This window comes from Pseudomonas sp. G1002 (assembly GCF_013385455.1).
Classification (GTDB): domain Bacteria; phylum Pseudomonadota; class Gammaproteobacteria; order Pseudomonadales; family Pseudomonadaceae; genus Aquipseudomonas.
The window spans coordinates 53,287-167,312 of sequence record NZ_JACAPY010000001.1; the positions used below are offsets into that span (position 1 = coordinate 53,287).

Sequence of the window (114,026 nt, forward strand, 5' to 3'; positions counted from 1 at the left end):
CAAGCCCGCTCCCACATTGGATAGTCGTTGTTTTCCAGACCGTGTTCCCGCAGCGAGAACCCCATGTCTCAAACTCCACCCACCGGCCAACCCGCCTACGTCTTGCACAGCCGCGCCTACCGCGAGACCAGCGCCCTGGTGGACTTCCTCACGCCCCAAGGCCGCCTGCGCGCGGTCTTGCGCAGTGCACGCGGCAAGGCCGGCACCCTGGCGCGGCCCTTCGTGGCCCTGGAAGTGGAGTTTCGTGGACGCGGCGAGCTGAAGAACGTCGGCCGCATGGAAGCTGCCGGCGCCTCCAACTGGCTCAACGGTGAGGCGCTGTTCAGCGGCCTCTACCTCAACGAATTGCTGATCCGCCTGCTCCCCGCCGAAGACCCGCACCCCGGCGTCTTCGATCATTATGCCGCCACCTTGCTCGCCCTCGCCGAAGGCCGTCCCCTGGAACCGCTGCTGCGCGCATTCGAATGGCGCCTGCTGGATGACTTGGGCTACGGCTTCGAACTGAGCAACGACCTGCACGGCGAGCCCATCGCCGCCGACGGCATGTATCGCCTGCAAGTGGACGCAGGCCTGGAGCGGGTCTACCTGCTGCAACCCGGCCTGTTCCAGGGCACCGAATTGCTCGCCATGAGCGAAGCCGACTGGACCGCCCCCGGCGCCCTGTCCGCCGCCAAGCGCCTGATGCGCCAAGCCCTGGCCGTGCATCTGGGCGGTCGGCCACTGGTCAGTCGCGAGTTGTTTCGAAAGCCCTGACATCCCCGTGTATGCTGTGCAGCGATTCCTTCCCTCTTCAGGAGCGCTTTTCGTGACCACCAGCAATCGCATTCTTCTCGGCGTGAACATCGACCACGTAGCCACCCTGCGCCAGGCCCGGGGCACCCGTTACCCGGACCCGGTCAAGGCCGCGCTGGACGCCGAAGAAGCGGGCGCCGACGGCATCACCGTGCACCTGCGCGAAGACCGCCGCCACATCCAGGAGCGCGACGTGCTGCTGCTCAAGGACGTGCTGCAAACCCGCATGAACTTCGAAATGGGCGTCACCGAGGAGATGATGGCGTTCGCCGAGCGCATCCGCCCGGCGCATATCTGCCTGGTGCCGGAAACCCGCCAGGAACTGACCACCGAAGGCGGCCTCGATGTGGCTGGCCAGGAAGCGCGGATCAAGGCTGCCGTGGAGCGCCTGTCGAAGATCGGCAGTGAAGTCTCGCTGTTCATTGATGCCGACGAGCGCCAGATCGAAGCTTCGCGCCGTGTCGGTGCCCCGGCCATCGAACTGCACACGGGCCGTTATGCCGATGCGACCACACCGACCGAAGTTGCCGACGAATTACAGCGCATCATCGACGGCGTCAACTGCGGCCTGGGCGAAGGCCTGATCGTCAACGCCGGCCACGGCCTGCACTACCATAACGTCGAAGCCGTGGCTGCGATCAAGGGCATCAACGAGCTGAACATCGGCCATGCGCTGGTGGCGCACGCGCTGTTCGTCGGCTTCAAAGGCGCCGTCGCCGAGATGAAAGCCTTGATTCTGGCCGCCGCCAAACATTAAAAGAGCGCTGAAGATCCAATGTGGGAGCGGGCTTGCTCGCGAAGGCGGTGGGTCTGTTACTCATGCATCGTCTGACACGCCGCTTTCGCGAGCAAGCCCGCTCCCACACAAGCCCGCTCCCACATGTGGCAATGCGAACCCTTACTGTTTAGGTGATGCCGGTGTATGGTATCTGCCCTTTGCGGGTCTCGGACCCGCGGCAGATACGTGAGGTTGTTGTGTCCCAATCGTTTTCCCGTCGACAAATCCTGGGTGGTCTTGCCGGTCTCGCGGTGGTGGGCGTCGGTGCCGGTGGCGCCTATCGCTACTGGCTCGGGAAGGTGGCCGAGGCCGAGGCGGGGCACGATTACGAGCTGATCGCCGCGCCGCTGGACGTGGAGCTGGTGCCGGGGCACAAGACCCAGGCCTGGGCCTTCGGCCCTTCGGCGCCGGGCACCGAGTTGCGGGTGCGCCAGGGTGAATGGCTGCGGGTGCGCTTTATCAACCACCTGCCGGTCGCCACCACCATCCACTGGCATGGCATACGCCTGCCGCTGGAAATGGACGGCGTGCCGTATGTCTCGCAATTGCCGGTACTGCCGGGCGAATACTTCGACTACAAATTCCGCGTGCCCGATGCCGGCAGCTATTGGTATCACCCCCACGTGAACAGCAGCGAAGAACTGGGCCGTGGCCTGGTGGGCCCGCTGATCATCGAAGAGCGCGAACCCACCGGTTTCAAGCACGAACGCACCCTGAGCCTGAAAAGCTGGCACGTGGACGAAGAGGGCGCTTTTGTCGCCTTCAGCATTCCCCGCGAAGCGGCCCGGGGAGGCACCGCCGGACGCCTGTCGACCATCAATGGCGTGTCCCAGGCGGTGATCGATTTGCCGGCCGGGCAGATCACCCGTGTGCGCCTGCTCAACCTCGATAACACCCTGACCTATCGCATCAACATCCCCGACGTTGAAGCGCAGATCTATGCCCTGGACGGCAACCCCATCGAACCGCGCCCGCTGGGCAAGGAATACTGGCTCGGCCCTGGCATGCGCATCTGCCTGGCGATCAAGGCGCCGCCCGCCGGTGAAGAGTTGTCGATCCGCAACGGCCCGGTACGCCTGGGCACCTTCCGCTCGGTGGCCAGCACCGACACGGCGACCGAATGGCCGCCTGCGTTGCCGGCGAACCCGATTGCCGAGCCGGACCTGGCCAATGCCGAGAAACTCAACTTCAATTTCGAATGGGTTGGATCGGTCTCGGTGAACGTGGACAATAAGCCACCGAGCCTGTGGCAGATCAACGGCCAGGCCTGGGACATCACCGACAAGACCTGCGCCGACCGCCCGATTGCCAAGCTTGCAAAGGGCAAGAGCTACATTTTCGAATTGAAGAACATGACCCAGTACCAACACCCGATCCACCTGCACGGCATGAGTTTCAAGGTCATCGCCTCGAACCGCCACAAGGTGATTCCGTACTTCACCGACACCTACCTGCTGGGCAAGAACGAGCGTGCCCGCGTGGCGCTGGTGGCGGATAACCCGGGTGTCTGGATGTTCCACTGCCATGTGATCGACCACATGGAAACCGGCCTGATGGCCGCCATCGAGGTGGCGTGATGCGCCAGTTTCGCCCCACGGCGATTATCGACCGCAGCCGCGACCAGGACTTCATGCGTGAAGCGCTGGCCCTGGCTGCCCAGGGTGCCGCGCTGGGCGAAGTGCCGGTGGGCGCGGTGCTGGTGCAGGATGGCGAAGTAATCGGGCGCGGCTTCAACTGCCCCATCAGCGGCAACGACCCCAGTGCGCATGCCGAGATGGTCGCGATTCGGGCCGCTGCTCAGGCTGTCAGTAATTATCGACTGCCGGGCAGTACGCTCTACGTCACGCTGGAGCCGTGCAGCATGTGCGCCGGGCTGATCGTGCATTCACGGATTGCCCGGGTGGTGTACGGCGCGCTGGAGCCGAAAGCCGGGATTGTGCAAAGCCAGGGGCAGTTTTTTACCCAGGGCTTTCTCAACCATCGGGTGCTGTATGAGGGCGGGGTGTTGGCCGAGGAGTGCGGGACGGTGTTGAGCGAGTTCTTCAAGGCGCGAAGAGCCAAAGGCTGACGCGATGCCCTGTGGCGAGGGAGCTTGCTCCCGCTGGGCTGTGTAGCGGCCCCAAAATCTGGGGAGCGCTGCGCACTCCAGCGGGAGCAAGCTCCCTCGCCACAACAGCAGTCTTATTTCTTCAACACAACAGCAGTCTTATTTCTTCGCGACAATCACCGCCCGCATCGGCGCCGGCAGCCCTTCGATGGTCTTGCTGTGATCTTCAGGGTCCAGGAAGTCGCTGAGGGACTGATACTTCATCCACTCCGTGCCGCGCTGTTCCTCGACCGTGGTCACGCTCACGTCCACACAGCGCACCTCACTGAAGCCCGCACGTCGCAGCCACAGCATCAGCGCCGGCACCGACGGCAGGAACCAAACGTTGCGCATCTGCGCGTAGCGGTCTTCCGGCACCAGCACTTGCTGCTGATCGCCTTCAACCACCAGCGTCTCCAGCACCAGCTCCCCACCCTTGACCAGGCAATCCTTCAGCGCCAGCAAATGCTCGATGGGCGAGCGGCGATGGTAGAACACGCCCATGGAAAATACCGTGTCGAAGCCTTCCATGTTCGACGGCAGGTCTTCAAACGGGAACGGCAGGTGCCAGGCCTTGGGCGTCGGCAGATAACGCTGCACCGCCTGGAACTGGCAGAAGAACAACCAGTTCGGGTCGACGCCAATCACACTGTCGGCGCCGGCGCCGAGCATGCGCCACATGTAATAGCCGTTGCCGCAACCCACATCGAGGATGCGTTTGCCCTTGAGGTCCAGGTGCGGCGCGACCCGTGACCACTTCCAGTCCGAGCGCCATTCGGTGTCCACGTGCACGCCGAACAGATCGAACGGCCCCTTGCGCCACGGGCAAAGGCCCATCAGCGCAGTACGCATTTGCGCACGGGTGTCGTCGTCGCAATCGGTATCCAGCACCAGGCCGTTCAGCAGGTCGATTTCACTGGGCATGATCTTCGGCAGCGCATCCAGCGCGCTCTGCCAGCGTTCCAGGTCGCCATGGCCTTTTTCCATCTTTGCATCGAGTTGCGCTTGCAGGCCCTGGGCCCATACGGCCAGGGGAGTGCCGACCAGGTGGCGGGCGAGGGGAGACAGATCAATCATGGCAAGGCAATCAACGAAGCAAAGTTAAGACACTGGAACCACGGCACGACTTTCGAGAACCCGGCCGCAAGCAGGCGTTCGCGGTGTTCTTCGAGGCTGTCGGGCTTCATGACGTTTTCGATGGCGCTGCGCTTCTGGGCGATTTCCAGTTCGCTGTAGCCGTTGGCACGCTTGAAGGCGATGTGCAAATCGGTGAGCAGCGCATGTTCTTCCGGGTCATTGAAGCGCAGCTTTTCCGAAAGGATCAGCGCGCCGCCCGGCAGCAGCGATTGGCGAATGCGCGAGAGCAACGCCTGGCGTTGTTCGGGGGCGATAAATTGCAGGGTGAAGTTCAGCGCCACCACCGACGCCGGCTGGAATTGCAGGGCGAGGATATCGCCCTCGATCACCTCCACCGGCAGCAACTCCTGGAACATCGAGTCCTGGCCGTTGAGGTATTCGCGGCAACGCTCGACCATCGCCGCCGAGTTATCCACAGCGATCACCCGGCAACCGTCGGTGCGCACGTGACGGCGCAGGGCCTGGGTCACGGCGCCGAGGGACGAACCGAGGTCGTAGAGCACGCTATTGGGCTGGGCAAATTGCGCCGCGAGCACGCCGAGGTTTTCGACGATGGTCGGGTAGCCGGGCACCGAGCGCTTGATCATGTCCGGGAAAACCCGCACCACGTCTTCGTTGAAGGCGAAGTCCGGCACCTGGGGCAGGGGCTGGGCGAATAGGCGATCGGGTTCTTTGCTCACGGCTGTTCCGGCGACGAAGGGGGAAAGCCGGGCATTTTAGCGTAGGAGCTGGCTTGCCGGCGATGTTCGTTAACGATGACGCGTACTTTCTGGATGAACGCGGCAACGGTGGGTTTTTTCGCTGGCAAGCCAGCTCCTACAGGTTGACGGTTTTTTTCTGAGGAAAGGAAGAGGCCGTAATGCCCCACTGCCCCAGCCAGTAGCTGACAATCAGCAAATACGGCGCCGCTTCAAACGCCACCACAAACCGATTGATCCCGATCAGCGTGTCGGAGAACACGAACGATGCCGCACCTGCCGCCGCCAGGTACGCCGATCGCTTGGGCACTTCGCTGCCCAAGCGCGCCAACGCTCGCCACAGCATCGCGCTGATCACCAGCGCATACACCACCACCGGTACCAGCAATGGGCCAAGGCCGTGGGAAATCAGGATGCTCAGCAAGATCGCGCCGACGACCAGCGCCAGCACCAGCGGCAAAATCGCCGGGCGGCGGCAGTCGCTCAAGTAGGCTTTCAGGTACGCCAGGTGTGCGAACAAAAACGCACCGAGGCCGAAGATGAACAGGTCGCCGGGCCAGGCCAGCAGCACGTCACCCACCAGGGAAAAAATCAGCCCCAGGCTGATCCAGCGTCGATAGTCAGTGGGCGGCGCATCATGCAGCCAGCCCAGCAGCGCCAGTACCGGCAATGGCTTTACCAACAGGCAGAGCAGGGTGGCGTGGGTGCTCAGGCCGTAGATAAAGGTTACCGCCCCCATCAACGCAAGGATCATCCATGGCATATCAGTTCACCGTAATGGCGCAGTCGAAGGTTTCGGCCGGTTCTGCTTCCGGCTCCCAGGGTTGTTGTGAGGTGAGGCGCAAACGGCCCTGGCCGGCGTTGAAGGCCTGGAAGCGCCAGGTGGATTGGCCGCCACTGCCGACCACGCCGGTGTCGTCGGTGTTGCTGTAGACCTCGGGGCTCAGGCTGCGCAGCACGCCGCCGGCCGAGTCCTGGATGGCCCAGCGGTAACCGGTGGTGGGATTGCTGGGCAGGGTCAGGATCAGGTTTTGCCCGGTCTTGAGTTGCAGCGGGCAGGCGCTCTGTTTTTCCACGGTGACGTTTTGCTTCGGCGCACTGGCGCAGGCGGCGAGCAGGCAAAGGCTCAGGGGGAGAAGCAGACGGGCAGCGGTCATGGGGGCTCCGTTGTTTGGCGACGAAGGGCGAGCATAACCGAAGATGAGACAAGGTGTGACAGATGGCGTTGTGTTGGCTGCACCGGCCTCTTCGCGAGCAAGCCCGCTCCCACATTCGACCGCATTCCAAAGCATGGACTCGGTCAAGTGTGGGAGCGGGCTTGCTCGCGAAGAGGCCAGCTCAGGCGCTACATAACTATCAGAACAACACCTTCGCCACATCCGCAAAGCGCTTGGCAAAGTGCACCGTCATCCCTTCCTTCAGGTACTCCGGCAGCTCTTCAAAGCTCCCCCGGTTAGGCTCCGGCAAGATCAACTCGTGAATCTTCTGGCGCCGCGCCGCAATCACCTTCTCGCGCACCCCGCCAATCGGCAGTACATGCCCGGTCAACGTCAGCTCACCGGTCATGGCCACGCCTTTTTTCGGCGGCTGGTTACGCGCCAGCGACAGCAGCGCACTGGCCATGGTCACGCCCGCGCTCGGGCCGTCTTTCGGTGTGGCGCCTTCCGGCACGTGCAGGTGCACGAAGGCTTCATCGAAGAACTTCGGGTCACCGCCAAACGACTTCAGGTTCGAGCTGATGTAGCTGTAGGCAATCTCGGCCGACTCCTTCATCACTTCACCCAGTTGCCCGGTGAGCTTGAAGCCACGGTTCAGCGTGTGGATGCGCGTCGCCTCGATCGGCAGGGTCGCGCCGCCCATGCTGGTCCAGGCCAGGCCGGTGATCACACCGGTGCCCGACAGCACTTGCTCGTTACGGAACACCGGCATGCCCAGGGAGGCTTCCAGGTCCTTGTTGCCGATCTTGATCACCGAGTCCGGCTCATCCAGCAGCTTGACCACCGCCTTGCGCACCAGTTTGCCCAGCTGTTTCTCCAACTGACGCACCCCGGCTTCGCGAGCGTAACCATCGATCAGGGCGCGCAGGGCGCCGTCGCTGATGGACAGGCTGTTTTTCGACACGCCGGCTTTTTCCAGCTGCTTGGGCCACAGGTGACGCTTGGCAATCGCGACCTTTTCTTCGGTGATGTAGCCCGACAGGCGAATCACTTCCATCCGGTCCAGCAACGGGCCGGGGATCGAATCCAGGGTGTTGGCGGTGCACACGAACAGCACTTTGGACAGGTCCAGGCGCAGGTCCAGGTAGTGGTCGAGGAATTCGACGTTCTGTTCCGGGTCGAGGGTTTCGAGCAGGGCCGAGGCCGGGTCGCCCTGGTAGCTCTGGCCCATCTTGTCGATCTCGTCGAGCATGATCACCGGGTTCATCACTTCCACATCTTTGAGGGCTTGCACGAGCTTGCCCGGCATCGCACCGATGTAGGTGCGGCGATGGCCCTTGATCTCGGCCTCGTCGCGCATGCCGCCGACGCTGAAGCGGTAGAACGGCCGGCCGAGGGATTCGGCAATTGATTTGCCGACACTGGTCTTGCCCACGCCCGGCGGGCCCACCAGCAACACGATGGAGCCGGCGACTTCGCCCTTATAGGCGCCCACGGCGAGGAACTCGAGGATGCGACTCTTGATGTCGTCCAGGCCGGCGTGGTGTTTGTCGAGCACTTTGCGGGCGTGTTTCAGGTCGAGTTTGTCCTCGCCATACACGCCCCACGGCACCGAGGTGGCCCAGTCCAGGTAGTTGCGGGTGACCGCGTACTCCGGCGAACCGGTTTCAAGGATCGACAGCTTGTTCATTTCTTCGCTGATGCGTTTCTGCGCCTGGGTCGGCAGGACCTTGTCCACCAGGCGTTGTTCGAATTGCTCGACGTCGGCGCTGCGATCGTCCTTGGTCAGCCCCAGCTCTTGCTGGATGACCTTGAGTTGTTCCTTGAGGAAGAACTCGCGCTGGTGTTCGCCGATCTTGCGGTTCACTTCGGCGGAGATTTCTTTTTGCAGGCGCGCGACTTCGACTTCCTTGCGCAGCATCGGCAGGACTTTTTCCATGCGCTTGAGCATGGGCACGCAGTCCAGCACTTGCTGCAGTTCAGTGCCGGTGGCCGAGGTGAGGGCGGCGGCGAAGTCGGTCAGCGGCGACGGGTCGTTGGGGCTGAAGCGGTTGAGGTAGTTCTTCAGTTCTTCGCTGTACAGCGGGTTGAGCGGCAGCAGTTCCTTGATCGCATTGATCAGCGCCATGCCGTAGGCCTTGACCTCGTCGGTCGGCTGGGTTGGCTGGTGCGGGTATTCGACTTCCACCAGGTACGGTGGGCGGTGGTGCTTGAGCCAGGTCTTGATCCGCACGCGGGTCAGGCCCTGGGCGACAAATTGCAGCTTGCCGTTTTCGCGGCTGGCGTGGTGCACCTTCACCAGGGTGCCGTACAGCGGCAGGCTGGAGGTGTCGAAGTGGCGCGGATCTTCAGGCGGGGTTTCCATGAAGAACAGGGCAAGGGAGTGGTGGTCGGACTTGCTCACCAGCTCCAGGGTTTCGGCCCACGGCTCTTCATTGACGATCACCGGCAACACTTGCGCCGGGAAGAAAGGCCGGTTGTGGATCGGGATGATGTAGACCTTGTCGGGCAGGTTTTGCCCTGGGAGGGCCAAGCCAGTGTTGGCGGAAGTGTGTTCAGCGTTTTCCGGGTCGGCGTAGTCGTTGAGGTCGATGTCCGGGAATTCTTGCTGGTCGCTCATGGGGCACCTGCATAAGGAAGTATGCAAGTTAGATGGGGCGGGTCGGCAGTGGTTTCAATGGGTGGGGTGAGATAGCAACATATTGCACAATATTTTCAAAAGCACCGCTGAACAAATGTGGGAGCGGGCTTGCTCGCGAAGGCGGTCTGTCAGTCGATGCATCTGTGACTGATGCGCCGCCTTCGCGAGCAAGCCCGCTCCCACATTTTCGATTGTATTTCGTCAGCTGAGTTTGTGCAGGTAGGCCGGTAAAGGTTGTTCAGGCAGCACCGACAGCACTTTCAAGCGCTGCAACATCCGCTGCCGGGCCCGTTGCAGGTGCTCGCGCAGGTTCAGGGCGGCGGCGTCGAAGGCGCCATGCAACAGCAACTCCAGGATCAGCCGGTGCTCGGCCAGCATCGCCGGATCGGCACCGATGCCCAGCAGCCGGTAGAAAATCCGGCTGATGATCATCGGGCTCTGCCCCTGGCGAATCAGCGCGGCGATCTTGCGATTTTGCAGGCCGGCGAGGCAGTGCTGGTGCAGGTCTTCCTCGATCTGCTCGATCTCTTCCAGGCTGCAATGGGCGCTGTTTTGCGCATCGAGCACGCGCTGCAACATGGCGTGCAGCAGGTCGCGGTCGAGGTTCGGCGCGCTCTGGCGCAGGGCTTCGGGCTCCAGGCAGGCGCGCAGTTCGTAGTCTTCGGTGACTTCCCGGGCAGTCAGTGGCCCGGCCAGCCATTGGGAATAGGGTTCCTTTTCCACCAGGCCACGGTCCCGCAGGCGCATCAGCGCTTCACGCACCACCGCGCGGCTGACGTTGTAGTGCTCGGCGGCGGCCTGTTCATCGAGGCGATAATGCCCGAAGGCGATACAGGTCGAGAGCGCCGCGCCGATTTCCTCGACGATGCGCTCCCCCAGTGGCCGGGTGTCCACCAATTCATCTTCACCGTTGAGGCCCAGGTGCGCATGGCTCAGGGGCAGGCGCAGCGGCTCCATCTCCAGGCCGTCGGGGTTGATCAGGTAACCCCGGCCATCGAAGCGGCAGATCAACCCTTCGTCATGCAACAGGTTCAGCGCCTTGCGCACCGGCACCCGGCTGGTGCCGAACAATTCGGCCAGCGGCGCTTCCAGCAACACCAGGCCATGGCGGGCGGTGCCGTGGGTGATGGCGTCGCGCAGAACCTGGTGAATCATCGCGTAACGGGAAGCCGAGGCTGACACTGCTTTCATCGGGCTCTCTGGAGCAAACGGGTCGGTGGCCGGGGATTCTCTCATAGTTGCGCCTGTCACTCTGCGCCACGTCGGTGGCACTTTTTTGGGGCCTTCAGAGGGTTGATGTTACTTTTCTGCACCAAAATGTATTTATTAATAAAAGATACATTATTTCATTCCTGGCGAGCCTTAAACACCAGCTGATATTTCTTTTAATGCCTGAAACCCATCTAGCCCGTGGATCTGCTCCAAAGTGCCAGGTGTGGCAACCGAGCTGTCCACGAGACTGGCACGAAAGCTGCCTTTGTAAAATGTACATTTTATTAATATGTACATTTTTCAAAGGTCATTCCTATGTCAGACGCCACTTCAATGGCCGAGGATTTCGCCAGCGGTCGCAGCGACCCGGTGCAGGTCCTGGAACAGGCACTTGCCCACGCGAGCATGGCCCCCGGCGTGTTCATCTCCCTGACCGCCGAGCGCGCCCGCCGTGAGGCCGAAGCGTCGGCTGCCCGTTGGCGTGCCGGCCAGCCGTTGAGCGTATTCGACGGGGTGCCACTGGCCTGGAAAGATCTGTTCGATGTGGCCGGCAGCATTACCACGGCGGGCGCGGCCTATCGCCGCAATGCGCCGGCTGTCTTGCTGGACGCACCAAGTGTGGGCCTGTTGTGCCGCGCCGGAATGGTCAGCGTCGGCAAGACCAACCTCAGCGAGCTGGCCTATTCCGGCCTGGGCCTGAACCCGCATTTCGGCACGCCGCACAACCCGGCCAGCGTCGATCAACCGCGGATTCCCGGCGGCTCGTCGTCGGGCTCGGCGGTCGCCGTGGCAGCCGGCATCGTGCCGATCGCCATGGGTACCGACACCGCCGGCTCCATCCGTATTCCGGCTGCGCTGAATGGCGTGGTCGGTTATCGCAGCAGTTGCCGGCGCTACAGCCGCGACGGCGTTTTCCCGCTGGCTCACACCCTCGACAGCCTCGGCCCGCTGACCCGCAGCGTGCGCGATGCACTGGCCATCGACGACCTGCTCAATGGTCGCGAGCAGCGCCCGCCACGCCCGCCCCGCAGCCTCAATGGCCAGCGGTTCTGGGTCGAGCAAAGTGTGCTGGAAGACGCACGGGTTGAACCTGCGGTGCGCGATAACCTGCAACGTTGTGTGGACCGATTGAAGGCAGATGGCGCGCTGATTGACGTGCGCCCCTCGAAGACCTTCCAGGCCACTCTCGACCTGATCCTGCACCAGGGCTGGCTCGGCGCCTTCGAAGCCTTCGCCCTCCACGAAGCCCTGCTCGACAGCCCTGATGCCGAGCAACTCGACCCCCGCGTTCGCCGTCGCCTTGAAGCGGCCCGCACACTGCCGGCCAGCCAACTGCTGGCGCTGTACGACGCCCGTCGCCGCCTGCAACAGCAGCTTGTCGACGAACTCGACGGCGCGATCCTCATCACCCCCACCGTGGCCCATGTGGCCCCGGCCCTGGCGCCGTTGGAAGTCGACTTTGAACTGTTCGTCAGCACCAACCTCGCCACCCTGCGCCTGACCATGCCCGGCAGCCTGCTGGACATGCCCGGCGTCAGCCTGCCCAGCGGCCGCGATGCCCTGGGCCTGCCCACCGGCCTGCTGCTCAGCGCCCCCAGCGGCGAAGACGCGCGCCTGCTTCGGGCCGCGCTGTCGGTAGAAGCCGCACTCACTTTTTAAGGAGACACATCATGGCTAAAGACATCCTCTGTGCATTTGGCGTCGACGTCGACGCGGTCGCCGGCTGGCTCGGTTCCTATGGCGGCGAAGATTCCCCGGACGACATTTCCCGCGGCCTGTTCGCCGGTGAAATCGGTGCGCCACGCCTGCTCAAATTGTTCGAGCGCTACGGCCTGCGCACCACCTGGTTTATCCCCGGCCACTCGATGGAAACCTTTCCCCAGCAGATGAAGGCGGTGGCCGACGCCGGTCACGAAATCGGTGTGCACGGCTACAGCCACGAAAACCCGATTGCGATGACGGCCGAGCAGGAAGAAATCGTCCTCGACAAGTCCATCGAGCTGATCACCCAGGTCACCGGCAAACGCCCCACCGGCTACGTCGCACCATGGTGGGAATTCAGCAAGGTCACCAACGAACTGCTGCTGAAAAAAGGCATCAAGTACGACCACAGCCTGATGCACAACGACTTCCACCCGTACTACGTGCGCAAGGGCGACACCTGGACCAAGATCGACTACAGCCAGCACCCCGACACCTGGATGAAACCCCTGGTGCGCGGCGAAGAAACCGACCTGGTGGAGATCCCGGCCAACTGGTACCTAGACGACCTGCCGCCGATGATGTTCATCAAGAAAGCCCCGAACAGCCATGGCTTCGTCAACCCGCGTCACCTCGAAGAAATGTGGCGCGACCAGTTCGACTGGGTCTACCGCGAGCACGAACACGCGGTGTTCACCATGACCATCCACCCCGACGTGTCCGGGCGCCCGCAAGTGCTGCTGATGCTTGAGCGGCTGATCGAACACATCCAGAGCCATGCCGGCGTGCGCTTCGTCACCTTCGACGAAATCGCCGATGACTTTATCCGCCGCCAACCACGTACCTGACACCCGTACCTAAACCCTGGCCAACCTCCCGAGGCGCGATTCATGTCTATCTACAACAAGCTTGATCTGACTGGCTGGAAACCCCGGCAACTGACGCCCAAGGAAGTGCGTTTCGCCACCTGGATCGCGTTTTTTGCCTGGGTGTTTGCGGTGTATGACTTCATCCTTTTCGGCACCTTGCTGCCGGAAATCGGGCGGCACTTTAACTGGGGTGAAGTGGAGCAAGCGGAGATTGCGACATGGGTGGCGGTAGGCACCGCCGTGGTCGCGCTGGCCATCGGTCCGATCGTGGACAAACTGGGTCGGCGCAAAGGGATTATTTTCACCGTGGCCGGTTCGGCGATCTGCTCGGCGCTCACCGCCATTGGTGGTGCGTGGGGCAAGTCGTCGCTGATCCTGATCCGTTCGCTGGGCGGCCTGGGTTATGCCGAGGAAACCGTCAACGCGACTTACTTGAGCGAACTGTACGCCGCTTCGGATGATCCAAAACTGGCCAAGCGTCGCGGCTTTATCTACAGCCTGGTGCAGGGCGGCTGGCCGGTGGGCGCGTTGATCGCGGCGGGTTTGACCGCGCTGTTGCTGCCGGTGATTGGCTGGCAGGGGTGCTTCGTGTTTGCGGCGATCCCGGCGATTGTCATCGCGGTCATGGCGCGCAAGCTCAAGGAAAGCCCGCAGTTCCAGATTCACCAGCGCATCAGCGAGCTGCGTAAAAGCGGCGCGGTGAAAGAGGCGCAAAACGTCGCCGTGACCTACGGCGTGGACTATGACGAACACAGCAAGGCCGGCCTCAAGGCCGCATTCCGTGGCCCGGCCCGCCGTGCAACCCTGGTGATCGGTGCGGCGCTGCTGCTCAACTGGGCGGCGATCCAGGTGTTCAGCGTGCTGGGTACGTCGGTGATCGTCAGCGTGCACCACATCTCGTTCGAGAACTCGCTGATCATCCTCGTGCTGTCGAACCTGGTGGGCTACTGCGGCTACCTCAGCCACGGCTGGATGGGCGACAAGATCGGCCGGCGCAATGTCATCGGCCTGGGCTGGATGCTCGGCGGGCTGTCGTTTGCCGGGATGCTGTTTGGCCCGAGCAACATGGCGATGGTGGTGGGGCTGTACAGCCTGGGCCTGTTCTTCCTGATCGGGCCGTACTCGGCGGCGCTGTTTTTCATCAGTGAAAGTTTCCCCACCAGCATCCGGGCTACCGGTGGCGCGATCATCCATGCCATGGGGCCGATTGGTGCGGTGGTTGCCGGGTTCGGCGCGACCCAGGTGTTGTCGGCCGGGAGTGACTGGCAGACCGCTGCGCTGTGGTTTGGCGCAGTGCCGTGCTTCCTCTCCGGTGCGTTGATGTTTGCCGCGCGCCATGTGCGTCCGGAAACCGTCCAGTAAGGAGTTGATTCGATGAGTCGTAAAGTTGCATTGATTACCGGTGCCGCCAGCGGCATCGGCCAGGCCCTCGCGGTGGCGTATGCCCGCAGCGGCGTGGCGGTGGTGGGCGGGTATTACCCGGCCGATCCCCATGACCCGCATCACACAGTTGCGCTGGTGGAAGAGGCGGGCGGTGAATGCCTGATGTTGCCGCTGGACGTGGGCGATACAACCTCTGTGGATAACCTGGCGGCGCAGGCGGTCCAGCACTTCGGTCGCCTCGATTACGCGGTGGCCAACGCCGGTTTGTTACGCCGTGCGCCACTGCTGGAAATGACCGACGAGCTATGGAACGAGATGCTCAACGTCGACCTGACCGGGGTGATGCGCACCTTCCGGGCGGCAACCCGGCACATGCATGAAGGCGGTGCGCTGGTGGCGATTTCGTCGATTGCCGGTGGCGTGTATGGCTGGCAGGAGCACGCGCACTATGCGGCGGCCAAGGCCGGCGTGCCGGGGTTGTGTCGGTCGCTGGCGGTGGAATTGGCGCCGTTGGGGATTCGTTGCAACGCGGTGATTCCGGGGTTGATCGAGACGCCCCAGTCGCTGGACGCGAAGAACTCCCTCGGGCCGGAAGGGCTGGCGAAAGCCGCGCGGGCGATTCCGCTGGGCCGAGTCGGGCGGGCGGATGAAGTGGCGTCCCTGGTGCGGTTTTTGACCAGTGAGGAGTCGAGCTACCTGACCGGGCAGAGCATTGTGATTGATGGTGGCTTGACCGTGCGCTGGCCGGACTAACCCCCAGTTTTAAGCCGGACTCGCTCCAAATGTGGGAGCGGGCTTGCTCGCGAATGCGGTGGATCAGTTCCGCATGTATTGGCTGGCACTCCGCTTTCGCGAGCAAGCCCGCTCCCACATTTTTGACCGCGTTCGCCGTTTGATTATTTCAGGAGTTCACCATGCCCCAACTCGCTAACCGCCGTGCTGTGATCACCGGCGCCGGCAGCGGCATCGGCGCCGCCATCGCCCGCGCCTACGCCGTCGAAGGCGCGCGTCTGTTGCTGGCCGACCGCGATGCCGCCACCCTCGCCGAAACCGCCATCACCTGCCGCAACCTCGGCGCCGAAGTCCTCGAGTGCGTGGCCGATGTTGGCACCGTCGACGGCGCCCGGGCCAGCGTCGATGCCTGCGTCACCCACTACGGCGGCATCGACATCCTGGTCAACAACGCCGGCATGCTGACCCAGGCCCGTTGCGTCGACCTGACCCTGGACATGTGGAACGACATGCTGCGCGTCGACCTCACCAGCGTGTTCGTCGCCAGCCAGCGCGCCTTGCCTCACATGATCGCCCAGCGCTGGGGCCGGATCATCAACGTCGCCTCGCAACTGGGGATCAAGGGCGGCGCCGAGTTGACGCACTATGCGGCGGCCAAGGCCGGCGTGATCGGCTTCACTAAATCCCTGGCCCTGGAAGTGGCCAAGGACAACGTACTGGTCAACGCCATCGCACCCGGGCCCATCGAAACGCCATTGGTAGGCGGCATCAGCGACACCTGGAAACGCGCCAAGGCCGCCGAGTTGCCCCTGGGTCGTTTCGGCCTGGCGGACGAAGTCGCGCCGACTGCCGTACTGCTGGCCAGCGAGCCGGGCGGCAATCTGTTCGTCGGCCAGACCCTTGGCCCGAACTCCGGCGACGTCATGCCATGAGCGGGTACTAAGCATGTGCGGACTTTGCGGCCTGCTGGGCGAAGACCTGCACTGGAGCGACCCTTTGGGCGATGAATTGCCGCGCCGACGCGAACGCCTGCGCCGCATCGCGGCGATCAACCAGGTGCTGGCGGTGTTCCGGCTCAAGGTCGAAGACTTCCAGGGCGCGTCCTATCTGCTGCTGGGCGCCACCGGCAAACAGGAACTGGCCAGCGGCCTGGATCAACTGTGGCAGGCGGCAGAGACCATGCTCGGTCGACCGCTGGACCCGTTGGACCCGCGCCTGCTCGATCATCTGGAACTGTAGGAGCCCGGCTTGTCGGCGATGGCGTCCTTGATATCGCCATCGCCGGCAAGCCGGACTCCTGCAGGGGCATCATTGAGGTAGAACTATGAGCATCGCGCTAAACGTCATCACCGGCTTCCTCGGCAGCGGCAAGACCACCTTGCTCAAGCGCCTGCTGCAAGGTGAAAGCCTGGGCGACACGGCGTTGCTGATCAATGAGTTCGGCGACGTCGGCATCGACCACCTGCTGGTGGAGGAAGTCGCGCCGGACACGGTGCTGCTGCCCAGCGGCTGCGTGTGCTGTTCGATTCGCGGCGAGTTGAAAGACGCCTTGCTCGGCCTGTTGCAGCGTCGTGAGCGGGGTGAGATTCCGGCTTTCAAGCGGGTGATCCTGGAAACCACCGGCCTGGCCGACCCGGCGCCAATCCTCGCCACGTTGAACAACGACGTGCAACTGCGCGGGCGCTTTCATATCGGCCTGGTGGTGACGCTGGTGGACGCCAGCCACGCCGCCCTGCAAGAGCGCCTGCACCCGGAATGGCTGGCGCAAGTGGCCGCTGCCGATCGCCTGCTGTTGAGCAAGACCGACCTCGTCGAAGACTGTGGCCCGTTGCGCTTGCACTTGCAGGCACTGAACGCCGGCACGCCGATCCTCAATACCTGCGATATCGACAGCGGTGAACAACTGCTGCTTGGCGAAGGCCTGCGCAGTGCCGAGCCCGCTGCAGAAGTCCGCCGCTGGAAACTCCATCAAACCACCGCCGCCAACCACGGCGCTGCGCAAGTCTGTTGCCTGACCTTCGATCAGCCGCTGGATTGGGTCGGTTTCGGGGTCTGGTTATCGATGCTGTTAAGATGCCACGGCGAACGTATTCTTCGCGTCAAAGGACTGCTCAACGTGAACGCCAGTAACGCTCCCATCGTCATTCATGGCGTGCAGCATTGCCTGCATGCCCCGGTTCACCTGCCTGCCTGGCCGGGGACCGATCGGCAATCGCGCCTGGTGTTTATCCTGCGCGGGCTCGACCCGGCTCTGCTGCGGCGCTCCTTTGAAGTGTTCTCCAGAAGGTTCGCCGCATGATCACGCTTCGCGTCCTCGGCACCTCGGTGACCTTGCTCGAAACCTTGCGTGTGCGAGCGGAAAAAGAGCTGGGCATTCGCCTGGTGTACCAGGTGCATGATGTCGAGCAGGCCCAGCGCATTGCGGTGATGCAGCCTGACAGCTACGACCTCTACGACCAGTGGTTTCACAACGTCGACTTCGTGTGGCCGGCGCGGGCGATCCAGCCGATCGACACCCGGCGCATCGCGCTGTGGCACGAGATCAACGACCTGCCCAAGCGCGGACGCTTGTCCGCCAACGACCGTCTGGGCAGCGGCAGTGTGCCCAGCGAGCGCCTCTTCGTGCAGCACGACGGCAGCCTCGGCAGCACCGTCACCGAACGCATCAGCATGCTGCCCCTGACCCACAACGCCGACAGTTTCGCCTACCGCCCCGAGCGCTTGCCCGAAGGGTTCAACCGCGGCAACGAGAGTTGGGGCTGGTTGCTGGACCCTGCCTGGGGCGCACGCACTGCGTTGCAGAGCGACGCCGCCATCGGCGCCCTGGACGCGGCGCTGGCCGTGCAAGGCGCGGGCCTCGCGACCTTCAAGGACATCGGCAACATGAGCATCGAAGAGATCGATGTACTGGCCGATATCCTGGTGCGTAAACAGAAGGAAGGCCACTTCGCGGCGTTCTGGTCCGATGACGAGGAAGCCGCGCAACTGATGCTCAGCCCGAGCATCGATATCCAGAGCCTGTGGTCACCGACCCTGATGCGCCTGCATCGGGCCGGGGTCAAATACCGCCTGGCGGTGCCCCGTGAAGGCTATCGCGCCTGGTTCGGCGGGTTGTCGCTGTCGCGCCATGCCAAGGGCCCGGTGCTGGATGCGGCCTATGCCTACCTCAACTGGTGGCTGTCCGGCTGGCCGGGTGCGGTGATGGCGCGCCAGGGTTATTACATCGGCAACCCGGCTCGCAGCCGAGATCACCTGAGCAGCGCCGAATGGGACTACTGGTACGCCGGCCTGCCCGCCCGGGAAGAGCTGTTGGGCAGCGATGGCTTACCGCTGATCGATGTGGGTGACGTGCGCGACGGCGGTTCCTATGAACAGCGCATGGGGCATATCGCGGTGTGGAACTCGGTGATGGATGAGCACAACTATCTCGTGCGGCGTTGGGGGGACTTCATGCGGGCGCGAACGTCGTAACGGCAGCCTGTCGCCAAATTAATGACATATAAACTCCCGTATTTATTGGGTGCACTTCTTCTCTTGCGCAGCTAATCTGGATAATTCAAATATCCCTGTAAAAAGGATATTTATTTGACGCCGGTTCAGCTATCGCGAGGGACGCGTATGACGAAGGGACGTTTCGGCTGGAGGGGGCAGGCGCTGCCAGAGGGCAACAGAATGAGGTGGCGCCATACGTTTCAAACCCGGATTGCCGGGGTGCTGGCGCTGCTGTTGCTGGTGGTCGTGGCGGCGGTGTATTTCGCGGTGAAGACCGCCACCAATCGCGCCGTGGAAAACCAGGCCCAGGTGCAGCTGGAAACCGGCAGCCAGGTGTTCGAACGCCTGCTCGACCTGCGTGGCCGGCGCCTGCAATACGGCTTGAACTGGCTGACGGCGGACCTGCCGTTTCGCCAGGCTGTCGCCGATGGCGAACCCGACGCGATTCTCGCGACCCTGCGCCGGCATGGTACCGGCCTGAGTTCCAGCGAGGTATTTGTGCTGGGGCTCGACGGCCGCGTGATGGTCAGCACGTTACCGGCGCTGACGTCCGGCCAGGCCTTTCCCTATAACGATGCCTTGCGCCAGGCCCGGCGCAGCGGCCTGCAAATGTTGATCGTGGCCCTGGATGGCCGGCCTTTCCTGCTGGTGCAACAGGAAGTCGTCGACCCCGCACCGATCGCCCGTGTCGCCATGGGCTTTCCCATGGACGAAATCTTTGCCAGTGAATTGCGCTCCATGAGCAACCTGGAAGTGTCGTTCATCAGCGCGCAGCATGGTCAGCCCGGCGAATTGTTCAGTACTCAGCCCGAGGCGCTACAGGCGTCGATTGCCGGCGACCTGCAGGGCGCGTACATCAACCCGGTGGCGCAATTGAACCTGTTCCACGGCCAGCGCTATCTCAGCCAGGTGCTGCCGTTGGGCAACACGGCAGACGGTGGCGAGGTCCGGGTGCTGCTGCAAAGCCCGCTGGACCACGCCCTTGAATCCTTCGCGCCGCTGGACCGGCAATTTCTCGCGATCGCCCTGGTGGTGCTGCTGGTGTCGCTCGCGGGTGCGTTGTTTCTGGCGCGGCGGGTTTCACGCCCACTCAATGCGTTGGTGCAGGCGGCCGAACGCATCGGGGCCGGTGACTACCGCACACCGGTACAGGTGCGCAGCCACGATGAGTTCGGCCTGCTGGCCCAGGCCTTCAACGCCATGCAAACCGGGATCGCGGTACGCGAGCGACAACTGGCCCACAACGCCTTGCACGACCCGCTCACCGGCCTGCCTAACCGCGCGCTGGCCATGGAGCGCCTGGGCAGCGCCATCAGCGCTGGCCGGCCGGTGGTGTTGCTGTACCTGGGGATTGAAAACTACCGGGTGATCAACGAAGGCTACGGTCCGGAAGGCGTGGAAGAAATGCTCCGCGAAGCCAGCCGCTGCCTGCTGTCGAGCCTGTCGGCCAGCGACACCGCCGCGCGCATCACCGGCAGCGAGTTTTTGCTGCTGCTGGAAAACACTGCGATCGACCGCGCGGTGGCCCTGGCTGACCGCTTGTATGGGCTGCTCACCGAACCCCAGCGCATTGGTGGCGATGAATTGCGCCACGAAGTGAGCATCGGCATCGCCGCCTACCCGGCCGACGGCCAGCAGGTTGAAGAGCTGATCAGCCGCGCCGCGATTGCCCGCCACGATGCGGCAGCGTTCCCGGGTTACTTACAGATCTACCAGCAGGACCGCGACCTCGCCCATCAACGCCAGATCAGCCTGATTCGTGACCTGCGCCGGGCGCCGACGGAGGGCGAGTTGTACCTGTGTTACCAGCCCAAGCTCGACCTGCACCATGGCCATGTGCGCCAGGCCGAAGCGCTGTTGCGCTGGCAGCACCCGACCCTGGGCCTGGTGTCGCCGGCCGAGTTCATTCCCCTGGCCGAGCGCACCGGCAGCATGGGCAGCCTGACCCAGTGGGTGATCGAAGAAGCCATTCGCCAACTGGCCGAGTGGGCGGTGCGCGGGTTGGAGGTGCAGTTGTCGGTGAACATCTCGGTGGATGACCTCGCCGATGACGGCCTGGCCCTGCGGGTGACCGAGTTGCTGGCGCACTACCGGGTATCGGCCCGGCAACTGATTTTCGAAATCACCGAAAGCGCGATCATGCACAACCCGGCCCAGGCCCTCAGCGTGCTGGAGCAACTGCGCGCTTGTGGCATCAGCCTGTCGGTGGATGACTTCGGCACCGGCTATTCATCCCTGGCGCAACTGCAACGCCTGCCGGTGCAGGAATTGAAGATCGACCAATCGTTTGTGCGCAACCTCGACAGCACTTCCGGCGACGGCGTGATCGTGCGCTCGACCATCGAAATGAGCCACAACCTGGGGCTCAAGGTGGTGGCCGAAGGGGTGGAGTTCGAGCCCAGCCTCAAGCTGCTCAAGCTCTGGAAGTGCGACACGGCCCAGGGCTATCTGATCAGCCGGCCGTTGAATGCCATGGCGTTTGAGATGTGGATGCGCCGCGAGCGCGTGCCGGTCTAGGGCGTCGGTGGCTGCACCGACACCGGTCTTTCAGTGTTCCACCGTTGCATCGACCAGGCTTTGCAACCGTTCCCACAAGCCTTCGACGTGGTGGCGCTCCGTCCCCAGCGCGCCAATGGACACGCGTACCATCCAGCGCTCGTCGAGAACGGCGGGGGTGACGTAGGCGCTGCCTGAATGGTTGAGCTTTTCCGCCCAGGCCCGGGTGTAGTTATCCAGCGCCTCACCATCAAGGCCTGGTGGCTCGTGGCGAATGCACAAGGTTTGCAGGGTAACGGCGGCTACCAGTTTCCAGTGTTTGCTGCCTTCAATCTGTTCTGCCAGCCAGCGGGCATTCGCCAGGTCACGCCGCAGCCGGGCCTGCAGGCCGCTGACGCCTTGCTCGCGGATCAGGAACCACAGCTTCAGCGCGCGGAACCGGCTGCCCAGGGAGATCCGCCAGTCGCGGTAGTTCCTGACCTGGCCGTCAGCCTTGGACTGTAGATAGCTGGGGTTGGTGGTCATGATGCGAATCAAGTGCTCGGGGTCGCGTACAAAGTACACCGAGCAATCAAACGCCGCCCCCAGCCATTTGTGAGGGTTGAGGACCAGCGAGTCGGCGTTCTCGATGCCGTGCCACAGCGCGCGGCATTCCGGGAGGATCATCGCGGCCCCGGCCATGGCTGAGTCGACATGCAACCACAGGCCGTGGCGTTGCGTCAGGGCGCCGATGGCTTCCAGGGGGTCGATGGCCATGGCTGCCGTTGTGCCGGTGGTCGCAATCACCACACAGGGTCTGTTCCCGGCAGCCAGGTCTTGTTCGATTGCCCGCTCCAATGCATGCGGTGACATTGCATTGTGTTCGTCGGTTGCCACGGTACGGATATTGTTCTGGCCGAACCCCGCCAGGATCGCGGCCTTGTTCACTGAACTATGGGCGTGGGCCGAGGTGTAGACGATCAAGGAGGCGCCGCTGTTTTGCAGGCCATCGTGCATCAGCGCGTAGTGGGAGCTGCGTTCGCGGGCGCTGATCAGCGCCACGAGGGTGGAGGTCGAGGCCGAGTCCTGGATCACTCCGCTCCAGTTGGCGCTCAGGCCGATCATGTCGCGCAGCCAATCGGTGGTGACTTCCTCTATTTCAGTCAGGGCCGGGCTCGATTGCCACGACAATCCCACCACGCCCAGGCCGGTACTCAAGCAATCGCCGAGGACGGAGGACAGTTCCACATTCGACGGGAAGAACCCGAAGAAGCTTGGATGCTGCCAATGCAACAGACCGGGCATGATCAGTGTTTCGACGTCGCCCATGATCTGTTCGAACGGTTCGGCTGTCTCAGGCGGGCTGGCCGGCAATGCGGACCTGATTTCGCCCGGGGCCGTGGTGGGTTGCACACCGCGTTGCTCGATGTTTTGTCGATAGTCTGCAATCAGGTCGATCATGGCGTGGCCATGTCGGCGGAATTCTTCAGGTGTCATATCAGGGTGTCCGTCAGGAAGAGAAATAAAGGCGTTAGCACCAGAAGTAAAACGGCTGGCCAGTGGTATAGCCGATAAACGACTGGATGCTGATGCGCTTGCCTGAATCGAAACCGCAAATGGCATGGGGACGGCGAGTATTGATAATCACCAGTTCGTTTTTCTGCGGCTGGATGCGCAGCGGTTTTTGCAAACGATCTTCGGGCAGTTCCGCCCCTTCGAAACGGATGACCTCGTCGTAGGTAAACGCCTCGGTATCCCAAATGACCAGTTCACCTCCCGAAGGTGGTACTTCGAGGTAAATATTCGCGCTGAATTGATGTTCCAGTTCGGCAATCGACAAGGGCAGGCAATCGACATGGGGGACTGTTTCGGAGAGGTGGGCTGTCTCCGGGAACATGGCGCGGATAATGCCGCAGAACATCGGCTGGCCCTGGAAGGCCGCGGTTGTCGCGCCTTCTGGCCACACCTGCCGGATATGCTCCATCAGTAGATGGATGGGTGGTTTGCGCGGGGCACAGAGGTCATCGATCACGCAGCGCATGTGGGTGGCGTCTGCGTAGTATTTCTGTCGCGAATAGCTGTCTGCGGCCTTGCCGTAGGTGGAGTTGAACGGTGTTCCCCAGCGATGGACACCATAGAAATGCTGGACAACTTTTCCGTGCTCATAGGTCTCGTGGTTATATTCCTGGAGCGTCGCCGTTTCGTTGATATGTTTATTTAGTACTTCGCTGGTTTGTTCATTCGCGTAGTCAGGTACCCGGATGGCAAGTATTTCTCCGCGAATAAGTTTTTCCAGGCTGAGTGTGTCGAGTTGCTCGAGCGCCAGGATCCCGGGCGCCTGGCTATGCGGGACTGCAGGTATTGATTCAACGCTGTTGAGGTCCGTCATGATGAAAACTCCATGTTAGTTACAGCACGTCATATAGATAACGTTTGTTTGGCTGGGGATTTACTGGCGACAGTGAGCGTCGGATGGCGCAGGGCCAAAGTTGAGGGAAAGACTTTTGGGGAGGTATAGGACTTTTCCGAGTAAACTTTTAAATACATCGGCGCTATCGGATCGCTTTATTTCACGCATAAAAAAAGGCGGCTACCCACTTAGGTAGCCGCCTTTTTCTTACTGCCGGTTTTGCTTAATCCGGCAGTTTGAACGCCATCACATAGTCACCCTGCTTGGTGCCCAGGGAACCATGACCGCCGGCCATGACCAGCACGTACTGCTTGCCGTCCTTGCCGGTGTAGGTCATTGGTGTGGTTTGCGCGCCTGCTGGCAGGCGGCCTTCCCACAACTGCTTGCCGTTTTTCACGTCATAGGCACGCAGGTACTGGTCAAGGGTACCGCTGAGGAAGGACACGCCACCGGCGGTGGTGAAAGTCCCGCCCAGGCTTGGCACGCCCATGGTCAGTGGAATCGGAACCGGCGAGCTGTCACGCACGGTGCCATTCTTGTGCATCCAGATGGTCTGGTGGTTGGTCAGGTCGACCGCGGCCACATAACCCCACGCCGGCGCCTGGCACGGCAGGCCCAGTGGCGACAGCATGGCTTCGAGGATCACACCGTATGGCGCGCCTTTGTTCGGCTGCACGCCTTCGGTTTCGCTGACCCGTGGGCCTTGCTTGGCAATGTCGGCGGCCGGGATCAGTTTCGATTTGAATGCCATGTAGCTTGGGTTCACGAACGCGATCTGGCGAACCGGGTCGACGGAAATGCCACCCCAGTCGAACACGCCGAAGTTACCTGGGTAAACGATCGAGCCCTGCAGCGATGGCGGGGTGAACGGACCGTCGTAGCGCATGGATTTGAAGTCAATCCGGCACAGCATCTGGTCGAACGGCGTCACGCCCCACATGTCACGCTCCTTGAGGGGCGGTGGCATGAAGTTCAGGTCGGACTTCGGTTGGGTCGGTGCGGTGTGATCGCCGGCCACTGCGCCTTGCGGTACAGGGATTTCATTGATCGGCACTACAGGCTGACCGTTCGAGCGGTCGATCACGTAGATGCTGCCTTGCTTGGTCGACGCCATCACCGCTTGCTTCACGCCGTCAGCGGTCTTGATGTCGATCAGCGAAGGCTGGCCGCCCACGTCCATGTCCCACAGGTCATGGTGAGTGAACTGGAAGGTCCACTTCACGTGGCCGCTGTCGATGTCCAGGGCAGTCAGGCCGGCGCTGTACTTCTCGGAGTCCGGAGTCCGGTCGCCGCCGTACTGGTCGGGCATCTGGTTACCCATCGGCAGGTAGAGCATGCCGAGTTTTTCGTCCACCGCGAACATCGACCACATGTTTGGCGAGTTGCGGGTGTAAGTCTTGCCCTCGGCCAACGGGGTGGTGTCGTCCGGGTTGCCGCTGTCCCAGTTCCACACCAGCTTGCCGGTGTGCACGTCGAACGCACGGATCACGCCGCTAGGCTCGTCGGTGGAGACGTTGTCGGTCACGTGACCGCCGATTACCACCAGGTTCTTGGTAACGGCCGGTGGCGAGGTGGAGTAGTAACCGCCCGGGGCGAAGGTGCCGATGTTGGCACGCAAGTCGATCTGGCCTTTGTCACCGAAGTCTTCGCACATCTTGCCGGTGTCGGCGTTCAGGGCGATCAGACGGGTGTCGGCGGTAGGGACGAAGATGCGTTTCGGGCAGGCATTCGGCGCGGCGGCCGGGCTGGCGCTGCCAGTCGGGCTCTGTTCCGAGGCATACACGGCATCATCGTGATACGACACGCCACGGCAGGTCATGTGCGCCCAACCCTTGAAGTTGGCAGCACCTTCGCTGCTGATCTTCGGGTCGAAACGCCAGATTTCCTTGCCGGTGTCCGGGTCCAGGGCAATCACCTGGCTGTGGGGCGTGCACACGTAGAGCATGCCGTTGACTTTCAGCGGGGTGTTTTCCGCGGTGGTTTCACCGGGATCGCCTGGGCCAGGGATGTCGCCCGTACGGAAGGTCCAGGCTGGAACCAGCTTGTGGGCGTTTTCCGGAGTGATCTGTGCGAGTGGCGAGTAACGATCACCGAAGGCCGAACGGCCATAGGAGTTCCAGTCACCATCAGCCTGGGCTGGCGCAGTGCTGGCCATGCCCGGTACCGCATCGCGGTCCAGCTGGCCTTTCTTGACCATGGCGCCCGGGTCGGTGAATTGGCTGGCCAATGCAGCGGCGCCGGCCAGTACGACCGCGACGCTCAGCGCGCCAGTGCCCAGCGGCGAGGCTTGGCCACGCAGCAACGGACGGCGGAACCACGGGAGCAGCATGACGATGCCGAGGGCAAACAGCAGGGCCAGGCGCGGTACCAGTTGCCACCAGTCCAGGCCGACTTCCCACAGCGCCCATACGGTGCTGGCAAACAGCACCAGTGCGTACAAGCCCAGCGCCGCACGGCGTGTTGCCAGCAGCAACAGGCCTGTGACGGTGATGCCGAGACCGGCCAGCAGGTAATACAGCGACCCGCCGAGCATGCTCAGCTTGATCCCCCCGGCCAACAAGGCCAGGCCCATTATCAGCAGCAAGATCCCCAGCAGCCTGGGCAGCAGGCGACTTGGACTTGAAGCACCATCAGTGCTCATAGTGTGGTTCTCCGTTACGTTTTGAATTGATTGCGCACAGTTCACTGTAGATGACGTTCCGGCGCAGGCTTGGTTCAGGGCTAATTCGTTTTCTTCAGAATTTACTTACACCGTCAGAATGAGCTTTGCAGCTTGATCCCGCCGATGAGTGCGTCATCCACCTGGGCCACGGCTCCGGGGTGACGGATGTATTGCAGGTTCGGGCGCACCGTCAGCCACTGGGTGACATGGATGCCGTAATAGAGCTCAGCGCTGTATTCCGTGTGTTGAATCGGCAGGTAGGATGGGTCATCGAAGTCGTATACCGCGTGGGCCTGGTTGCTTGCCTCGGCATTCTTGCGGTAGGCCGGGTTGACGTGCACCCGGGCCACGGCGAAACCGATATCGTCCTTGGCGCGGGCGTCGAACAGGCCCTTGTAGACCACGCCGGCTTGCACGTAGTTATCCACAGCGTTGGTTTTCTTGTCGTGCATCGTGCCGTTGGCGAACACGTTCAAGCCCCGAGAATGGTCGCTGGCCAGGCTGGTGACTTGCTGCTGCACCCCCAGCCACACCCCGTGCTTGCTGGAGGCGCTGCGATAGGCCTCGCCGCTGAGGGCTGCCGGCTGGTCGTTGCGGTCTTTATACACATCGCTGGCCTTGGCGCTGCTGTAGTAGTAGCCGGCGCGGTATTCGCCGGGCAGGCCGTTCAGCGTAGGCGTCCACACCAGCTCAACCGGGAGCAGGGCGCCTTGGGTGCCGCTGCCGCTGAGCTTGAAGCCATTGCCGCGATCGAGGTTGGACGGGTTCTGTTCGTAGGCGCCGACCTGGGCGTACAACTCGGGCGTCAGGTGATATTTGACCCGCAACGCCCACTGGCTCACCGGCCAGTTGTACCAGATGCTGCCAACCCAGTTACCGACCTGCGAGCCGCAGAATGCGAGGTTCTGGAAGTCGCAGGGGAAGCTGTTGAAGTCTTCACCTTCGCCAAAGCGCCCGGCCTTGATGTCGAGCTTCTGGTCGAAGAATTTCTGCTGGTACCACATCTGCGTCAGGCGCCAGGTCTGGCCACGGCCCCAGACTTCCTGGGACGAGGTAAAACCGCCCACACGCGGATCGTTGACCCGGTCATTGGTGATGTTGTTGCCGCTGCGCTCGGTCACCGTCAACTGGAACTCGGCGTCGTGCCAGCCGAGGATCTTCTGCAGATCCAGGTGCGTGCCCAGGCCGAATTGGTCGCTGTAGCGCGCAGTGCGGTCGTGATCCGAGCCGCCGTGCAGGTTGCTGCCCATTTCGCCGGTGTAGTCGAATTTGAAGTCGTAGCCTTGTTGAGACAGCGCTGTCCGAGCGCCGCCGAAATCACCCAGCATCCACGGTGATTCAGCGTCAAAGGCAGGTGCGGCCTGGGCACAGTTGATCAGACCGAACGGTAACAGCGCAGCGCACAGGCGCAGGTTGGGGAAAGCAGGCATAGGCAAAATGGGGTCTTAATATTTATGGTTTTGAAACGCAAACAGCGGCCTGGCGCGTTCGCACAAGGGCGTTGAACACGGGCGGTCGATGGTTTGGTGGAATGATGAAACGTTTCAGTTTGTTGCTGACAAGGATAAAGCCCTGGCGCGGGGAGAGAAAGGGCTAAACGGAAGATGGATTCTTTCGGATTTGGTAATAGTGCGCTGGATCGTCGGATTTGGTAGCAATCTGTGCGTTGGTTTGTGTTTGAGGGCGTGGTTATCTGCGTCACCAAAACAGATGGGGGGTCGACATGGAAGGCGACGACAACGTGGGTGAGGCAAAGGCCGTAACAGCCGGGGAATTAGTCATTATTCTCGGTCAGTATCACAGTGCAATTGCTAGGCTCGGCTCCGGCATCATTAGCTTGTCCGGTGCGCTCAAACATAGTGAAGACGTGGATGTAAAACAGGCGGCAGATGAAGCATGGGTGAAGCTGAATGAGTTTATCGACTGCATGGAAGGTGTAGCTGATGGACTGAATGCTTTGACCCAAAAGAAGGAGGCCTGAAATGGCGAATGACCTCAAGGATAATGTGAGCTATCTTCGCCAGGAGTACCGTCAAGGTTCGTCATCAGGCTACGACCGCAAAGGCGGCGCAGGCGGTGGGGGCAACGGAGGAGAAAACGATTTGGAAAAGCGTATTTCACAAGTTGAGGCAAGATTGGAGCGCGTCGAGACGAAGCTGGATGGCATGCAGGAGCACATGGCCACCAAGTCCGATCTGATGCAGACCAAAATCGACCTGCTCGAAGCAACCTCCAGGTTGGATCTCTCAATCGCCAATTTCAGAACGGATATGCAATCGTTGGAAACCCGACTGCTGAAATGGTTTGTCGGAACAGCTGGCGCCTTGTCTGCCATCGCCTTTGGCGTCGCCCGACTCGTCCACTGACGTTTTCCGTTCGAAGCCCGGCTTCCCGCCGGGCTTTCTGGTTTTTAAGCCAACTTCGCCAAACACTCTTCAAGAATATCCAGCCCTTCCTCCAGCACCGCCGCTTCAATCGTCAACGGCGCCAGCAGGCGGATGATATGCCGCGATTTGCCGCTGGGCATCAGCAACAAACCCGCCTCGCGGGCCAGTGCCAGCAGCTGGGTCAGTTGTTGTGGCGCCGGGCTGCCGTCGGCGTTGGCCAGTTCGATGCCACGCATGGCGCCCACGCCGGTCAAGCGGCCGAGGTAGGGGGAGAGCCTTTTCGAACACCATGATTCATAGCGACTGACGATCGCTTCTTCCTGCTGCGTGCCCCAACCTTGCAGGTGCTCGTCCGTCATTTCATCCAGGGTGGCCAAGGCCGCCGCGCAGGCAATCGGGTTACCGGAGTAGGTGCCGCCGAGGCCGCCTTTGGGCAGGTTGTCGAGCAATGTCTTGCGACCCACCACCGCACCCAACGGCACACCGCCGGCGATGCTTTTGCCCAGCAGGATCAGGTCCGGTTCGATGCCCAGGCGTGAGAAGGCGAAGCGCTGGCCGGTGCGGCCGAAGCCGGACTGGATTTCATCGGCAATCAACAGGATGTTTTTTTCATCGCAGAAGCGTCGCAGGGCCTGGGCAAATTCCACGTCCAGCGCCAGGAAACCACCTTCGCCCTGCACCGGTTCGATGATGAAACAGGCCACGTCGTCGACGTCGATTTCCACGCTGAACAGGCGGTCCATCGCCTTGAGTGCTTCGCCGCAGGTCACGCCGTTATCGCGGCTGGGGTAGGGCAGGTGGAACACCTGCCCCGGCAATACGCCGACTTTTTGCTTGTAGGGCGCGACCTTGCCATTGAGGTTGAGCGTCGCCAGCGTGCGCCCGTGAAACGCACCGTCAAAGGCGATGACGGCGGTGCGGCCAGTGGCGCCGCGGACAATTTTCAGGGCGTTTTCCGCCGCTTCCGCTCCACTGTTGGTGAGCATGCCACTGACCGGGTAATCCACCGGGATGAATGCGGTAAGACGGTCCATCAGTTCGATGTAGGGCGCGTGAGGCGCAGCATTGAAGGCGTAGTGGGTGAGCCTGGTGGCCTGGTCGCGGATCGCCTCCACCACACGCGGGTGGCAGTGGCCCAGGTTGAGCACGCCGATGCCGCCGACGAAATCGATGAAGCGCTTGCCGGTGGTGTCCCAGACTTCGGCGTTCCGGCCATGGCTGAGGCTGATGGGGTGGACGATGGAAATCGACTGGCTGATGGTTTGGCGGCTCATGGATCCGGGACTCAAGAATAGGATGCGTCCTTTTATCTAAGCCGTGAGCCGCCTTGCCCCGCAAACGAAATAAAGTCGCCGGGTCATTATTAAAAGTCGGGATGTGCTATGGCGAGGGAGCAAGCTCCTTCGCCACATCCACCATCCAGTTCAGGAACGCCTTCACTTTCGGGATCTCCCCGGCATGTTCGGCATGGGCGATAAAGTGCGCGCCGGCACTCGGCATTCTGTAATCCCAGGGGATCATCAGGCTGGCGTTCGCCAATTCCTCGGCCACCAGATACTGCGGCACCAACGCCACGCCGTACCCCGATTGCGCGGCGCGGATGCACATGTAGAACGTGTCGAAACGCGGCCCGTGGTAGCTGTTTTGCGAGTGCAGGCCCTGTTCCAGAAACCACTCGTGCCAGGCTTCCGGGCGCGAGGTGCATTGCAGCAAGGTGTGGCGGGACGAGGCGTCGCTGCCAGCGGCAACAAACCCGGGGGCACAGACCGGCACCACGGCTTCGCGAAACAACTCGATGCAAGTTGCCCCCGGCCACGCTCCCTGGCCGAAGAAAAACGCGATATCCGCCTTGGCCTGCAACACGTCGAACGGCTCCAGTTCGTTGCGCACGTCCAGATGGATATTGGGATGGCGCGCGGCAAAATCCTTGAGCTTGGGCACCAGCCAGCGGTCACCGAAGGTCGGCTGGGTGGCGATGCGCAGCACTTCGGTCTCGCCACCGTAGGTGAGGATGTAGCGGCTGGAAATATCTACCTGGTTGAGGATCTTGCGTACTTCCTCCAGGTACAGCGAGCCCGCCGGCGACAGGTACAAACGCTGGCGCACCCGCTGGAACAGCGGGTGGCAGAGCATCTCTTCGAGCTGTGCCACCTGCTTGCTCACCGCGCTCTGGGTCAGGTGCAGTTCTTCGGCAGCGCGGGTGAAACTCAGGTGGCGGGCGGCGGCTTCGAAGCACTGCAGGGCGGTCATCGAAGGGGTCAAGCGTTTCGAGATCATGAGAAGTTCATTCCAAATCGGAAGGAGCCTTTGCCTAAACGTCGTTTGTGGCCAAGGTGTAAAGCCGTTGATACTGACCGGCAACACTATAAACGGCGCGGGTTTGTGGCGCCGAATAATAAAGACCGACAGGGAGCGCCTTGCATGAAGCACATGAAATCCACGTTGGCGGCATTCACCGCCGCAGCACTATTGGGGCTGGCCGCAAGCGCACACGCGGGGGCGACCCTGGATGCGATCCAGAAGAAGGGTTTTATCCAGTGTGGGGTCAGTGATGGGTTACCGGGTTTTGGCGTGCCGGACGCCAACGGCAAGATGACCGGCATTGATGTGGACGTGTGCCACGCCGTCGCCGCAGCACTCTTTGGTGACGCGTCGAAAGTGAAGTTCAGCCAGTTGACCGCCAAGGAGCGTTTCACTGCGTTGCAATCCGGCGAGATCGACCTGATTTCCCGCAACACCACCTGGACCAGTTCCCGTGACGCGGGCATGGGCATGGTGTTCACCGGCGTGACCTACTACGACGGCATCGGGTTCCTGGTGAACACCAAGCTCGGTGTGAAGAGCGCCAAGGACCTGGACGGCGCGACCATCTGCATCCAGGCCGGCACCACCACCGAGCTGAACGTCTCGGATTACTTCCGCGCCAACGGCCTGAAGTACACGCCGATTACCTTCGACACTGCTGACGAAAGTGCCAAGGGCCTCGAAGCGGGCCGCTGCGACGTGCTTACCACCGACCAGTCGGGGCTGTACGCCCAGCGGATCAAGATGGCTCACCCGGATGAGTTCGTGGTGTTGCCGGAAGTCATTTCCAAGGAGCCATTGGGCCCGCTGGTGCGCAAGGGCGACGACGAGTGGTTCAGCATCGTCAAGTGGACGTTGTTCGCCATGCTCAATGCCGAGGAAATGGGCATCACTTCGCAGAACGTTGAAGAGCAAGCCAAGTCCAGCAAGAACCCGGACGTCGCCCGTTTGCTCGGCGCAGACGGTGACTACGGCAAGGACCTGAAACTGCGCAAGGACTGGGTCGTGCAGATCGTCAAGCAAGTGGGCAACTACAGCGAGGTGTTCGAGCGCAACATCGGCCAGGGCAGCGTGCTGAAGATCAAGCGCGGCCTTAATGCCCTGTGGAGCAATGGCGGGATCCAGTACGCGCCGCCGGTTCGCTGAGGTTTCACGAAGAAACCGTGTCCTTGCCCGCCGCCTTGGAGCGATACAACGCCTGATCGGCCCTGGCCATCAGGCAGGCGGGTGACTCATCGTTGCGTCGCTCTACCACGCCGAGGCTCAACGTCACCTTGAAGCTGCCCACGGCGGGCAAGTCCTTGAGCGCACAGCGCATTCGCTCGGCCAATTCCCGCGCGGTCTCCAACGTGCTTTTGGGCACGATGACCATGAATTCATCGCCGCCCCAGCGGGCCAGCAAGTCGCCGTGGCGAATGCAGGCCTCCAGACATTCCACCACGCGCACCAGGGTTTCATCGCCTACGGCATGGCCGTGCTGATCGTTGATGGGCTTGAAGTCGTCAATGTCCATGGCGATCAGCGACAGCGGCAGGCGAAACCGTTGGGCGCGAGCGCACTCTTCCAGCAGGACGCGTTCAAGGCGGTAACGATTGGCCACGCGAGTCAAGGCGTCGCGTTCGGCCAGGGAGCGATTCTCGTCCAGTTGCAACTGCAGTTGTTGATTGACCCGCGACAGCTCGCGGGTGCGCTCGGCCACCAGAGCTTCAAGGGATTGATTGCGGCGCTCCAGCTGTTCGATGGACTGTTTGCGCGCCTGGATACTGCGGTGGGCGCCGACCATGCGTGCCACCGAGCCGTCGTCGTTACGTGCGATCACGTAGCCGCGGTCTTCGATCCACAGGTAGGAGCCGTCTTTCTTGCGGCAGCGGTATTCGGCTTGATAGTGAGTGGTGCGGCGGTTGATGTAGTTATCAAACAGCACCATCACTTGGGGATAGTCATCGGGATGAATCACGTTTTCCCAGGTGAATACGCTGTTTTCCAGGGAGTGATGGGCATAGCCGAGCATTTCGTACCAGCCGGGGTTGCGGTAGACGAACCCGGTGTTGGCGTTCCAGTCCCAGATCCCGTCGCTGACCAGCTCCATGATGGCATGCAGCATGTCGGCGTTAAGGTCGCAAAAGTCCTTCCTTGACGGTTCGCTGCCGGATGTATCGTCCATTGCGCACTCCCTGCGTGGACTGGCTCCTGGGGCCAGCCAAATTGATGCCGATACTCCGTGGCTGGCGGTACTGTACAACGGCGCCTTGGCGCTTAGAAGGGGGTCTTTGGTCTAGTGAGAGTGTGGCTAAAAGCCACTACTTGCTTGGGTTCAGCTTCTGATCAGGCGCCGCCATCCTGGTCCTGGGCGCCCCATTGGCATTGTGCTGATAAATCGCCTCAGGCTGCCCCTGCCGGTTAAAAAACACCTGCCCGATCCCGGCAGAATTCCAGAGCCGTTCGCCCGCTTCAGCGTGTTCCGGAATATGCGGCACTACCTGCATGAGTCGGCGACGGGTGAACCAGTTCAGCGGTGAGCGCGGTGAGTAGAGCCATCGATTGAGACGGTCGAACCATTCCAGCAAGCGCGGCGGGAATTCGTTCTTGATGCCGCTGCTGGTGATCTGCCAGATTTTTGGACCGGCATTGCGGTGGCGAATCAGCACTTCATAGACGAACGAGTAGTGCACGTCTCCCGAGAGGATCACGTAGTTGCCCGGTGTGCGGGAGTGACGAAAGATGTTGAGGATCACCTGTGCCGCGCCGCGGTGGGCCATCCAGTTTTCCGCGTCCACCAGCAGCGGGTAGCCGCACCAACTGAAGGCCTTCTGCACGGTTTCGATCAGCTTAACGCCGAAGATCGGCGCCGGTGAAACGATGACCGCGCAAGGGTGATCCAGCAGCTCCTGTTGCAGTTCGCTCAGCGCTTCCCAGTCCAGCAGGCCGGAGGGTTGCTTGAGGTTGAACTCGCTGCGCCAGCGCCGGGTACGGGTGTCGAGCACTACCAGTGCGGGGGTGGTGGGCAGCACGTAATGCCATTGCTGGAACTTCAGCAGGTCATCCACCAGCTCATCTTGAGCGTCAGGCTGCAGGTAGTTGTCGTGGGCCTGTGTGGTGAGCGCCAGGGTTTTGCCGATCACCGTATCGAACGCATCCGGGTTATTGCCCCAGCCCTGGCACAGCATATAGGCCAGCAGTGCGTTGCCGATGATGCGCTTGGAGAACGGATGCCCGTAAGCGGTTTCTTCCCATTGGGCGCTGAGGTTCCAGTCGTCGGTGATGTCGTGATCATCGAAGATCATCAGGCAGGAGAGGTGGGCGAACACCCTGGCCACGCCACCCAGGCCGTCACGGAACATGTCGATCTGCACTTGCTCGTGCCCATAGCGTACGTGCCCTTCGGCGCGCAGTTGCGGCGCTTGCGGTGTGATCAGCTGCCACGGTACGGGCGACCACGCCAGCAGGTACATCGCCATGACTTCGGCAAAAGTCACCAGGTGGTTGTCGGCGCTGCTGCTGGTGAAAATAGGCTTCTTCACCCCGCCAAAAAAACGCTCGCGCAGGGTCTCGTTGCTCTTCAGGGCGGGCAACAGGTCGGCTCGATGGTAGTAGCTGGCGGCATGCTCATAAAGCGCGGCGCTGTTGTCGACGACGGCACCGTCGAGGTGTTCGTCGAACAGGCCGAGGCGCGTGATCAGCGCATGAATGGCCCGCAGCATCGGCCCCGCGACATCGTCGGCGTAGACCTGGTCGCCACTCATCATCAACAAGGCCGGGCGTTCCTCCAGGGTGTTCGATTCGGCCAGCAGCCGGTCGACACACAGCAAACCGTCGGCTGCGCTGTGATGGGGCTTGCGGCAGGAACCGTGGACCAATTGGTGGATGCGGCTGTGCAGGACGAAATGCGGGCCTTGTGCGCCCGGGTAGAGCAGGTGCGGCGCCCATTCGGCGATACCGGCACGGTTTACCAGCAGGTCGTAGCCGATGCTCACGTCCTGGGGCAGGGCTTCCGCCAGCGGTACGTCGATCAGGTGGATAAAGGCCTGGCGCCCGACGGGCACCACCTTGCATTGGCTGGCGTCCAACTCGATATCGAGCGCCGCGCCTTGGGCGACTTGCAGCCTCAGGGTCAATGCCAGGGGACGACTTCCCACCAGCCACATCACCAGGCGCCGCGGTTCCAGGCGTCGCAGCAACGGGCCGGCGAGTACAGCGGGAAGTGTGTCGGGGTGAGGCATCAAGGCAACGGCTCTGGGCAAGGTTGGGCCGAAAAGGTAACGCATTGAATGTCAGCGTTTTGTTAAGGCGCGATACCCGGGCGAGCGGCAAATTACCCGGCGCCCACTGGCCCGGGCTATAAACCTTTCATCTCAAATCATGACTGCGTGGCGCAGGTCTCGCCTTCGGCAATCATCCAGCGCAGCACTTCGGCCAGGGCCACACTGTGCTGGCGCTCGACCCAGCGCACACCCTGCGGGCTGTACCGTTCGACATAGCGGCTCAGCACCAGGCGGCCCTGCTCCGACGACAGGCTCAGGCGGGTCTCCCGGCAGAGCAGCGCGCTGGTCCCGCGTTTACGAACCTGACGTTGCAGGACCAGTGAGCTTGATTCAGAAATCATCGCCGGCTCCCTGTGCACAATTATCGGCCTGAGGCGACGTCGCCCCCTGCTTGCCCTCCAGCACAAAGGCCGCGCGGTGTTCGGCCACCACGTTACGCAAGGCACTGTAGTAGTCCGGCAGCTTTTGCAGGCTGTCGGTCAGCGGCAGCAACGAGGCGCGCGTGTCCACTGTGCCACCCACCAGGCTGATGGTGCCCAGGGTTTGCACGGTATCGCTGTCGCCCAGCGGCGCCACCAGGAAGTTCAGGACCTTGCCCGCCGCATCGCGGCTGTTGCCGGTGCCCAGCAACGGCAGTTCGACAATCGGCCCGTTGCCAATCCCCCACACGCCAAAGGTCTGGCCGAAGTCGGCGGTGTGGCGAGGGATGCCCAGCGGGTCCGAGACATCAATCAAGCCGACGATCCCCACGGTGGTGTTCACCGCAAAACGTCCCAGGGTGTTGATCGAGCGCCGTGGGTTGCCTTGCAGCAGGTCGTTGATGAAGACCTTGGGCTCGCTGAAGTTGCTGGCGAAGTTATGCACACCCTGCTGGAAAAACTCCGGCATGTATCGGTAGCCTCGGGCTACAGGCGCCAGGGCGTAGTCATCCACCGCGCGGTTGAAGGCGAACACGCCCCGGTTGACCGGTTCGGCGGGGTCATACACCGGGTAGGAAACCTGTGCGCAGCGTGTGGTACTCGTTACGTTGACCGGGCTCGCGCAGCCTGTGAGGTAAGACACAGTCAGCAACAACACCGCCTGGCGAGCCAGGTGCTGGGGGTACGTCAGCGAGCGCATGGGGTCAGTCTCCGGGAAAAGGAAGCCGATGCTGGCAGCCGCAGCTTGCGCAAAGATGTCTGCTTTATTGCGCCGTTGACGCTTTATTGCACGATTGAAATATATGACGGGCCGCGTCGAATGGTTTTAGATGGTGCATCGACAAGACCAAGTGATGCCCATCGGTGAGCCATCTTTTAATCGTGGACGATGACCTCGAGGTCCTCGCCCTGCTGAAGAAATTCTTCCTGCAACATGGCTACACGGTCGAGACCGCCGCCAATGGCGCCGAGCTGTGGGCGGCCATGGAGCGTACACCTGCCGACCTGATCATCCTCGACCTGATGCTGCCGGGGGATAACGGCCTGTTGCTGTGCCAGCGCCTGCGCCAGCAATACGCAACACCGGTGATCATGCTGACCGCCATGGGCGAACTGAGTGATCGCGTGGTGGGCCTGGAAATGGGCGCCGATGATTACCTGAGCAAACCTTTCGATGCCCGTGAATTACTTGCCCGGGTGCGCGCCGTACTGCGTCGGGCGGGTGAAAACCGGCCGACGTTGGGCGACGTGTCGCGCCCGCTGATTCGTTTCGCCGGCTGGCAACTGGACCTGACGCGCCGTGAGTTGCGCTCGCCGGACCAGGTGATGATCCCGTTGTCGTCCGGGGAGTTCGACCTGCTGCTGGTGTTCGTCGAACACCCGCAGCGCGTGCTCACCCGCGAGCAATTGCTGAACCTGGCGCGGGGCCATAGCCACGACGCGTTCGACCGCAGCATCGACGTGCAGGTCAGCCGCCTGCGACGCAAGCTGGAGTTCGACACCAAGCGCCCGGCGATGATTCGTACGGTGCGCAACGGTGGTTACCAGTTCACCGTCGCGGTGACCCGCTCATGAGCCGCTTCAAACCTCGGGACACCGTGGCCCGCTGGATTGCCCTGACCATCCTGATTGCGATGCTCACAGCGCTGGCCTTCAATGCGCTGTTTGTGCAACTGGCTGGCGTTTGGGCCAGGCCGCCGTTGGGTGAAACCGGCCTGTTGGAGAAGGTCGCGGTGATCGTGCGGATGATCGAAGCGGCAGAGCCGTCCCAGCGCGCGCAACTGACTCGGGCAGTGGCCGATGACAGCTTCAAGGTGAGTTGGTCGGCCACCCGCACAGGCATTGATGTGCCGGTTCTGGAAGACCCGGGGTTTCACTCCGACCAGGTGTTCAAACAGCTGCTCAAGGGGCCGGAGCGGCGAATGGAAGCCTACGAACCGTCCGACTGGCCTGGCCCCGGCGGGCGCTATGCGCTGGTGGTGCAACTGGTGGATGAATCCTGGCTGATGTTCAGCGCGCCGTCGCGCAGCTGGGGCCTGGCGGAAGGCCCGCGAAGCCTGATCGTGCTGATGCTGGTACTGATTTCCACCGCGCTGGTCACGCTGATCGCCACCCGGCGCCTGGCCCGGCCGCTGCAGTATTTCGCCCAGGGTGTGCGACGTTTCGGCGCCGACTTTCGTGCGCCGCCTATCGAGCCGGTCGGCCCCCAGGAAATCCGCCAGGCGATTCTCGCGTTCAACGGCATGCAGGCGCAGTTGCAGCACTTCATCCAGGACCGCACCCAGATGCTCGCCGCGATTTCCCATGACCTGCGTGCGCCGCTGACCCGCCTGCGCCTGCGGGGGGAATTCATCGAAGATGCCGACCAGCAGCACCGCCTGTTCCGTGATGTCGACGAGATGCAGGCGATGATCAACACCGCGCTGGAATTCTTTCGCGACGATGCGCGCCTGGAACAGGCCACCCAACTGGACCTTGCGGAGTTGCTGCAAACGCTGATTGACGACTACCGCGATCAGTCCATCGACATCGGCTTCAATGGCCCGCCACGGCTGGTGTATTTCGGTCGTCCGCTGGGGCTCAAGCGAGTGATGACCAACCTGATGGACAATGCGATCCACTACGGGCGGGCGCCGGAAATCGAACTGCAACAGAGTCCGGGCGTGGTGACGATACGGGTACTGGACCGTGGCCCGGGCATCCCGCAGGAGCAGCATGAGCAGGTGTTCCTGCCGTTCTTTCGGCTGGAAGGCTCACGCAATAAAAGTACCGGCGGGGTCGGTTTGGGCCTTTCCACGGCACGGGCGATTGTCCTGGAACACGGTGGAACGCTGACGTTGGAGAATCGCCCGTGTGGCGGGTTGGCCGCCGTGGTGGTGTTGCCGGTTTAGGAAGGCTTAAACCCTCACGGCAAATTGCCTTTTCCCAGATCAGTCAGATTACCGCTATTCGACTGAAAAATTTGCTGGTTGGAGCTGCTACGCGAGGGCTCATCGTTTGGTTTGGGGGCCGGCTGAACAGGTTGGACGGGTTGAGTGGCTTGAGGCGAATGAGTGGGTTGATTGAAGGATTGGATATGGAAAGCGCTGCCAATGATTGGAAAGGACATAGATGTTGGCTCTCATTAGAAAGGACGTGAAGTGTGCGCATTCACCTCCCTTTGAGTGCGTCCTGATCAGTGGCCCTGGCCCGGTCCGGCGTTCCGGGCCTTTGGGTTTCCATATGCTTCGCCGTCTCGATGAGGCGCCGTTTCAAGCCGGCTTGGGCACCGTAAACCGAAATTCGCTGCCTCGCCCCAACTCACTCTCAGCCTCGATCCGCCCGCCGTGAGCCTGCACGATGCCTTGGGTGATGTACAAGCCCAGGCCGCTGCCGGTGGGATTGTTTTCGGTTTGCGTCCAGTAGCGATCAAACACGTGAGGCAACTGATCAGGGGCGATCCCTTCGCCGGAGTCACGCACCGAAAACACAATCTCTTCGCCATTGCTCAACGCACTGATGCCGATATTGCCCTGGCGCGGGGTGAACTTGATGGCGTTGCCGATCAGGTTCGACAGCACCTGGAACAACCGTTCCGGGTCGGCATGGATTTGCAGCCCGGGTTCGGCATTGAAGGACAGGTCGATGCCCTTTTCCATCGCCAGGGGCGCGAGCAGTGAATAGGCCTCCTCGAACATCTGGCTCACGTCCAGGGCCACCGGCTTGACGGTGTAGCGCCCGGCTTCGATCTTCGAGGTGTCGAGCAAATCTTCCAGCAGCACATTCATGCGCCCGGCGGCTTGTTGCATGGTATCGATGGCCGAGGAAATCCGTCGCGAGGTGTGTGGGCCATCGGAACTGAAGGCCTTTTGCATCATGCCGCAGAGCATCGAGATCACCGTCATCGGGTTGCGCAGGTCGTGGGAAACCACCGCCACCAGTTCATCCCGGGCGCGCACCGCCTGTTGTTCACGCAGCACCTGGCGGGCCAGGTCATTTTCCAGGGCCGAGCGGCGCAGGTCGTTGGCGGCGAAGCGGTCACCGTGGCTCCATTTGGTGGAAATGCCGGCCATCTCCACCTTCCAGATTTCAAACGAGGTGCGTGGGCGAAGGTGCAGGCCCGCGTCGGTGCTTTCCAGGTCCAGGGGTTTGTTCGGGTCGCCGCTCCAGTTGATGTTTTCCTTCACTTCGGGACGAAACCACAACACGCCGTTGTCCACCGGCTTGGGCAAGCTCATGGCCAGCACGCCACTGGCTACGTGCTGGTATTCAGCCGCCGGCGGGTAAACCGAGGCCAGGTTATGGCTGGCAAACACCGGCTGCCCGGTCTCTTGCAGCCACTTGTGCAGGGCGCGAATCTGCGCAGGTTCCGGGCAATTGCCGTAACGGTGCAGTTGCTTGTCTTCGATGATCGCCACACCGCCTGCGAGGGTCAGGTCCATCAGCAATTGCGGACGCTGCGCCAGGCCATCGAAGACGTTTGCGGGCGAGGCCTGCATGGCCTGGCTGAGCAAGGCCAGGGCCTCGACTTTTTCTTCGCGCTGGCGGCTTAGGTCCAGGGCCTCCATGGCGCTGATCTGCAACGACAGCACCTGGCCGATGGTCTGGCACGCGGTGCGCAAATCATTGGGCACCAGCAGCGGCTGGCGGTTGCCGCAACTGATCAGGCCCCAGAGTTTGTCGCCGGCCATCAGGGAGATGCTCATGGACGACAGCACCCCCATGTTTTTCATGTACTGGCAGTGAATCGGCGACACGCTGCGCAGGGTGGCGAAGCTCAGGTCCAGGGGCTGGCCGGTGTCCGGGCGCAGCCTGGGCACCAGCGGCACTGCCTCGTAATCGGCATTGGGGATGATCCGCAGCCAATTGGTGCGGTACAGCTCCCGGGCTTGTTCGGGGATGTCAGACGCCGGGAAGAACAGGCCGTTGAACAATTCCATCGACGGGGCGGACGCTTCGGCGATCACCTGGCCGTGGCCTTCCTCTTCGAAACGATAAATCAGCACCCGGTCGTAGCCGGTCATGGCCTGGATTTCGTTGACGCTGATTTCATACAAGGCTTGCAGGGTTTTCGCCGCCTGCAGGCGTTGCAGCATCTTGCCCAGGTTGCTGGTCCGACCATTGAGTGCCCGCGGCTGGAAGTCCTTGAGCCGTGGTTCGAACTCCAGCACCAGCACATCCTGATGGCGGTGCAGCAAGCCTTCGAACTCGGCGCCGTTGAGGGTCATGTGCAGCGGTGCAGCGTCGAAAAAGCTGTTTTGCGTGACCATGGCCCGGACGGCTTCGGCATGTTCAATGCCGATCAATGTGTGCAGCGGCTGGCCTAGCAAGGATTCCGGTGAGTGGTTGAACAGTTCGGCTACGTTGGCGCTCACCTGCACGATATGCAGTTCCGGCTCGGACAGGGTCAGCAGCGCACCGTGGGGCTGGATGGCCCCCGGGAAGCGGATGGGTTCGTCTGCACAGTTGGCAAGCAACTCTTCAAAATCTTCGGGTTTCATAGCAGTACCTCCTGGCTGTCGAGCCATTGCTCAAAGCAGCTGAATGTCGAGCGGGCCGCGTTCACGGCGCGCAGTTTGGCGTGCGCATCGAGGGGCACATGGCTCAGGTAGTCGAGAAAGTCTTTCCAGCGCCGACCGGTTTCGGCGCCGTACACGTTGAGAAACGCGCCGCCGTTGTCGGCATCCAGTCCCAGGCGCTGGGCCATTTCCCGGCGCAGGATCTGCCCGCCCAGGGTGGCACCTTCCAACACATACAGCGCGCCCAGGCAGGCGGCCGGCGTGTCGAGGAGCGGTAGCGACATGCAATGGGGAAGGGCGGCGATGGCTCGGGCGTCCAGGCCCAGGGCGTGAAGATCCGTCAGCAAGGTGGGAGTTTTGCGACGCAGCATCTGATCAAACCCCACGGGGATCAAGCCGCTGTCGTTCAGCGTCGTTTCCAGAGGGTTGTAGAACCCGTAATAGGCCTGGAGCAGGCGTTTATACCGAGTGTGATCGAGCTGCGGGGAGAAAAACGGCAAGCGCTTTTCCAGGGCGACGTGCAGTAAAGCGGTACCCGAGCGCAGGGCTTCAAGTACAGGGGGCGCACTAACGTCATGGGCCTGTGAATGCATTCAGTAAACTCGAACTGGGGGCCTGCTGGCCATGTAAGGTTGCTTAATAACTGACCGCAGGAGTCGCCGTGAAGTTCGCCTTGGCTGATATCGCGATGCTATCAGTGCATGGGCGAACCCTGCACCAGGGCCGACTGCACGCAGTCGATCAGGCGCTTGGTGGTCCACGGCTTGGGCAGGAACCGCACGGTGCTGCCCAACTGCGAGGCCATTGCGGTGTTGCCCGAGGTCAGCACCACCGGCAGCGTCGGCCAGCGATGGGCGACCACCTTGCTCAAGTCGTAGCCATTGAGCAGGCCGGGCATCTGGATATCGCTGACAATCAAGTCTACCGGATCACTGGCCCGTTCAAGAAAAATCATTCCTTCGTCTGCGGACGGGAACGAGGTCACCACCGCGCCGAAATCCTCCAGTACATCTACCATCAACGAGCGAATGATTTCGTCGTCTTCCAGCACCAATATCGATGGCTGAGCCATGATCCTTACTCCACCATCCGGGTTAAGTAAGGTGGAGTGGGGCGCCGTCGATTAGGTTCGATTGGATGTTTTTTTTGCGATGGGTGGTCATTTGGTTGTCTTTGAATTGCGTCAGAGCAGGGCGCTCCACTGGCGAAACCTGCTAGAAGCGTTCATCCAGCAGCGCCGGCAACGTCAGCTCCTTGACGAAACTGGCGCCGGACAGGCTCAAGACCATACGCACCACCTGCACCACGTCATGCACCGGAATCAATTGGCCCTCACCGCGCTGTTCGGCCTGGGTGCGTGAGGTGCTCAAGGAATCTTCGGTATTCAGATAGCCCAGGTTCAGGCAAGTGACACCCAGGCGTTGCTGGCGATAGCCTTCACGCAGCGCATCGGCGATGCCGCGCAAGGCGAATTTCGAGGCGCCGAACGCCACTTCGGGCCGGCCGCTCTGGGGCAGTCCCGAGGTCGAGCCTGTGAGGATGATGCGCGGCTGTGGGCTCTTCAATAACACCGGCAGCAGCCGCTTGATCAACAACAGCGGTGCGGTGATGTTGCAACTGACGATGGCTTCCAGTTGCGTGTCCTCGTCGGTGAGATAGCTGTACGCCGGATCAAACGCCCGCGCCTCCCAGATGCCCAGGTTATAGATCAGTGTGTCCAGCCCGCCTGCCTCCACCGCCTGCTCGATGACGTGCGCCGCTTGGCCAGGCACGCCAAGGTCTGCTTCCACCCAGCGCACCTCGGCGCCAGTGCTGCACATCAAGGGATCAGGGCGACTGCGGGACACCCCGATCAGCGTATCCCCAACCCCGCCCAGCCCTTCCATCAAGGCCCTGCCCAATCCTTTGCTTGCACCGACCACCATGGTTTTCATCGCTTGTCTCCTGAACCGCTGTGCCGAGAGGAGCGGGCATGCAAGCAGAGTGGTGGGGTGATATCAATTGAGTGGCTGTTTCCAGATGTTAATCTCAGGTGTTTCAACGATCCCGGGTTGCCTCATGCTCACTGTTATCCGACTTGCCGCCGCACCCGACGCAGTGTGTTTACCTGCAATAGAGCGCAGTGCGGCCCAGTCCTTTCGTGCGATCGAATCCTTGAGCTGGCTGGCCGATGCCGAGGTCATGAGTGTTGAACGTCATCTGCAGTTGATCGCGTTGGGTACGTGTTGGGTGGCGGTGGATACTGCTGGCCAGGTCCAGGGTTTTCTCAGTGCACAGATGTTTGATGACGACCTGCACATCCATGAACTGTCGGTGGCGCAGGTCATGCAGGGCCGTGGCGCAGGGCGGCAATTGCTTGAGGCCGTGATGAATGAGGCTCGCTCGCGCCGGTTGCGGGCAGTCACCTTGACCACATTTTGCGACGTGCCCTGGAACAGCCCGTTTTATCAGCGGCTGGGATTTGAGCAAGCACATTCGCTGGCGCCGGATCATCGTTTGGCAGAGGCTCTGCGCGAGGAGTATCGTCACGGTTTTGCGCCGGGCAGTCGCTGTGCCATGTCATGGCAAGTCCCCAGCTGAACCGGCACAACGGATGGAAAGTTACCCATGAAGTACGTCGTATTATTCAGCCTCGCCCTGATTGCCGGTCTCGTCAGCCTGCCGGCAGCGGCGGCGGGAGACGCCGAAGCCGGTGGAAAGTTATTCAGCAAAACCTGCGGCGGTTGCCATAGCGTCGGCGAAAATGCCCGGGGCGGTTTCGGGCCGCAGCTCAACGGCATCATTGGCCGCCCGGCCGGCACGACCACTGATTACCAGTATTCAGATGCGATGAAGAATTCAGGCGTGGTCTGGACGCGGGACAAGCTGGCCGCCTACATCGAGGCACCGAAAAAGGTCGTGAGCGGCACCCGGATGATTTTCTGGGGGATCAGCGACCAGGAGAAGATCGATAACCTGCTGGCGTACCTTGCGACGTTCCAGGCGCAGTAATTCACATTGATTGACGGCACGCGTCCCGATAATGCCTCGGGGCTTTTCCTGTCACTCGCTTGAAGGCATTGCTGAACGCGCTTTCAGACCCGTACCCCAACGACTGCGCTAACACGCCCACTGACAGATTCCCCTCGCGCAACGCTCGTTGCGCAAGGCGCATGCGCCACTCGGTCAGGTACGCCAACGGTGGTACCCCGGCAACGCTCTTGAAGTAGTGCGAAAAGGTGGTGCGCGACATCGCAGCCGCCGTAGCCAGGTCTTCCAGTGTCCAGGCACGCCCCGGCTCGCTGTGTATCAAGCGCAGCGCGGGGGCCAGGCGCTTGTCGCTGACCGTGCGCAGCCAGCCTTCGGGTAATACGCCCGAGGTCTCGACATAGGCCCGCAGGATCTGGATAAACATCAACTGCGCCAGTTGCGCCGACGCCAAGCTTGCCCCGAGCAAATTGGCTTGCCCCTCATGTGCCAACTGGCCGAGTAGCCATTGCACGATTGTCGCTTGCGGCGACGTGGCCCGCACGTGGATCAGGGGCGGCAGCGCGTTGGCCAGCAGGCCGCCACTCTCCGGGTCCAGTTGCACGTAGCCGCCGATTTGCACACAGCCCTGGCCGTCACCGATTTGCGGGAAGCGGCCGGCGTCAGCGAATAATTGCCGCGCTTCCAAAGGCGCGACCGACACATCGCCTGCAAGCACAAACGAGCGTTGCGCACACAGCAGGAACACATCGCCCGCCTCAATCAACACCGGCGCCAGTTCGCCATCCATCCACAACCAGCACTGCCCCTTCACCACCCCGAAAAACTTGATCTTGTCCGGCGCGGGAAAACGCAGGGCCCAGGCGCCGCCCGCGCTGAAGCCGCCGGTCATCACCGATTGGGCATTCACGAACGTGAGAATCTCGGAAAACGGGTCGCTGGGCATATTCGTACTTTTACGCATGTAAATGGGATAATCGAGTATTCAGAGTACGGCTTTCGAGGGGTAGCGTGTTAACCACACGTCCAATGGAGACTCTGTCATGCCCACAGTACAAAAACCGATCCACAGCGGCTATGGAGCAGCAACCACCGTCGCCGAAGTCATCCGGGGCGTCGATCTCTCGGGCAAGGTGGCGATTGTCACGGGCGGCTACTCCGGCATTGGCCTGGTCACCGCCCGTACCCTGGCTGCCGCGGGCGCCCGCGTGATCGTCCCGGCCCGTGACCTGGCCAAGGCACGCGCCGCACTCAAACCTTACCCACAGCTGCAACTTGAACCCCTGGACTTGATGGACGCCCAGTCCATCGAACAGTTTGCCGTGCGCTTTCTGGCGACAGGCTGCCCGCTGCACCTGCTGATCAATAACGCGGGCATCATGGCGCCGCCGCTGAGCCGCAATGCCCAGGGCTACGAATCTCAGTTCGCGACCAACCATCTCGGGCATTTCCTGCTTACCCAGCGCCTGTGGCCGGCCTTGCAGCGCGCCGAAGGTGCACGGGTGGTGACGCTGTCCTCACGGGGGCATGTGCACGGCGCCGTCGACTTTGACGACTGGAATTTCGAGCGCCAGGCCTACGATCCATGGAGGGCCTACGGTCAGTCCAAGACTGCCAATGCGCTGTTCGCCGTGCATCTGGATACGCTCGGTGCGGCGAGTGGGGTAAGGGCTTTTGCGGTGCATCCCGGTGGAATCATTACCGATCTGGTGCGGCACATGAAGCCTGAAGTCTTGCAGGCATCAGGCTATGTCGACGAGCACGGGAAACCGGTGATCGACCCTGAGCGGAACATGAAAACCCCGGAGCAAGGCGCGGCCACCAGTGTGTGGTGCGCGGTGAGTGGGCAGTTGGCGGGAATGGGCGGGGTCTATTGCGAGAACTGTGATGTGGCGGCGGCAGTGAGTGCGGAATCGGAAGAGCAGTTGGGTGTCAGGCCGTGGGCGGTGGATACCGGGTTGGCGCAGCGGCTGTGGATACTTAGCGAGCAGCTTGTCGCAGGGCGATAGGCCGCAGTGTGGGGTCAGCTCACTGACCCCATCGGCCCATCAAGAACCCTGCGGCGTTTCTCCGCGCGCCAAACGCGCATTGATATCGTCGATCACCGCCGGCAGTTCGACGATGGTGTCGATCAGGTAATGCGGCCGCGAGCCCTCGAATATCTGTGTAATGCGCGCACGCTCCAGCGCCAGCTCAGCAGCAGGCAGCGCCTTGTATTGCTCGTAGGTCAAACCCAGTGCGTTGCCGGAACAGGTCAACGCCACCGTCCACATGCCGGCGCTACGGCCTTCCAGGATCCCCGGCCAGGTGTCGTCGACCTTTACGCACGCGGCCACATCGCTGACCCCCAGGGCAATCACGTTGGCCAGTGCCTGCGCCGGATGCGGGCGCCCGTTGGGCACTTCGTCGGTCGCCACCACATGGTCGGCGACGTAGCCGTTCTGTCGCGCCAGCTCGACCACCTTGGCCATCACCACCGCCGGGTACCCGGAGCAGGAGCCAATCTTCAAGCCCTGCCCGCGCAAGGTGTTGATCGCCTCAAGGGCGCCGGGAATGACCGCCGAATGCAGCGCGATTTTCTCGATCTGCAACGGCATGAAGCGCTCATACAGTGCGGTGACATCCTCGTCAGTCGGCAAGCGATCAAATACCGCCCGATAACGCTCGGCAATCTGTGGCAGGTTGCACAAGGTGCGGATGTGATCCCACTTGCCCATGCCCATCGGGCCGCGGGCTTCCTCCAGGGAAACGGCGACGCCGAACTCACCGAACGCCTCGACAAAAATCTGCGTGGGGGCGAAGGAACCGAAGTCGACGACGGTGCCGGCCCAGTCCAGGACCACGGCTTGCAGCTTGGAAGGTTGTTGGTAGTGCATGGCAAGTCTCCATTTTCAGGTGTGAGCAGGCCGTCCCTCTCTCAAAGAAGAGGTAAGCGCCTGGTGAGGGTTTAAACGGTCAAGACGATCAGGTGGCCGGGATCGGGCTGGCCTCGAATAGCTCGGCGATCATCGGTCGGTTGCGGCGGATGCCCAGGCAACACAAGTGGTAGTCGATGAAAAACGGATGGTCGACGAAGGTGATCGGCGTGGTGCCCGGGGTTTCGGCGTATTCCACGGCAGACACAAAGCCGATGCCGATGCCCTTGGTGATCGCGTGCACAATGGCTTCGCGACTGTTCAGCTGCATCACGCAGTTCACGGCGATGCCCTGGCGCTTGCAGCTTTCTTCCACCAGTTGCCGGGTGCGTGAGCTTTTCTCGCGCATCACCCACTTTTCGCGGCTGATCTGTTCCACGTGCACCTCTTTCTGCCGGGCCCACGGGTGGTCATCGCGCACCACCGCAATAATCGGATAGCGCCGGTACAGCTGGGTATCGAAGCGCTGGTCGAACTCCGAAAGGGCCAGGATCGCCACGTCGATATCGAAGTTGAAGAGCCGGTCCAGGGTTTCCTTTTCCGGGGAAAACGAGGTTTCCAGTTCGATGTCCGGGTGGCGCTGCATCAGCTCGTAGGTCAGGTTCATCGCGATCGGCGGCGACACCGCGCCCAGGCGCAGCAGCCCGGTCTTGCGCTGCTTGAAACTCTGCAACAGTTGCATGGCTTCATCCTCCTGGCCGAACAGCCCCTGGGTGATCCCGTAAAGGGTGTGCCCGGCGGCACTCATCTCGATAAACCGCCCGCGACGGTGGAACAGCTCCACCGAGAACTGCTTCTCCAGCCCGTTGACCTGCTCGCTGACCGTCGGCTGGCCGACGCTCAGGTATTCGGCGGCGAGGGTGAAACTGCCGGTCTTCGCCACCGCATGAAACGAGCGCAGCCACTTGTGGTACTGGTACATAACGAGTCCTGTTCCTGAGGTCCGCCGGGCCGGTCATTAACGTCGGATAAACAACGCCACCGCTGCGCTGCACAGGCAGGCCGAGGTCACGACGATGAAGATCAGCGAGGTATTGCCGGTACTGTCGAGCATACTGCCGATCAGCGGTTCCGCCAGGCCGGCGAACAGATAGGATGAGAAATTCATCACGCCCGTGGCCGTACCCGCACGCTTGGCGCCGACCAGGTCTGGGCACAGCGCCCAGAAACTCGACGCCGGGCCATACACGAAGAACCCGCAGAGGAACAACGCTACCAGGCCGATTGCGCTGTGGGGCGGCAAACTCCACATCCACAGGCTGGTGGCGGCGCCGAGGAACATGTAGAGCATGATCGCCAGGTAGCGTTTGGAGCCGAACAGCTTGTCCGAGACCCAGCCGTTGCTCAGGGCGCCGATGGCCATGCCCACCGGCAGGGCCACGGTGATCCACTTGGGGTCGATCATGCTGTCGCCGCTTTTCCAGTTGGCCCCGAGGAAGTGCACCGGCACCCAGACGATCAGGCCGTAGCGGGCGGCGTTCTGGAAACCCAGGGAGATCGCGGCGATGATCAGCCGCGGATTTTTCAGCACCGCCTTGTAGCGCTGCGCCGAGGATTCGGCTTCGCCGTGGGCCACTTCATGATTCTTGTCTTCGGCATTCGCCACGCCGGTATCGGCCAGGGGCTCGAAGCCCATGTCTTGAGGCCGCTCGCGGGCCACCAGGTAGAAAATGATGCCGCCCGCCAACATCAACAGCACCGGCAGGCGGAAGATCCAGCGCCATTCCAGTTGGAACACTTCCAGCACCACGATGGAGGTGACGTACGACAGGACCGAGGCGCACCCAGCGGCGAACACATAAAAGCCATACACCTTGCCGCGCTCGCCGGCGCTCCACCAATTGGAAATCAACCGGCTGCCGGGTGCCCAGCCGAGGGCCTGGAAGTAACCGTTGATGCCCCACGGCAGGATCAGCCCGGCAAAGCCGCTGGCGAAACTGGTGACCCAGTTGGCCGCGCAGGACAGCACCGCGCCCAGGGTCATGATGCGGCGGCCGCCGAACTTGTCGGCGAGGTTGCCGTTGATCGCCTGGCCAATCGCGTAGGCCCAAAGCATCGCCGCGGAGGCCCAGCCGAGGGTTTCCTTGGTCAGGCCGAACTCGGCCTGGATCCCGGGGATGGCAAAGCCGAAGGTCTGGCGGCCGGTGTAGAAAAACAGATAACAAAACATCGCCGCCAGCAGCATGCGCCACTGGGCTACGCGAAACGATGAGGTACGGACGGCAGGAACAGGCAGCACGTGTGCACGATTCATGATGTTTTCCTTATTGTTATTCGCCCCGGCGACCGCAGCCGCTGGGGGGCACTCTTGATAGGTGCAACAGGAAACGACTGAATTACGGTGAGTCTAGGCCGCTTGCGCGCCGATGAAATTCTTGCCGCGTGCGCCTTGCAGGGCGAAGCGGATCATCGCCTCGGCCTCGGTGGCATTCACGCCGTAGTCGGCAAATTCGGTCTTCACGTCCAGGCTGTGGAGGAAGTCGCGCAGCTGCGCCTGGGCCTGCTGCAGGTCGGTGCCGAATACCCGTTGCAGAGTGCGGTCCCGCGCGGCGTCGTGCCCCCATGCCAGGCCCAGTACCAGCGGCAAAGTGAAGGAACAGGCGATGCCATGGGGCAGGCCGTGGTGCAGAGTCATCTCATAAGAGATGGAGTGGGCGAGGGCGGTCTTGGTGTTGGAAAAAGCCAGGCCGGCTTTCAGCGCCGCCAAGGCCATGCGCGAGCGCAATTCCTGGTTGCCGAGGTCACGCCGCAAGCGCGGCAGGCATTCCAGGATGTCTTCGATGGCGGAGATGGCGAAGGTGTCCGAGACCGGGTTGGCGTTGACGTTCCAGATCGATTCCAGCGCATGGGACAAGGCATCCAGCCCGGTGGACACCGTGACCCCGGCCGGCACCGTCAGCATCAACTGCGGGTCGATGATCGCCACTGTCGGCCAGGTGCAGTTCAGGTGCAGCGAATACTTCTTGAGGCTGGCGGAGTCCCAGATCGTCGCCCATGGCGTGACTTCGCTGCCGGTGCCGGCGGTGGTCGGTGCGGCAATCAACAGCTTGTGGCGGGCCGGCGCGAAAGGTTTACCGGTGGCCAGCAACGCCAGCAGCTCGTCGAAATCCCCGGAATCTGTGCCGACGATCAAGGCCTTTGCCGTATCAATTGCACTGCCACCGCCGACGGCGACCACCACCTGGCAGTCACCGGCCTGCAGCCAGAAACGCTCGTAGGTGTCGCGCAGTTGGGCCACGTCAGGGTTGGGCTGTACGTCTTCGATGACGTACACCAGGCGTTCGCCCAGCAGGGCCTGGATGCGGTCTACCAAACCGAGCCCGCGGGCTTCGGGAAAGGTCACGAGGGCGACGCTCTGGCCTTCGGTAAGAGCGGCGAGTTCTTGCAGGCAGCCCCAGCCGAAGCGGGTGTCTACCGGGTTGTGGAAGCGGGCAGTCATGGCGGGTTCCTGGTTTTTGTTATTGGAAGTGCCGCCATAGTCGGGGAGGGTGAGGTGGACCTCAAATCGATAGATTGTGGGGATGGATTGGCTGGGCCGATAGTACAGCCCGACCGTCAGGTGACTTCAGCGCACGTTCCGGAACAACATCAATCGCGCACTCTCATGCAGGCCACGGGTCAGCCCCTGCAACCGCTCAAACTCCTCGGGATACTGCTGAGCCACATTGTCCCTCGGCGTTTGCGACGCCAGGTCATGCAGGGTCGGCGAGCTGCCGTCGTGCTCCATTTGCAGCAGGAAGTCCTTGGTCACGCCGCCGATCAGCGGGAACGTGCCCTCGCGCAATACCAGCGGCACCACGCGCTCGCCTTCCGGCGCAGGTTGCTGGATATCCCGGCCCATCGCGCCATTGCGGAACGGTATGCCCGCCATGCCGGCCACGGTAGGCAGCAGGTCCGCCAGGCCGACGGCTTCTTCGATCACCCGGGGTTGCAGGCCGGGCGCGTGGATCATCATCGGCACGTTGTTGCTTTCCAGCCCAAGCTGCTCGAATGCCGGCGCCATGTGCGGAATCTGGCTGATTCGGGTGTTGTGGTCGCCGAAAAACACGAAGATGGTGTTGTCGTAGTAACCGCCAGCCTTGGCGATTTCCATCAGGCGGCCGATGTTGAAGTCCAGCAGGCGCACGGCGTTGTACTGCTCGACGCTGCGGCTGCCTGCGGCCTGGACTTGTTCCACGGTGAGGTCATGCACCTTGAAGCCATCGTTGGTCTTGGGGATGGTGAACGGGCGGTGATTGCCGGAGGTTTGCAGGTAGGCGAAGAACGGTTGGTCCTTGGGGATGGCCCGCAGCAGTTCGTCGCCTTCCTTGAACAGGTCCAGATCCGAAACGCCCCACACGTCCACCCGTGGCGAGCGCCAGTGGCTTTCGTCATACAGCTTCACGCCGTCGATGCTCTGGCGGATCAAGGCGTTGATATTCGCCCAGCCGGCATTGCCGCCGATCATGTAGAGCTTCTGGTAGTCCTCGAACGCATTGATCAAGGTGTGTTGCCGGGTGATCAGCGGGTTGCGGGTTGCCGTCTCCTGGCGGGTAACGTCGGGCACGCCGGTGATGCTCGCCCACACGGTTTTGGCGGTGCCGGTGACGGGCACGTAGAAGTGTTTGAAGAACCAGCTTTCCTTCGCCAGCTTGTCGAGGTTCGGCGTGGGGTTCAGCGGGTTGCCATAGGCGCCCACGGCGCTGGTGCCGAGGGACTCGAGCATCACGAAGATCACGTTCGGCGGGCGCTCGCCCTTGAGCCGATAAGGCTGCACGGCTTGTTCACGGGCGAAGTTCAACTGCTCGGGGTCGGGCTGGCTGACCCCCAGATAATTCGCGACTTGCGGGTAATGCTCTCGCACCCGCGCCTCATCGAATTGCGACTGGCCGACCTTGAGGGTGTCGTACAGAAACAGCACCGGGTTGAGGCCCACGGCGGCGATCTGGTTGTTGCCGGAAAAGAACGCGTCGCTCCAGCGCAGAGGCACCGGGTTTTCGATATTGAGGTTGGCGACGCGGCCGAGCAGGGCCAGCAATACCGCGATCACGCCGACGGTGGCCACGGATGCGATGGCCAACTTGCCAATGGGTTTGCGTTCGCCATCTAGGGTGATGCGTTCAAGGCGAACCAGGGCGTAGGTCCATAGGCCGACGGCGGCAAGCCAGCTCAAGGTTATCCACAGCACCGGGTAGGTTTCCCACACCATCTGTTGTGAAATCTGCGCGTCTTCCAGGTAACGCAGCACCGTGGCGTTGATGCGCACACCGAGGTAGGCGTAGTGGCCGAAGTCGATGATGTACACCAGCCCGACGATGGCCAGCGCCAGCAGCAGATAACCCCGTGCCAGCCAGCGCAGGGCGGGGACAGTCACCAGGTTCCAGCGTGGCAGCCAGGCGAGCAGTGCCAGGGGCAACAGGATCAGCACCGCCAGGCGCAGGTCGAAACGCAGGCCGATGCCCACGGTTTCCAGCAGTGCGGGCTCCCTCAGGCCGACCCCGGAAAATCCCCATACAAACACCAGCCGCAGTGCCGCCAGCAACGCAAATACCAAACCGATCGCGCCCACGCCGTAGCGCAGGCGGCGCGAGTGCAACCATCCCATCATTGACCTCTGTGCAATTTTAAAAGAGGGCGCCAGGCAGCCATCGCCAGCATCCACAACCCGGCCACCAGGCAGTAGCCCGTCAGCAGTGGGTCGATCAGATAGTCCCAGTAGTTTTCCGAGGCCTTGAGCCGCAGCGCGAACGCCAGGGTGCCCGCCGCGAGCATCCACACCGCCAGCGTATTACGCAGCCAGAGCATCAACAGTGCTGCCGCGCCTATCAGCACGATCATCGGCCGAGGGTTGAAACCCCAGCGGTAGGGGTCGAAATACGTAAGGCCCATCGTTGCCGGGTACAGCACCAGGCTCAGGATGCCAAACAGCAGCAGCACCTGGACCTTCAGCGGGCGCTGGAGCGGCTGCACCACACCCAACCGGCACAGGCTGACCCACGCCAGCAACACCAGGGTGCTGATGGCCAGGTCATCGGTGAAGCTGCGCACATACGCCGCCAACGGCAGTTCGTTGACCGGGATAAAACTCACCACCACCAACACCGGCAGCAGCCAGGGGCGCCAGGGTGTTGTGACGCGCAACAGGCTGAGCAGTACAAAACCCAACAGCACAAAACTCAAATGTGCTTGCCATACAGAAAGCATCACAGGCGCTCCGACAGCCAGGCTTCGTTGAAGCTGACATGTTTGATAAAGGTGTTATTCCACGAGTACACCAGGTGGTACATGCCGTCCGGGCTGCGGCTGAAGTACGGGTACTCGTATTCGAAATCGCAGCCACGGGGCTTGCACACCCGGTAGTCCAGGTTGCTGAGGAAGCGTTGCTCCAGGGGCAGGCGCAGGGCGCCGCTGGAGGCGCGGAAGCCTTCACCGATGATTTCCTTGTAGGCCTCGGGGGAGAACGGTTGGCCCAAGGGGTCGGGGGATTGGTCCAATTCCACCACGGTGCGCCACTGATTGAGCTTGGCATCGGTGCCGTACAGGCTGAGCTTGAAGCGGCCGTCCTGCAGGTCGTTGAGGGCCACGAGCAAACCGTCGCCTTCAGTGCTGACGGCTGCCAGCGAGGAGTTGGGATTGGACGGTTCCAATGGGTAAGGCTCGCTCCAGGTTTGGCCGGCGTCTTCGGTGCGGCTGGCGAGGACTCGGTGATGGGTTTCGCCGGCGTAACGCAGCATGGCGATGGCGCGTTGGCCGTCCTGCGGGACGATGGTCGGCTGCAGCGAGTTCTTCCCACGGCTGATACGGAATTTGTCGACCACCGCACCGTCGGGGCTCAAGTACAGGTACTCGGCGAATTTGCCCATGAACTCGTGGTACACCGGCAGGCCGATGGAACCGTCAGCGTGGAATACCGGTGCGGCGCGCACCAGCGTGCTGATATTGAAGAAAGGCGAGGTGATCAGTTGCCGAGGGGCCGACCAGTTCGTCCCGAGGTCATCCGAGACCATCACGTTGATCGCGCTGGTGGCCCAGCCGCCTACCGACACCGAAACGTAGAACATCCACAGGCGATTGTCCGGTGCCAGGGCGATCACCGGGTTGCCCAGCTTGCGGATGTAGCGGTGCGTGCCGTCGCGCGTGCTTTCGCGGGTGGCCAATACTTGCTCCGGGCCCCACTCGGCACTTTTCGCGTCAAAGCGCGCGGTGCGCACCTGCACATCGGCGGCGCCCTCGCGGGACCCGGCAAACCACACGGCCATCAGGTCGCCGCCGGGCAGGGCGGTGACCGAGGAGGAATGCACAAAGTCATTGAGCTGCGAGGAGACAAAGCGGCTGCTGTATTGCGGGGCGGCCTCTGTTGGCGAGCTGTCCTTGGGGCCTTGGGCAAACGGCGCCAATACGTGGGGCGGATGACTTTGCCAGGCAGCGAAAAACACCACCAGCAGACTGCAGATCATTAAAAGCGGGCGCATAGAGAACCTGTCGGGAAAAAGGATTACTGCGCACGGTCATCCGGCAGGCGCCTCCTGCGGCCGGTGAGCATGGATAACGGCAGGTTGTCCCGCACCTGGATACTTTCAAACAACGCCGCCAGCACATGCACGCCTACCAGGCCGGCCAGTACATTGGCGGCAGTTTCGTGCAACAGCAGCGGCCAATCGGCGCCCCACAGGGCGTCGACTTCCTGCATCAAAAAGCCACTGGCACCGATAGCCAGCAGCGCCAGCAACATCAGAATCATCACCAGCGCGCCAATGGGCGAATGGCCCAGGCGGTGCTGCGGCCGGCGGTTGAGCAGTGAACGCACATGGCCCATGAGCCGTTCCGGCGTTGGCCAGAAGTCCGCCCAGCGCGCGCTGCGCGGACCGACAAATCCCCACACCAACCGCACCAGCAACCAGGCCATGGCGTAATAGCCCAGCCATACGTGCCAGTCGTCGCCTGCTTCGTTGAAGAAGTAATTGGCCACAAAGACGCCGGCGATGGAGAGGTGAAACACCCTCACCACCGGGTCCCAGAGGCGCAGGGAGGTTGCTGGCATCAGCCCTTGATCTCTGTCTTCACGGCCTTGCCGGTGACTGGATCGTGGTAGATCTCGACCTTGCGCTTGTCCTTGTCAAAGCCATAGATCTCGTAGCAGTTGCCGTCAGTAACCTTGAACTTGCTGATCTCGTAGCCCTGGGCCTTGAGTTGCTCCTGAAAGGCCTTCTGGTCCTGCCATTGCGAGCGCTCGGCAGTGGTGCATTGCGGGCCGGCGAAGGCCATGGGGCTGGCGATAATCAGCGACAGCAAGAGAATTTTGCGCATGGAAGCACTCTCAGCAGATGTGGGAGATTTCACTGTGCAAAACCAACCTTAGCGAAAGCTTAGTTGGCAACGGCCCGTAACATCTTTCCCGAAATAGCCTCGACGGTTACACGGCATCATGCCGCCGGTTACTCCAGAGAATCAGTTATGCGCCTGCTCCTTGTCGAAGATGATCGTGCCCTTGGCCAAGGGATCCGCGTGGCCCTGGGCGCCGAAGGCTACACCCTGGACTGGTTGCAGGATGGCGTCAGCGCCTTGCACGCGTTGCGCACCGAAAGCTTCGACCTGCTGCTGCTTGACCTCGGCCTGCCACGCCTCGACGGCCTGACTCTCTTGCAAACCCTGCGCGCCGAGCAATACGACCTGCCGGTGCTGATCCTTACCGCCCGCGACGGCACTGCCGAGCGCATCGCCGGCCTGGACGCCGGCGCCGACGACTACCTGGTCAAACCCTTCGACGTCGAAGAATTCAAGGCCCGTGTGCGCGCCCTGTTGCGCCGCAGCCAGGGCCGCGCGCAGCCATTGCTGGAACATGCGGGCGTGAGCCTGGACCCGGTGACCCAACAGGTCAGTTATCAAGGCGAGGACGTTGTGGTCACGCCGATGGAATACCAACTGCTGCACCAACTGATGGTGCGCCCCGGCAAAGTCGTCACCCGCGAGCGGTTGTCCCGCGCGCTGTACGGCTGGCAGGACCGCGTCGAAAGCAACACCCTCGAAGTCCTTATCCACAACCTGCGCAAAAAACTCTCCACCGAACTGATCCGCACCGTGCGTGGCGTGGGCTACATGGTGGAACTCAAACCATGAATTCGGTCCGCGCGCGCATCCTCATTCCGGTACTGGTGCTGATCCTGCTGGGTGATGGCCTGATCAGTTGGCTCGTGCTGCGGGACAGCCACCACGAAATCGAAGAAGTCTACGACGCCCAACTCGCCCAAAGCGCCCGTTTGCTGCAAGGCGTACTGCGCCAGCGTGATCCCGGCGATGCCGACTGGGACCGCCTCTACCAGGCTTTCGATCAAGCCATGAGCCGTGTCGGCGAAGACGGCGCCGCGCACCCCTACGAAACCCGCCTGACCTTCCAGGTATGGCGCGCCGACGGCCAACTGCTGGTGCGCTCCACCGACGCGCCGATCCTCAACGCACCGCCCACCACCCTCGGGCCTCACGACCTGATGGAAAACGGCAATGACTGGTGCGCGTTCATGCTCGCCGACATGCAACAAGGCCTGCTGATCTGGGTGGGCGAGCGCGACGACATTCGCCAGGACGTGATCCAGCGCATCATCCGCCACACCCTCTGGCCCATCCTGATTGGCGTGCCGCTGCTGGCGTTGTTGATCTGGCTGACCATCGGCTGGGGCCTCAAGCCCCTGCGCGCCATGGCCCAGGCCATTCGCGGGCAGGACAGCAATACGTTGCGACCGCTGCAACTTGAACCGTTGCCGGCGGACCTGGAACCGATGCAAACCGCGCTGAACCGCCTGCTGGTGCAGGTGGATGACCTGCTGGAGCGGGAGCGTCGGTTTATCGCGGACGCGGCGCATGAACTGCGCACGCCGTTGGCGATATTGCGCATTCACGCGCAGAACGCCCAGAGCGCGGAAACCGAGGAGCAGCGGCGAGAGGCGTTGGACTTCCTGGTAAATGGCGTGGACCGGGCGACGCGTATTGGTAGCCAACTGCTGACCATGGCGCGCATCGAGCCGCAGTTGAACAACACCGTACGAGTGCGTGTGCCGTTGACGGAGTTGGTGCGCGAAGAACTTGCGGAACTGACGCCCCTGGCGATGGAGAAAGGCGTTGAGTTGGTGCTGGAAGGGGATGAGGAATGCTGGATTGAAACGGACCCGATAGCGTTGGCGATTGCGCTGCAGAACCTGGTGACCAATGCGCTGAATTTCTCGCCGGCGGGGAGTGAGGTGAGGGTGATGGTGCGGGAGGAGGATTCGGGCGTGGTGCAGCTGTGTGTGGAGGATGCGGGGCCGGGGATTGATGAAGGGGAGATTGGGCGGTTGTTCGAGCGGTTTTATAGTCGTGGGAATGCGAATGGGGCGGGGTTGGGGTTGGCGATTGTGCAGATGATCGTGGGGAAGATTGGGGGGCGGTTGGAGTTGTATAACCGGGAGGTGGGTGGGTTGTGTGCGCGGTTGAGTTTTAGCGAGAGGGCTGCTTGAAAAGGCCGTCGTTATAAGCACGGCTTTCATCGCAAGGCTACGGTGCTGTGCTGAATAAATGCGGATGTTCTGCCTGAAATGCTTTGAAAGTCTTGTACTTCCAGCGGTCGCCGCCCGGGTCTTCATCCGATGAACTGACCTCGCCGAAATACCAATGCTCTGACTCGAACTGTTCTCCGTCCTCATCTTCGTGGATGAAGTGAAAACCCACCTCGTGTAGGCCTGGGGGGATGATCAACCCCCATTCGTTTGCAAGGCTTCTGCCCGTTATTCGGGTTTGACGAAAGTAGTCGTAGTCGAAGGGCAGAATAGCGCCGAGGTAGCGGCTTTTATCGATGTAGACGCAGACTTCGCTTGAGAACATGTCGGGCACCAGAATGGCTGCTACGATCCAGCATTCAGGTGTTTCATCGGGCCGGGCTTGAATCAGGTGCGCGGCCGCGTTGATCAATTGCTGAGCGCAGTGTGCCTGGATCGCCGGGGTTGTTTGCTTGCCTTCGACCAAGGTTTCTATGACGGGGATTTTGAAATTTTCAAATCCTCGCCTCACTGGGAAGTCTTCTAAAAACCAGCCTTCGAAACTATCTGCCCATCGGCTTATTGCGCGCAAGCGCCTGGGGATGTTGCGGAGTTTTTTGTCTGAAAGTGCAAGACGACGCATAGGGTATGAATACTCTTGGTTTGCTTCTGTTTGTGAGGCCCGGGCTTATTCTTGATCACCAGGACTTTCTATAATCGAGAGCGAGAAAGTAGTCACTTTCCGACGAAATAATTTTGTGGCTGAAGAGCGGCTGTATAGTTAATAGCCATTCTTCACGCAGCTGGAACATTCCGTTGTTAATGTCGTCTTCAACGGACAGTCTGAGCGAGTCGACAACGGTATAGTCCTCGCCCAAGTCTGCGGAGCGCTCTATTCCTAAACCAAGCTCTGTCGACTTATCGAACCATTCCAGTCTTAATTTCAGTCCCATATGCCCTCACAAAAATTTTTTGATATTTCGTTTTTTCTTAGGCTTTTTCAGCCGTTCACCAGTTATGTGGTTGAACGCCCCCAAGTGACTGCCATCGCTTGCTCTATACGCCTCTAGTTCGCCGTGCTGCGAGTCCCACTCGTAAATTATCCGTCCTTTGTCATCAATCCAGCGCTCTCTAAGCCCTGCCCCACCTTGCTTTGGGGTCTTGGGTTTTGCCTTGCTCAGGTTTAGGAAACCGGTGATTTCGTCTGTGCCGGGAGCGGAATGGTATTTGTGATCGCCCGCCCTAACGCTAACCACCACATACAGCGGCCGAACCCTCGACTCCACCGGAAACACCAGAATAAAATCCCGATACTCCGGCGGATAAATCGGGTTCACCAGAATCTGTTTGGCCGCCTCCGTCGGCGGATAAATCCACATCACCGGCGCTTGCGGTGCAGCCTCCAATGCCGGTATGCCAAGGGTGTCGCCAGGATCAATGGCCGGCGTCCAAATCAGCTCCACACCCTCGCCAAGATCCGCCACGAACTGACTATCACGACTCTGAAACTGCACCACATCGATCATCTGCCAGTCGGTATTTTTACCGGTGTAAAACGCATACCCCTTGAGCGTCCCGTCGTCGCGTTGCTCGATATGCAAGCGCATCCGCGAGCGGGCTTTTTGCAGGTTACGAAGCTGCTCTTCGCTATAGAGCGCACTGTCGCCAAGCTCCGATGGCCAAGCCAGCGCCACCAGCCCTGCAAGCAAGCTCCCCGCTGCGGCGCCGACCGCCGCAGCCGAGGACTCCAATGCCGCTGTGCGCAATACAAGCTGGCCAAGCCCTACGGGCAGGGCACTACCACTGATTTTCCTGAGGGACACGCCGCCGTGGCTGTCCATCTCCCGCCCGCCTAACAGCGTGAAGTGGCCGTAGTCCTTGATCAGCTCAAGCGGCACATAGCCGGTGGGATTGTTGTAGCTGATGATCCCGTCGGGCAACTGGCACGACTTGGCGAATACGTGGCCTGGAATCCTCGCGGGTTCAGGCGATGGCGGGGGAGGCGCTTCATACAAATCAATGAACGGTGAATTCGAAATCTGCTTAGGCTGCGGAGTCAGGATTCGCCGCTTCAGCTGCTCTTCTTCGGTAATTGGATACGCGCGCTCTGTCATGACGACTCACTTCCCTGTGCAAGGAAGCGAGCCTATGAGAGCGGAGAAGAGCCTGAAATTCTCGCTGTTCGATGGGAGGTGTGGGAAATGTCATCAGATCAACAGCGACAATCGCGTCCCACGCTGCAGGCCGCAAAGTACGACGAGTAAGTAGATTCGTCCCCTGTGCTCCTTTACTGACGAACAGCTCACTGACTAGCGGTCGTTTCGTTTATTGCGATTTTCGTTTATTTCGTCTAGCGTTGATCTCACTCAGTTGAGTATTTGCCGGAGCGAAATCATGATTGCCAGCCATCTCCCCAAAACCGTCCTGCCGTTGGAAAAGGAAGTCGAAGCCGCCGTACAAGGCCAGCGAGCGTTGGCGTCTCTACTATCGACCAAGTTTGAGACCCAGCGTATCGACATTTTCGACAAGGAAGACAAGCCTCATACGCTGGTGCTACCTACCTCAGCGCTGCGCCTGCTGGTCGATATTTTGGGTGAGTTGGCCATTGGTAATGCCGTAAAGGTTGTGCCGGTCCACGCTGAACTGACTTCCCAGGAAGCTGCCGACATGCTCAATGTGTCGCGACCGCATTTGGTCAAGATGCTGGAAGAGGGCGCTATTCCATTCACCAAAACCGGACGGCATCGGCGGATACGGTTTTCTGATTTGATGGCGTTCAAGCAGCGGCGTGAGGATGAAAGTCAGGAGGCGATGGATGCGTTGGCGCAGCAGGCGCAGGAGTTGGGAATGGGGTATGAGGGATGAGGTGTTCGCCTTTTACTGCGGTATACGACGCCTGTGTTCTCTACCCTGCGCCACTCAGGGACTTGCTTATGTGGCTTGGCCTTTCGGGGCTTTTTCGAGCGCGATGGACTAATCAGATTCATGAAGAGTGGAAGCGAAATGTGCTCAAGAATCGACCTGACTTAACGGTAGCTCAAATGGATTGCACTTCGGCGCTGATGGACATGGCGATACCGGATGCTCTGGTGACGGGGTACGAGGATCTTTGTTCGAGCCTGGATTTGCCTGATCCAGATGATCGTCATGTGCTCGCGGCGGCGATCAGGAGTAAGGCCGAGGTTATCGTGACCTTCAACTTGAGGGATTTTCCAGCGCGGGTGTTGGACGCGTACGACATTGAAGCGATGCATCCGGATGACTTTGTTTCGGATCTTTGGGATTTGGATCAGGCAGCTGTGTTGGCTGCGGCGCAGAAGCAAAGGCGATCGCTGAAGAGGCCGCCGATGGATGCGGGGAATTACCTGGAGATGTTGATGCGGCAGGGGTTGGTGCAGACGACCAAGTTTCTTGGGCCTTATGAGGTGATGTTGTAGCGATTGTGTCAGATGGGCTGCATCTGCCGGTCAGATGTTTCTTGGCATATCTGGAGTAAATAGATCTGCCCCCCTAAGTTTCTGACCCCTAAGTTTCTAATGTTGAGATTGATGTCACTCGTCACAGGCGAGGTAGAGCGACGCATTTTTTGGAAGAACCTGTGACGTGAGGTTTTCAATGACCTTGATCTGATTTGCTGTAAGCAGATAGTCGTAGACGCCGTCACTCTCTGTCTGCCAACCCATGATGGTGCGCAAATCTTCAGCTTTCACATTGAGGGAGATTTCAGCTGAAATGTTGTCGCTACTTATAGGCACAACGTATATCAAGTGATTCACGGCTTTACTCTTTTCAAGTCATCTGTGTCTTTAGTTTCTTCACCCGTTATCGGATCGAAATTCGCCGCTTCAGCTGTTCTTCTTCGCTAATTGGATACGCGCGCTCTGTCATGGCTGCTCACTTCCCTGTACAAGGAAGCGAGCCTATGAGGGCGGAGGCGAACCTGAAATTCCCGTTGTTCGATGGTGTGCGTGGGAAAACTCACTTTCTGAATGGGTGCTCACCTCCTAATCAGGTGTAGGAAGCTTCCAGTTCGCGTGCAGGCGTCGAAAAACCGGTGTGTCGATATGCTAGGGTCATGCGCCATAACCGATAGGGATAAGGCGAGTGCCTGCCCTCAGTGGAAATTGGACAGGACGCCAGTTGATGATTTATGAAGATGTAGACCCGCAACTACTTGCCTTTTTGCATGACCCTATGGCGAACACGACTGCCCTCCCGCCAGCTGGCAAACGTCTCACCTGGCGCAGTCGAATGCTTTACAAAATACCCGCACTGCGTCGGCTGATTTGTCCCGAACAGGTTCAGGCAATACTCTGGGAGAAACTTAAGGCAAACCTGGAACAGGCCCGACAATCGCTGCCGCAGTATCTCTTCGAAGACAACACACCGCTCAACCCTAATACGGTTAACCGGTTCACAGATCAACTGGGTAGCTATTTCAGGATTGAGGTGGCGTCTGCAGGTCATGGTGCGTCATCAGCGTCGGGAAGTGATACGTACGCTGATTTTAGTAAAGCCTACACATGGGCGGCGCTTGAATATACGTGCAACAGGATTGCCGAAAACCTGCAGCTGCGAGCCGTACATAACTTATCCATCCTGAAGAATGCTAACTTGTGGTTGTGTTATTACCTCAGTGAAATCTATTTTCTCATGGGGCATGGGCTTCTGACTGCCAGGTTGGTTGGGAGCACTCTTCACATTGTACCTACCGCGAAACTACAGCGACGGATCAAGGGGTATTGGTTGGCGGAGGTTACTGAGGCTAATTCTAAAATCAGTGATACACGCACATTGTATGACATGGCGGAACTGTTGCAGAAATATGGCCGTTTGAATCCGGATTTGCGTGGGCTTCTGGTGGATCAGACTCTCGATAAATGCCTGTCTATACATTCGGAGTACTTGTCCGCCGCCATGACACGGCATCCAAAGTATCATTACTTGCGAGAAATAGTCGATTTTGCCGTTCACCTGGAGCTGCGTGTGATGTCGGGCGAACGTACAACCGATGAAGCTTACCTGAGGACTATTGTCAGTCCTGCCACGGTGGATATGATCAACAGTGCCTTGGCCGGACGCGCACCAACGTTGGACTCCGCCAGCAGTTTCATAGAATACAAGGGCGGCGTTTATGTGCGGGGAGCGCTGAACTTTAAGTATGGGTTGAGAAAATTCGTCAGGTACTTGCTAGGTACCGCAACCATCAATGGGAAAGAGGCGGACTTTGGCCAACTGCTCGGAGCCGGCTTCGAAAAAGATTACGTTTTAAATTACATTAAAAAACTCAACGATCCACGCCTGGAGGTGTTTGGGGAATTCAAGCCGGGCAATAATGCGAAAATCAAGGGGTATGATATTGATTTGGTGGTTCGGGACCTAGAGGATGATATTTATTACTTTATTCAGGTTAAATATCAATTATCGGAAATTCCAACCTATCTTTCGGAGCAGTGCCAGCTATTTCTTAATGCTAATTTTCGTACCGGCTTTGTCAGGCAGTTGGCCGTGCTAAGGGACACTATTTCCGATGAAAGTATTCGCCAGAAACTGAGCCAGCATGGCCTGGCCGGTGCTCACGCAGGTAATAGTCACTTTGTATTGTTGCACAATATCCCCTTCCTGAACTTTTATGAACTGGATGGTATTTTCTTTTATGAGTGGAATCTGCTTCGGAATATTCTACGTGATGGGCGGGTGCAGGTTCGAAAAGATCAACACATTACCGAAGAGCGAGTGTTGAGCAAACCACGGATGCATCGGCCTCAGGAGATGGTAGACGCTTACTTCAACCAGTCGCAGAGCGGAAGGCAGATGACCGAGCACTATGATGTCTATTGCAGGGCTAATACGCGCTTTGTTTTCGATGAGCTGGACGTGATCTGCAAACTGTTATGACGTCCAGTGGTTTGCCCCTGAGCGGGCGTGATTGTTTAGGTCCGATCACGGGCAAGGCTGGCTTCTTCAATGGTTTTTTCAGGTAGTCCTGAGCAGCGCATTGGTTCAAAGCATATGCCGGGAAATCACCCTCGATATCTCAACAATCGACGTCTTCCCCGTGAACTCAAACTTCACTTTCCCCACCGCCGAAAAGTAAATCTCCAACTCCGAATCCAGGTCAAAGGTCCCCGAGGTTTCCACCGAATACGCGACGATATTTTTATACGGCAGGGACGTGAAATCCTTTTTGCTGCCGGTAATTCCCTGCACGTTCACGGCGATGATGCGCTTGGTGGTGAACACCACCCCATCGCGCATGGCCTTATAGGAATCGATGACCTGCTCATCATCCAGCAGCAATGACGAAACGCGCTCGGCGTATTCGTTGTTCTGCTTGAGCTTGAAGAAGCCTTTGTTGTTGAAGTCGATCATGTGCCTTTCCTTGGGTGAGTGGTGCAGCGGATGCCGGTACCGGTGTATGACGTTTTGCTCGCGGATCTGTATCTAACGGCGTTCCTTTTATCGACCTACCATGGCGCCAACAACCCGCCGGCCATCACAAGGTTTTACGTCGTCAAGGAGCCACACCATGCCCGAACTCTCCAGCCTGCTTGCCTACGGCCTGATCTCGCTCGGCATGGTACTGACGCCCGGCCCGAACATGATTTACCTCATTTCGCGGTCGATCTGCCAGGGGCGATTGGCCGGGCTGATTTCCCTGGGCGGCGTTGCGATGGGTTTTGTCGTCTATATGTTCTGCGCGGCATTGGGTATCACCGCGTTGGTGATGGCGGTTCCCTATGCCTACGACGCGCTGCGGCTCGGCGGGGCGCTGTATCTGGTTTACCTGGCCTGGCAGGCGGTGAAGCCGGGTGGCCGGTCGCCCTTCCAGGTGCGGGACTTGCCCAAGGACAGCCCGCGCAAGCTGTTCATGATGGGCTTTGTCACCAACCTGCTGAATCCCAAAGTGGCAGTGATGTATCTGTCGTTGCTGCCCCAGTTTATCGACCCCAACGGGCACGCCAGTGTGCTCTCGCAATCGCTGGTACTGGGCTTTACGCAGATCATGATCAGCGTGAGCGTCAACGGGCTGATCGCTCTGATGGCGGGCTCGATCGCGGGGTTCTTCATCCGCAAACCGGTCTGGCAAACCGTACAGCGCTGGTTGATGGGCTCGGTGCTGATGGGCCTGGCTGTACGCATGGCGGTCGAAGGCAGGCGTTAAAGGATCGCCTTCAGGTAATCCTTGAGTGCGTTGAGCGGGGCATTGAGTTCTTCGAGTGTCGTCGCTTGGCGCGCATCCACCGCAAGCCGTTGCAGCTCGCGGCCCATCACGGTGTGTGCACCGCCCAGGGATTCGAGGGCCAATGCCAGGCACTCGTCGATCTTATGCTGGATGGCATTGATATCGCCCTTGCGCACCAGCAAGCCAAACACCTCCCGCTCATAGCCGTCCATGACCAGGTCGTCCCGCAGAATCGGGCTCGCGCCTTCGGTCTCATGCACCAGCTTGAGCGCAAAAAGCGCTACAGCTTCCAGCGTCTGTTCCATGGCCAAGGTTCCTCTTTTCTCGCGTTCGCCCGCCCATCATCACTTTCCTGCAGGCGAAAAAAAAGACCTTGAATTTCAAGGTCTTTTTTTAAGATGGTGCCCCGAGGGAGACTCGAACTCCCACTCCTTTCGAAAACGGATTTTGAATCCGCCGCGTCTACCAATTCCGCCATCAGGGCTCAATGGCGGCGAAGTATAGAGATGAGATTACCGTTGGTCAATCACGTTTCATGGTCAATTTTCACTATTTCCGCTAGACTTCCCGGCCCTGCTAGACGAACCCCATCATGCGCGTTGCTGACTTTACTTTTGAGCTCCCTGATTCGCTGATCGCTCGCCATCCTTTGGCCGAGCGTCGCGCCAGTCGACTGCTGACCCTGGACGGGGTCAGCGGTGCCCTCGCACACCGTCAATTCACTGATTTGCTTGAGCATTTACGCCCAGGCGACTTGATGGTTTTCAACAATACTCGGGTGATTCCGGCTCGCCTTTTTGGCCAGAAAGCATCCGGCGGCAAGCTGGAAATCCTGGTGGAGCGGGTGCTGGACAGCCATCGCGTGCTGGCCCATGTGCGCTCCAGCAAGTCGCCGAAACCGGGTTCGAAGATCCTTATCGATGGCGGTGGCGAAGCAGAAATGCTGGCCCGTCATGATGCGTTGTTCGAGCTTGGGTTTGCCGAGGAAGTGTTGCCGCTGCTGGAACGCGTCGGCCATATGCCGTTGCCTCCTTATATAGACCGCCCGGATGAAGACTCGGACCGCGAGCGTTATCAGACGGTGTATTCCCAGCGACTGGGCGCGGTGGCTGCACCGACGGCGGGGCTGCATTTCGACCAGCCGCTGCTGGATGCGATTGCCGCCAAAGGCGTTGAAACGGCCTATGTGACCCTGCACGTGGGGGCCGGCACGTTTCAGCCGGTGCGTGTGGATAACATCGAAGACCACCATATGCACAGCGAGTGGCTGGAAGTCAGCCAGGACGTCGTGGATGCGGTTGAAGCGTGCAAGGCGCGCGGCGGGCGGGTGGTGGCGGTCGGTACGACCAGCGTGCGCTCGCTGGAAAGCGCGGCGCGCGATGGCGTGCTCAAGCCGTTCAGTGGCGACACAGACATCTTTATCTACCCGGGCCGGCCGTTTCATGTGGTCGATGCTCTGGTGACCAATTTCCATTTGCCGGAATCCACGCTGTTGATGCTGGTGTCGGCATTTGCCGGTTATCCCGAGACCATGGCCGCTTATCAAGCCGCCATCGATAACGGATACCGTTTTTTCAGCTACGGTGATGCGATGTTTATCACCCGTAATCCGGCGCCGCGCGGCCCAGAGGAACAATCATGAGTCGTATGTCGTTTGAATTGCTGGCCACGGATGGTAAAGCTCGCCGCGGCCGTTTGACTTTCCCTCGCGGTACCGTCGAGACCCCGGCTTTTATGCCGGTCGGTACCTACGGCACGGTAAAAGGCATGCTGCCGCGTGACATCGTCGCCACGGGCGCCGAGATCATCCTCGGCAACACCTTCCACCTGTGGCTGCGCCCGGGCACCGAAGTGATCAAGAAGCATGGCGACCTGCATGACTTCATGAAGTGGCAAGGCCCGATCCTCACTGACTCCGGTGGTTTCCAGGTGTTCAGCCTGGGCGCCATGCGCAAGATCAAGGAGGAGGGCGTGACCTTCGCCTCCCCGGTGGACGGCGCCAAAGTGTTCATGGGCCCGGAAGAGTCGATGCAGGTGCAACGTGACCTGGGCTCCGACATCGTGATGATTTTCGACGAGTGCACGCCGTACCCGGCCGATGAAGACGTCGCGCGGATTTCCATGGAACTGTCGTTGCGTTGGGCCCAGCGCTCGAAAAACGCCCATGGCGATAACACCGCTGCCCTGTTCGGTATTGTGCAGGGCGGCATGCATGAAAGCTTGCGCAAGCGCTCGCTCGAAGGCCTGGACAAGATCGGCTTCGACGGCCTGGCCATCGGCGGCCTGTCAGTGGGCGAGCCCAAGCACGAGATGATCAAGGTGCTGGATTACCTGCCGGGCCTGATGCCGGCTGACAAACCTCGTTACCTTATGGGCGTTGGCAAACCGGAGGATCTCGTAGAGGGTGTGCGCCGCGGTGTGGACATGTTCGATTGCGTGATGCCAACCCGTAATGCCCGCAATGGGCATCTGTTCATCGATACAGGCGTGCTGAAGATCCGTAACGCGTTCCATCGCCATGATGAATCGCCACTGGATCCTACCTGTGACTGCTACACCTGCCAGAACTTCTCGCGCGCTTATCTGCACCATCTGGACAAGTGTGGGGAAATGCTGGGTAGCATGTTGAATACCATCCACAATTTGCGTCACTACCAAGTCCTGATGGCTGGTTTGCGCGAGGCTATTCAACAGGGTACATTGGCCGCCTTCGTCGATGCCTTCTATGCCAAGCGCGGGCTGCCTGTGCCGCCCTTGGACTGAGTTTTCCGACCCTAAGATTCACTATTTGCAACTGGAGTGCTAAATGAGCTTTTTTATCTCTAATGCCATGGCTGATGCCGCTGCACCGGCCGCTGCCGGTCCTATGGGCGGTGGTTTTGAGTGGATTTTCCTGGTCGGCTTCCTGGTCATCTTCTACCTGATGATCTGGCGTCCACAGGCCAAGCGCGCCAAAGAGCAGAAGAACCTGCTGGGCAGCTTGCAGAAAGGCGACGAAGTCGTGACCACTGGCGGCATCGCCGGCAAGATCACTAAAGTGTCCGACGCTTTCGTGGTTCTGGAAGTCTCCGACACCGTAGAAATGAAGTTCCAGAAGGGCGCCATCGCTGCCACGCTGCCAAAAGGCACGCTCAAAGCGATCTAAGTAACAACCTTTACCAATCGACGGGGCGCGCAAGGCGCCCCGCGTTATAAGCGGGCGGCGTGATGCTGAACAAATACCCTCTGTGGAAATACGTACTGATCCTGGCGGTGCTGGCGATCGGTTTTATTTATTCCGCTCCCAATCTCTATCCTGATGACCCGGCTATCCAGATCACTGGCGCCAGCACTGCGCTGCAGGTCAATCAGGCTGATCTGGACCGTGCGAGCAAAGCGCTCACCGACGCGGGTATCCAGGTTAAAGCGGCAAGTTTGGCTGCTGATGCGAAGGGCGGCTTGTTGCGCCTGACCAAGCAAGAAGACCAATTGCCGGCAAAAGACGTTGTGCGCAAGGTCATGGGTGATGACTACGTCGTCGCACTGAACCTGGCACAGACCACGCCAAAATGGCTGCGCGCGATCGGCGCACACCCGATGAAGCTGGGTCTGGACTTGTCCGGTGGTGTGCACTTCCTGCTGGAAGTGGACATGGATAAGGCCCTCGACGCTCGCCTGAAAGTCTACGAAGGCGATGTGAAGAGCCTGCTGCGTAAAGAGCGCCTGCGTTATCGCAGCCTGCCGCAGCTCAACGGTGCCATCCAGCTGGGCTTTGCTGACGAAGCAACCCGCGAACAGGCCCGTGCGCTGATCCGCAAGAACTTCAACGATTTCGACATTGTTCCGGCCGACCTCAATGGTCAGGCGGTACTGCGTCTGGCGATGACCCCGGCCAAGCTGGCGGAAATCCGTGAATACTCGATCAAGCAGAACTTGACCACGGTACGTAACCGCGTCAACGAGCTGGGTGTGGCCGAGCCGATCGTTCAGCGCCAGGGTGCCAACCGCATCGTGGTTGAACTGCCGGGCGTGCAGGACACCGCTGAAGCCAAGCGTATCCTGGGTAAAACAGCCAACCTGGAATTCCGCCTGGCGGCTGAGCCGGGTGCTACCCGTGCTACTGCAGAAGAGTTCGAGTTCCGTGAAGGCAATCGTCCACCTGCACTGATCGAGCGTGGCTTGATCATTACGGGTGACCAGGTGACCGACGCCAAGGCTGGTTTCGGCGAGCACGGTACGCCTGAAGTGAACATCCGCCTGGATGGCCACGGCGGCGAACTGATGAGCCGCGCAACCCGCAGCAACGTCGGTCGCAGCATGGCGGTGATCTTCATCGAGCAGCGTCCTGTCACCACCTACACCAAGCAAGTGGTCGACGGCGTCGAGAAAGACGTACCGGTACAGACCTTTAAAGAAGAGAAGAAGATCATCAGCCTGGCGACCATCCAGTCGCCGCTGGGTGCTCAATTCCGCATCACCGGCCTGAACGGCCAGGGTGAGTCGTCCGAACTGGCGCTGCTGCTGCGTGCCGGTGGCCTGGCCGCCCCGATGTACTTCGCTGAAGAACGTACCATCGGCCCGAGCCTGGGTGCTGACAACATCACCAAGGGTATCGACGCTGCACTGTGGGGCATGCTGTTCGTCTCCCTGTTCATCATCGCCATCTATCGCTTCTTCGGCGTCATCGCCACCGTCGCGCTGGCGGGCAACATGGTGATGCTGCTGGCCCTGATGTCGCTGCTGGGTGCAACGCTGACCCTGCCAGGTATCGCCGGTATCGTACTCACCATGGGTATGGCGGTTGACGCCAACGTACTGATCTTCTCGCGGATTCGTGAAGAGATTGCTGCGGGCATGACCGTGCAACGGGCAATCAACGAAGGCTTCGGCCGGGCATTTACTGCAATTCTCGACTCCAACCTGACCACCCTGTTGGTCGGCGGGATTCTCTTTGCCATGGGCACCGGCCCGGTCAAAGGTTTTGCGGTGACCATGTCCCTCGGTATCTTTACCTCGATGTTCACGGCCATCATGGTGACCCGCGCAATGGTCAACCTGATCTTTGGCGGACGTGACTTCAAGAAGTTGTGGATTTAAGGGGCTGCCATGTTACGTACAATCAACTTCATGGGCGTTCGCAACGTTGCGTTCGGCTTCACCATGCTCCTTACCGTTCTGGCGTTGTTCAGCTGGTTCCATAAGGGCCTGAACTACGGTCTGGACTTCACCGGCGGTACGCTCATCGAGCTGACCTACGAGAAGCCGGCCGACGTTAGCCTGGTGCGCAACGAGCTGGTCAAGGCCGGCTATCACGAAGCCATCGTCCAGAGCTTTGGTGCAACCACTGACCTGCTGGTGCGTATGCCGGGCGAAGACCCGCAACTGGGTCACCAGGTAGCCGAGGCCTTGCAGAAGGTCGGCGGCGACAACCCGGCGTCGGTCAAGCGCGTCGAGTTCGTGGGCCCGCAGGTAGGTGAAGAACTGCGTGACCAAGGCGGCCTCGGCATGCTGATGGCGCTGGTCGGCATCATGATCTACCTGGCTTTCCGCTTTCAGTGGAAGTTCGGTGTCGGCGCCATTGTGTCGCTGATCCACGACGTGATCGTGACCGTGGGTATCCTGGCCTACTTCCAGGTCACCTTCGATCTGACGGTATTGGCGGCGGTGCTGGCAATCATTGGCTACTCCCTCAACGACACCATCGTGGTATTCGACCGGGTTCGTGAGAACTTCCGGGTGCTGCGCAAGGCGACGTTGATCGAGAACATCAACATCTCCACCACCCAGACCCTGCTGCGCACCATGGCGACTTCGATCTCCACCTTGCTGGCGATTGCCGCACTGATGGTGTTCGGTGGCGACAACCTGTGGGGCTTCTCGCTGTCGCTGTTCATCGGCGTGCTGGCGGGTACCTACTCGTCGATCTACATCGCCAACGTGGTACTGATCTGGCTGAACCTCAACAGCGAAGACTTGATCCCTCCTGCCAGCACCGGCAAGGAGGTCGACGACCGCCCTTGATGGGTGATTGTTGATCTGCTGTTACAAATAAGGCGCGAGTATTGAACTCGCGCCTTTTTTTTTGCTCCAAGGCTGGGTATAGCGCGGATCGTTCGGTCCGTTTGTGATGGTCAGGAGGTTCACGTGAACAAGTCGTTACTGGTTGGTGCGGTATTGGGTGCTGTCGGTGTGACTGCCGGGGGTGCTGTTGCCACCTACAGCCTGGTAAAAAGCGGCCCTGAGTATGCGCAAGTGCTGGCGGTGCAGCCGGTGAAAACCCAGATTAAAACCCCGCGTGAAGTCTGCAAGGATGTTGCCGTAACCCGGCAGAAACCTGTGCAGGATCAGCATCAGATCGTCGGTACGGTGGTCGGTGCGCTGGCGGGCGGCCTGTTGGGTAATCAGGTCGGCGGCGGTAATGGCAAGAAGCTGGCCACCGTGGCCGGTGCGGTCGGTGGCGGTTACGCTGGTAACAAGGTTCAGGAAGGCATGCAGAACCGCGATACCTACACCACCACGCAAACTCGTTGTAATACCGTTAATGACATCAGCGACAAGGTTGTCGGGTACGACGTACGTTACACCCTGGACGGCAAGGAAGGCTCCGTGCGCATGGATCGTGATCCAGGCAACCAGATCCCCGTCGACAAGGAAGGGCGCCTGGTTATCGGTCAGAACCAGCCGCAGCAGTAATCCCAGGTATAAAAAAAGCACCCCGAGGGGTGCTTTTTTGTGCTCGCTCGCTTAGCGCTTCAGCGAAGCCGGCAGGTGCGGCTGGATCGCCGTCAGGACTGCCTTGAAGCATTTGGTGTTGCCGGCAACCACGTGACCCTTCTCCAGGAAGTCGTGACCACCGGTGAAGTCGCTCACCAGGCCGCCCGCTTCTTGAATCAGCAGTGCGCCTGCAGCCATGTCCCACTCGGACAGGCCCGACTCCCAGAACGCATCAAAACGGCCGGCAGCGACATACGCCAGGTCCAGGCTGGCTGCGCCGGCGCGACGGATGCCGGCGGTCTGGCCAACCAGGGCGCGGAACATGCCCAGGTAGTTTTCCAGGTTGTCCATCTGGTCGTCACGGAACGGGAAGCCGGTACCCAGCAGGGCGCCGTCGAGGCTGGTGCGACCGCTGACGCGCAGGCGGCGACCGTTCAACTGGGCGCCACGGCCACGGCTGGCGGTGAATTCTTCCTGGCGAACCGGGTCCAGCACAACGGCGTGTTCCAGGCGGCCACGGTATTTGCAGGCAATGCTCACGGCAAAGTGCGGGATACCGCGCAGGAAGTTGGTGGTGCCATCCAGTGGGTCGATGATCCACAGGTAGTCTTCGCCTTCGCCGCTACCTTTGTGCAGGCCGGTTTCTTCACCGAGGATGCCGTGGGTAGGGTAGGCCTTGCGCAGCGCGTCGATGATTTTCTGCTCGGCGGCGCGATCCACCTCGGATACGTAATCCTTGGCGTCTTTTTCGTCGACCTTGATGGTATCCAGGCGCTCGATGGAGCGGAAGATCAATTCACTGGCGCTGCGGGCGGCGCGCAGCGCGATATTCAGCATGGGCTGCATGGATGTGTCACCTAAGGTTGTTAAAGAAAGCCGAGCATTCTAGCAGAAACTTTCTTCAGGTGAAGGACGACGTTACCTTTCATGGCATAACCTTAGGCTGTTCTGTAAGATTTGCTCCCCTTTCCCGTGTCCGAGAGCGCCTCCCTTGCTGCAAAACATCCGTGTCGTCCTCGTCAATACCAGTCATCCCGGCAATATCGGCGGCGTGGCGCGAGCCATGAAGAACATGGGGCTGACGCGCCTGGTGCTGGTGGAGCCGCGGGTGTTCCCGCACCACGAGGCCGATGCGCGCGCGTCCGGCGCCAATGACATCCTCGAAAAAGCCCAGGTCGTTGCCACCCTGGAAGACGCCCTGGTCGGCTGCAACCTCGTGCTCGGCACCAGCGCTCGCGACCGTCGCATCCCCTGGCCGCTGCTGGATCCTCGCGAATGCGGGACCAAAGTCGTGGAAGAGGCCGCCGGCGGCGCTGAAATCGCCTTGGTATTCGGCCGTGAAGACTCCGGCCTGACCAATGAAGAGCTGCAGCGATGTCATTATCACGTGCACATCCCATCAGACCCCGAGTTCAGTTCGCTGAACCTCGGGGCAGCGGTGCAGGTGTTGAGCTATGAAGTGCGCATGGCCTGGCTGGCCGCTGAAGGCCAGCCAAGCAAGGTTGAAAAGGATGAGGTTGCATCGACCAAGAGTGGCGAACTGGCCACCATGGACGAGCTGGAGCGATTCTATGAGCACCTGGAGCAAACCCTGGTGGCCATCGAGTTCCTCGATCCGGAAAAACCGCGGCACTTGATGGCGCGCCTGCGTCGGTTGTACGGACGCAGCTCGGTCAGCCGAGCGGAAATGAATATATTGCGTGGCATCCTCACGGAAACCCAGAAAGCGGCCCGTGGCGAGCTTCTTAAGCGGAAGGATTAAAAATGTTCGAGCGTTTGCGAGAAGATATCCAGAGTGTTTTCCACCGTGACCCGGCGGCGCGCAATGCCTTTGAAGTGCTGACCTGCTACCCGGGCATGCACGCGATCTGGATCCATCGCCTGTCCGGCGCCTTGTGGGGCATGGGCTGGAAATGGCTGGCGCGGCTGGTATCGAACTTCGGCCGTTGGTTGACCGGGATTGAGATTCATCCGGGCGCCAAGGTCGGCCGTCGTTTCTTTATCGACCACGGCATGGGCATCGTTATTGGCGAGACCGCCGAGATTGGTGATGACGTGACCCTGTACCAGGGCGTGACCCTGGGCGGCACAACCTGGAACAAAGGCAAGCGCCACCCTACGCTGGAAGATGGCGTTGTAGTAGGGGCGGGCGCGAAGGTGCTCGGTCCGTTTACCGTGGGTGCGGGCGCCAAGGTCGGCTCCAATGCTGTGGTGACCAAGGCTGTACCGCCTGGCGCAACGGTTGTCGGTATTCCGGGGCGGATCATCGTCAAGCCGGAAGTGGGTGATGAGCAGGAAGCGAAGCGCAAGGCCATGGCCGAGAAGATCGGCTTCGATGCCTATGGCGTCAGCGAAGACATGCCTGACCCGGTAGCGCGTGCCATCGGTCAGTTGCTGGATCACCTGCAAGCGGTGGACGGCAAGCTGGACGGTATGTGCGGCGCCCTGAAAGACCTCGGCAGCAGCTACTGCGCCAAGGATCTGCCTGAGCTGCGCAAGGAAGACTTTGCCGAGATCAAGGACGAAAGTGCCGCCACCAAGGCTGGCTGAAATCTCGCAATCACTGCAAAACCCATGTGGGAGCGGGCTTGCTCGCGAAAGCTGCGCGTCAGTCACCGAATATATTGACTGAATCACCGCATTCGCGAGCAAGCCCGCTCCCACATTTTGACCTTCATTAGTCCCGAATTCCCGCTTGGCCCTGTTCCCGCTGGTCCATCCCGTCCCGCCCTGCTATGATTCGCGCGCCCTTTTTACGGGTATTCCTGACTAAAGTACTAGGTCTTATAGTTGACTTAAATACTCGGGAATCGCATACTTGCTCCCATTCTGAAACACCTTGGTACTTGTCCATGAGACTGACTACAAAAGGCCGATACGCGGTGACCGCCATGCTTGACCTGGCCTTGCACGCGCAAAATGGGCCGGTGTCCCTGGCCGATATCTCCGAGCGCCAAGGCATTTCCCTGTCCTACCTCGAGCAGTTGTTCGCCAAGTTGCGCCGCAGCAATCTGGTTTCCAGCGTTCGTGGTCCAGGCGGCGGCTATCAATTGTCCCGCGACATGCAGGGCATCCAGGTCGCCCAGGTGATCGACGCGGTGAACGAATCCGTCGATGCCACCAAATGCCAGGGCCTGGGTGATTGCCACGCAGGCGATACCTGCCTTACGCACCACTTGTGGTGTGACCTGAGCCTGCAGATCCATGAGTTTTTGAGTGGTATCAGCTTGGCTGATCTTGTGACTCGCCGTGAGGTGCAAGAAGTAGCCCAGCGTCAGGACCAGCGCCGTTGCAACACCAAGGCGCCGCGTCTGGACAAGATTGAAGCGTCCGCCGTCGAGTGACAGCCGAAGAGCTAACGGCACGCCAGCCAGCCTGATTTAGGAGAAAGTCCATGAAATTGCCGATTTACCTTGATTACTCAGCGACCACCCCGGTTGATCCGCGTGTCGCGCAAAAGATGAGCGAATGCCTGCTGGTTGACGGAAACTTCGGTAACCCGGCGTCCCGTTCCCACGTTTTCGGCTGGAAAGCCGAAGAAGCAGTGGAAAACGCTCGTCGCCAGGTCGCTGACCTGGTGAATGCCGACCCACGTGAAATCGTCTGGACCTCCGGTGCAACCGAGTCCGACAACCTGGCAATCAAGGGTGCGGCGCATTTCTACGCGACCAAAGGCAAACACCTGATCACCACCAAGATTGAGCACAAGGCTGTCCTCGACACCATGCGCCAACTGGAGCGTGAAGGTTTTGAGGTTACCTACCTTGAGCCAACCACCGACGGTATCGTGACCCCTGCGATGATCGAAGCCGCGATGCGTGAAGACACCATCCTGGTTTCCGTGATCCACGTGAACAACGAAATCGGCACCATCAACGACATCGCCGCCATCGGCGAGCTGACCCGCTCCAAGGGCGTGTTGCTGCACGTCGACGCTGCTCAGTCCACCGGCAAGGTCGATATCGACCTGTCGAAACTGAAAGTCGACCTGATGTCGTTCTCTGCCCACAAGACCTACGGCCCTAAAGGCATTGGCGCGCTCTACGTGAGCCGCAAGCCTCGCGTACGTATCGAAGCCACCATGCACGGCGGCGGTCACGAGCGCGGCATGCGTTCGGGCACCCTGGCGACCCACCAGATCGTCGGCATCGGCGAAGCGTTCCGTGTGGCCAAGGAAGACATGGCTGCCGAAAACGTGCGCATCAAGGCCCTGAGCGATCGCTTCTACAAGCAGGTCGAGCACCTTGAAGAGCTGTACATCAACGGCAGCATGACCGCCCGTGTACCGCACAACCTGAATTTGAGCTTCAACTACGTCGAAGGCGAGTCGCTGATCATGGCGCTCAAGGACCTGGCGGTTTCGTCCGGCTCGGCCTGCACCTCGGCTTCCCTTGAGCCGTCTTACGTCCTGCGCGCCCTGGGCCGCAACGACGAACTGGCTCACAGCTCGATCCGCTTTACATTCGGCCGTTTCACCACCGAAGAAGAAGTCGACTACGCCGCGCAGAAAGTCTGCGAGGCCGTCACCAAGCTGCGTACCTTGTCCCCGCTGTGGGACATGTACAAGGACGGTGTCGACATTTCCAAGATCGAGTGGGCGGCACACTAAATATAGAAGCCGCCACCCAAAAGGCTCTGTAAAGACGTGGCGGAAAACGCAGGCGTGTTTGCAGGGTTCCAGAGCGGCCCTGATGAGTGAGGATTCAGTACCATGGCTTACAGCGAAAAGGTCATCGACCACTACGAAAACCCGCGCAACGTCGGCAAGATGAACGCGGAAGACCCTGATGTCGGCACCGGCATGGTCGGCGCTCCGGCGTGCGGCGACGTTATGCGCCTGCAGATCAAGGTCAACGAAGCTGGCGTTATCGAAGACGCCAAGTTCAAGACCTACGGTTGCGGTTCGGCCATCGCCTCCAGCTCCCTGGCGACCGAATGGATGAAAGGCAAGACCCTGGATGAGGCTGTGACTATCAGCAACACCCAACTGGCCGAAGAACTGGCCTTGCCGCCAGTGAAAATCCACTGCTCGGTACTCGCGGAAGACGCCATCAAGGCGGCCGTTCGCGACTACAAGCAGAAGAAAGGCTTGATCTAAGCAATTTGGCGACGAGTAAGGAGTCACGATGGCTATCAGCATGACAGAAGCGGCTGCGCAGCACATTCGCCGCTCCCTGAATGGGCGCGGTAAAGGTGAGGGGATTCGTCTGGGTGTGCGCACCACGGGCTGTTCCGGCCTTGCCTACGTGCTGGAGTTTGTCGACGAGGTGGTCGAGGAAGATCAGGTGTTCGAGAGTCACGGCGAAAAGGTGATCATCGACCCGAAAAGCCTGACCTACCTGGACGGCACCGAACTCGATTTCGTCAAGGAAGGGTTGAACGAAGGCTTCAAGTTCAACAACCCCAACGTACGCGGTGAATGTGGCTGCGGCGAAAGCTTCAACATCTGAGGCTGATCGTGGGTACTCCTTGTCATTTCGCTTTGTTCGAGCTGCAGCCGAGTTTTCGACTGGACCTTGAACAGCTTGCCACGCGCTACCGTGAACTGGCGCGTGGGGTGCATCCGGACCGCTTCGCTGACGCTTCCGAGCGTGAGCAACGCCTGGCGCTGGAGCAATCAGCCAGCCTCAACGAAGCCTATCAGACGCTCAAGAACCCTCCCAAACGCGCGCGCTACCTGCTCGCGATGGGCGGTCGCGAGCTGCCGCTTGAAGTCACGGTCCAGGACCCTGATTTCCTGATGCAGCAGATGCAATGGCGCGAGGAGCTTGAAGAACTGCAGGACGAGGCTGATCTGGCCGGAGTCGCAGTGTTCAAGCGCCGTCTGAAAGTGGCCCAGGATGAACTCAACGAAAGCTTCGCAGCCTGTTGGGATGATGCAGCGCAACGTGAACAGGCCGAACGCCTGATGCGGCGCATGCAGTTCCTCGACAAGCTCACCTACGAAGTGCGCCAGTTAGAAGAGCGCCTCGACGATTAACCCAGTGCCGCCCAGGTTGCACGCCTGATATACAGATAAGTCCTGATTACCATGGCCCTACTGCAGATCGCCGAACCCGGTCAAAGTCCTCAACCGCACCAGCGTCGTCTGGCGGTCGGGATTGACTTGGGCACTACCAATTCGCTGGTCGCTGCATTGCGCAGCGGTCTTTCCGAGCCGCTGCCCGACGCGGATGGCCAGGTCATCCTGCCGTCTGCCGTGCGTTATCACGCTGACCGTACCGAAGTGGGCGAGTCGGCCAAGCTGGCGGCGTCTACCGATCCTTTGAATACCGTGCTGTCGGTCAAGCGCTTGATGGGTCGTGGTTTGTCCGACGTCAAGCAGCTGGGCGACCAGCTTCCATACCGCTTTGTCGGCGGCGAATCACATATGCCGTTCATCGACACGATCCAGGGCCCGAAAAGCCCGGTGGAAGTGTCGGCCGATATCCTCAAGGTCTTGCGCCAGCGCGCCGAGACCACCTTGGGTGGCGAACTGGTAGGTGCGGTGATTACTGTTCCTGCATATTTCGATGACGCTCAGCGCCAGGCCACCAAGGATGCGGCGAAACTTGCCGGCCTGAACGTGCTGCGCCTGCTCAACGAGCCGACCGCAGCCGCTGTGGCTTACGGCCTGGATCAGCACGCCGAAGGCCTGGTGGCTATTTACGACCTGGGCGGCGGTACCTTTGATATTTCGATCCTGCGCCTGACCGGCGGTGTCTTCGAAGTGCTGGCTACCGGTGGCGATACCGCCCTGGGTGGCGATGACTTCGATCACGCCATTGCTGGCTGGATCATCACCAGCGCCGGCTTGTCTGCCGACCTGGACCCGGGTGCGCAACGTAATTTGCTGCAAACTGCCTGTGCCGCCAAAGAAGCGCTGACTGACGCTGCGTCGGTTGAAGTTTCCTACGGTAGCTGGTCGGCTCAACTGACCCGCGAAGCGTTCGATTCGTTGATCGAACCGATGGTCGCCCGCAGCCTGAAAGCCTGCCGCCGCGCCGTGCGTGATTCCGGTGTCGAGCTGGAAGACGTGGTCGCCGTGGTCATGGTGGGTGGTTCGACCCGCGTGCCGCGTGTTCGTGAGGCGGTCGCTGAAGCCTTCGGCCGTCAGCCGCTGACTGAAATCGACCCGGATCAAGTGGTGGCTATCGGTGCCGCGATCCAGGCCGATACCCTCGCCGGTAACAAGCGTGATGGTGGCGAACTGCTTTTGCTCGACGTGATTCCGTTGTCCCTGGGGCTGGAAACCATGGGCGGCCTGATGGAGAAGGTGATTCCCCGCAACACCACCATCCCCGTTGCTCGCGCCCAGGACTTCACCACGTACAAAGATGGCCAGACGGCCATGATGATTCACGTGCTGCAAGGCGAGCGTGAGCTGATCAGCGACTGCCGTTCCCTGGCGCGCTTCGAATTGCGCGGCATTCCGGCGATGGTCGCTGGTGCGGCGAAGATTCGCGTGACCTTCCAGGTCGACGCCGACGGCTTGCTCAGCGTTGCCGCTCGTGAACTGGCCTCCGGCGTTGAAGCCAGCATCCAGGTCAAGCCGTCCTACGGCCTGACCGACGGTGAAATCGCCAAGATGCTCAAGGATTCGTTCCAGTACGCCGGTGACGACAAGGTCGCCCGCGTGCTGCGTGAGCAGCAAGTCGACGCCCAGCGCCTGCTCGAAGCGGTGCAGGGCGCCCTGGAAGCTGACGGCGAACGTCTGCTGGATGCCGAAGAGCGCATGGTCATCGACCTGCAAATGCAGGAACTGGCTGAATTGATGAAAGGCACCGATGGTTACGCCATCGAGCAACAGACCAAGCGCCTGTCGCAAGTGACCGATGCCTTTGCCGCCCGTCGTATGGACCAGACGGTAAAAGCCGCCCTGGCGGGCCGCAACTTGAATGAACTTGAGGATTAACTGATGCCGCAGATCATTTTTCTGCCACACGCCGAGCATTGCCCGGACGGTATGGTTGTGGAGGCTGAGACCGGCAAGTCCATTCTCGAAGTCGCTCACGATAACCACATCGAGATCGAAAGCGCCTGCGGCGGCGTTAACGCCTGTACCACGTGCCATTGCATCATCCGCGAAGGTTTCAATAGCCTCGAAGAGGCTGATGAGCTGGAAGAGGACTATCTTGATAGGGCGTGGGGCCTTGAGCCGACGTCGCGATTGAGCTGTCAGGCAAAAGTGGGAACAGAAGACCTTACCGTCGAAATTCCGAAGTATTCGCTCAACCATGCCGCTGAAGCGCCGCACTGATTCAAGGAAGTGTCATGAGTCTTAAATGGGTTGATGTACAAGAAATCGCTATCCTGCTGGCCGATGGTCACCCGGACGTGAACCCTTATTCGCTGAACTTTGTAGCTTTGCGTGACATGGTCATGGCCTTGCCAGGGTTCGAAGATGACCGGGAACGCGGCGGTGAAAAGGTGCTTGAAGCTATTCAGACTGCCTGGAAAGAAGAGCAGGACTGAAGCCTCCCTTACGCAGTTAGGCAATACCCAAGAACCCGCGTATAATTCGCGGGTTTAATTTTTCGCAAATTACCGTTTCTGGAGTTACACCATGGCTGTTCAACGTACTTTCTCCATCATCAAGCCTGACGCTGTTGCAAAAAACGTCATCGGCGAGATCACCACTCGTTTCGAAAAAGCCGGCCTGAAGGTTGTAGCTTCGAAACTCAAGCAACTGTCCAAGGCTGAAGCTGAAGGCTTCTACGCTGAGCACAGCGCTCGTGGTTTCTTCGGTGACCTGGTTGCCTTCATGATCTCCGGCCCTGTTGTTGTTCAGGTTCTGGAAGGCGAAAACGCTATCGCTCTGAACCGTGAGCTGATGGGCGCTACCAACCCTAAAGAAGCTGCTGCCGGCACCATCCGTGCTGACTTCGCTGAATCGATCGACGCCAACGCCGTTCACGGTTCGGACTCCGAAGCCGCTGCTGCCCGCGAAATCTCGTACTTTTTCGCTGCTACTGAAGTAACCGCTCGCTAAGCATTGGCTTAAAAGAGCGAAGGTGAATCCATGACTACATTGACTGCAAAAACCAACCTGCTGGGTCTGACTCAACAGGAAATGGAAAAATTCTTCGACTCAATCGGGGAGAAGCGTTTTCGTGCCGCTCAGGTAATGAAGTGGATTCACCATCTTGGCGTCGATGATTTCGACGCCATGACGAACGTCAGCAAGGCCCTGCGCGACAAGCTCAAGGCCATTGCCGAAGTTCGCGGCCCCGAAGTGGTCAGCGAGGACATTTCCACCGACGGCACCCGTAAGTGGGTGGTGCGCGTGGCGTCCGGCAGCTGCGTCGAGACCGTGTACATTCCCCAGGGCAAACGCGGCACTCTGTGCGTTTCGTCCCAGGCAGGCTGTGCCCTGGACTGCAGTTTCTGCTCCACCGGCAAGCAAGGTTTCAACAGCAACCTCACCGCCGCCGAAGTCATCGGCCAGGTGTGGATTGCCAATAAATCGTTCGGCAGCATCCCGGCGACCGCCGACCGTGCCATCACCAACGTGGTGATGATGGGCATGGGCGAGCCGCTGCTGAACTTCGACAACGTTGTCGCGGCCATGCACCTGATGATGGACGACCTGGGCTACGGTATCTCCAAGCGCCGCGTGACCCTGTCGACCTCCGGCGTGGTACCGATGATCGATGAGCTGGCCAAGCACATCGACGTCTCCCTGGCGTTGTCGCTGCACGCACCGAATGACGCATTGCGTAACCAATTGGTGCCGATCAACAAGAAGTATCCGCTTAAGATGCTGCTCGAATCTTGCCAGCGCTACATGGCGACCTTGGGCGAAAAGCGTGTGTTGACCATTGAGTACACCATGCTCAAGGACATCAACGACAAGGTCGAGCACGCGGTCGAGATGATCGAGTTGCTCAAGAACGTACCGTGCAAGATCAACCTGATTCCGTTTAACCCGTTTCCCCATTCTGGCTATGAGCGGCCGAGCAACAACGCCATCCGCCGTTTCCAGGATCAACTGCACCATGCAGGCTTCAATGTCACCGTGCGCACCACCCGCGGCGAAGACATCGATGCGGCATGTGGCCAATTGGTAGGACAGGTGCTGGATCGCACCCGTCGCAGCGAACGTTATATCGCCGTGCGTGAATTGAGTGCCGCCGATGATATGCCGCAAAGCGCCGCGACTCGAACCTGAGAGAGGATCTCTATGCCCTTGCGCCTTGCGCTGCTTTTGCTTGTTGCCAGCCTCGCGGCTGGCTGTGTTTCATCGGGCCATGACAGCCCGTTGCAAACCGGCAAGGGCCGTGACGAAGCGCGCGCTGCCTATGTGCAGCTGGGCTTGGGGTACTTGCAGCAAGGGATGACCGAACAGGCCAAGGTGCCGCTGAAGAAGGCCCTTGAGCTGGATGGCAGCGACGCTGACGCCAATGCTGCGCTGGCTTTGGTGTTCCAGGCCCAGGCCGAGCCTGAATTGGCCGATCAATATTTCCACAAGGCCCTGGCCACACGCCCTGGCGACCCAAGACTGCTGAATAACTACGGCAGTTTTTTGTTTGCGCAGAAACGTTATGCCCAGGCATCCGAATATTTCCAGCAGGCTGCGGCCGATACCCTCTATCCTGAGCGTTCGCGGGTTTTCGAGAACCTGGGGGTGACCTCAATGCTTCTCGGCCAGCGCGACACCGCACGCCAGCAACTGGAAAAAGCCCTGCACCTGAACCAGCGCCAGCCACGGGCCTTGCTCGAAATGGCTGAGTTGTCCTTCGAAGACAGGCATTATGTGCCGGCACGTGACTATTACGAGCGTTTTAGCCTGCTGAGCGGGCAAAATGCACGTAGTCTATTGCTCGGTGTGCGCCTGGCGACGGTTCATGAAGAACGCGACAAGGCCGCACGTTTTGGCCAGCAACTCGAACGACTCTATCCCGGTACGCCGGAATATCAGCAATACCTGTCGGAGCAATGATGAAAGCGGCGCACCCGGAAGTTGTAGCAGCTAATCGTGGAAACCCAGGCGAGACCTTGCGTCAGGCCCGCGAAAGCAATGGTTGGTCGCTGGCAGAAGTGGCCCTCAAGCTCAATTTGACCACGACTTCATTGGGCAACCTTGAAGCTGGCGCATTCGACAAGCTGCCAGGGCATACCTTTGCCCGCGGCTATATCCGCGCCTACGCGAAGTTGCTGGGTATCGACCAGGCTGCATTGGTCCAGGAATTCGACCAAATCACCGGTACCGATTCCCAGGGCAGCAATGTCCATGGTCTTGGCCGCATTGAAGAGCCTGTGCGGGTTTCCCACACCATTTTGCGCATTGTCAGCCTGTTGCTGCTCATCGCCGTGATCGGCGGTGGTTTTGTATGGTGGCAGGATCAGACCGCCCAGCGTGGCAAGGACTTGTCCAGCAACGCCATGGAGCACGTCGAAGTCGAAAGCGCCGACGGCACCACCCAGATTCATCCGTTGGATGAGCCGGAAGACCAGGCCGTGGCCCAGGGTCAGGCGGCGCCTGAGGCAGAGCCAAGCGCCGAGCAGCCTGCGCCCGAAGCAGGTACTGCCGCCGCAGTGGCACCCGTCGCACCCGCTCCAGCGGTTGCAGTGACGCCTGCTGCTCCAGCTCATACGCCAGCAACGCCAGCAACGCCAGCAACGCCAGCAGTACCGGCGCAGGCTCCGGCAACAACGGCTCCCGTCGCCCCGGCGATTTCCGCGCCAACCACCCCGGTACTGATCGCCGGTGATGGCCGAGTACAAATTACCTACGTCGCTGACTGCTGGACGCAAGTCTCCGATGGCAACGGCAAGGTGCTGTTCAGTGGTCTGAAGCGTAAGGGAGATACACTTGACCAGGGCGGCAAGCCTCCTTTGACGCTGCGTCTGGGCTTTGCCCGTGGCGCGCAAGTGGCCTACAACGGCCAGCCTGTGGACGTGGCGCCGTTCACCAGTGGCGAGACTGCTCGCCTCAAGTTGGGACAATAAAGTCATGCACGGCGAATCTCCAATCAAACGTCGCGTATCGCGCAAGATCTGGGTCGGCTCGGTGCCGGTGGGCGGCGATGCCCCCATCGCAGTACAGAGCATGACCAACAGCGACACCAATGATGTGGCGGCCACTGTCGCCCAGATCAACCGCCTGGAAGCGGCGGGCGTCGACATCGTGCGGGTTTCCGTACCGGACATGGACGCTGCCGAAGCCTTTGGCCGCATCAAGCAACTGGTCAAGGTGCCGCTGGTCGCCGATATTCACTTCGACTACAAGATCGCGTTGCGCGTGGCCGAGTTGGGCGTCGATTGCCTGCGGATCAACCCGGGCAACATCGGCCGTGAAGACCGGGTTCGCGCCGTGGTGGATGCCGCCCGTGATCGCGGGATTCCAATCCGCATCGGCGTCAACGCCGGCTCCCTGGAAAAAGACCTGCAAAAGAAGTACGGCGAGCCGACGCCGGCCGCACTGGTCGAGTCCGCGCTGCGCCACGTAGAACACCTTGAACGCCTGAATTTCCAGGACTTCAAGGTCAGCGTAAAGGCTTCCGACGTGTTCATGGCGGTAGAAGCGTACCGCCTGCTGGCCAAGGAAATCGTCCAGCCGCTGCACCTGGGTATCACTGAAGCCGGCGGTTTACGCTCAGGCACAGTGAAATCTGCGGTGGGTCTCGGTATGCTGCTGGCCGACGGGATTGGCGATACTATTCGCATCTCCCTCGCGGCAGACCCGGTAGAGGAAGTGAAAGTCGGTTACGACATTCTCAAATCCCTGCATTTGCGTTCCCGTGGCATCAACTTCATTGCCTGCCCGAGCTGCTCGCGGCAGAACTTCGACGTGGTGAAAACCATGAACGAACTGGAAGTACGCCTCGAAGACCTGCTGGTGCCGCTGGATGTCGCGGTGATCGGCTGTGTGGTCAACGGGCCGGGTGAGGCCAAAGAGGCCCATGTGGGCCTGACCGGTGGTACGCCAAACCTGATTTACATCGACGGCAAGCCGTCGCAGAAATTGACGAATGACAATCTGGTGGATGAGCTGGAACGGCTGATCCGCCAGAAAGCGGCCGAAAAGGTCGAAGCTGACGCAGCGGTTATCGCGCGCGGCTGATCGAACGAATTTAAGGATTTGATGTGAGCAAGTCTCTGCAAGCCATTCGTGGCATGAACGACATCCTGCCTGAGCAGACGCCCCTGTGGCGCTACTTCGAGGGCACTGTCGCGCGCCTGCTGGATAACTACGGTTACAAGCAGATCCGCATGCCGATCGTCGAGTTCACCGAGCTGTTCAAGCGCTCCATCGGTGAAGTGACCGACATCGTCGAAAAAGAGATGTACACCTTCGAAGACCGCAACGGTGACTCCCTGACCCTGCGTCCGGAAGGTACTGCCGCGTGTGTGCGTGCGGTGCTCGAACATGGCCTCACCGGCGGTGGCCAGCCGCAGAAGCTCTGGTACATCGGCCCGATGTTCCGCCACGAGCGTCCGCAGAAAGGCCGTTATCGCCAGTTTCACCAGATCGGCCTGGAAGTCTTCAACCTAGACGGTCCGGACATCGACGCCGAGCTGATCGTGCTGACCTGGCGCCTGTGGGGCATGCTGGGCATCCGTGATGCGGTCAAGCTTGAACTCAACAGCCTGGGCACCAGCGAATCCCGGGGCCGCTACCGCGAAGCCCTGGTGGAATTCCTGTCGGCCCACCTGGACAAGCTGGACGAAGACAGCCAGCGTCGCCTGAAAACCAACCCGCTGCGGGTACTGGACACCAAGAACGCCGAGACCCAGGCCGTACTGGTGGACGCGCCGAAAATGGCCGACTACCTGGACGACGAGTCCCGTATCCACTTCGAGGGCCTCAAGGCTCGCCTGGATGCAGCCGGTATTCCTTACGTCATCAACCCGAAACTGGTGCGTGGCCTCGATTACTACAGCAAGACCGTGTTCGAGTGGGTCACCGACAAGCTCGGCGCACAGGGCACGGTGTGTGCCGGTGGTCGTTACGACGGCCTGGTCGAGCAGATGGGCGGCAAGCCGACCACCGGCGTAGGTTTTGCCATGGGCATCGAGCGGCTGATCCTGCTGCTGGAAACCCTGGAGCAGGTTCCCGAAGAAATCTCCCGTCAGGTGGACGTGTACTTCTGTGCCTTTGGCGAGGCGGCCGAACTGGCTGCCCTGGCCCTGAGCGAGAAACTGCGCGACCAACTGCCGAACCTGCGCCTGCAAGTCAATGCCGGCGCCGGCAGCTTCAAAAGCCAGTTCAAGAAAGCCGACAAGAGCGGTGCGTTGTATGCACTGATCCTGGGTGATGATGAGTTGGCCCAGCAAGTGGTAAGTTTCAAACCCCTGCGTGGTCAGGGTGAACAACAAAGCATTGCCTTTGATGCGCTTGCAGCGCACCTGGCCACCTGCATCGTGCAGGGTTGAAGCTGTCAAACAGCCGATTTAGCGATTAAGGAGTATTGGGGTGTCGAGTACTGATGATGACCAGCTGGCCGAGTTCAAAGACTGGTGGCAGCGCAACGGCAAGCCCCTGGTCACTGGCGGCTTGCTGGCTTTAGTAGTGGTGTTCGGCTGGCAAGCCTGGCACAAGTATCAGGCTAACCAGTCGCAAGGCGCCTCGATTATCTATCAGCAACTGCTGGAAACCACGCTGACGCCAAACGGCAAGCCTGACCTGGCCCAGGTTGCAGACCTGGCCGGCAAGCTGAAGAGCGAATTCGGCGGTAGCACCTACGCGCAATACGGCAGCCTGTTCGTCGCAAAAGTTGCGGTCGACAACGGCAAGCTGGATGACGCAGCCTCCGAGCTGAAAGCCATCACCGACAAGCCGGCCAACCCGACACTGGGTGAAATCGCACGTCAGCGTCTGGCTCAGGTACTGGCGGCACAGAACAAGGCCGACGAAGCACTGAAACTGCTCGACGGCGATGCTGACAAGGCATTCCTGGCCACTCGTGAAGAGCTCAAGGGCGACCTCCTGGTCCAATTGGGTCGTACCGACGAAGCCAATGCTGCGTACCAAAAAGCCAAGGCGGCGCTGTCTGATGAAGCGGCGGTCGGTGGCTTACAAATCAAGCTCGACGACTTGGCCAAAGGGGATGCGTGACGTGATCCGTTGGAAACATGCAGCATTGCTGGCTCTGGCCGTTTTGGCCGCGGGTTGCAGCAGCAACAGCAAAAAAGAACTGCCTCCGGCCGAGCTGACCAGCTTCAAGGAAGAAGTGGTCCTGCAAAAGCAGTGGAGCCGCTCCATTGGTGACGGTCAGGGCGATCTGTACAACCTGATGGTCCCGGCGATCGACGGTGACACTATCTACGCCGCTGATTCCACCGGTGTTGTGGTCTCCATGGATCGCATGAACGGCGACGTCAAGTGGAAGAAAGACCTCGAACTGCCTGTGTCCGGCGCCGTTGGCGTGGGTTCTGGCCTGGTGATGCTCGGCACGCTGAAAGGCGACGTCGTGGCACTGGATTCGAGCACCGGTGAAGAGAAATGGCGCGCTCGCGTGACCAGTGAAGTGCTCTCGCCACCGGCTACCAACGGTGACGTGGTTGTCGTGCAGACCCAGGATGACCGTGTGATCGGCCTCGACGCCGCCACCGGTAACCAGCGCTGGTTGTATGACAGCACGCCGGCGGTCCTGACCTTGCGCGGTACCAGCGGTCCGGTTGTGACCAGCAACCTGGCACTGGCAGGCCTGTCGACCGGTAAAGTGGTCGCCCTGGACACCCAGAACGGCGTGCCGGCCTGGGAAACCCGGGTCGCGATTCCTCAAGGTCGTTCGGAACTGGACCGCGTAGTGGACATCGACGGTGGCTTGCTGCTGTCGGGTGATACCCTTTACGTCGCTACTTATCAGGGCCGTGTTGCGGCGCTGGACGTGCAGAGCGGCCGGATCAACTGGCAGCGTGATGCTTCCAGCTACGCCGGTGTCGCCCAAGGGTTTGGCAGCGTCTACGTAAGCCTGGCGTCCGGCACCGTTGAAAGTGTCGACGAGCGTTCCACCACTGCATTGTGGAGCAACGACTCCCTGGCCCGCCGTCAGTTGTCGGCACCGGAAGTGTTCTCCAGCTACGTAGCGGTAGGCGACTTTGAAGGTTACCTGCACCTGCTGAGCCAGGTGGACGGTCGCTTCGTGGGTCGCGAACGTATCGACAGCGACGGCCTGCGTGCCCGTCCGCTGGTGGTAGGTAACATGCTTTACGTGTATGGCAACAGCGGCAAACTGGAAGCGCTGACCATCAAGTAATGGTTTGACTATGCTTGGGGTAATTCCCAGGCGGCCCTGCTTCGGCAGGGCATGCGGCGCTTTCGAGCGCTGCCCCGAGCACCAGCCGCTGCCTTGCAGCGGCTTTTGTATTTTCTGAAATAACGAAGTGGAGAGCCGCATGGTTCCCGTAATCGCCCTGGTGGGCCGACCGAACGTCGGCAAGTCCACCTTGTTCAACCGCCTGACCAGGACTCGCGACGCCATCGTCGGCGACTTGTCCGGTCTGACCCGTGATCGCCAATACGGTGAGGCAAAGTGGCAAGGGCGCTCCTACATTATTGTCGACACCGGTGGTATCTCCGGTGACGAGCATGGCATGGACGAAAAGATGGCCGAGCAGTCGCTGCTGGCCATTGAAGAAGCTGATGTCGTGTTGTTCCTGGTGGACGCCCGCGCGGGCTACACCGCTGCAGACCAGATGATTGGCGAGCACCTGCGCAAGCGCAACAAGCGTTCCTACGTGGTGGCCAACAAGATCGACAATATCGATCCTGAAATGGCCCGCGCCGAGTTCAGCCCGATGGGCCTGGGCGATGCGATCCCGATCGCCGGTGCCCACGGTCGCGGCATCACCCAGATGCTGGAAATCGCCCTGCGCGACTTCCCGCGTGATGACGTGGATGAAGTCGAAGGCGAAGAAGAAATCGTTGCCGAAGGCGAGGAAGCCAAGCGCATTCCTGGCCCAAGCGAAAAAGACGGTATCAAGATCGCTATCATCGGCCGTCCGAACGTCGGCAAGTCGACCCTGGTCAACCGCATGCTCGGTGAAGACCGGGTAATCGTCTATGACGAGCCGGGCACCACTCGCGACAGCATCTACATCCCGTTCGAGCGTAACGACGAGAAGTACACGCTGATCGACACTGCCGGTGTGCGCAAGCGCGGCAAGATCCACGAGGAAGTTGAAAAGTTCTCCGTGGTGAAAACCCTGCAGGCGATCAAAGACGCCAACGTAGTGATCTTCGTCATGGACGCCCGCGAAGGCGTGGTAGACCACGACCTGAACTTGCTGGGCTTTGCCCTGGAAGCCGGTCGCGCCCTGGTGATTGCGATCAACAAGTGGGACGGCATGACGCCGAGCGAGCGCGACTACGTCAAGGTCGAGCTGCAGCGTCGCCTGTTCTTCGTCGAGTTTGCCGATATCCACTTTATCTCGGCACTGCACGGTACCGGCGTGGGTAACCTCTACGCCTCGGTGCAGAACTCGTTCAAGTCCGCGGTTACCCGCTGGCCGACCAACCGCCTGACCCAGATTCTTGAAGATGCGGTCAGCGAGCACGCGCCGCCGATGGTCAACAACCGTCGGATCAAGCTGCGTTACGCTCACTTGGGTGGTGCCAACCCGCCGATTATCGTGATTCACGGTAACCAGCTGGAGAAGGTGCCGAAGTCCTACGTGCGTTACCTGGAAAATACCTACCGCCGTGTCTTGAAACTGGTCGGTACGCCGATCCGTATCGAGTTCAAGGGTGGCGAGAACCCGTACGAAGGTAACAAGAACAGCCTCACCGACCGCCAGGTCAACAAAAAGCGCCGGATGATGACGCACCACAAGAAGGCCGACAAAAAGCGCCGCGACAAGCGCTGATCCTGATCGGTTGAAAAAGGGCTCTTTCGGAGCCCTTTTTTTGTGCCTGGCGGTTGACCCTTCGCGGCATGCAGCTTAAAACTTGGGGCTCACCGCAAGGGGCGCACCGATGATCACCAGCAAGCTGCCGAATGTCGGCACCACCATCTTCACCACCATGTCGCAACTCGCTGCCGAAACCGGTGCGCTCAACCTGTCCCAGGGCTTTCCCGACTTTAACGGGCCCCAGGAGTTGCTCGATGGAGTGGGCAGACACATAGCCCTGGGCCATAACCAATACGCCCCCATGACCGGCCTGCCGGTACTGCGCCAGCAAGTGGCGGCCAAGATCGCCCGCAGCTATGGCGCAACGGTGAATGCCGACAGCGAAGTGACCATCACCCCAGGCGCCACTGAAGCGATCTTCTGTGCGATCCAGGCGGTGATCCGCAGCGGTGATGAAGTCATCGTGTTCGATCCGGCCTACGACAGCTACGAGCCTTCTGTGGAACTGGCAGGCGGTCGCTGCGTGCACGTGCAACTGGGTCTGGATGATTTCGCCCTGGACTTCGAGCAACTGCGCGCTGCGCTGTCGCCGCACACCCGCATGATCATCCTCAACAGCCCGCATAACCCCACCGGTGCCCTGATCAGCCGTGCCGAGCTGGACCAGTTGGCCGAGTTGATCCGCGACCGCGACATCTACCTGGTCAGCGACGAGGTCTACGAGCACCTGGTGTTCGACGGTGTGCCCCACGTCAGCGTGCTGGCTCACGAAGAGCTGTATCAGCGTGCGTTTGTGGTCAGTTCGTTCGGCAAGACCTACCACGTCACCGGCTGGAAAACCGGCTACGTGGTCGCGCCGCCAGCCCTCAGCGCCGAGCTGCGCAAGGTGCATCAATATGTCAACTTTTGCGGCGTGACCCCGTTGCAGTACGCTTTGGCAGACTTCATGGCCGAACACCCGGAACACGTCGAGGAGCTGCCGGCTTTTTATCAAGCCAAGCGCGACCTGTTCTGCGACCTGCTGGAACCGTCGCGTTTCAGCTTTACCCGGGTGGCCGGTACCTACTTTCAATTGGTGGATTACTCACAGATTCGCCCGGACCTGGATGACGTCGCCATGTCGCTATGGATGACCCGCGAGCATGGCGTAGCAACCATCCCGGTCTCGGTGTTCTACCGGAACCCACCGCAAGGCCAGCGCCTGGTGCGACTGTGCTTTGCCAAACGCGAGGAGACGCTGCGTCAAGCAGCCGAGAAACTATGCGTGATCTGAGTGCACTGCCCAACCTGAACATCGCCCTGGTGCAAACCACCCTGGCCTGGCACGACCGCCAGGCCAACCTGGAGCATTTTGAACTGTTGCTGGAACAGGCCAAGGGTGCCGACCTGATCGTGCTACCGGAGATGTTCACCACCGGTTTCTCGATGGAATCGGAAACCCTCGCCGAGCCTGAAAACGGCCCCACCCATCAATGGCTGCAGGCCCAGGCGAAGAAGTACAACGCGGTGATCACCGGCAGCGTGATCATCCAGGCCGCCGATGGCAGTCACCGCAACCGCCTGCTGTGGGCGCGACCGGATGGTGAGGTGTTGCACTACGACAAGCGTCACCTGTTCCGTATGGCCGGTGAACACGACCACTACACCCCCGGCGAGCGCCAGGTGCAGTTCGAACTCAAGGGGTGGCGGATTCGTCCGTTGATCTGCTACGACCTGCGATTCCCGGTGTGGAGTCGTGACGCCCAGGACACTGACTTGCTGCTGTACACCGCCAACTGGCCGGGCGCACGTCGCCAGCACTGGAACCGTCTGCTGCCGGCACGGGCCATTGAAAACCTGTGCTACGTGGCGGCGGTGAATCGGGTGGGCACGGACGGCAAGGGCTTTGCCTACACCGGCGACAGCCAGGTCGTGGATTTCCAGGGCGAAAGCCTGCTGAGCGCAGGGGAGGCGGACGGCGTGTTCCAGGTGTGCCTGGATGCAGCGGAATTGGCGGAGTATCGCACACGCTTCCCGGCGAACCTGGATGCGGACAGCTTCGAGTTCACCTGAAGGATTTTCGCCGCCTTATAGATTGCCTTCGCGAGCAAGCCCGCTTCTACATTCGACCTGCGCCACCTGAAAGAACGCGGTCAAAATGTGGGAGCGGGCTTGCTCGCGAAGAGGCCCTGAAAATCACCACAAATTCCAATAAAAAGGCCCCTGGATTCTCATCCCGGGGCCTTTCGCATTTCAGCGGTCAGTGCTTACGCCGCTTTCGCTTCCAGCTGGCTCAACGAGCGGTTCAGCGCGCTGAACACCGCCTTGAAGCTCGCCGTGGTGATGTTTTCATCAATGCCCACGCCATGCACCGGACGCTCACCGTTCACTCGCAGCTCGATGTAGGCCGCCGCCTTGGCATTGGTGCCGGCGCCAATCGCGTGTTCGTTGTAATCCATGATCTCCACACCAATCGGCAGCCCGGCCACCAGCGCTTCCAGGGCGCCGTTGCCTTTGCCGTGCCAGCGCAGGTTGGTTTCGCCCTGGCCCTTGCCGGAGACTTCAACTTCCACCGAGCTGTTGCCGTTCTCTTCCTGCAAGCGATGGCTGACCAGCGCGTAAGGAATGTTGGCTTGCAGGTATTCACGCTGCAACAAGCTGTAGATCTGCGCGGCGGTCATCTCCAGGCCCACGCGGTCGGTTTCGGCCTGTACCACCTGGCTGAACTCGATCTGCATGCGGCGCGGCAAGCTGATGCCGTATTCCTGCTCCAGCAGGTAGGCGATGCCGCCTTTGCCCGACTGGCTGTTGACGCGAATCACTGCCTCGTAGCTGCGGCCGATGTCGGCCGGGTCGATCGGCAAGTACGGCACTTCCCACAAGGCGTCGTCTTTCTGCTGGGTGAAGCCCTTGCGGATCGCGTCCTGGTGGGAGCCGGAGAAGGCGGTGTGAACCAGGTCGCCGACGTACGGGTGACGTGGGTGCACCGGGATCTGGTTGCACTCTTCGACAACTTTGCGAATACCGTCGATGTCGGAGAAGTCCAGCTGAGGGTCGAGGCCCTGGGTGTACATGTTCAAGGCCACGGTGACCAGGTCGACGTTACCGGTACGCTCGCCGTTGCCGAACAGGCAGCCTTCGACACGGTCGGCGCCGGCCATCAGGCCCAACTCGGTAGCGGCTACGCCGGTGCCACGGTCGTTGTGGGTGTGCAGGCTGATGATCACGCTGTCGCGACGGTTGATATGACGACCGAACCACTCGATCTGGTCGGCATAGATGTTCGGGGTGGCGCACTCGACGGTGGCTGGCAGGTTGAGGATCACCTTGTGCTCAGGCGTCGGGTTCCAGACCTCGATCACCGCGTCACAGACTTCCTTGGCGAACTCAAGCTCAGTGGCGCTGAACGTCTCTGGCGAGTATTCGAAGGTCCACTGGGTTTCCGGCTGCTGGGCGGCGTATTTGACGAACAGCTTGGCCGCGTTGACCGCGATCGCCTTGATGCCGTCCTTGTCCTGGTTGAACACGATGCGGCGGAACGACGGCGAGGTGGCGTTGTACAAGTGAACGATGGCTTTCTTCGCCCCGCGCAGGGATTCGAAGGTGCGTGCGATCAAGTCTTCACGGCCCTGGGTCAACACCTGGATGGTGGTGTCCGCGGGGATGTGATTGTCTTCGATCAGGGTGCGCACGAAGTCGAAATCGGTTTGCGATGCGGCCGGGAAGGAGGCTTCGATTTCCTTCACACCGACGGCGACCAGGGTCTTCCAGAAACGCAGCTTTTTCACCGCGTCCATCGGTTCGATCAGCGACTGGTTGCCGTCGCGCAGGTCGGAACTGCACCAGATCGGCGCGGTGGTGATGGTTTTCGAAGGCCAGGTGCGGTCCGGGATATCAATGGTCGGGAACGCGCGGTACTTCGAAGACGGGTCTTTGAGCATGCTCATCGGGAAATCCTTTGTCTAGGGGCCGAGAAAAGGCGGCCTGCCGTAAAACTGTTATTGGGGATAAAGCAGAAGACGAGGCAGATCGATTCAGCCTGGCAGTCGTGCGCTGACTAGGCACAGGCTGCGGTGCTGGCGGAGCTGAATGAGGGTGTGAGAGGTTTTCATAGGTCCAACCCTAACCGCCGGGGTGAAAGATGGCAAGCAGTCGGGAAAAATTGAGAGAAGTTCTGCTATTGCTGAGGAAAACGAGATTTTATGGTTGAGAATTGTGCGCGGGGTTGTTTTGTTTGCGCACCCGTTGCCGGGTGCGCAATTGAGCGTCAGGGCTGAAACGCGCCGATAAAGATCGCCGGGTCCACCCGTGCGTCGTTCAGGCTGATGTTCCAATGCATATGCGGCCCGGTCGCCCGGCCGGTGGAACCGACCTTGCCCACCACTGCACCACGAGCCAGTTGCTGGCCCACGCTCACATCAATCTTCGACATATGGCAGAACATGCTGATAAAGCCCTGGCCATGGTCGACAAACACGGTGTTGCCGTTGAAGAAGTAGTTGCCGGTCAGGATCACCTTGCCCGCTGCCGGGGTCTTGATCGGCGTGCCGGCGCCCACGGCAAAGTCCAGGCCGGAATGCGGATTCCGCTCCTCGCCGTTGAAGAAACGTCGCACGCCGAACTTGCTCGACAGCGGCCCGTTCACCGGCTTGTCCAGCAGCAGGTTGCTCGGCGTGTTCGGGCTGAAACTGCGATAGGCCTTGAGCTGGACTGCCAGCTCGCCTTCGATGCGCTTGAGTTGCGCCGGGTCCGGGTTCACCTGGCTCTTGTTCTTCAGGGTGATGTGCTGCTCGGGGTATTTCTTGAAGCCCACGACAAACGGCAGGTTCTGGCTGCCGCTGGTGATGCGTTGGGTGCCAGGCTTGACCGTCAGCGGGATGCCCACAATCGCCAGCCAGTTGTTTTGCTCCTTCACCACCAGCACTGGGCGGTTCATGTAGGTGGCTTTGGGCGCCGTGGCCGAAGTGCCGAGGTCGACCACCGCCACCCCACCGGGCACCGGCTTGTTCAGCAGGCGGGTGATGTAGCTGTCGGCATGGGCGTTAAAGGTCAGGCACAGCAGCATCAACAAACTTAAAAAGCGTGGCATCAATCAATCCAGTAACGAGAGGGTGACGGGCGTCAGGTGGTTGTCTTCCACCCGTACCTGCAATTGGCCTTCACCGAGGCGCGCGGTCAGGCGCTGGCCGGTGTGGGTTTGCGCGGCGTTGCGAATCGCCTGGCCGCGTTCGTTGAGCAAGATGCTGTAGCCGCGTCCAAGCGTCGCCAGCGGGCTGACCACGTGCAGCGTCTGCACCTGGCTTTGCAGTTGCAGGCGACGGGCCTTGAGGCCTTCGCGCATGGCACGGGGCAGGCGTTCGGCAAGGCTGTCCAGGCGTTGGCGCAACAGCGCCAGTTGGCGGCCGGGGTGTTGGCCGGCGAGGCGGGTTTCCAGGCGGATCAAACGCTCGCGACGGGTGTTGAGGCTGCGCTCGAAGGCACGCCGCAGGCGCATGTCCAGGTCATCCAGGCGCTGGGCCTGTTGGCGCAGGCGCTCGCCCGGGTGACGCAGGCGACGAGCCATGCCTTCCAGGCGCAGGCGGTCGTGGGTCAGGCGGTTGCGCATCAGCATCACCAGGCGGCGGTGCAGGTTCTCTACCTGGCGAGTCAGGTGGCTGGAGTCCGGCGCCAACAACTCGGCAGCGGCGGAAGGCGTTGGGGCGCGTACGTCGGCGACAAAGTCGCTGATCGACACATCGGTCTCATGGCCAACGGCGCTGACGATGGGCGTTACGCAGGCATCCACCGCACGCGCCACGGCTTCTTCGTTGAAGCACCAGAGGTCTTCCAGCGACCCGCCGCCACGGGCCAGGATCAACGCGTCGAAGCCGCGTGCATCGGCCAGCTTCAGTGCGCGGACGATCTGCGCCACGGCTTCACGACCTTGTACGGCTGTCGGGATCAACGTCAGTTCCACGTTGGGTGCCCGGCGGCGGAACACGCTGATGATGTCGCGAATCACCGCGCCGGTGGGCGAGCTGATAATCCCGATGCGCCGTGGGTGGGCGGGCAGCGGCACCTTGCGCTCGACACTGAACAGGCCTTCGGCGCTGAGTTTTTCCTTCAGCGCGTCGAAGGCCAGGCGCAGTGCGCCGTCACCGGCCGGCTCCACCGTGTCGAGAATCAGCTGATAGTCGCCACGGCCCTCAAACAGCGAGACCTTGCCCCGCACCTTCACCGCCAGGCCGTCTTTCAACGCCTGGCGCACCCGTGCGGCGTTCTGCCGGAACAGCGCACAACGCACCTGGGCGCCACTGTCCTTGAGGGTGAAATACACGTGGCCGGAGGCCGGGCGGGCGAGGTTGGAGATCTCGCCTTCGACCCAGATATTGGTGAACACGTCTTCCAGCAACACCCGCGCGCGGCCGTTGAGCTGGCTGACAGTCAGGACTTCGCGGTCCAGGCCCAGACGGGCAAAGGGATCTTTAATCATGGGCGGCAGTTTATAGGCATTCGTGCAGGGTTTGACAGAACTGCTCCACCAGCGCGTTCGGCGTTTGCTGGCAGGCGAGGGCGACGGTGCTTTGGCAATCGGGATCGGCCAGGGGTAAAAAATGGATGTTGGCCGGCGCAATGTCCTGCATCGACTCCGGCAGCAAGGCGATGCCGAATCCGGCCTGGATCAGCTGTAACTGCGTGGTCTTGCGCGACATCACCCGCGCCGCCTTGGGGAAAAATCCTGCACGCATGCATAATTCGGCTGACAGGTAACTCAGCCCTCCGCGCTGGGGGTGAGGGATCGAGATAAACGCTTCGTTCTTCAGTTGCGCCAAATCGATACCGGATGTGTGCCCGGCCAACCGGTGGTTCGGCGGCACGGCCAGCAACAGTCGCTCGCTATATAAAGGCACGATGCGCACGCCTTCGCGCTGGCGCAACACCGGTAAGCGCAACAACCCGACCTCCAGTCGGCCGTCGGCGATTTCTTCCAACTGGGCTTCGGAGGACAGTTTGGCGATGTCCATCGACACGCCCGGGCATCGTTCCAGCCAGGCACCGATGCCGCGCAGCAGGCGGCCACTCATCGGCACCGTGCTCGAATGGCTCATTCGCAGCGTGCCGAGCTGTCCATTGCCCACTTGCGTCGCCATCTCACTGGCCTTGAGCAGTTCGCCCAGCAGGTTGCGTGCCCGCGGATAAAAAGCCTCGCCCGCAGCCGTCAGCCGTGGCTGGCGCGCAGTGCGTTCAAACAGCGGCGTTTGCAGCAGGTTTTCCAGCTCCTTGATCTGCCGGCTCAGTGCCGATTGCGCCACAAACAGCCGCTCGGCCGCTGCGCTGAAGCTGCCGCTCTCGGCGATTTCGACGAAGTAACGCAATTGCCGGGTGGAAATCACAAGTCATGCCTTTTCGAGATGAGTGATGGGCTTTGAAGATATTAGTCGCAACGCTTGCCAATGGCTAAAGTGATGGCCATCTCTAATAAGGAATACGTCATGAGTCCGGTCGAGCTGTTGAGTCATTGGTCGTTTGGCGGTGTGGACTGGCTGGTGATCGGCGTGGCGATTGCCCTGGCGTATATCGTGTTCGGCATTGCAGGCTTTGGTACCGCATTGGTGGCGGGGCCGATCCTGATTCTGTTCATGCCTCTGTCGAAGATCATCCCCTTGCTGGTGCTGCTGGATTTTGTCGCGGCCTTCGGCAACCTTCTGCAATCGCGCCGGGATGTGGTGAAACCGGAGTTGTTCAGGCTACTGCCGTGCATGGCGATTGGCTGCACCCTTGGGGTGATCTTCCTGCTCAACCTGCACTCTGATTTATTGCTGCTGTTGATGGGGCTGTTTATCAGCGCCTATGCGATCTACAGCCTGGCGGTGAAGGCCAAGCCCACGCAGATGGCAGCCGGCTGGGCGATTCCCATGGGGGTTGTCGGCGGGCTGTTTGGCGCGTTGTTCGGCAGTGGCGGCTTTCTGTATGCGATCTACCTCAACAGCCGATTGCCCAAGGATGGCGCGCGGGCGACCCAGAGTGCGTTGATCAGTTGCAGCACGGTGGTGCGCCTGAGCCTGTTTCTGATCGCGGGCGTGTATGCCGAGCTACCCTTGTTGATGTTGGCGGTGTGCCTGTTGCCGGCCATGGCGCTCGGGCTGTGGGCGGGGCGGCGGTTGACCCTGCGCATGTCCCGCGAGGCGTTTGTGCGGTTGGTGACCTGGCTGGTGCTGGCCAGTGGCATTGCCTTGATTGCCCGTTACTTGAGTACTTGACCTGATTGTTTCAGGGATTAAGCTGCCAGCCTTCAGGGCCTCTTCGCGAGCAAGCCCGCTCCCACATTTGGAACGCATTCCCCCTGTGGGAGCGGGCTTGCTCGCGAAGGCGCCAGTAGCCACGCCGCAGGACTCCCATGAATTCCCAAAGCATCCTTGTCCCGAAAATCTCCACGCTACCCGTCCACGAACCCCGGGCCCGGGCGATTGTGCGCTGGCTGGTGCGCAAGAACATCGTCAAGGAAGAACTCACCACCTGCGGGCGTACCGGCAACCGCATGGGCTATGCCCTGGCCGACGGTGCCCGCGCCGTGGTGCTGCACCCCGACGCGCTGCCGTTCAACGAGCCGATCAACGGCCTGGAGATCATCTACAAGCGCTGCATCTACACCCCGGCCAAAGGCTTCCTGGAAGAGGCCGGCTGTCCCGAGTGCCTCAAGGAAGTCGGCGAAGCCCTGTTCGAAAGCCTGGAAGACTGGATGCCCGGCCACACCGACAACTTCACCTGCCCGCTGTGTGGGCATGAGGACGACATCAACGGTTTCCTGTTCCTGCAGGAATGCGGCTTTTCCAACCTGGGATTCATCTTCAATAACTGGGCGGAGGCGGGGTTCAAGCAGAGTTTTATCGACGAATTTGCCGACTGGCTGGACCAGAAGATGAGTTGGGTCAAAGTCGAACTTTAATCCGATGTGATCGTTCCCACGCAGCGCGTGGGGACGATCAGCGCTGCAAAAATCATCCATCTATCAGTATTACCAAGTTTGTCAGAGTTTTACATTGAACCCGAGGGGGTGTCTGACTATAATGGCGCGCTTCCATTTTCCCGCTCGGGAGCCCCCGCGATGCTGCGTATCAGCCAAGAAGCTCTGACATTCGACGACATTCTCCTAGTGCCCGGTTATTCCGAGGTGCTTCCTAACGAAGTCAGTCTCAAGACCCGCCTAACCCGTGGCATCGAGCTGAATATTCCTCTGGTTTCCGCTGCCATGGACACCGTCACTGAAGCCCGTTTGGCAATCGCCATGGCTCAGGAAGGCGGCATCGGCATCATCCACAAGAACATGACCATCGAGCAGCAAGCTGCCGAAGTTCGCAAGGTCAAGCGTTACGAAGCCGGTGTGGTCAAGGACCCGATCACCATCGAGGCCGATGCCACCGTTCGTGACCTGTTCGACCTGACCCGCCTGCACAACATCTCCGGCGTTCCGGTGCTGCACGATGGCGACCTGGTCGGCATCGTCACTTCCCGTGACGTGCGTTTCGAGAACCGCCTTGAAGTCACCGTCCGTGAAGTGATGACGCCTAAAGAGCGCCTCGTTACTGTCAAGGAAGGCGCCGACAAGAACGATGTGCGCGAGCTGCTGCACAAGCACCGCATCGAACGCGTACTGATCGTCGACGACAAATTCGCCCTCAAGGGCATGATGACCGTCAACGACATCGAAAAAGCCAAGGCTTACCCGCTGGCCAGCAAGGACGATCAAGGTCGTCTGCGCGTAGGCGCTGCGGTCGGTACCGGCAAAGACACCGGTGACCGTGTAGCGGCCCTGGTGGCTGCCGGTGTTGACGTGGTGGTGGTCGACACTGCCCACGGTCACTCCAAAGGCGTGATCGACCGCGTTCGCTGGGTCAAACAGAATTTCCCTGACGTGCAAGTGATCGGCGGCAACATTGCCACCGGCGCTGCCGCCAAGGCCCTGGCCGAAGCCGGTGCTGATGCGGTCAAGGTCGGTATCGGCCCTGGCTCGATCTGCACCACCCGTATCGTTGCAGGTGTAGGTGTGCCGCAAATCAGCGCCATCGCCAACGTCGCCGCGGCCCTTGAAGGCACTGGCGTACCGTTGATCGCCGACGGCGGCATCCGTTTCTCCGGTGACCTGTCCAAGGCCATCGTCGCCGGTGCTTCCTGCGTGATGATGGGCTCGATGTTCGCCGGTACTGAAGAAGCGCCGGGCGAGATCGAACTGTTCCAGGGTCGTTCGTACAAGGCTTACCGCGGCATGGGCTCCCTGGGCGCCATGTCCCAGGCTCAAGGCTCTTCCGACCGCTACTTCCAGGACTCCTCCGCGGGCGCCGAGAAGCTGGTACCGGAAGGCATTGAAGGGCGTGTTCCGTACAAGGGCACCCTGAGCGCCATCATCCATCAACTGATGGGCGGCCTGCGTTCCTCGATGGGCTACACCGGCAGCGCCGACATCGAAGAAATGCGCACCAAGCCTGAGTTTGTGCGGATCACCGGTGCCGGCATGGCCGAGTCCCACGTCCACGACGTACAGATCACCAAGGAAGCGCCAAACTACCGCGTAGGTTGATGCTTCCAGCAAATAGTTAAGTAACCGGGGCTGTCTTATTCAGCCCCGAGTTGTTTCTGATTCATTAGACGAGACTGATCTCATGGCCCTCGACATTCACGCCCACCGCATCCTGATCCTCGACTTCGGTTCCCAGTACACTCAGCTGATCGCCCGCCGCGTGCGTGAAATCGGCGTGTACTGCGAACTGCATCCGTTCGACATGGACGACGAAGCGATTCGCGAATTCGCTCCAAAAGGCGTCATTCTCGCCGGCGGCCCCGAGTCCGTGCACGAAGCCAACAGCCCGCGTTGCCCGCAGGCGGTGTTTGACCTGGGCGTGCCGGTCTTCGGTATCTGCTACGGCATGCAGACCATGGCCGAGCAACTGGGCGGCAAGGTTGAAGGTTCCGAGCTGCGTGAGTTCGGTTACGCCCGTGTCGACGTGGTCGGCAAGAGCCGCCTGCTGGACGGCATCGAAGACCACATCGACGCCGACGGCCTGTTTGGCCTCGACGTATGGATGAGCCACGGTGACAAGGTCACCCGGATGCCGGAAAACTTCCACATCCTGGCCAGCACCCCGAGCTGCCCGATTGCCGGCATGTTCAACGACGAGCGCGGCTACTACGGCGTGCAGTTCCACCCGGAAGTGACCCACACCAAGCAAGGCGGTCGCATCCTGTCGCGCTTTATCCTCGACATCTGCCAGTGCGAAGCCCTGTGGACCCCGTCGAAGATCGCTGAAGACGCCATCGCCAACGTACGTGCCCAGGTCGGCACCGACAACGTCCTGCTGGGCCTGTCCGGCGGCGTTGACTCCTCCGTGGTTGCGGCGCTGCTGCACAAGGCCATCGGCGACCAACTGACCTGCGTCTTCGTCGACAACGGCCTGCTGCGCCTGCACGAAGGTGAGCAAGTGATGGCCATGTTCGCCGAGAACATGGGCGTCAAGGTGATCCGCGCCAACGCTGAAGATCAGTTCCTGAACAACCTGGCCGGCGAGTCCGACCCGGAGAAGAAGCGCAAGATCATCGGTCGCACCTTCATCGACGTATTCGATGCCCAGTCCAACAAACTGGACAACATCAAGTACCTCGCCCAGGGCACCATCTACCCGGACGTGATCGAATCGGCCGGCGCCAAGAGCGGCAAGGCCCACGTGATCAAGTCCCACCACAACGTGGGCGGCCTGCCTGAGGAAATGAACCTCAAGCTGGTAGAGCCACTGCGCGAACTGTTCAAGGACGAAGTCCGTCGTCTGGGCCTGGAACTCGGCCTGCCGTACGACATGGTCTACCGCCACCCATTCCCGGGCCCGGGCCTGGGCGTGCGGATCCTCGGTGAAGTGAAGAAGGAATACGCCGACCTGCTGCGTCGCGCCGACCACATCTTCATCGAAGAACTGCGCAAGGCCGACTGGTATCACAAGGTCAGCCAGGCGTTCGTAGTGTTCCAGCCGGTGAAATCGGTTGGCGTGGTTGGCGATGGCCGTCGTTACGCCTGGGTTGTGGCCCTGCGTGCGGTGGAAACCATCGACTTCATGACCGCCCGTTGGGCACACCTGCCGTACGAACTGCTGGAGACGGTCAGCGGGCGTATCATCAATGAGATCGAAGGTATTTCGCGCGTGACTTATGACGTGTCGAGCAAGCCGCCGGCGACGATTGAGTGGGAATGATCCTGCCGTAGCAGGTGAGCGCTGAATAACAAAACCCCGGCCTGGTGCCGGGGTTTTGTGTTTCTGGCGTTTGTCTACCGCCGCGCAATATCCGAAAAGTAAAACTTATCCAGCGTATGCCGCGACTCGGTGTACTCGAACTGCCGTCCATCCTGCAAAAACGTCTGGTTGCTCACCACGATCACATGGCTCTGACCTTCCAGGTCCAGGTGTGTCTGATCGTCCTTCCCCCGCGGCAGCGCTTCGATGGTGCGCTGGGCATAGCTGATCTGCAGCTGCAAGGTCTGTTCGATAAACGCATAGATCGACTGCTCGGCAATCTCCCGATCCAGCCCCGGTATCAGGTCGGCGACGAAGTGGTTGATGTCGAGGATCACCCGCTTGCCATCGATCCGCCGCACCCGTTTGACCCGGGTGATCAAGCTGCCAGCTTCGGCCTCAATGTGTTGCATCAACGGGCCTTCCAGTGGGAACTGGCTGAACTCCACCACTTCGGTACTGACGTCGTCGCCTAGGGCGGCATGGGTCTCGCGAAAGCTGACGATACCGCCGAGCTGGAACTCGATGGGGTTGGGTGACAGCACGAAGGTGCCCTTGCCGTGGATCTTTTGCGCGAAGCCGCGCTCCTGCAATTGCTCGATCGCCCGGCGTACCGTGCCACGGCTGGCCTGGTAGGCGTCCATCAGTTCGGTTTCGGAGGGCAGGCGCGTGCCGCGTTGCAGGCGTTCGGTGGTGATGCTGGCAAGCAGATCGGTATAGATCTGGTTGTATTTACTCATGGGGAAGGGCTCTGTGCCGCGTTGGCGTTCAAGGCAGGAACCTTAGTGGCAGCGATGGGGTTTGTCCATGCAACCCATTGTAGAACTCGGAAATTTCTGACTCAAAAAACAGAAAATTAATCATTTTCAAACTCGTACATACGAGTTATTGCTTTAACTCGTACAGACGAGTACTTTTGGCTTCGGCGTGCTGCCTATGACCGCCCAATAAAAAAAACCAGAGTGGATACCAAGCATGAGCCACGACTATCCGAATATTGCCCGCGAGATTCTCAAGAACCTTGGCGGCAGCGACAACCTTGAGCAAGCTGCCCACTGCGTGACCCGCTTGCGCCTGGCCCTCAAGGACCCGAGCCTGGCCAACAGCAGCGAGCTGAACCAGGTCGACCTGGTCAAGGGTTCGTTCTTCACCGGCGGCCTGTTCCAGATCGTGATCGGCCCCGGCGAAGTGGAAAAGGTCTACGCCGCCCTGCGCGAGCAAACGGGCCTCGCCGCGTCGACCATCGCGGACGTGAAACAGAAAAGCGCCGACAAAATAAACCCGATGCAGCGCCTGGTGCGGGTGTTCTCCGATGTGTTCATGCCGATTTTGCCGGCGCTGATCATTGCCGGTTTGCTCATGGGGGTGAACAACCTGATGGGCGCCAAGGGCATGTTCATCGCGGACAAGACCTTGCTCGACGCCTATCCGAACCTGGATGGCCTGTGGAGCCTGATCAACCTGATGGCCAACACCTCGTTCGTGTTCCTGCCGGCACTGGTGGGCTGGTCGGCGGCCAAGCGCTTTGGTGGCAGTGAAATCCTCGGGATTGTCCTCGGCCTGATGCTGGTGCACCCCGATCTGCTCAACGCCTGGAACTACGGCAAGGCGGTCGCCGGCCTCGACGGCCAGAGCCTGCCGTATTTCGATATTTTCGGCTGGTTCAAGATCGAGAAGGTCGGCTACCAGGGCCAGATCCTGCCGATCCTGCTGGCCGCCTACGTGATGAGCGTGATTGAGAAATGGCTGCGGGCACGGGTGCCGAATGCCATTCAGTTGCTGGTGGTGCCGATCACTACCATCGTCGTCACCGGCGTACTGGCGCTGGCGATCATCGGCCCGGTGACCCGCCACCTGGGCATCCTGATCACCGAAGGCGTGGTCACCCTGTTTGACCTGGCGCCGATGGTCGGCGGCGCAATCTTCGGCCTGCTGTATGCACCGCTGGTGATCACCGGCATGCACCACATGTTCCTCGCCGTGGACCTGCAACTGATCTCCACCCAGGGCGGCACCTTTATCTGGCCGATGATCGTCATGTCCAACCTGGCCCAGGGCAGCGCGGCGCTCGGCGTGTTCTACATGAGCCGCAATGCGCGGGACAAGAGCATGGCGTCCACCTCGGCGATTTCCGCCTACTTCGGCATCACCGAGCCGGCGATGTTCGGCGTCAACCTGCGCTTCAAGTTTCCGTTCTACGCGGCGCTGACCGGCTCGGCGCTGGGCAGTATTTTCCTCTCGCTGAACAAGGTGCAGGCCTCGGCGATTGGCGTGGGTGGCTTGCCCGGGTTCATCTCGATCATCCCGCAGTACATCCCAAGTTTTGTCATCGGCATGGTCGTCGCGATTGTCGTGCCGTTTGTTTTGACCTGTGTGTTGAGCATGAAAATTGTCCGGCCTGGCTACCGGGTCGCCTGATCTACCGCTATCGCAGGCAAGCCAGCTCCCACAGTTGATCGCATTTCCAGATTGAAGGAACCCGTCATGCAAAACTGGCAACATTCGGTGATCTACCAGATCTACCCCAAAAGCTTCCACAGCCACGCGGGTAACGCCACCGGTGACCTGCTGGGCATCGTGGACAAGCTCGATTACCTGAAGTGGCTGGGCGTCGATTGCCTGTGGATCACCCCGTTCCTGCGCTCGCCCCAGCGCGACAACGGCTACGACATCAGTGACTACTACGCCATCGACCCGAGCTACGGGACCATGGCCGATTGCGACTTGCTGATCAGCGAAGCCGCCAAGCGCGGCATCACGCTGATGCTCGACATCGTGGTCAACCACACTTCCATCGAACACGAGTGGTTCCAGCAGGCCCGCAGCAGCCTCGACAACCCGTACCGCGACTTCTACATCTGGCGCGACCAGCCGAACAACTGGGAGTCCAAGTTCGGCGGCTCGGCCTGGGAATACGAGGCGCAGACCGGCCAGTACTTCCTCCACCTGTTCGACCACACCCAGGCCGACCTGAACTGGGACAACCCCAAGGTGCGCGCCGAAGTGTTCAAGCTGATGCGCTTCTGGCGCGACAAGGGCGTGGGCGGTTTCCGCCTGGACGTGATCAACCTGATCTCCAAGCCGGCGGATTTTCCGGAAGACAACAGCGACGGTCGGCGCTTCTACACCGACGGCCCGAACGTGCATGAATACCTGAAGGAAATGCACCGCGAAGTGTTCGAGGGGCATGACCTGATCAACGTCGGTGAGATGTCGTCCACCAGCCTTGAGCACTGCATTCGTTATTCGAATCCACAGTCGAAAGAGCTGTCGATGACCTTCAACTTTCACCACTTGAAAGTCGATTATCCGAACCTGCAGAAGTGGGTCGCGGCCGACTTCGACTTCCTGCAACTCAAGCAGATTCTGTCCGACTGGCAACTCGGCATGCAGGCCGGTGGCGGCTGGAATGCGCTGTTCTGGTGTAACCACGATCAGCCGCGGGTGGTCTCGCGTTTTGGTGACGACGGCGAGCACCGCGTGGTCTCGGCGAAGATGCTCGCCACTGCGCTGCACTTCCTCCAGGGCACGCCTTTCGTGTACCAGGGTGAAGAGTTGGGCATGACCAATCCGGGCTTCGACACCATCGACCAATACCGGGATGTCGAGACGCTGAACATCTATCGGCTCAAGCGTGAGGCCGGTGAGTCCGAGGCATCGAGCATGGCGGCGATCATGCAGAAGTCCCGCGATAACAGCCGCACACCGATGCAATGGAACGCCGAGCAAAACGCCGGCTTCAGCCGCGGCGAACCGTGGATCGGCATCCCGGCCAACGCGGCGCAGATCAACGTGCAAAGCGAGCTGGATGACCCGCAATCGGTACTGCATCACTACCGTGCGCTGATCAAGCTGCGTCGGCATGAGCCGCTGATTCAGGAAGGCGTTTATCGCCAACTGCTGCCGCAGCACACCCAGGTCTGGGCGTACCTGCGCGAAGGCCACGGCGAACGCCTGCTGGTGCTGAACAACTTCTACGGCACGCCATGCCAGATCGAACTGCCCGATGGCCTGCTGACGGCGGCGAGTGAGCAACGCCTGCTGATCAGCAACTACAACGACTGCCCACAGCGCTCGAGCCAGGTCTCGCTGCGCCCGTATGAATCGTTTGTGCTGCACCTCAAGGACTGAGACCCGCTTTACCCCCGGCGTGGGAGAGCCGGGGCGCTTAAAAAAACATAATAAAAATATCGGAGTGCTTCATGAAAACAACAATAAAGCTGGGCCTCGTTGCATCCTGCCTGACCTTGCCGATGGCAGCCCAGGCGTTGGAATTTGCCGGCTACTTGCGTAGCGGTGCGGGGACTTCAACCGGCAGTGGCAAGCAGCAGTGCTTCCAGTTGCCGGGTGCACAATCCAAATACCGCCTGGGCAACGAGTGCGAGCAGTACGCCGAACTCGAATTGCGCCAGGACCTGCTGACCCTCGACGACGGCTCGGTGTTCAGCGTCGACGCCATGGCTTCGCTGTACAACAAGTACGACCGGGCGCTGAAGTTCCAGGGCGAAGACAACGGCTCGGCACGCATGCCGCAGATGTATGCGCAGTGGTCGAACATCCCCAGCCTCAACGGCGGTTCGCTGTGGGCCGGCCGGCGCTACTACAAACGAAACGATATCCATATCTCCGACTTCTACTACTGGAACCAGAGCGCCACGGGCGGCGGTATCGAGGACGTGAAAATCGGCGACCTGAAATACAGCTACGCGCTTTCCCGCAAGGACAACCTGTACCAGAAGGAATACGCCACCCGTCACGACTTCAACGTGGCCGGCTTCAAGACCAATCCCGGCGGCGAGCTGGAACTGGGCTTGAGCTACATCGAAAAAGCCGGTGGCCGTGACACCAACAGCGGCTGGGCCATTACCGCCCAGCATGTGCAGAAACCCTTCCTCGGCGGGCGCAACAAATTTGCCCTGCAGTACGGCGAAGGCCCCGGCACCGGCCTCGGCTACACCGGCGATACCTTCCTCGATAAAAGCAGCAAGAGCTACCGCGCAGTGGAGTTCTTCGACTGGCAAGTGACGCCACGGTTTGGCGGGCAGATCGAGGCCGTGTACCAGAAGGATATTCGCCCGGGCAACCAGGATCAGACCTGGATGTCGCTGGGCGTGCGCCCGGCCTATGCGATTTCCGAACAGTTCAAGCTGGTCACCGAACTCGGTCATGATCAGGTCGAGGCTACCGGTGGCACGCGCAAGCTGAGCAAATTTACGTTCGCCCCGACCTGGTCGCCCAAAGGCCCGGATTTCTGGGCACGACCGGAAGTGCGCCTGTATTACACCTACGCGACCTGGAACGAAGCGGCCAAGCGTGCGGCCAATGAACTGGCGGCAGGTTCGGCGTTGTCCGACACCGGCAGTTATGGCTCGGCGTTGCATGGCTCCAACTTTGGTGTGCAGGTTGAGTACTGGTGGAAATAAAGCCGTCGATGCCCAATGATTTTTACAGAACCAAACAGCAGGTGAAGTCATGACCACAACCCATTCCCTGGAATTGCTGGCGCCATTGTCCGGGGTGCTGCTCGCCCTGGACCAGGTGCCTGATCCGGTGTTCTCCAGTCGCCTGATCGGCGATGGCCTGTGCATCGATCCGACCTCGCAGACCCTCTGCGCGCCACTGGCCGGGGTGATCAGCAATATCCAGGACAGTGGTCATGCGGTGAGCATCACCGATGACAACGGCGTCCAGGTGCTGATGCACATCGGCCTGGACACCGTGAACCTGGCGGGCAAGGGTTTCACCCGATTGGTCGAGGAAGGCCAGCGGGTGGAAGCCGGACAACCGCTGATTGAATTCGATGCCGACTACGTGGCGCTCAATGCCCGTAGTTTGCTGACCCTGATGCTGGTGGTCAGTGGCGAGCCCTTCAAGCTGCTGACGCCCGAGCAGGGCCTGGTGGACGTGGGGCAGCCACTGCTGCGAGTCACGCCGCAAGCCGTTGCCGACGAGGTGAAAGACGAGGAGGGTGACGCCCTGTTCTCCAGGCCACTGACCTTGCCCAATGCCAACGGCCTGCATGCGCGCCCGGCGGCGGTGCTGGCGCAGGCGGCCAAAGGCTTCAAGGCGAGTATTTACCTGCACAAGCAAACCGAGAGCGCCAACGCCAAGTCTCTGGTACGGATCATGGCGTTGCAAACGGTGCAGGGTGACACCTTGCAAGTCAGCGCGGCCGGCGAGGATGCCGAAGCGGCGATCCAGGCGCTGGTGACCTTGCTGGCCGAAGGTTGCGGTGAAACCGTCGCGGCTCCTCAACCTGGTGCTGCACCCGTGGCGCCTGATTCATCGGCGACCTTGCTGCGCGGCGTGTGCGCCTCGCCCGGTTCGGCGTTCGGCCAGGTGGTGCAGGTCAAGGAGCCGGCACTGACGTTCGTAGAGACCGGCAAAGGTGAAGCGCTGGAACGTGCGGCCCTGACCCATGCCCTGAACAACGCCAATCAGGCGCTGCAAGCCCTGCAGGAAAAGGCCGTCGGCACTGCCCAGTCCGAGATCTTCCGCGCCCATCAGGAGTTGCTGGACGATCCGGCCCTGCTGGAACAAACCCGCGACCTGCTGGACCAGGGCAAGAGCGCGGCCTTCGCCTGGAACAGCGCCACCGAGGCCACCGCCACGCTCTTCCAGGGCCTGGGCAACGCCTTGCTTGCCGAGCGCGCTGCCGACCTGGCAGACGTTGGCCAGCGGGTGCTGAAATTGATCCTCGGGGTTCAGGACAGCGCCTGGGATTTGCCGGAGCAGGCAATCCTGATTGCCGAACAACTGACCCCCTCGCAAACCGCCAGCCTCGACACGCGCAAGGTGCTGGGTTTTGTGACGGTGGGCGGCGGCGCTACCAGCCACGTCGCAATTCTCGCCCGCGCCCTTGGCTTGCCGGCCATCTGCGGGGTGCCGGCGCAGGTGCTGGAACTGGCCAACGGCAAGCAAGTGCTGCTGGATGCCGACAAGGGCGAGTTGCACCTGGACCCGGACCTGGCCGAGATCGAACACTTGCAAGCCAGCCGCCAACAACAAGTGCTGCGCCGCCAGCGGGAAGTGGAGCAGGCGTCGTTGCCCGCTACGACCCGCGACGGTCATCACGTCGAAGTGACGGCCAACGTCGCATCGTTGCAGGAGGTGGAGCAGGCATTGTCCCTGGGGGGCGAAGGCGTTGGTTTGCTGCGTTCCGAGTTCCTCTACCTGGACCGCAACCGCGCGCCGAGCCCCGAGGAGCAGGCGGGCACCTACAGCGCCATCGCCCGTGCATTGGGCCCGCAGCGCAATCTGGTGGTGCGCACCCTCGACGTTGGTGGCGACAAGCCGTTGGCCTATGTGCCGATGGACAGCGAGACCAACCCGTTCCTTGGCCTGCGCGGGATTCGCCTGTGCCTGGAGCGCCCGGAACTGTTGCGTGAACAATTCCGTGCAATTCTCGCCAGTGCCGGTTTCGCCCGTTTGCACATCATGTTGCCGATGGTCAGCCTGCTCTCGGAGCTGCGCCTGGCGCGGCAGATTCTTGAAGAGGAAGCGCTGGCCCTGGGGCTGACGGAACTGCCGAAGCTGGGAATCATGATCGAAGTGCCATCGGCGGCATTGATGGCCGATCTGTTTGCGCCGGAGGTGGATTTCTTCTCCATCGGCACCAACGACCTGACCCAATACACCCTGGCCATGGACCGCGATCACCCGCGCCTCGCCAGCCAGGCCGACAGCTTTCACCCGGCGGTGCTGCGCCTGATCGCCGCCACCGTCAAGGCGGCCCATGCCCATGGCAAGTGGGTCGGCGTATGTGGGGCGTTGGCGTCTGAAGCGCTGGCGGTGCCGGTGCTGATCGGGCTGGGGGTGGATGAGTTGTCGGTCAGCGTGCCGCTGATCCCGACCATCAAGGCTACCGTGCGCGAGCTGGACCTGGCGGATTGCCAATCCATCGCCCGCCAGGTGCTGGGCCTGGAAGAAGCGTCGCAGGTTCGCGAGGCCTTGCGCCTGTATCACGCGGCTACCGTTGAAACCTCATTGGTTGTGGAGAACTGACATGTTCGAGAAATTTCAGCGGGCGTTCTGGAAGGCCCTGACGCCGGATCTGGTGCTTGAAACGCCGCAGGCAGCTCCAGTGAGCGAAACACTGTTGGCCCCGGCAGTGCTGAATGCGCTGGGCGGCGCGGAGAATCTCAAGTCGCAGCAGCGGGTAGCACTGACCCGAGTGCGGGTGCAGTTGCAGGATGCGGGGCGGTTGGATGCACAGGCGCTCAAGGCGGCAGGCGTGCCGGGCGTGATGGTGTTGGCGGGTGGGGTGGTGCACCTGCTTACCGGCCTGAACACCGCTCTATAAGACGACGAAGATCAAATGTGGGAGCGGGCTTGCTCGCGAAGGCGGTGTGTCAGTCAATCCATGTGCTGGCTGAACCACCGCCTTCGCGAGCAAGCCCGCTCCCACATTGGTTTTGTGGTGTTTGGAGAATCGGGGGATTACAGCGGCGGGGTTTCTTCCGTCGGCTTGGTCTTGTCCACACCCGGCACATGCAGGTTGCCTTCGACCACCTGGTTGCCTTCCAGCTGCGGCTGCGTCACCCACGTCAGAATGTCGTAGTAACGCCGGATGTTCGCCACAAAATGCACGGGCTCACCGCCACGGGCATAGCCATACCGCGTCTTGCTGTACCACTGCTTCTGCGACAGGCGCGGCAGCATCTTCTTCACGTCCAGCCACTTGTTCGGGTTCAGGCCTTCTTTTTCGGCCAGCTTGCGCGCGTCGTCCAAATGGCCGGTGCCGACGTTGTACGCCGCCAGGGCAAACCAGGTGCGGTCCGGCTCGGCAATCTTGTCGTCCAGCTCATCCTTGATCTTGGCCAGGTACTTGGCGCCGCCCATGATGCTCTGCTTGGCGTCCAGGCGGTTGGACACGCCCATGGCCTGCGCCGTGTTCTGGGTCAGCATCATCAGGCCGCGCACGCCGGTCTTGGAGGTCACCGCCGGCTGCCAGAGTGATTCCTGATAGCCGATGGCCGCCAGCAGGCGCCAGTCGACCTTTTCTTCCTTGGCATAGGCCCGGAAGTGTTTCTCGTATTTGGGCAGGCGCTGCTGCAGATGCTGGGCGAAGGTGTAGGCGCCCATGTAGCCGAGTACATCGACGTGCCCGTAATAGCGATCTTTCAGGCGTTGCAGCGTGCCGTTCTTTTCCACCTTGTCGAGGTAGTTGTTGACCTCGTTGAGCAGGCTGTTGTCTTCACCGGCGGCGACCGCCCAGGCCTGATGGCTGGCGTCACCGAGGTCAAAGGCCACCCGCACGTTGGGGAAGTACACCTGGTTCATCGCCACTTCGTTGGAGTCCACCAGGGTCAGGTCGATCTGGCCCTCATCCACCATGCGCAGCAGGTCGACCACCTCAACGGCGTCGGACTCTTCGTAGTCAATCCCGGGAAACTGTTTTTTCAGCTGCGCCAGTTGCTCGGCGTGGGTGCTGCCCTTGAGCACCATGATCTTCTTGCCCACCAGGTCTGCCGCGGTGGTCGGCCGGGACTGGCCGTTGCGGTAGATGATCTGCGGGGTGACTTCCAGATAAGGGTGGGAGAAACGCACTTGCTGGCGACGCTGCTCACTGCTGACCAGGCCGGCGGCGGCCAGTACCGGGCCGTTGGGTTTGCCGATCTGCGAGAACAGGTCATCCAGGTTGTCGGCCGCCTCGATCTCGAGCTTTACCCCCAACTCGTCGGCAAAACGTTTTACCAGTTCGTATTCGAAGCCGGTTTCGCCGTTACGGTCCTGGAAATAAGTGGCCGGACTGTTTCGGGTGACCACCCGCAATACGCCATCCTCCTTGATTCGCTCGAGCGTGTTGGGTTTATCCACACACGCACTGAGCAGCAGGAAGAGTCCGGTAACGAAGAGCCATTTGGCGCATCGCGGGCGTAAAGCAGTAGGGGAGAACATCTGCGCAGTATACGCAAAGGACCCTCGGCGCCATATCTCGACAGCGGGGCACTTGTCTGCTAGCGCCCGTAAACCTTGGCTGCAGCCCGCAGAAACGGGGCTTGGCAGCCGATTGTGACGGTTAAAATAACTGCCCGGAATAGCTTGTATGGCCATATGATATCGTGCGATTTATGCCAACTGACGTCCGGCTGCGGCCACTGGTGCCGTTTCGGGTGCCGTTGGCGACGGTTTACGCTAGAATGCACGGCCTCAAAGCACACCCCCTTCCCGAGGCTGTCCCGAAGATGTTGATCCTGCGCGGCGCTCCTGCCCTTTCTGCCTTTCGCCACAGCAAACTCCTTGAGCAACTGAGCCAGAAGGTACCTTCTGTCAGTGGCTTGTATGCTGAATTTGCTCACTTCGCCGACGTTACCGGCGTTTTGACCGCCGACGAACAGCAAGTGCTGGCGCGCCTTCTGAAGTACGGTCCCAGCGTTCCAGTTCAAGAGCCTGCGGGCCGCTTGTTCCTGGTTCTGCCACGGTTCGGCACCATCTCGCCCTGGTCGAGCAAGGCCAGCGACATCGCCCGCAACTGCGGCCTGGAAAAAATCCAGCGCCTGGAACGCGGGATTGCCTTCTATGTAGCAGGCCAGTTCAGCGAGGCCGAGGCCGAGCTGATCGCCAGCAGCCTGCACGACCGCATGACCCAGATCATCGTCAGCCAGCTGGAACAGGCCGCCGGTCTGTTCAGCCACGCCGAGCCCAAGCCGCTGACCGCGATTGACGTGCTCGGTGGCGGTCGCGCCGCCCTGGAAACCGCCAACACCGAACTGGGCCTGGCCCTGGCCGAAGACGAAATTGACTACCTGGTCAACGCCTTCATCGGCCTGAAGCGCAACCCCCACGACATCGAACTGATGATGTTCGCCCAGGCGAACTCCGAGCACTGCCGCCACAAGATCTTCAACGCCAGTTGGGACATCGACGGCCAGAGCCAGGAAAAAAGCCTGTTCGGCATGATCAAGAACACCTACGTGATGCACAGCGAAGGCGTTCTGTCGGCTTATAAGGACAATGCCTCGGTCATCGTCGGCTCTGTCGCCGGCCGTTTCTTCCCGGACCCTGAAACCCGCCAGTACGGCGCGGTGCAGGAGCCGGTGCATATCCTGATGAAAGTCGAGACTCACAACCACCCGACCGCGATTGCCCCGTTCCCGGGCGCAGCCACCGGTTCCGGCGGCGAGATTCGCGACGAAGGTGCAACCGGTCGTGGCGCCAAGCCAAAGGCTGGCCTCACCGGCTTCACCGTGTCCAACCTGCAGATCCCGGGCTTCGAACAGCCGTGGGAAGTGCCGTACGGCAAGCCTGAGCGCATCGTCACCGCGCTGGACATCATGATCGAAGGCCCGCTGGGCGGCGCCGCGTTCAACAACGAATTCGGGCGTCCGGCCCTGACCGGTTACTTCCGTACTTTCGAGCAATCCATCACCACCCCGCGTGGCGATGAAGTGCGCGGTTACCACAAGCCAATCATGTTGGCCGGCGGCATGGGCAACATCCGCGCCGAACACGTACAGAAAGGCGAGATTCTGGTCGGCTCCAAGCTGATCGTCCTCGGTGGCCCGGCGATGCTGATCGGCCTGGGTGGCGGCGCCGCTTCCTCCATGGCCACCGGCACCAGCTCGGCCGACCTGGACTTCGCTTCCGTACAGCGTGAAAACCCTGAGATGGAACGCCGTTGCCAGGAAGTCATCGACCGTTGCTGGCAACTGGGTGACAAGAACCCCATCAGCTTCATCCACGATGTCGGCGCAGGTGGCTTGTCCAACGCCTTCCCGGAACTGGTCAACGATGGCGACCGTGGCGGCCGTTTCGAACTGCGCAACATTCCAAACGACGAGCCGGGCATGGCTCCGCACGAAATCTGGAGCAACGAATCCCAGGAACGCTACGTGTTGGCGGTAGGTCCTGCAGACTTCGAACGCTTCCAGGCGATTTGCGAGCGCGAGCGCTGCCCGTTTGCGGTAGTCGGCGAAGCCACTGCCGAGCCGCAACTGACGGTCACCGACAGCCACTTCGGCAACAGCCCGGTGGACATGCCGCTGGAAGTGCTGCTGGGCAAAGCCCCGCGCATGCACCGTTCGGCCGTGCGTGAAAACGAACTGGGCGACGATTTCGACCCGTCGACCCTGGCCATCGCCGACTGCGTGGAGCGCGTCCTGCACCACCCGGCCGTTGCCAGCAAAAGCTTCCTGATCACCATCGGCGACCGCACCATCACCGGTCTGGTTGCCCGTGATCAAATGGTCGGCCCGTGGCAGGTCCCGGTGGCTGACGTTGCCGTCACCGCTACCAGCTTCGACGTGTACACCGGTGAAGCCATGGCCATGGGCGAGCGGACTCCGCTGGCGCTGCTGGACGCCCCGGCGTCGGGCCGCATGGCCATCGGCGAAACCCTGACCAACATCGCGGCTTCGCGTATTGCCAAGATCTCCGACATCAAGTTGTCGGCCAACTGGATGTCCGCTGCCGGTCACCCGGGTGAAGATGCGCGCCTGTACGACACCGTGAAAGCGGTCGGCATGGAGCTGTGCCCTGAGCTGGGCATCACCATTCCGGTGGGCAAGGACTCCATGTCCATGGCCACCCGCTGGAACGATGAAGGCGTGGACAAGAGCGTCACCTCGCCGCTGTCGCTGATCGTTACCGGCTTTGCGCCCGTCACCGACATTCGCCAGACCCTGACCCCGCAACTGCGCATGGACAAGGGCACCACCGACCTGATCCTGATCG

The 114,026-nt window shown here is 60.8% G+C and carries 107 protein-coding genes and 1 tRNA gene (1 of these 108 running past the window's edge); 64 read left to right on the plus strand and 44 right to left on the minus strand.

The window, feature by feature from the left end; genetic code table 11:
- Positions 1-63 precede the first annotated feature (63 nt).
- From recO to tadA, 4 genes are all read left to right on the plus strand, one after another.
- Entirely contained in the window at positions 64-753 is a 690-nt protein-coding gene (recO, locus tag HX801_RS00235) for a DNA repair protein RecO (protein WP_003210428.1), read from the plus strand.
- Between the two features lie 52 nt (positions 754-805).
- Entirely contained in the window at positions 806-1,549 is a 744-nt protein-coding gene (gene pdxJ / locus HX801_RS00240; RefSeq protein WP_003210427.1) for a pyridoxine 5'-phosphate synthase, read from the plus strand.
- A 218-nt stretch (positions 1,550-1,767) separates the two neighbouring features.
- Entirely contained in the window at positions 1,768-3,147 is a 1,380-nt protein-coding gene (locus tag HX801_RS00245; RefSeq protein WP_087695164.1) for a multicopper oxidase family protein, read from the plus strand.
- Entirely contained in the window at positions 3,147-3,638 is a 492-nt protein-coding gene (tadA, locus tag HX801_RS00250; RefSeq protein WP_003210422.1) for a tRNA adenosine(34) deaminase TadA, read from the plus strand. The genes HX801_RS00245 and tadA overlap by 1 nt, the downstream gene beginning before the upstream one ends.
- Positions 3,639-3,776: 138 nt before the next feature.
- On the opposite strand, the gene cmoB is transcribed toward tadA, so the two are convergent.
- The 6 genes from cmoB to HX801_RS00280 form a co-directional block, all read right to left on the minus strand.
- Entirely contained in the window at positions 3,777-4,733 is a 957-nt protein-coding gene (gene cmoB / locus HX801_RS00255; RefSeq protein ID WP_003210420.1) for a tRNA 5-methoxyuridine(34)/uridine 5-oxyacetic acid(34) synthase CmoB, read from the minus strand.
- On the minus strand, positions 4,730-5,473 hold the full coding sequence (gene cmoA / locus HX801_RS00260) for a carboxy-S-adenosyl-L-methionine synthase CmoA (protein ID WP_003210418.1): 744 nt from the start codon (positions 5,471-5,473) through the stop codon (positions 4,730-4,732). The genes cmoB and cmoA overlap by 4 nt, the downstream gene beginning before the upstream one ends.
- Before the next feature lie 136 nt (positions 5,474-5,609).
- A complete protein-coding gene (locus HX801_RS00265) occupies positions 5,610-6,254 on the minus strand; it encodes a lysoplasmalogenase (protein ID WP_102605186.1) in 645 nt (214 codons plus the stop codon).
- Between the two features lies 1 nt (position 6,255).
- The gene (locus HX801_RS00270; protein ID WP_003210413.1) at positions 6,256-6,648 is read right to left on the minus strand and encodes a protease inhibitor I42 family protein; all 393 of its coding nucleotides are present in this window, start codon (positions 6,646-6,648) and stop codon (positions 6,256-6,258) included.
- A gap of 199 nt (positions 6,649-6,847) precedes the next feature.
- A complete protein-coding gene (gene lon / locus HX801_RS00275; protein WP_003210412.1) occupies positions 6,848-9,268 on the minus strand; it encodes an endopeptidase La in 2,421 nt (806 codons plus the stop codon).
- Positions 9,269-9,490: 222 nt separating this feature from the next.
- The gene (locus tag HX801_RS00280; protein WP_177021377.1) at positions 9,491-10,480 is read right to left on the minus strand and encodes a GntR family transcriptional regulator; all 990 of its coding nucleotides are present in this window, start codon (positions 10,478-10,480) and stop codon (positions 9,491-9,493) included.
- Positions 10,481-10,816: 336 nt separating this feature from the next.
- Here HX801_RS00280 and HX801_RS00285 point away from each other — a divergent pair, with 336 nt between their 5' ends.
- The 9 genes from HX801_RS00285 to HX801_RS00325 all read left to right on the plus strand — a co-directional run bounded on the left by HX801_RS00285 (position 10,817) and on the right by HX801_RS00325 (position 21,195).
- Complete coding sequence (locus HX801_RS00285) at positions 10,817-12,160, plus strand: amidase (RefSeq protein WP_177021378.1); 1,344 nt, start codon at positions 10,817-10,819, stop codon at positions 12,158-12,160.
- Between the two features lie 11 nt (positions 12,161-12,171).
- On the plus strand, positions 12,172-13,050 hold the full coding sequence (locus HX801_RS00290; protein ID WP_177021379.1) for a polysaccharide deacetylase: 879 nt from the start codon (positions 12,172-12,174) through the stop codon (positions 13,048-13,050).
- Between the two features lie 42 nt (positions 13,051-13,092).
- Positions 13,093-14,433 (plus strand): MFS transporter, encoded by a 1,341-nt coding sequence (locus tag HX801_RS00295; protein WP_003210404.1) that lies wholly within the window; start codon positions 13,093-13,095, stop codon positions 14,431-14,433.
- 12 nt (positions 14,434-14,445) lie between these two features.
- Positions 14,446-15,207, plus strand: a complete 762-nt coding sequence (locus HX801_RS00300) for an SDR family NAD(P)-dependent oxidoreductase (RefSeq protein WP_003210402.1) — start codon at positions 14,446-14,448, stop codon at positions 15,205-15,207.
- A gap of 161 nt (positions 15,208-15,368) precedes the next feature.
- Positions 15,369-16,118 (plus strand): SDR family NAD(P)-dependent oxidoreductase, encoded by a 750-nt coding sequence (locus HX801_RS00305; protein WP_177020385.1) that lies wholly within the window; start codon positions 15,369-15,371, stop codon positions 16,116-16,118.
- A 13-nt stretch (positions 16,119-16,131) separates the two neighbouring features.
- Positions 16,132-16,425, plus strand: a complete 294-nt coding sequence (locus tag HX801_RS00310) for a hypothetical protein (protein WP_003210398.1) — start codon at positions 16,132-16,134, stop codon at positions 16,423-16,425.
- An 85-nt stretch (positions 16,426-16,510) separates the two neighbouring features.
- On the plus strand, positions 16,511-17,485 hold the full coding sequence (locus tag HX801_RS00315) for a GTP-binding protein (RefSeq protein ID WP_177021380.1): 975 nt from the start codon (positions 16,511-16,513) through the stop codon (positions 17,483-17,485).
- Positions 17,482-18,657, plus strand: a complete 1,176-nt coding sequence (locus HX801_RS00320; RefSeq protein ID WP_003210394.1) for a PotD/PotF family extracellular solute-binding protein — start codon at positions 17,482-17,484, stop codon at positions 18,655-18,657. The genes HX801_RS00315 and HX801_RS00320 overlap by 4 nt, the downstream gene beginning before the upstream one ends.
- 201 nt (positions 18,658-18,858) lie before the next feature.
- Positions 18,859-21,195: a bifunctional diguanylate cyclase/phosphodiesterase gene (locus tag HX801_RS00325; RefSeq protein ID WP_177021381.1), complete on the plus strand. Its 2,337-nt coding sequence runs from the start codon at positions 18,859-18,861 to the stop codon at positions 21,193-21,195.
- Between the two features lie 30 nt (positions 21,196-21,225).
- On the opposite strand, the gene HX801_RS00330 is transcribed toward HX801_RS00325, so the two are convergent.
- From HX801_RS00330 to HX801_RS00345, 4 genes are all read right to left on the minus strand, one after another.
- Positions 21,226-22,650 (minus strand): pyridoxal-dependent decarboxylase, encoded by a 1,425-nt coding sequence (locus HX801_RS00330; RefSeq protein WP_177021382.1) that lies wholly within the window; start codon positions 22,648-22,650, stop codon positions 21,226-21,228.
- Between the two features lie 34 nt (positions 22,651-22,684).
- Positions 22,685-23,542, minus strand: coding sequence for a 2OG-Fe(II) oxygenase (locus HX801_RS00335; RefSeq protein ID WP_177021383.1), 858 nt, complete (start codon positions 23,540-23,542; stop codon positions 22,685-22,687).
- A 244-nt stretch (positions 23,543-23,786) separates the two neighbouring features.
- Complete coding sequence (locus HX801_RS00340; protein WP_008438499.1) at positions 23,787-26,204, minus strand: glucose/quinate/shikimate family membrane-bound PQQ-dependent dehydrogenase; 2,418 nt, start codon at positions 26,202-26,204, stop codon at positions 23,787-23,789.
- Between the two features lie 113 nt (positions 26,205-26,317).
- Positions 26,318-27,655: a carbohydrate porin gene (locus tag HX801_RS00345; protein WP_177020388.1), complete on the minus strand. Its 1,338-nt coding sequence runs from the start codon at positions 27,653-27,655 to the stop codon at positions 26,318-26,320.
- 293 nt (positions 27,656-27,948) lie between these two features.
- Here HX801_RS00345 and HX801_RS00350 point away from each other — a divergent pair, with 293 nt between their 5' ends.
- Both HX801_RS00350 and HX801_RS00355 read left to right on the plus strand, forming a co-directional pair.
- Positions 27,949-28,206, plus strand: a complete 258-nt coding sequence (locus HX801_RS00350) for a hypothetical protein (protein ID WP_003210383.1) — start codon at positions 27,949-27,951, stop codon at positions 28,204-28,206.
- Between the two features lies 1 nt (position 28,207).
- Positions 28,208-28,591: a DUF1640 domain-containing protein gene (locus HX801_RS00355; RefSeq protein ID WP_003210382.1), complete on the plus strand. Its 384-nt coding sequence runs from the start codon at positions 28,208-28,210 to the stop codon at positions 28,589-28,591.
- 44 nt (positions 28,592-28,635) lie between these two features.
- On the opposite strand, the gene HX801_RS00360 is transcribed toward HX801_RS00355, so the two are convergent.
- Together HX801_RS00360 and HX801_RS00365 are read right to left on the minus strand one after the other, a co-directional pair.
- Positions 28,636-29,886, minus strand: a complete 1,251-nt coding sequence (locus tag HX801_RS00360) for an aspartate aminotransferase family protein (protein ID WP_177021384.1) — start codon at positions 29,884-29,886, stop codon at positions 28,636-28,638.
- 106 nt (positions 29,887-29,992) lie between these two features.
- A complete protein-coding gene (locus HX801_RS00365; protein WP_102605928.1) occupies positions 29,993-30,889 on the minus strand; it encodes a LysR substrate-binding domain-containing protein in 897 nt (298 codons plus the stop codon).
- Between the two features lie 144 nt (positions 30,890-31,033).
- On the opposite strand from HX801_RS00365, the gene HX801_RS00370 reads away from it, so the two are divergent.
- Positions 31,034-32,062 (plus strand): amino acid ABC transporter substrate-binding protein, encoded by a 1,029-nt coding sequence (locus HX801_RS00370; RefSeq protein ID WP_008438485.1) that lies wholly within the window; start codon positions 31,034-31,036, stop codon positions 32,060-32,062.
- A 4-nt stretch (positions 32,063-32,066) separates the two neighbouring features.
- On the opposite strand, the gene HX801_RS00375 is transcribed toward HX801_RS00370, so the two are convergent.
- From HX801_RS00375 to HX801_RS00390, 4 genes are all read right to left on the minus strand, one after another.
- Positions 32,067-33,080, minus strand: a complete 1,014-nt coding sequence (locus tag HX801_RS00375; RefSeq protein WP_023659140.1) for a diguanylate cyclase — start codon at positions 33,078-33,080, stop codon at positions 32,067-32,069.
- A gap of 136 nt (positions 33,081-33,216) precedes the next feature.
- Positions 33,217-35,136 (minus strand): alkaline phosphatase D family protein, encoded by a 1,920-nt coding sequence (locus tag HX801_RS00380; RefSeq protein WP_177021385.1) that lies wholly within the window; start codon positions 35,134-35,136, stop codon positions 33,217-33,219.
- Between the two features lie 137 nt (positions 35,137-35,273).
- A complete protein-coding gene (locus HX801_RS00385) occupies positions 35,274-35,519 on the minus strand; it encodes a hypothetical protein (RefSeq protein ID WP_003210371.1) in 246 nt (81 codons plus the stop codon).
- A complete protein-coding gene (locus HX801_RS00390) occupies positions 35,509-36,297 on the minus strand; it encodes a VacJ family lipoprotein (protein ID WP_177021386.1) in 789 nt (262 codons plus the stop codon). The genes HX801_RS00385 and HX801_RS00390 overlap by 11 nt, the downstream gene beginning before the upstream one ends.
- Before the next feature lie 164 nt (positions 36,298-36,461).
- Here HX801_RS00390 and HX801_RS00395 point away from each other — a divergent pair, with 164 nt between their 5' ends.
- Together HX801_RS00395 and HX801_RS00400 are read left to right on the plus strand one after the other, a co-directional pair.
- Positions 36,462-37,172: a response regulator gene (locus tag HX801_RS00395; RefSeq protein ID WP_023659139.1), complete on the plus strand. Its 711-nt coding sequence runs from the start codon at positions 36,462-36,464 to the stop codon at positions 37,170-37,172.
- Positions 37,169-38,488, plus strand: coding sequence for an ATP-binding protein (locus HX801_RS00400; RefSeq protein WP_177021387.1), 1,320 nt, complete (start codon positions 37,169-37,171; stop codon positions 38,486-38,488). Before HX801_RS00395 ends, HX801_RS00400 begins: the two co-directional genes overlap by 4 nt.
- A 360-nt stretch (positions 38,489-38,848) precedes the next feature.
- Here HX801_RS00400 and HX801_RS00405 read toward each other — a convergent pair whose 3' ends face one another.
- The 4 genes from HX801_RS00405 to HX801_RS00420 all read right to left on the minus strand — a co-directional run bounded on the left by HX801_RS00405 (position 38,849) and on the right by HX801_RS00420 (position 43,029).
- The gene (locus HX801_RS00405; protein ID WP_008438474.1) at positions 38,849-41,077 is read right to left on the minus strand and encodes an ATP-binding protein; all 2,229 of its coding nucleotides are present in this window, start codon (positions 41,075-41,077) and stop codon (positions 38,849-38,851) included.
- Positions 41,074-41,688, minus strand: coding sequence for a biliverdin-producing heme oxygenase (locus HX801_RS00410; RefSeq protein ID WP_003210363.1), 615 nt, complete (start codon positions 41,686-41,688; stop codon positions 41,074-41,076). Before HX801_RS00410 ends, HX801_RS00405 begins: the two co-directional genes overlap by 4 nt.
- A 101-nt stretch (positions 41,689-41,789) precedes the next feature.
- Complete coding sequence (locus HX801_RS00415) at positions 41,790-42,167, minus strand: response regulator (RefSeq protein ID WP_003210361.1); 378 nt, start codon at positions 42,165-42,167, stop codon at positions 41,790-41,792.
- A gap of 142 nt (positions 42,168-42,309) precedes the next feature.
- Positions 42,310-43,029, minus strand: coding sequence for an SDR family oxidoreductase (locus tag HX801_RS00420; RefSeq protein WP_177021388.1), 720 nt, complete (start codon positions 43,027-43,029; stop codon positions 42,310-42,312).
- 85 nt (positions 43,030-43,114) lie between these two features.
- On the opposite strand from HX801_RS00420, the gene HX801_RS00425 reads away from it, so the two are divergent.
- Positions 43,115-43,675 carry a GNAT family N-acetyltransferase gene (locus tag HX801_RS00425; protein ID WP_371316550.1) on the plus strand — a complete coding sequence of 187 codons (561 nt, stop codon included), beginning with the start codon at positions 43,115-43,117 and terminating at the stop codon, positions 43,673-43,675.
- Positions 43,676-43,702: 27 nt separating this feature from the next.
- The gene (locus tag HX801_RS00430) at positions 43,703-44,086 is read left to right on the plus strand and encodes a cytochrome c family protein (protein ID WP_003210355.1); all 384 of its coding nucleotides are present in this window, start codon (positions 43,703-43,705) and stop codon (positions 44,084-44,086) included.
- Between the two features lies 1 nt (position 44,087).
- Here HX801_RS00430 and HX801_RS00435 read toward each other — a convergent pair whose 3' ends face one another.
- On the minus strand, positions 44,088-45,026 hold the full coding sequence (locus tag HX801_RS00435) for an AraC family transcriptional regulator (RefSeq protein ID WP_023659137.1): 939 nt from the start codon (positions 45,024-45,026) through the stop codon (positions 44,088-44,090).
- Positions 45,027-45,105: 79 nt separating this feature from the next.
- Between HX801_RS00435 and HX801_RS00440 the strand changes: the two genes are divergently transcribed.
- Positions 45,106-46,071 (plus strand): oxidoreductase, encoded by a 966-nt coding sequence (locus HX801_RS00440; protein ID WP_177021389.1) that lies wholly within the window; start codon positions 45,106-45,108, stop codon positions 46,069-46,071.
- 39 nt (positions 46,072-46,110) lie between these two features.
- Here HX801_RS00440 and phnX read toward each other — a convergent pair whose 3' ends face one another.
- The 9 genes from phnX to HX801_RS00485 all read right to left on the minus strand — a co-directional run bounded on the left by phnX (position 46,111) and on the right by HX801_RS00485 (position 55,263).
- Positions 46,111-46,938: a phosphonoacetaldehyde hydrolase gene (phnX, locus tag HX801_RS00445; RefSeq protein WP_177021390.1), complete on the minus strand. Its 828-nt coding sequence runs from the start codon at positions 46,936-46,938 to the stop codon at positions 46,111-46,113.
- An 88-nt stretch (positions 46,939-47,026) separates the two neighbouring features.
- A complete protein-coding gene (locus tag HX801_RS00450; RefSeq protein ID WP_102368178.1) occupies positions 47,027-47,899 on the minus strand; it encodes a LysR substrate-binding domain-containing protein in 873 nt (290 codons plus the stop codon).
- A 36-nt stretch (positions 47,900-47,935) separates the two neighbouring features.
- Complete coding sequence (locus HX801_RS00455) at positions 47,936-49,231, minus strand: MFS transporter (protein ID WP_177021391.1); 1,296 nt, start codon at positions 49,229-49,231, stop codon at positions 47,936-47,938.
- Between the two features lie 93 nt (positions 49,232-49,324).
- Positions 49,325-50,416 carry an iron-containing alcohol dehydrogenase PsrA gene (gene psrA / locus HX801_RS00460; RefSeq protein ID WP_177021392.1) on the minus strand — a complete coding sequence of 364 codons (1,092 nt, stop codon included), beginning with the start codon at positions 50,414-50,416 and terminating at the stop codon, positions 49,325-49,327.
- A 126-nt stretch (positions 50,417-50,542) separates the two neighbouring features.
- Positions 50,543-52,561 (minus strand): LTA synthase family protein, encoded by a 2,019-nt coding sequence (locus HX801_RS00465; protein WP_177008164.1) that lies wholly within the window; start codon positions 52,559-52,561, stop codon positions 50,543-50,545.
- On the minus strand, positions 52,561-53,160 hold the full coding sequence (locus HX801_RS00470) for a hypothetical protein (RefSeq protein WP_177021393.1): 600 nt from the start codon (positions 53,158-53,160) through the stop codon (positions 52,561-52,563). Before HX801_RS00470 ends, HX801_RS00465 begins: the two co-directional genes overlap by 1 nt.
- Positions 53,160-54,428, minus strand: coding sequence for an exo-alpha-sialidase (locus tag HX801_RS00475; RefSeq protein WP_102606350.1), 1,269 nt, complete (start codon positions 54,426-54,428; stop codon positions 53,160-53,162). Before HX801_RS00475 ends, HX801_RS00470 begins: the two co-directional genes overlap by 1 nt.
- Positions 54,429-54,451: 23 nt before the next feature.
- Entirely contained in the window at positions 54,452-54,997 is a 546-nt protein-coding gene (locus HX801_RS00480; protein WP_003210336.1) for a cytochrome b/b6 domain-containing protein, read from the minus strand.
- Positions 54,997-55,263: a PepSY domain-containing protein gene (locus HX801_RS00485; protein ID WP_003210334.1), complete on the minus strand. Its 267-nt coding sequence runs from the start codon at positions 55,261-55,263 to the stop codon at positions 54,997-54,999. Before HX801_RS00485 ends, HX801_RS00480 begins: the two co-directional genes overlap by 1 nt.
- A gap of 147 nt (positions 55,264-55,410) precedes the next feature.
- Between HX801_RS00485 and HX801_RS00490 the strand changes: the two genes are divergently transcribed.
- Both HX801_RS00490 and HX801_RS00495 read left to right on the plus strand, forming a co-directional pair.
- Positions 55,411-56,073 (plus strand): response regulator, encoded by a 663-nt coding sequence (locus HX801_RS00490; RefSeq protein ID WP_177021394.1) that lies wholly within the window; start codon positions 55,411-55,413, stop codon positions 56,071-56,073.
- Positions 56,070-57,443, plus strand: coding sequence for a sensor histidine kinase (locus tag HX801_RS00495; protein ID WP_177021395.1), 1,374 nt, complete (start codon positions 56,070-56,072; stop codon positions 57,441-57,443). Before HX801_RS00490 ends, HX801_RS00495 begins: the two co-directional genes overlap by 4 nt.
- A gap of 37 nt (positions 57,444-57,480) precedes the next feature.
- Here HX801_RS00495 and HX801_RS00500 read toward each other — a convergent pair whose 3' ends face one another.
- From HX801_RS00500 to HX801_RS00510, 3 genes are read right to left on the minus strand one after another with little or no spacing between them, the layout of a single operon-like run.
- Positions 57,481-58,104 (minus strand): DUF3916 domain-containing protein, encoded by a 624-nt coding sequence (locus HX801_RS00500; RefSeq protein WP_177020400.1) that lies wholly within the window; start codon positions 58,102-58,104, stop codon positions 57,481-57,483.
- 55 nt (positions 58,105-58,159) lie between these two features.
- The gene (locus tag HX801_RS00505; protein WP_102368185.1) at positions 58,160-58,414 is read right to left on the minus strand and encodes a colicin E3-like toxin immunity protein; all 255 of its coding nucleotides are present in this window, start codon (positions 58,412-58,414) and stop codon (positions 58,160-58,162) included.
- 6 nt (positions 58,415-58,420) lie between these two features.
- Entirely contained in the window at positions 58,421-59,575 is a 1,155-nt protein-coding gene (locus tag HX801_RS00510; protein ID WP_177021396.1) for a colicin E3/pyocin S6 family cytotoxin, read from the minus strand.
- Positions 59,576-59,855: 280 nt separating this feature from the next.
- Between HX801_RS00510 and HX801_RS00515 the strand changes: the two genes are divergently transcribed.
- Positions 59,856-60,326: a helix-turn-helix domain-containing protein gene (locus HX801_RS00515; protein WP_177021397.1), complete on the plus strand. Its 471-nt coding sequence runs from the start codon at positions 59,856-59,858 to the stop codon at positions 60,324-60,326.
- On the plus strand, positions 60,323-60,898 hold the full coding sequence (locus tag HX801_RS00520; RefSeq protein WP_177020403.1) for a PIN domain-containing protein: 576 nt from the start codon (positions 60,323-60,325) through the stop codon (positions 60,896-60,898). Before HX801_RS00515 ends, HX801_RS00520 begins: the two co-directional genes overlap by 4 nt.
- 114 nt (positions 60,899-61,012) lie before the next feature.
- Here HX801_RS00520 and HX801_RS00525 read toward each other — a convergent pair whose 3' ends face one another.
- The gene (locus HX801_RS00525) at positions 61,013-61,237 is read right to left on the minus strand and encodes a hypothetical protein (RefSeq protein WP_177021398.1); all 225 of its coding nucleotides are present in this window, start codon (positions 61,235-61,237) and stop codon (positions 61,013-61,015) included.
- Positions 61,238-61,604: 367 nt separating this feature from the next.
- On the opposite strand from HX801_RS00525, the gene HX801_RS00530 reads away from it, so the two are divergent.
- A complete protein-coding gene (locus HX801_RS00530) occupies positions 61,605-63,359 on the plus strand; it encodes a hypothetical protein (protein ID WP_177020405.1) in 1,755 nt (584 codons plus the stop codon).
- Between the two features lie 105 nt (positions 63,360-63,464).
- Here HX801_RS00530 and HX801_RS00535 read toward each other — a convergent pair whose 3' ends face one another.
- Positions 63,465-63,833 carry a PH domain-containing protein gene (locus tag HX801_RS00535; protein WP_177020406.1) on the minus strand — a complete coding sequence of 123 codons (369 nt, stop codon included), beginning with the start codon at positions 63,831-63,833 and terminating at the stop codon, positions 63,465-63,467.
- A gap of 157 nt (positions 63,834-63,990) precedes the next feature.
- Here HX801_RS00535 and HX801_RS00540 point away from each other — a divergent pair, with 157 nt between their 5' ends.
- Entirely contained in the window at positions 63,991-64,626 is a 636-nt protein-coding gene (locus tag HX801_RS00540) for a LysE family translocator (protein ID WP_102605677.1), read from the plus strand.
- On the opposite strand, the gene HX801_RS00545 is transcribed toward HX801_RS00540, so the two are convergent.
- Together HX801_RS00545 and HX801_RS00550 are read right to left on the minus strand one after the other, a co-directional pair.
- Positions 64,623-64,952: a hypothetical protein gene (locus HX801_RS00545; RefSeq protein WP_003210318.1), complete on the minus strand. Its 330-nt coding sequence runs from the start codon at positions 64,950-64,952 to the stop codon at positions 64,623-64,625. The two genes, HX801_RS00540 and HX801_RS00545, sit on opposite strands and share 4 nt — an antisense overlap.
- A 94-nt stretch (positions 64,953-65,046) precedes the next feature.
- Positions 65,047-65,131: transfer RNA gene (locus HX801_RS00550), tRNA-Leu, on the minus strand.
- A gap of 108 nt (positions 65,132-65,239) precedes the next feature.
- Here HX801_RS00550 and queA point away from each other — a divergent pair.
- From queA to HX801_RS00580, 6 genes are all read left to right on the plus strand, one after another.
- Positions 65,240-66,289, plus strand: coding sequence for a tRNA preQ1(34) S-adenosylmethionine ribosyltransferase-isomerase QueA (queA, locus tag HX801_RS00555; protein ID WP_008438293.1), 1,050 nt, complete (start codon positions 65,240-65,242; stop codon positions 66,287-66,289).
- Between the two features lie 5 nt (positions 66,290-66,294).
- Complete coding sequence (gene tgt / locus HX801_RS00560; RefSeq protein WP_003210314.1) at positions 66,295-67,410, plus strand: tRNA guanosine(34) transglycosylase Tgt; 1,116 nt, start codon at positions 66,295-66,297, stop codon at positions 67,408-67,410.
- A 43-nt stretch (positions 67,411-67,453) separates the two neighbouring features.
- The gene (gene yajC / locus HX801_RS00565; RefSeq protein WP_003175975.1) at positions 67,454-67,792 is read left to right on the plus strand and encodes a preprotein translocase subunit YajC; all 339 of its coding nucleotides are present in this window, start codon (positions 67,454-67,456) and stop codon (positions 67,790-67,792) included.
- 62 nt (positions 67,793-67,854) lie between these two features.
- Positions 67,855-69,723, plus strand: coding sequence for a protein translocase subunit SecD (secD, locus tag HX801_RS00570; RefSeq protein ID WP_003210312.1), 1,869 nt, complete (start codon positions 67,855-67,857; stop codon positions 69,721-69,723).
- A gap of 9 nt (positions 69,724-69,732) precedes the next feature.
- On the plus strand, positions 69,733-70,647 hold the full coding sequence (gene secF / locus HX801_RS00575; protein ID WP_177021399.1) for a protein translocase subunit SecF: 915 nt from the start codon (positions 69,733-69,735) through the stop codon (positions 70,645-70,647).
- A 123-nt stretch (positions 70,648-70,770) separates the two neighbouring features.
- The gene (locus HX801_RS00580) at positions 70,771-71,319 is read left to right on the plus strand and encodes a glycine zipper 2TM domain-containing protein (RefSeq protein WP_003210309.1); all 549 of its coding nucleotides are present in this window, start codon (positions 70,771-70,773) and stop codon (positions 71,317-71,319) included.
- A gap of 51 nt (positions 71,320-71,370) precedes the next feature.
- On the opposite strand, the gene suhB is transcribed toward HX801_RS00580, so the two are convergent.
- On the minus strand, positions 71,371-72,186 hold the full coding sequence (gene suhB, locus HX801_RS00585) for an inositol-phosphate phosphatase (protein ID WP_003175971.1): 816 nt from the start codon (positions 72,184-72,186) through the stop codon (positions 71,371-71,373).
- A 145-nt stretch (positions 72,187-72,331) separates the two neighbouring features.
- On the opposite strand from suhB, the gene trmJ reads away from it, so the two are divergent.
- From trmJ to HX801_RS00690, 21 genes are all read left to right on the plus strand, one after another.
- Positions 72,332-73,102, plus strand: coding sequence for a tRNA (cytosine(32)/uridine(32)-2'-O)-methyltransferase TrmJ (trmJ, locus tag HX801_RS00590; protein WP_003210307.1), 771 nt, complete (start codon positions 72,332-72,334; stop codon positions 73,100-73,102).
- Positions 73,103-73,104: 2 nt separating this feature from the next.
- Positions 73,105-73,890 (plus strand): serine O-acetyltransferase, encoded by a 786-nt coding sequence (gene cysE, locus HX801_RS00595; protein ID WP_008438291.1) that lies wholly within the window; start codon positions 73,105-73,107, stop codon positions 73,888-73,890.
- A 302-nt stretch (positions 73,891-74,192) separates the two neighbouring features.
- On the plus strand, positions 74,193-74,684 hold the full coding sequence (gene iscR, locus HX801_RS00600) for a Fe-S cluster assembly transcriptional regulator IscR (protein WP_003210305.1): 492 nt from the start codon (positions 74,193-74,195) through the stop codon (positions 74,682-74,684).
- 50 nt (positions 74,685-74,734) lie between these two features.
- Entirely contained in the window at positions 74,735-75,949 is a 1,215-nt protein-coding gene (locus tag HX801_RS00605) for an IscS subfamily cysteine desulfurase (protein WP_008438290.1), read from the plus strand.
- Between the two features lie 102 nt (positions 75,950-76,051).
- Positions 76,052-76,438 (plus strand): Fe-S cluster assembly scaffold IscU, encoded by a 387-nt coding sequence (gene iscU / locus HX801_RS00610; protein WP_003209682.1) that lies wholly within the window; start codon positions 76,052-76,054, stop codon positions 76,436-76,438.
- Positions 76,439-76,466: 28 nt separating this feature from the next.
- Positions 76,467-76,790, plus strand: a complete 324-nt coding sequence (gene iscA, locus HX801_RS00615; protein WP_003209680.1) for an iron-sulfur cluster assembly protein IscA — start codon at positions 76,467-76,469, stop codon at positions 76,788-76,790.
- Between the two features lie 8 nt (positions 76,791-76,798).
- A complete protein-coding gene (gene hscB, locus HX801_RS00620) occupies positions 76,799-77,320 on the plus strand; it encodes a co-chaperone HscB (protein ID WP_008438289.1) in 522 nt (173 codons plus the stop codon).
- A 51-nt stretch (positions 77,321-77,371) separates the two neighbouring features.
- On the plus strand, positions 77,372-79,234 hold the full coding sequence (gene hscA / locus HX801_RS00625; RefSeq protein WP_087695132.1) for a Fe-S protein assembly chaperone HscA: 1,863 nt from the start codon (positions 77,372-77,374) through the stop codon (positions 79,232-79,234).
- Positions 79,235-79,237: 3 nt separating this feature from the next.
- Entirely contained in the window at positions 79,238-79,579 is a 342-nt protein-coding gene (gene fdx / locus HX801_RS00630) for an ISC system 2Fe-2S type ferredoxin (protein ID WP_003209674.1), read from the plus strand.
- 14 nt (positions 79,580-79,593) lie between these two features.
- Positions 79,594-79,794 carry a Fe-S cluster assembly protein IscX gene (gene iscX / locus HX801_RS00635; RefSeq protein WP_076017546.1) on the plus strand — a complete coding sequence of 67 codons (201 nt, stop codon included), beginning with the start codon at positions 79,594-79,596 and terminating at the stop codon, positions 79,792-79,794.
- Positions 79,795-79,885: 91 nt separating this feature from the next.
- Positions 79,886-80,311, plus strand: coding sequence for a nucleoside-diphosphate kinase (gene ndk, locus HX801_RS00640; protein WP_003175956.1), 426 nt, complete (start codon positions 79,886-79,888; stop codon positions 80,309-80,311).
- Between the two features lie 30 nt (positions 80,312-80,341).
- On the plus strand, positions 80,342-81,490 hold the full coding sequence (gene rlmN / locus HX801_RS00645) for a 23S rRNA (adenine(2503)-C(2))-methyltransferase RlmN (protein ID WP_003209670.1): 1,149 nt from the start codon (positions 80,342-80,344) through the stop codon (positions 81,488-81,490).
- A gap of 12 nt (positions 81,491-81,502) precedes the next feature.
- Positions 81,503-82,261 carry a type IV pilus biogenesis/stability protein PilW gene (gene pilW, locus HX801_RS00650; RefSeq protein WP_008438284.1) on the plus strand — a complete coding sequence of 253 codons (759 nt, stop codon included), beginning with the start codon at positions 81,503-81,505 and terminating at the stop codon, positions 82,259-82,261.
- Positions 82,261-83,271 carry a RodZ family helix-turn-helix domain-containing protein gene (locus HX801_RS00655; protein ID WP_177021400.1) on the plus strand — a complete coding sequence of 337 codons (1,011 nt, stop codon included), beginning with the start codon at positions 82,261-82,263 and terminating at the stop codon, positions 83,269-83,271. The genes pilW and HX801_RS00655 overlap by 1 nt, the downstream gene beginning before the upstream one ends.
- A 4-nt stretch (positions 83,272-83,275) precedes the next feature.
- Positions 83,276-84,385, plus strand: a complete 1,110-nt coding sequence (ispG, locus tag HX801_RS00660; protein ID WP_003209666.1) for a flavodoxin-dependent (E)-4-hydroxy-3-methylbut-2-enyl-diphosphate synthase — start codon at positions 83,276-83,278, stop codon at positions 84,383-84,385.
- A gap of 23 nt (positions 84,386-84,408) precedes the next feature.
- Complete coding sequence (gene hisS, locus HX801_RS00665; protein WP_003209664.1) at positions 84,409-85,698, plus strand: histidine--tRNA ligase; 1,290 nt, start codon at positions 84,409-84,411, stop codon at positions 85,696-85,698.
- Between the two features lie 40 nt (positions 85,699-85,738).
- A complete protein-coding gene (locus HX801_RS00670; protein ID WP_003209663.1) occupies positions 85,739-86,380 on the plus strand; it encodes a tetratricopeptide repeat protein in 642 nt (213 codons plus the stop codon).
- The gene (gene bamB, locus HX801_RS00675) at positions 86,373-87,524 is read left to right on the plus strand and encodes an outer membrane protein assembly factor BamB (RefSeq protein ID WP_003209662.1); all 1,152 of its coding nucleotides are present in this window, start codon (positions 86,373-86,375) and stop codon (positions 87,522-87,524) included. The genes HX801_RS00670 and bamB overlap by 8 nt, the downstream gene beginning before the upstream one ends.
- A gap of 139 nt (positions 87,525-87,663) precedes the next feature.
- Positions 87,664-89,133, plus strand: coding sequence for a ribosome biogenesis GTPase Der (gene der / locus HX801_RS00680; protein WP_003209661.1), 1,470 nt, complete (start codon positions 87,664-87,666; stop codon positions 89,131-89,133).
- A gap of 109 nt (positions 89,134-89,242) precedes the next feature.
- Positions 89,243-90,391 (plus strand): pyridoxal phosphate-dependent aminotransferase, encoded by a 1,149-nt coding sequence (locus HX801_RS00685; RefSeq protein WP_177021401.1) that lies wholly within the window; start codon positions 89,243-89,245, stop codon positions 90,389-90,391.
- The gene (locus HX801_RS00690; protein ID WP_102368191.1) at positions 90,379-91,170 is read left to right on the plus strand and encodes an amidohydrolase; all 792 of its coding nucleotides are present in this window, start codon (positions 90,379-90,381) and stop codon (positions 91,168-91,170) included. Before HX801_RS00685 ends, HX801_RS00690 begins: the two co-directional genes overlap by 13 nt.
- Positions 91,171-91,364: 194 nt before the next feature.
- Here the strand turns inward: HX801_RS00690 and leuA are convergent, their stop codons facing one another.
- From leuA to HX801_RS00710, 4 genes are all read right to left on the minus strand, one after another.
- Positions 91,365-93,044, minus strand: coding sequence for a 2-isopropylmalate synthase (gene leuA / locus HX801_RS00695; protein WP_102605673.1), 1,680 nt, complete (start codon positions 93,042-93,044; stop codon positions 91,365-91,367).
- A gap of 320 nt (positions 93,045-93,364) precedes the next feature.
- A complete protein-coding gene (locus tag HX801_RS00700) occupies positions 93,365-94,186 on the minus strand; it encodes a peptidoglycan DD-metalloendopeptidase family protein (RefSeq protein WP_008438272.1) in 822 nt (273 codons plus the stop codon).
- A gap of 3 nt (positions 94,187-94,189) precedes the next feature.
- Positions 94,190-95,569, minus strand: coding sequence for an exodeoxyribonuclease VII large subunit (xseA, locus tag HX801_RS00705; RefSeq protein WP_177021402.1), 1,380 nt, complete (start codon positions 95,567-95,569; stop codon positions 94,190-94,192).
- Positions 95,570-95,579: 10 nt separating this feature from the next.
- Positions 95,580-96,470, minus strand: coding sequence for a LysR family transcriptional regulator (locus HX801_RS00710; RefSeq protein WP_087695128.1), 891 nt, complete (start codon positions 96,468-96,470; stop codon positions 95,580-95,582).
- A gap of 99 nt (positions 96,471-96,569) precedes the next feature.
- Here HX801_RS00710 and HX801_RS00715 point away from each other — a divergent pair, with 99 nt between their 5' ends.
- The 4 genes from HX801_RS00715 to guaA all read left to right on the plus strand — a co-directional run bounded on the left by HX801_RS00715 (position 96,570) and on the right by guaA (position 101,312).
- Entirely contained in the window at positions 96,570-97,337 is a 768-nt protein-coding gene (locus HX801_RS00715; RefSeq protein WP_003209649.1) for a sulfite exporter TauE/SafE family protein, read from the plus strand.
- 137 nt (positions 97,338-97,474) lie between these two features.
- Positions 97,475-98,023 carry a hypothetical protein gene (locus tag HX801_RS00720; protein ID WP_003209647.1) on the plus strand — a complete coding sequence of 183 codons (549 nt, stop codon included), beginning with the start codon at positions 97,475-97,477 and terminating at the stop codon, positions 98,021-98,023.
- Positions 98,024-98,182: 159 nt separating this feature from the next.
- Positions 98,183-99,652: an IMP dehydrogenase gene (gene guaB / locus HX801_RS00725; RefSeq protein ID WP_003209646.1), complete on the plus strand. Its 1,470-nt coding sequence runs from the start codon at positions 98,183-98,185 to the stop codon at positions 99,650-99,652.
- Positions 99,653-99,734: 82 nt separating this feature from the next.
- Positions 99,735-101,312 (plus strand): glutamine-hydrolyzing GMP synthase, encoded by a 1,578-nt coding sequence (gene guaA, locus HX801_RS00730; protein WP_177021403.1) that lies wholly within the window; start codon positions 99,735-99,737, stop codon positions 101,310-101,312.
- Between the two features lie 74 nt (positions 101,313-101,386).
- Here guaA and treR read toward each other — a convergent pair whose 3' ends face one another.
- Positions 101,387-102,091, minus strand: coding sequence for a trehalose operon repressor (gene treR / locus HX801_RS00735; RefSeq protein ID WP_003209636.1), 705 nt, complete (start codon positions 102,089-102,091; stop codon positions 101,387-101,389).
- Positions 102,092-102,326: 235 nt separating this feature from the next.
- Between treR and treP the strand changes: the two genes are divergently transcribed.
- The 5 genes from treP to HX801_RS00760 all read left to right on the plus strand — a co-directional run bounded on the left by treP (position 102,327) and on the right by HX801_RS00760 (position 109,653).
- Positions 102,327-103,769, plus strand: coding sequence for a PTS system trehalose-specific EIIBC component (treP, locus tag HX801_RS00740; protein ID WP_177021404.1), 1,443 nt, complete (start codon positions 102,327-102,329; stop codon positions 103,767-103,769).
- A 66-nt stretch (positions 103,770-103,835) separates the two neighbouring features.
- The gene (treC, locus tag HX801_RS00745; RefSeq protein WP_134325804.1) at positions 103,836-105,482 is read left to right on the plus strand and encodes an alpha,alpha-phosphotrehalase; all 1,647 of its coding nucleotides are present in this window, start codon (positions 103,836-103,838) and stop codon (positions 105,480-105,482) included.
- Positions 105,483-105,553: 71 nt separating this feature from the next.
- Positions 105,554-106,774, plus strand: coding sequence for a carbohydrate porin (locus HX801_RS00750; RefSeq protein ID WP_032899755.1), 1,221 nt, complete (start codon positions 105,554-105,556; stop codon positions 106,772-106,774).
- Between the two features lie 49 nt (positions 106,775-106,823).
- Positions 106,824-109,355 carry a phosphoenolpyruvate--protein phosphotransferase gene (ptsP, locus tag HX801_RS00755; RefSeq protein ID WP_177021405.1) on the plus strand — a complete coding sequence of 844 codons (2,532 nt, stop codon included), beginning with the start codon at positions 106,824-106,826 and terminating at the stop codon, positions 109,353-109,355.
- A gap of 1 nt (position 109,356) precedes the next feature.
- Entirely contained in the window at positions 109,357-109,653 is a 297-nt protein-coding gene (locus tag HX801_RS00760) for a PTS transporter subunit EIIB (protein ID WP_003209625.1), read from the plus strand.
- A gap of 137 nt (positions 109,654-109,790) precedes the next feature.
- Here the strand turns inward: HX801_RS00760 and mltF are convergent, their stop codons facing one another.
- Complete coding sequence (gene mltF / locus HX801_RS00765; protein ID WP_177008154.1) at positions 109,791-111,251, minus strand: membrane-bound lytic murein transglycosylase MltF; 1,461 nt, start codon at positions 111,249-111,251, stop codon at positions 109,791-109,793.
- A gap of 287 nt (positions 111,252-111,538) precedes the next feature.
- Between mltF and purL the strand changes: the two genes are divergently transcribed.
- A protein-coding gene (gene purL, locus HX801_RS00770) for a phosphoribosylformylglycinamidine synthase (protein ID WP_177021406.1) crosses the window boundary here: on the plus strand, positions 111,539-114,026 show its 5' portion. 1,409 nt of this gene lie beyond the right edge of the window; the window shows 2,488 of its 3,897 coding nt (coding positions 1-2,488); the start codon lies at positions 111,539-111,541; its stop codon lies off the right edge, out of view.

Excerpts from the sequence above, each read along its gene's own strand:
- cysE (WP_008438291.1), top strand. The coding sequence starts at position 73,105 with ATGTTCGAGCGTTTGCGAGAAGATATCCAGAGTGTTTTCCACCGTGAC.
- queA (WP_008438293.1), top strand. The coding sequence starts at position 65,240 with ATGCGCGTTGCTGACTTTACTTTTGAGCTCCCTGATTCGCTGATCGCT.
- HX801_RS00340 (WP_008438499.1), bottom strand. The coding sequence starts at position 26,204 with ATGAGCACTGATGGTGCTTCAAGTCCAAGTCGCCTGCTGCCCAGGCTG.
- iscR (WP_003210305.1), top strand. The coding sequence starts at position 74,193 with ATGAGACTGACTACAAAAGGCCGATACGCGGTGACCGCCATGCTTGAC.
- HX801_RS00320 (WP_003210394.1), top strand. The coding sequence starts at position 17,482 with ATGATCACGCTTCGCGTCCTCGGCACCTCGGTGACCTTGCTCGAAACC.
- HX801_RS00450 (WP_102368178.1), bottom strand. The coding sequence starts at position 47,899 with ATGTACCAGTACCACAAGTGGCTGCGCTCGTTTCATGCGGTGGCGAAG.
- HX801_RS00405 (WP_008438474.1), bottom strand. The coding sequence starts at position 41,077 with ATGAAACCCGAAGATTTTGAAGAGTTGCTTGCCAACTGTGCAGACGAA.
- ispG (WP_003209666.1), top strand. The coding sequence starts at position 83,276 with ATGCACGGCGAATCTCCAATCAAACGTCGCGTATCGCGCAAGATCTGG.
- HX801_RS00415 (WP_003210361.1), bottom strand. The coding sequence starts at position 42,167 with ATGGCTCAGCCATCGATATTGGTGCTGGAAGACGACGAAATCATTCGC.
- leuA (WP_102605673.1), bottom strand. The coding sequence starts at position 93,044 with ATGAGCATGCTCAAAGACCCGTCTTCGAAGTACCGCGCGTTCCCGACC.
- HX801_RS00690 (WP_102368191.1), top strand. The coding sequence starts at position 90,379 with ATGCGTGATCTGAGTGCACTGCCCAACCTGAACATCGCCCTGGTGCAA.
- HX801_RS00265 (WP_102605186.1), bottom strand. The coding sequence starts at position 6,254 with ATGCCATGGATGATCCTTGCGTTGATGGGGGCGGTAACCTTTATCTAC.
- hscA (WP_087695132.1), top strand. The coding sequence starts at position 77,372 with ATGGCCCTACTGCAGATCGCCGAACCCGGTCAAAGTCCTCAACCGCAC.
- psrA (WP_177021392.1), bottom strand. The coding sequence starts at position 50,416 with ATGACTGCCCGCTTCCACAACCCGGTAGACACCCGCTTCGGCTGGGGC.
- HX801_RS00390 (WP_177021386.1), bottom strand. The coding sequence starts at position 36,297 with ATGCGCTCGCTGACGTACCCCCAGCACCTGGCTCGCCAGGCGGTGTTG.
- HX801_RS00435 (WP_023659137.1), bottom strand. The coding sequence starts at position 45,026 with ATGCGTAAAAGTACGAATATGCCCAGCGACCCGTTTTCCGAGATTCTC.
- HX801_RS00365 (WP_102605928.1), bottom strand. The coding sequence starts at position 30,889 with ATGATCTCGAAACGCTTGACCCCTTCGATGACCGCCCTGCAGTGCTTC.
- HX801_RS00325 (WP_177021381.1), top strand. The coding sequence starts at position 18,859 with ATGAGGTGGCGCCATACGTTTCAAACCCGGATTGCCGGGGTGCTGGCG.
- phnX (WP_177021390.1), bottom strand. The coding sequence starts at position 46,938 with ATGCACTACCAACAACCTTCCAAGCTGCAAGCCGTGGTCCTGGACTGG.
- HX801_RS00380 (WP_177021385.1), bottom strand. The coding sequence starts at position 35,136 with ATGCCTCACCCCGACACACTTCCCGCTGTACTCGCCGGCCCGTTGCTG.
- HX801_RS00455 (WP_177021391.1), bottom strand. The coding sequence starts at position 49,231 with ATGAATCGTGCACACGTGCTGCCTGTTCCTGCCGTCCGTACCTCATCG.
- HX801_RS00280 (WP_177021377.1), bottom strand. The coding sequence starts at position 10,480 with ATGAAAGCAGTGTCAGCCTCGGCTTCCCGTTACGCGATGATTCACCAG.
- HX801_RS00530 (WP_177020405.1), top strand. The coding sequence starts at position 61,605 with ATGATTTATGAAGATGTAGACCCGCAACTACTTGCCTTTTTGCATGAC.
- HX801_RS00335 (WP_177021383.1), bottom strand. The coding sequence starts at position 23,542 with ATGACGGACCTCAACAGCGTTGAATCAATACCTGCAGTCCCGCATAGC.
- bamB (WP_003209662.1), top strand. The coding sequence starts at position 86,373 with ATGCGTGACGTGATCCGTTGGAAACATGCAGCATTGCTGGCTCTGGCC.
- HX801_RS00420 (WP_177021388.1), bottom strand. The coding sequence starts at position 43,029 with ATGAAAACCATGGTGGTCGGTGCAAGCAAAGGATTGGGCAGGGCCTTG.
- tgt (WP_003210314.1), top strand. The coding sequence starts at position 66,295 with ATGTCGTTTGAATTGCTGGCCACGGATGGTAAAGCTCGCCGCGGCCGT.
- HX801_RS00350 (WP_003210383.1), top strand. The coding sequence starts at position 27,949 with ATGGAAGGCGACGACAACGTGGGTGAGGCAAAGGCCGTAACAGCCGGG.
- recO (WP_003210428.1), top strand. The coding sequence starts at position 64 with ATGTCTCAAACTCCACCCACCGGCCAACCCGCCTACGTCTTGCACAGC.
- iscU (WP_003209682.1), top strand. The coding sequence starts at position 76,052 with ATGGCTTACAGCGAAAAGGTCATCGACCACTACGAAAACCCGCGCAAC.
- HX801_RS00490 (WP_177021394.1), top strand. The coding sequence starts at position 55,411 with ATGCGCCTGCTCCTTGTCGAAGATGATCGTGCCCTTGGCCAAGGGATC.
- HX801_RS00685 (WP_177021401.1), top strand. The coding sequence starts at position 89,243 with ATGATCACCAGCAAGCTGCCGAATGTCGGCACCACCATCTTCACCACC.
- secF (WP_177021399.1), top strand. The coding sequence starts at position 69,733 with ATGTTACGTACAATCAACTTCATGGGCGTTCGCAACGTTGCGTTCGGC.
- treR (WP_003209636.1), bottom strand. The coding sequence starts at position 102,091 with ATGAGTAAATACAACCAGATCTATACCGATCTGCTTGCCAGCATCACC.
- mltF (WP_177008154.1), bottom strand. The coding sequence starts at position 111,251 with ATGTTCTCCCCTACTGCTTTACGCCCGCGATGCGCCAAATGGCTCTTC.
- HX801_RS00605 (WP_008438290.1), top strand. The coding sequence starts at position 74,735 with ATGAAATTGCCGATTTACCTTGATTACTCAGCGACCACCCCGGTTGAT.
- HX801_RS00315 (WP_177021380.1), top strand. The coding sequence starts at position 16,511 with ATGAGCATCGCGCTAAACGTCATCACCGGCTTCCTCGGCAGCGGCAAG.
- HX801_RS00385 (WP_003210371.1), bottom strand. The coding sequence starts at position 35,519 with ATGATTTCTGAATCAAGCTCACTGGTCCTGCAACGTCAGGTTCGTAAA.
- der (WP_003209661.1), top strand. The coding sequence starts at position 87,664 with ATGGTTCCCGTAATCGCCCTGGTGGGCCGACCGAACGTCGGCAAGTCC.
- HX801_RS00495 (WP_177021395.1), top strand. The coding sequence starts at position 56,070 with ATGAATTCGGTCCGCGCGCGCATCCTCATTCCGGTACTGGTGCTGATC.
- treC (WP_134325804.1), top strand. The coding sequence starts at position 103,836 with ATGCAAAACTGGCAACATTCGGTGATCTACCAGATCTACCCCAAAAGC.
- HX801_RS00430 (WP_003210355.1), top strand. The coding sequence starts at position 43,703 with ATGAAGTACGTCGTATTATTCAGCCTCGCCCTGATTGCCGGTCTCGTC.
- HX801_RS00475 (WP_102606350.1), bottom strand. The coding sequence starts at position 54,428 with ATGCGCCCGCTTTTAATGATCTGCAGTCTGCTGGTGGTGTTTTTCGCT.
- xseA (WP_177021402.1), bottom strand. The coding sequence starts at position 95,569 with ATGATTAAAGATCCCTTTGCCCGTCTGGGCCTGGACCGCGAAGTCCTG.
- HX801_RS00375 (WP_023659140.1), bottom strand. The coding sequence starts at position 33,080 with ATGGACGATACATCCGGCAGCGAACCGTCAAGGAAGGACTTTTGCGAC.
- HX801_RS00520 (WP_177020403.1), top strand. The coding sequence starts at position 60,323 with ATGAGGTGTTCGCCTTTTACTGCGGTATACGACGCCTGTGTTCTCTAC.
- rlmN (WP_003209670.1), top strand. The coding sequence starts at position 80,342 with ATGACTACATTGACTGCAAAAACCAACCTGCTGGGTCTGACTCAACAG.
- HX801_RS00655 (WP_177021400.1), top strand. The coding sequence starts at position 82,261 with ATGAAAGCGGCGCACCCGGAAGTTGTAGCAGCTAATCGTGGAAACCCA.
- cmoB (WP_003210420.1), bottom strand. The coding sequence starts at position 4,733 with ATGATTGATCTGTCTCCCCTCGCCCGCCACCTGGTCGGCACTCCCCTG.
- HX801_RS00700 (WP_008438272.1), bottom strand. The coding sequence starts at position 94,186 with ATGCCACGCTTTTTAAGTTTGTTGATGCTGCTGTGCCTGACCTTTAAC.
- HX801_RS00760 (WP_003209625.1), top strand. The coding sequence starts at position 109,357 with ATGTTCGAGAAATTTCAGCGGGCGTTCTGGAAGGCCCTGACGCCGGAT.
- HX801_RS00485 (WP_003210334.1), bottom strand. The coding sequence starts at position 55,263 with ATGCGCAAAATTCTCTTGCTGTCGCTGATTATCGCCAGCCCCATGGCC.
- HX801_RS00295 (WP_003210404.1), top strand. The coding sequence starts at position 13,093 with ATGTCTATCTACAACAAGCTTGATCTGACTGGCTGGAAACCCCGGCAA.
- tadA (WP_003210422.1), top strand. The coding sequence starts at position 3,147 with ATGCGCCAGTTTCGCCCCACGGCGATTATCGACCGCAGCCGCGACCAG.
- HX801_RS00535 (WP_177020406.1), bottom strand. The coding sequence starts at position 63,833 with ATGATCGACTTCAACAACAAAGGCTTCTTCAAGCTCAAGCAGAACAAC.
- ndk (WP_003175956.1), top strand. The coding sequence starts at position 79,886 with ATGGCTGTTCAACGTACTTTCTCCATCATCAAGCCTGACGCTGTTGCA.
- suhB (WP_003175971.1), bottom strand. The coding sequence starts at position 72,186 with ATGCAGCCCATGCTGAATATCGCGCTGCGCGCCGCCCGCAGCGCCAGT.
- HX801_RS00360 (WP_177021384.1), bottom strand. The coding sequence starts at position 29,886 with ATGAGCCGCCAAACCATCAGCCAGTCGATTTCCATCGTCCACCCCATC.
- HX801_RS00355 (WP_003210382.1), top strand. The coding sequence starts at position 28,208 with ATGGCGAATGACCTCAAGGATAATGTGAGCTATCTTCGCCAGGAGTAC.
- HX801_RS00515 (WP_177021397.1), top strand. The coding sequence starts at position 59,856 with ATGATTGCCAGCCATCTCCCCAAAACCGTCCTGCCGTTGGAAAAGGAA.
- HX801_RS00330 (WP_177021382.1), bottom strand. The coding sequence starts at position 22,650 with ATGACACCTGAAGAATTCCGCCGACATGGCCACGCCATGATCGACCTG.
- HX801_RS00540 (WP_102605677.1), top strand. The coding sequence starts at position 63,991 with ATGCCCGAACTCTCCAGCCTGCTTGCCTACGGCCTGATCTCGCTCGGC.
- HX801_RS00370 (WP_008438485.1), top strand. The coding sequence starts at position 31,034 with ATGAAGCACATGAAATCCACGTTGGCGGCATTCACCGCCGCAGCACTA.
- secD (WP_003210312.1), top strand. The coding sequence starts at position 67,855 with ATGCTGAACAAATACCCTCTGTGGAAATACGTACTGATCCTGGCGGTG.
- iscX (WP_076017546.1), top strand. The coding sequence starts at position 79,594 with ATGAGTCTTAAATGGGTTGATGTACAAGAAATCGCTATCCTGCTGGCC.
- HX801_RS00285 (WP_177021378.1), top strand. The coding sequence starts at position 10,817 with ATGTCAGACGCCACTTCAATGGCCGAGGATTTCGCCAGCGGTCGCAGC.
- HX801_RS00400 (WP_177021387.1), top strand. The coding sequence starts at position 37,169 with ATGAGCCGCTTCAAACCTCGGGACACCGTGGCCCGCTGGATTGCCCTG.
- fdx (WP_003209674.1), top strand. The coding sequence starts at position 79,238 with ATGCCGCAGATCATTTTTCTGCCACACGCCGAGCATTGCCCGGACGGT.
- treP (WP_177021404.1), top strand. The coding sequence starts at position 102,327 with ATGAGCCACGACTATCCGAATATTGCCCGCGAGATTCTCAAGAACCTT.
- iscA (WP_003209680.1), top strand. The coding sequence starts at position 76,467 with ATGGCTATCAGCATGACAGAAGCGGCTGCGCAGCACATTCGCCGCTCC.
- pilW (WP_008438284.1), top strand. The coding sequence starts at position 81,503 with ATGCCCTTGCGCCTTGCGCTGCTTTTGCTTGTTGCCAGCCTCGCGGCT.
- yajC (WP_003175975.1), top strand. The coding sequence starts at position 67,454 with ATGAGCTTTTTTATCTCTAATGCCATGGCTGATGCCGCTGCACCGGCC.
- guaB (WP_003209646.1), top strand. The coding sequence starts at position 98,183 with ATGCTGCGTATCAGCCAAGAAGCTCTGACATTCGACGACATTCTCCTA.
- HX801_RS00305 (WP_177020385.1), top strand. The coding sequence starts at position 15,369 with ATGCCCCAACTCGCTAACCGCCGTGCTGTGATCACCGGCGCCGGCAGC.
- HX801_RS00500 (WP_177020400.1), bottom strand. The coding sequence starts at position 58,104 with ATGCGTCGTCTTGCACTTTCAGACAAAAAACTCCGCAACATCCCCAGG.
- HX801_RS00750 (WP_032899755.1), top strand. The coding sequence starts at position 105,554 with ATGAAAACAACAATAAAGCTGGGCCTCGTTGCATCCTGCCTGACCTTG.
- HX801_RS00505 (WP_102368185.1), bottom strand. The coding sequence starts at position 58,414 with ATGGGACTGAAATTAAGACTGGAATGGTTCGATAAGTCGACAGAGCTT.
- HX801_RS00410 (WP_003210363.1), bottom strand. The coding sequence starts at position 41,688 with ATGCATTCACAGGCCCATGACGTTAGTGCGCCCCCTGTACTTGAAGCC.
- HX801_RS00480 (WP_003210336.1), bottom strand. The coding sequence starts at position 54,997 with ATGCCAGCAACCTCCCTGCGCCTCTGGGACCCGGTGGTGAGGGTGTTT.
- HX801_RS00440 (WP_177021389.1), top strand. The coding sequence starts at position 45,106 with ATGCCCACAGTACAAAAACCGATCCACAGCGGCTATGGAGCAGCAACC.
- HX801_RS00345 (WP_177020388.1), bottom strand. The coding sequence starts at position 27,655 with ATGCCTGCTTTCCCCAACCTGCGCCTGTGCGCTGCGCTGTTACCGTTC.
- HX801_RS00720 (WP_003209647.1), top strand. The coding sequence starts at position 97,475 with ATGAATTCCCAAAGCATCCTTGTCCCGAAAATCTCCACGCTACCCGTC.
- lon (WP_003210412.1), bottom strand. The coding sequence starts at position 9,268 with ATGAGCGACCAGCAAGAATTCCCGGACATCGACCTCAACGACTACGCC.
- HX801_RS00715 (WP_003209649.1), top strand. The coding sequence starts at position 96,570 with ATGAGTCCGGTCGAGCTGTTGAGTCATTGGTCGTTTGGCGGTGTGGAC.
- HX801_RS00300 (WP_003210402.1), top strand. The coding sequence starts at position 14,446 with ATGAGTCGTAAAGTTGCATTGATTACCGGTGCCGCCAGCGGCATCGGC.
- HX801_RS00290 (WP_177021379.1), top strand. The coding sequence starts at position 12,172 with ATGGCTAAAGACATCCTCTGTGCATTTGGCGTCGACGTCGACGCGGTC.
- HX801_RS00510 (WP_177021396.1), bottom strand. The coding sequence starts at position 59,575 with ATGACAGAGCGCGCGTATCCAATTACCGAAGAAGAGCAGCTGAAGCGG.
- HX801_RS00470 (WP_177021393.1), bottom strand. The coding sequence starts at position 53,160 with ATGCTTTCTGTATGGCAAGCACATTTGAGTTTTGTGCTGTTGGGTTTT.
- HX801_RS00425 (WP_371316550.1), top strand. The coding sequence starts at position 43,115 with ATGTTAATCTCAGGTGTTTCAACGATCCCGGGTTGCCTCATGCTCACT.
- ptsP (WP_177021405.1), top strand. The coding sequence starts at position 106,824 with ATGACCACAACCCATTCCCTGGAATTGCTGGCGCCATTGTCCGGGGTG.
- HX801_RS00545 (WP_003210318.1), bottom strand. The coding sequence starts at position 64,952 with ATGGAACAGACGCTGGAAGCTGTAGCGCTTTTTGCGCTCAAGCTGGTG.
- HX801_RS00465 (WP_177008164.1), bottom strand. The coding sequence starts at position 52,561 with ATGGGATGGTTGCACTCGCGCCGCCTGCGCTACGGCGTGGGCGCGATC.
- HX801_RS00310 (WP_003210398.1), top strand. The coding sequence starts at position 16,132 with ATGTGCGGACTTTGCGGCCTGCTGGGCGAAGACCTGCACTGGAGCGAC.
- guaA (WP_177021403.1), top strand. The coding sequence starts at position 99,735 with ATGGCCCTCGACATTCACGCCCACCGCATCCTGATCCTCGACTTCGGT.
- HX801_RS00270 (WP_003210413.1), bottom strand. The coding sequence starts at position 6,648 with ATGACCGCTGCCCGTCTGCTTCTCCCCCTGAGCCTTTGCCTGCTCGCC.